We start from the raw sequence: 113,738 nt of genomic DNA, 5'->3' as shown, positions 1-113,738 counted from the left end.
CGGACGCCACGTCGGCAGGCACCACCTCATCACCGACGCCGTCCACGAGCACGGCGCCAAGATCCTGTTGCAGCTGCTGCACGCCGGCCGCTATGGGATGCACCCCCTCGTCGTGTCCGCCTCGCGGGTCAAGGCGCCGATCTCCACGTTCACCCCGCTGGCGTTGTCCGAGGCCGGGATCCGACGTCAGATCGCCGGCTTCGCCAAGGCCGCGGAGCTCGCACGCGAGGCAGGTTACGACGGCGTGGAGATCATGGGCAGCGAGGGCTACTTCCTCAACCAGTTCCTGGCCCCGCGGACCAACCGGCGAACGGACGACTGGGGCGGCAGCCCCGCGAACCGCCAGCGCATCGCCGCGGAGGTGGTGCGCGCGGTCCGGCGCGCGGCCGGCCCGGACTTCATCGTCCAATACCGCCTGTCCATGCTCGACCTGGTTCCCGACGGCCAGTCCTGGGAGGAGGTCGTCGCCACCGCCCAGGCCGTCGAGGCGGCCGGCGCGACCCTCATCAACACCGGCGTCGGCTGGCACGAGGCGCGGGTGCCCACGATCGTCACGTCGGTGCCCCGGGCCGCCTTCGCCGAGGTGACCGGCCGGATCCGGGCCGCCGTGGGCATCCCGGTGTGCGCCTCGAACCGCATCAACACCCCCGAGGTGGCCGAGCGGATCCTGGCGGCGGGGCAGGCGGACCTCGTCTCGATGGCCCGGCCGTTCCTCGCCGACCCCGCGTGGGTGGCCAAGGCGGCCGCCGGCCGCGCCGACGACATCAACACCTGCATCGCGTGCAACCAGGCCTGCCTCGATCACACCTTCACGGGACGCCCGGTGAGCTGCCTGGTGAACCCGCGGGCAGGCAGCGAGCTGACCCTGGTGGTCCAGCGGGCGCCGTCGCGCCGGTTCATCGCCGTGGTCGGGGCGGGCGTGGCCGGACTCGCGGCCGCGACGACCCTGGCGGAGCGCGGGCACGCCGTGGACCTCTTCGAGGGGGCGCCGGCGATCGGCGGACAGTTCGGGCTGGCCGCGCGGATCCCCGGCAAGGAGGAGTTCACCGAGACCATCCGCTACTTCACCACCCGGCTGGCCGAGACCGGGGTGCGCGTGCACCTCTCGACGCGGGCGGACGCGCAGCTGCTGATCGAGGGCGGGTACGACGACATCGTGCTCGCCACCGGCGTCGAGCCACGGCTGCCCGACCTGCCCGGGGTGGACCATCCGTCGGTGGTGACGTACGCCGACCTGCTGGCCGGGCGGGCCGTCGCGGGGCGGCGCGTGGCGGTCCTCGGCGCGGGCGGGATCGGGGTGGACGTCTGCGAGTTCCTCACCCACGATCACTCCCCCACGCTCGACCTCGACCTCTGGCGGCGCGAGTGGGGCGTCGGCGACCCGGAGGACGCGCCCGGCGGCCTGGTGCCGGCGCGGCCCGCCCCGAGCCCGCGCGAGGTCTACCTGTTGCAGCGCAAGACCTCCTCGATCGGCAAGGACCTCGGCAAGACCACAGGTTGGGTGCACCGCGCGTCGCTGCGCGCCAAGGGCGTCACGCTCCTGACGGGGGTGACGTACGAATCGATCGACGACGCCGGGCTGCACATCACCGTCCCGGCGCCGCCCGAGCCGGAGCGCGCCTCCGGTCACGACGGCGGCGACGGCCTCGACGTGGGCGACAACGCCGCCGCGGCGCTGCTGCGCAAGGCCAAGGTCGGGGGGCGCAAGGCCGTACGGCGGGCCGGGTCGGCCGCCAGCCGCGTCGGGTCGATGGCTGCCTCGTCGGCGCAGGTCGCCGGTCACCTGGGCGGCATCGGCCTCGCGCGGCTGCCCGGCGCGGCCCGCACCCAGGCGGAGGCGGGCATCGAACGGGCCGGCTCCGTGACGTCGGCGATGTCCTCGGCGATGGAGGGGCTGCGGGGGCGCGCCGGGCTGGGCCCGCGGGAGGCGTCCATCCCGCGCGAACCGCGGGTGATCGAGGCGGACACGATCGTGCTGTGCACGGGGCAGGAGTCCGTCCGCGAACTCGTGGAGCCCCTGCGCAAGACCGCCATCCGGGTGCACCTGATCGGGGGGGCCGATGTCGCGGCCGAGCTCGACGCCAAGCGCGCCATCGACCAGGCGGTTCGCCTGGCGGCCAAGCTCTGAGGGCTTTAGACCTGGATCCCCAAGCGGCGCGCGGAGCGTTGCCGCTGCCGGGATGAGCGAAGCCGCCGAAGCCGCTTGACGAGCATCGGGTCGAAGGCCATCGCCTGCGGCGTGTCGATGAGGGCGTTGAGGGTCTGGTAGTAGCGCGTCGAACTCATGTCGAAGAGGTCCTTGATGGCCTGCTCCTTGGACCCGGCGTACTTCCACCACTGGCGCTCGAAGGCAAGCAACTCGCGCTCCTGCGCGGTGAGCTCGCCCCGCTGGCCGGCGCGGTCCTCGTAGGCCACGGCCTCCATGAATGCCCTCCTGACGTCGCTGAACGCAGCTCCACTCTGCCAGGAAATGACAGCAGTGTCATTCGCGGACGCGCCGGTGTTGCGTCCCAGCCGGACCGCGCTGTGGCGGCGACGAGACCGAGATCTCATCCCAGGTTGCGCAAACGGGTTCATTCGGACGGCGCCGTGTCGAAGGGCTCCGTAAACGTCGCTCAAACAAGGGGTTTCGACGTGAAGCTCACCATCCGCCTCTCATCGCGCTGTTGTCCATAGCGTTGGTGCTCGGGACCGCGCTCACCTTGTCGGCCGTCGCCGGGCTGCGAACATGGCCTTCGCCGACGACGCCGAGGCGGACCTGCGCCATTCGGTGGCCGAGCGGGCCGACGCCACCGCCGCGGGCCTCTACAACATCGTGGCCACCCAGGGGGACTCGATCGCCCAGCGCGTCGCCACCGACATGCGCGTGGCGCAGGAGAAGCTGGCAGCGGCCGGCGGCTTCCGCGAAAGTGCGGGGAGCCTGTCCTGGCAGGCCAAGAACCAGACCACCGGCGCCATCACCCCGGTCGCGCTGCCTGCGCCGATGATCGGCGGCACGCCCCTGCGCCCGCAGCCTTCGGCGCAGGCCACGGTGCCGGTTGTGGATGCCGTCAAAGCGGCCGTGGGCGACACCACGACCATCTTCCAGCGCATGAACGACGCCGGCGACATGCTCCGGGTGGCCACGAATGTCATCGGGGCCGACGGGAATCGAGCCATCGGCACGTACATCGCGGCCAAGGGTGCGGACGGCGCCGCGAATCCGGTCCTGGCGGCGGTGCTGGCCGGCAAGACCTATACCGGCACGGCCAGTGTGGTCGGCTCTTGGTACGTGACGCAGTACGCGCCGTTGACGGACGGCGCCGGCCGGGTCATCGGCATGCTGTACGTCGGGGTCAAGCAGGAGAGCGTCGCCACGTTGCGTGACGCCATCGTCGGCACCGCGGTCGGGGCGAACGGTCAGGTCATGACGCTGGCCACCACCGGCGCCAACAAGGGCATGGTGCGCCTCGCGCGGGACACCGCCCAGCAGGGCAAGAGCCTGATCGACCGGACCGGCAAGGACGGCACGAAGTACGTCGAGAAGGCGCTGACCGCCGCCGCCACGCTGGCGCCCGGCCAAACCAAGGCGCTGCCCTATGTGGACGAGAACGGGGAGCCGGCCCAGGTGCGCGTGGCTTACTACGCCCCCTGGGACTGGACCATCGCCGTCGTGACCCGCGACGCCGACTTCAACGCGCCCGTCGACCGCCTCGACAACGGCCGCCGGCAACTCCTGGTCACCCTCGTCGGGCTGTCGCTGGCCATCGGCGCGATCGGACTCGCGGCCGCGCTCGGGCTGGGCCGGCGCATCACCGCCCCGTTGACGGCCCTGCGGGACCGCATGGTCGAGATCGCGGACGGCGACGGCGACCTGACGGCCCGGGTCGCGGAGGATCAACACAGCGAGGTCGGCCAGCTCGGCGGGGCGTTCAACCGGTTCGTCGCCAAGGTCGCCGGCACGGTGGCCGCCGCCACGTCGGCCGCCGCGGGGGTCCACGAGGCCGCCGGGACGATCGCGACGCTGACCCGAGACCTGGACGCCTCGGCCAGCAGCTCGGCCGAACAGACGGCCCGCGCCGAGGAGGCCTCCCAGGAGGTCGGCGACAGCGTCGCCACCGCCGCGGCCGCCACCGAGCAGATGGCCCTGTCCATTCGCGAGATCGCCGGCAGCGCCTCCCGGGCCGCCGAGATCGGCGCCGAGGCCAGCCGGCTGGCCACCGACACCGAGGCGGCGGTGACCACGCTCGGGCACTCCAGCGCCCAGGTCGGCGCCGTCATCAAGTCGATCACCGCGATCGCCGAGCAGACCAACCTCCTGGCCCTCAACGCCACCATCGAGGCGGCCCGCGCCGGCGACGCCGGCAAGGGCTTCGCCGTCGTCGCCAGCGAGGTCAAGGACATCGCCCAGGAGACCGCCGCGGCGACCGAGGACATCAGCAAGCGCATCGAGGACATCCAGGAGGACACCCTGCGCGCCGTCGAGGCGATCACCCGCATCGCGGCGGTGGTCCGCGACATCAACGACGCGCAGGCCACGATCGCGGCAGCCGTGGAGGAACAGAGCGCGACGACCGCGGAGGCCGCGCGGGGCGTGAGCCACGCGTCCGCGGGCATCTCCGGGGTGCGCACCTCGATCTCCGCCGTGAACGCGAGCAGCCAGCGCTCGGCGCAGGCCGTGCGCTCGGCGCGCCGACGAGCTCGACGAACTCGCCGGCCGGCTGCGCACCCAACTGGGCGCGTTCCGGATCTGATCCGCGTCTGAACCGCGCCCGGCGCGGGTGCTTCCGGCGCGTGTGCTTCCGGCGGCGGCGCGGCCGGCGCAACGCACAGGGGCGGCACTCCGATGGGAGTGCCGCCTCTGTTCGTCCGTGGCCAGGCCCCTGTTCCCGGCCAGGGACGGCGACCGGTTCCGCACGACCGGTCCGCCGGGGCCTTGCTACTCGGTAGCGATGGCCCGCAGCACGTCGAGATTCGTCGCCCGGACCGCGGGCCAGACCCCGGCGAGCACGCCGATGATCAGCGCCAGCACCAGCGAGATGGCGAGCTGCGGCCAGGGCAGGGCCAGCTCGGTCAGGCCCTGGTCGGCGATCGCGCGCTGCAGCGCGAACCCGAAGAGCAGCCCGAGCCCGATGCCCAGCGCCGAACCCAGCAGCGCGATGGTCGTGGACTCCAGCATGATCATCCGCCGGACCTGCCCCTTGTTGAGGCCGACGGCCCGCAGCAGGCCGATCTCCCGGGTGCGCTCGATGATGGACAGCCCCAGCGTGTTCACGATGCCGAAGATGGCGATGATGATGGCGAGGCCGAGGAGGGCATAGAGGACGTACAGCACGATGTCCAGCTGCTGCGCCTGCGCCTGGGCGTACTCCTTCTGATCCGCGACGCTCACCAGCGGCAGCGGCTCGACCGCCTTGTCGAGCTTGGCCTTCACCGCGGCCTTGTCAGCCCCGGGCTTGAGGTCCACGGCGAGGAAGCTGTCCATCGAGCGCATCCCGACGGCGTCGATGGTGTCGATCGTCGTCAGCGCCGAGCCCATGCCCGCGCCCTTCTCCACGGAGAAGAGGCCCGCGACGCGCAGGGAGATGCTCTGGCCGTTAACCTCCGCGGGCAGGGTCTGACCCACCGACCAGCCCTTCTCCTTGGCGTACTCGTCGAGGAGCAGCACGGTGTTCTGCCGGAAGTCGCTCAGGGAGCCGCCGGCCATCGTCTGCTTGATGATCTTGTCGAAGCTGTCCGGTGCCATGGCGCCCATGTAGACGTCCTGACTGGAGACCTTCATCGGCACGAACCGCAGCCGGTAGACCGACTCCACGCCGTCGACCTTGGCCATCTCGTCGCCGATCGCGGGCGAGAACGGCATGCCGCTCATGGACTGCACGACGTAGTCGCTGCGCATCGACTTCGCGATCGCCTTGTCCGTGCTGGCCTTGGTCGAGGACGCGACGACGCCGAACGCGGTGACCAGCGCGAGGCCCACCATCAACGCCGACGCCGTGATCGCGGTGCGCCGCGGGTTGCGCACGGAGTTGGTCTCCGCGAGCCGCCCGGTGGCGCCGAACAGGCCGCTGCCGATCCGACCGAGCAGCCAGATCACCGGCGCGCCCAGGATCGGGCTGATCGCGGCGACCCCCAGCAGCACGCCCACGGCGCCGCCGCCGATGGCGATCATGCGGTTGAACGAGGGATTGCCGAAGAGCCCGTAGAGCAGGGCCGCGGCGCCGAGCGCGGTGAGCAGGCCGCCGAGGACCGCCCGCCAGCCGAGCCCGGAGGCGCCGGTGGCGTAGTCCCCGCTCATGGCCGCCACCGGCGGCACGCGGCTCGCGCGGATGGCCGGGATGGACGCCGCGACCAACGTGACGAGCAGGCCCACGCCGTACGTCGCGAGCACGGCGGGCACGGTGAGCCGCATCGGGGCACCGGAGATGTCGAGGCCGACGCCGCCAAAGAGCTTGGATATCCCGAAGGCCAGCCCGAACCCGAGCGCCAGGCCGAGGGTGGAGCCGATGAGCCCGAGCAGGAGCGCCTCGAACATCACCGACGTGCGCACCTGGCCGCGACTGGCGCCCATGGCCCGGAACAGCGCCAGCTCCCTGCCCCGCTGGGCCACCAGGATCGTGAAGGTGTTGACGATCAGGAACGAGCCCACCAGCAGGGCGATCCCCGCGAAGACCAGCAGCAGGACCGTGAGGAACTTCATCGACGAGGCCATCATGTCGTTGAGCTGCTTGGCGAGCGCGTCGCCCGTCTGGGCCTCGAAGCCGCTCGGCAACACCTTCGCCACCCGGTCGGCGACGGTCTGCGCGTCGACCCCGGGCTTCGCGACGACCCACACGCCCTGGTAGACATCCTTGCCGTCGGTGAAGAGCTGCTGGGCGGTCGGCGTGTCGAAGATGGCGTAGGTCGCGCCGCCCGTGCTTCCCTTCGAGCCGTACAGGGCGGTGCCGACGACCTTCTTGGACACGACCCCGGCCTTGCCGCTCGTGTAGATCTTGATGGTGTCGCCGAGCTTGGCGCCGAGCTTGCCCAGGGAGTCGGGGTCGGTCACGACCTCGTCCGGGCCGCGCGGCGGGTTGCCGGACTTCATCACGAGGCCCTGCTGGTTGCCTGCGGCGGGGGCGTCGATGTAGTTGGACCCGATCCCCGGGGCCCCCATCGTCAGCGGCTTGCCGTTCTTGCCCAGGACGTAGGCGTCGCTGGCACCAACGGTGCCGTAGGCGTGCTTGACGCCGTCAACGGCGGCGACCTTGTCGACCACCTCGCGGGTGATCGTCCGATCCGACATGCCCATGGACTCCATGGAGTTCTTGGCCTGCACATTCACGTCGGCCACCGAGCCGCTCATGATGCCGTTGAAGGCGCTCTGCAGCATGTCGGTGAACGTGAAGGAGCCGCCGACGAACGCCGTACCGAGCACGATCGCCACGGTCGACAGCAGCAGCGAGACCTTGCGCGCCCACAGGCTCTTCCACGAGGCCTTGAGCATGGCTCAGGCCCCCGCGCGCTGAGCCAGGCGTTCCTTGGCCTGGCGGTCCAGCGAGGTCATCGTCGCCAGCACCGTCTCCGGGGTCGGCTGACGCAGCTCGGAGACGACGTGGCCGTCGGCGAGGAAGACGACCCGGTCGGTGTAGCTCGCCGCGGTCGGGTCGTGCGTGACCATGACGATCGTCTGGCCGAACTGGTCCACGCTGCGGCGCAGGAAGCCGAGCACCTCGGCGCTGGAGCGGCTGTCGAGGTTGCCGGTGGGCTCATCGGCGAAGACGATCTCCGGGCGCGACATCAGCGCGCGGGCGCATGCGACGCGCTGCTGCTGACCGCCGGAGAGCTCGCTCGGCTTGTGGCCCAGCCGGTCGCCGAGGCCGGTGGCGGCGATGACCGTGTCGTACCACTGCGGGTCCGGCTTGCGCCCCGCGATCGACAGCGGCAGCAGGATGTTCTCCTGGGCCGTGAGCGTGGGGATGAGGTTGAACGCCTGGAAGACGAATCCGACCTTGTCGCGGCGCAGCGTGGTCAGCGCCTTGTCGCCCAACTGGGACAGGTCGGTTCCGCCGATCACGACGTGGCCCTGGGTGAGGTGGTCCAGCCCGGCCATGCAGTGCATGAGGGTGGACTTGCCCGAGCCCGACGGACCCATGATCGCGGTGAACTCCCCCGCGTAGATCTCGACGTTCACCTTCTCCAGGGCCACCACCTGCGTGGACCCGGTGCCGTAGACCTTGACGAGCTCGTGGGTGCTGGCCGCCACCCGGCGATCCGGGCGGGCTGCGCCGGGCTGGCCCGCCCCCGGAGCGAGGGGTGCGGGAGCGGCGGTTGCCGGCGGGGGCATCGGGGGTTGCGGTGTCGTCGCGGTGGACGCGGCCCCCGAAGCCGTGTCGTCCTGCCGCGTCTTACGTCCGAACAAAGCCATCGAAACCCCTGGTCTGGAGTGAACTCGGCGTCGGTCGACCCCCGAGCGAAGCCCTCGGTCGCGGTGCGGCCGCGCCGTCGAGCGTCCTTCTCACTGTAAGGAGGGCGATTCGCCATCCACGTCAGGGAACCGCCCGGTTCCACCCTGAGACGGACCGATTCCCACCCTGAGTCGGACCCTCCTGCGACCCCGGTCGCACAGGCTCGTCCCGGCGGCCCCACCACGGTCGGCTGTTCCGGGGCGAGGCGGCTCCAGGGGGACGGACCGGGACCGCAGGGTTAGGGTGAAACGCGTGTCCACCGCGCGCCCACTCTCGGAGCTGATCCATCCGACCTGGGCGGACGCGCTAGCCCCGGTCGCCGACCGGATCGCCGCGATGGGCGCCTTCCTGCGCGAGGAGCTCGCCGCCGGCCGCGGCTACCTCCCCGCCGGTGAGCACGTCCTGCGGGCGTTCACGCGGCCGCTGCCCGACGTCCGGGTGCTCGTGGTCGGCCAGGACCCCTACCCCACGCCGGGGCACCCGGTGGGCCTGTCGTTCAGCGTGGCCCCCGACGTCCGGCCGATCCCCAAGAGCCTGGTCAACATCTTCCAGGAGATGACCACCGACCTCGGCGTACCGCGTCCCTCCACCGGCGACCTCACCCCGTGGGCCGACCGCGGCGTCATGCTGCTGAACCGCGTCCTCACGGTCCGTCCGGGCGCGGCGGCGAGCCACCGCGGCAAGGGCTGGGAGCAGGTGACGGATCGCGCGATCGCCGTCCTCGCGGAGCGGGCCGCCGCTGGCCAACCGCTCGTCGCGATCCTGTGGGGCCGGGACGCGCGGACGCTGGCCCCCGCGCTCGCGGCGGTCCCGCGGGTCGAGTCCGCGCACCCCTCCCCGCTGTCGGCGCATTCGGGGTTCTTCGGCTCGCGCCCGTTCAGCCGCACCAACGAACTCCTCGCGGCCGCGGGTGCCGCACCGATCGATTGGAGCCTTCCATGAGCACGTCCGGAGACCTGTCGTGACCCTCGCGCGCATCGTGCCCCCGGAGCGTCCCTGGCGCCGGTACGTCGCGATCGGCGACTCGTTCACCGAGGGCATGTGCGACGCCGATCCCGCGCGGCCCGGGGAGTACGTCGGGTGGGCGGACCGCCTCGCCGGGATGTTGGCGCAGGTGGCGGCGACGGAGGGCACCGAGTTCGAGTACGCGAACCTGGCCATCCGCGGCCGACTGCTGGCCGATGTCACCGAGCGGCAACTGCCCGAAGCCCTGGCCCTGGCCCCGGACCTGGTCTCGATCGTCGGCGGAGGCAACGACATCCTGCGGCCCCGGGCCGACATGGCCGCGCTGGCCGCCGCGCTGGAGGAGGCGGTCCGCGCGATCCGCGCCACCGGCGCCGACGTCCTGCTGGCCACCCCGACGGACCCCGAGGAGGCGCCGGTCATCAAGCACCTGCGCGGCCGGCACGCCATCCACACGGCGAACATCTGGACGATCGCGCGCCGCAACGGCTGCCACGTCATCGACCAGTGGGGCATGCGGTCGCTCAAAGACTGGCGGATGTGGGCCGAGGACCGCATCCACATGAGCGAGGAGGGCCACCGCCGCGTCGCCCTCAACGCCTTTGCCGCCCTGGGCTACACCCCCCGGGACCCCGCCGACCACGACTGGGAGGTGCCGCTGCCGGCGCGGCCCACGCCGGGCCTGGCCGAGCGGGCTCGGGCCGACCGGGAGTGGCTCGCGGTGCACGTCCGGCCGTGGGTCGGTCGTCGCCTGGCCGGCAAGAGCTCCGGCGATACCCGGGCGGCGAAGCGGCCGCGGCTCACGCCGTACGACTGAAAATGCACGCCGCATACAATTCCCCGGCGACCTCCGGGACTCCGTGAACGAACGCGCACCGGGGAGTAATCACGCAAACACCCTGACCAGGCATCGAGACGGACGTTCAAGAAATGGTCTACTACCGATAGGTAGAACGCAAAACATTCGGCCTGGCCTGCGGCGGAGCCACCGTCGCGGCAGGAGAGATGCGATGGCCTCTAGCGCCCGCGAAACATAACACTTCTAATAGGTGCTATTCGCTTCGCAGCGGCAGGACGTGGGGAGACCGCTCATGGAAATACATCATTACGTGGACATCAGTGCCAGCCCGGAGGATGTCTGGGACGTGCTGACCGATGTCGTCGGCTGGTCCCGGTGGATGCCGGGCATCGTGGCCGTCGAGATGGTCGACCGGTCGCTGGGTGACGTCTACGAGGACGCGTACGTCGTGGCGCGCGTGAACGCGACCCCGAGCGTCTGGTACGTCCGGCCCGGTGCCGAGCAGACGCAGCTAGCGTGGGAGAACTCCTGCGCGGACTGCGACTCGCACGGGGACTACCGCCTCGAGGCCATCGACGGCGACACCACCCGCGTGCACATCTCTGTGTTCTTCGAAGGCGCGTCGTGCCCGGTGGCCGGCGTCCTCGGCCGGTACTCGCTGCGCGACGGCGTCATGGACCAGGCCGCCGCGCTGCGGTCGCGCTGCCAGATCGGCGTGCCCGTCCAGGCCCCCCTGCCCGCGCACCTCGAGCCGGTGTCCGCGGTCCGCAGGGTCGTCCCCGACCACCCCAGCGAGGCACGCTCCGCCTCCTGGGCGCGTCGGAAGAGCCACCGGGTGCCGAAGGTCGTACCCCAGGTCTGAGCCCTGCTCGGGCTCCTCACAGCCCCTCCGGAACCGGCCGACGACGCCGTCGCCGGAACCCCTCCGAGAAAGGCCGGCGATGCGCCCCACGCGCATCGCCGGCCTTTCTCGTGCCCGCAAGCACGCCGCTCGCGCCCGCTCGCGCCGATCCGGTCGCCTGTGCTGGGCGGCCTTCAGCGCAGGGCGGCCTTCAGGGCGGCGACGAAGCCGGCGATGTCCTCCTCGGTGGTGTCGAAGCCGCACATCCAGCGGACCTCGCCGCTGGCGGCGTCCCAGTCGTAGAAGAAGTAGCGCTCCCGCACCACCTCGGCCGCCGCCCGCGGCAGAACCGCGAAGACCCCGTTGACCTGCGGCTCCCTGGTGATCGTGATCTCGGGCACCTCGCGCACCCCCGCAGCCAGCAGGGCCGCCATGGCGTTCGCGTGGGCCGCCGAGCGCCACCACAGATCCGTCCCGTAGAGCGCCAGCAGCTGCGCCGAGACGAAGCGCATCTTGCTGGCGAGCTGCATCGCGAGCTTGCGCACGTAGAGCGGCCCGGCGACCGCCGCGGGGTTGATCACGACCACGGCCTCCGCGCCGATCAGGCCGTTCTTCGTGCCGCCGAGGGAGACGACGTCGACGCCCAGGTCGGTGGTCATGGCGCGCAGCGGTACGTCGAGGGCGGCCGCCGCATTGCCCAACCGCGCCCCGTCGACGTGGACGACCATGCCGTGCTCCTTGGCGCGGCCGATCAGCGCGGCCAGCTCGTCGATGCTGTAGAGCGAGCCGAGTTCGGTGGACTGCGTGATCGAGAGCAGCCGGGGCTGGGCGTGGTGCTCGAACCCGTAGCTGTGCGCCTTCGTGTCGAGCAGGGCCGGCGTGAGCTTGCCGTCCGGGGTGGCGATGGTGTCGAGCTTGAGATGGCCGACCTTCTCCGGCGCGCCACACTCGTCGCAGTTGATGTGGGCCGACTCCGCGCAGATCACCGCGTCCCAGGGGCGCGCCGCCAGCATGAGGCTCACGACGTTCGCACCGGTCCCGTTGAACACCGGGTAGGTCTGGGCTGCCGGCCCGAAATGGCCCTGCATGACCTCCTGCAGCCGCGCCGTGTAGGGGTCGTTGCCGTAGCTGCTGACGTGCCCACCGTTCGCTGTGGCGAGCGCGGCGAGGACCTCGGGGTGGGTCCCGGAGTAGTTGTCCGAGGCGAAGCCCCGGACGGATGGGTCATGCAGCTGTTCCAGGGGCGCCGCCGCGCTCGGCGTACTCGGCGTCCTCGAAGCGGTCGGCGCACTCGACGTACTCATGGCGGCAACCTATCCGCCGGGGTTCCGTCGGACGCGGACGGTGCGTAGGTCGGAGCGGTTGGTCGCCTCGGTCACCCCGCAGGCCCGGCGCCCATCGGCGGCCTCCCCGGACTAGCGTGGACGTCGTGAGCCAGAACGCTGCCCTCGATCCCCGCGCCCGGCGCCTGGCCGGGGCCCTCACGACCGGCGTGGTCGTGGCCGCCTGGGAGGCGATGCCGGATCTCGTGTCCTCCCGCCGTGGCGTGGTGGGCGCCCGATCGGCCGTGGCCGCGGCCGCGCTGCCGGTGCTCGTGGCGGTGGCGCCGCGGCGCTCGCTGGCGTTCGGCAACGCGGCCGACACCGAGCACGACCGGCACCGCGAGCTGGCCGAGTCCGCGTCGGCGCTGGCCGACCCGCGCCTCGCGGCGCTGGCGGCGGCCGGGGTCATCACGGTGATCGTCGTGCAGACCCTTGCGGAGTCCCGCGGCAAGCGCGCCGTCGTGCGGGGCCTGGCCGCGCGCGGCGTGCCCCGCCCCCGGGCGGCCCTGGGCGTGGGCCTCGGCGTCCTCGCCGCGGTGGCGACGTACCTCGACGAGACCAAGCGCGGCTGACCCCTGCCCCGGTCCCATCACCACGGTGACGGTGGTTTGCACCCATGCCCGTCACCATGGTGACGGCGTGTGACCAGCGAGAGCGCCGCTCTGGTAACTGCCTCCGTCACCACGGTGACGGTTTGTCACCACCGAGAGCGCCGCTCTGGTTACGCCCCGTCAGCGCGGGGCCAGCTCCTGGCGGGTGAGCTGGGCGCCGTGCCGGGCGACGACCTCGGCGGCCAGTCGGGCCCCCTCGGCCGCGGCGTCGGCCAAACTTGCGCCCCGGGCCAGGGCGGCCGCACAGGCCCCGACGTACGCGTCCCCCGCGCCCGTCGTGTCGACCACCTCCGCGGGGACGGCGGGCACGGCCTCAACCCCCGCCGCGTCCGCGACGACCGCCCCCGCGGCGCCGAGCGTGAGGACGACCGAGCGCACGCCGTACTCCCGCAGCAGTTCCGCGGCCGCGCGCGGCTCGCGGGCGACATCCGGTACGGCGTGCTCCGGTACCCCCAGGATCCGCAGGGCACCCGCCGCCTCGTGCGCGTTGGCCACCAGCGGATCCGCGACGCACACCGTGGAGGCGGGCAGCTCGACGACGGGCGCGAGGTTGAGGCAGACCCGCGCCCCGCACTCCAGCGCGAGCAGCACCGCCGTCGCCGTCGCCGATTCCGGCACCTCGCCCTGCAGCAAGAGGACGTCGCCGGCGCGCAGCGCACCCGCCTGGGCGAGCGACCCCACGTCCGCCGGCCCCACGAGAGAATTCGCGGCGGGCACCACCACGATGGTGTTCTCCCCGTCCGCCTCAGACACCGTGACCACGGCGAGGCCGGTGGGCCCGGGCACTCGGCGTACCCGTGACACGTCGCACCCCGTCGACCGCAGCCCGGCCAACGCGGTCTCGGCCCGCGCGTCGGACCCGACCGCGCCCACCATGACCACCCGCGCCCCCGCGAGCGCCGCGGCCACGGCCTGATTGGCGCCCTTGCCGCCGGGCCGTTCGAGACCCGCCGCGCCCAGCACGGTCTCGCCCGGGACCGGGTGGCGGCGGACGGACGCGACGATATCGACGTTGATGCTGCCCACCACGACCACGCGGGGACCCGCTTGCTCCAGCATGCATCTATGGTGCGGGGCGCCCGGGCCGCGTGGGGGGACCGCACGCAGCGAGTCGACGCGCGGCGCTGATCGCTTCGCCGAGACGTCACGCGTGGCCAGGGTTTAGGCTCTGTGACACGGGCCACGTGAAGCCATCCGCGCAGGCCGGGGAGCCTCCATCCGGGCATCCTCAGACGTACTCCGCAAGGAGGGGACATGGCACGACTGTTCCTCGATTGGCCCGTGATGCGGCAGCTCCGCACCGGCGACTTCCTGGGCCGCGGTCCGGCCGTCCAGTCGCAGCGCACCCGCGACTGGACCGCCCGCACGAAGACCGCCGACCGCGTAGTGAAGTCCGTCTGCCCGTACTGCGCCGTCGGCTGTGGCCAGCGCATCTACGTCAAGAACGAGCGGATCGTCCAGATCGAGGGCGACCCGGACTCCCCCGTCAGCCGCGGCCGGCTCTGCCCCAAGGGCAGCGCCTCCGAGCAGCTGGTCAACTCCCCCCAGCGCGCGACCAAGGTCCTCTACCGGCGACCGTACGCGACCGACTGGGAGAGCCTGGACCTCGACGTCGCGACCGACATGATCGCCGACCGGGTCATCGAGACGCGGCGCCGGACCTGGCAGGACCACGACGCCAAGGGCCGCAAGCTGAACCGCACGATGGGCATCGCCTCCCTCGGCGGGGCCGCGCTGGACAACGAGGAGAACTACCTCATCAAGAAGCTGTTCACCTCGCTGGGAGCGGTGCAGATCGAGAACCAGGCGCGTATTTGACACAGCGCCACGGTCCCCAGTCTGGGGGCCTCGTTCGGGCGTGGCGGGGCCACGCAGTTCGTGCAGGACATGGCGAACAGTGACTGCATCGTCATCCAGGGCTCCAACATGGCCGAATGCCATCCGGTGGCCTACCAATGGGTGACCGAGGCGAAGATGCGCGGCGCAACCGTGATCCACGTGGACCCGCGGTTCACGCGGACCTCGGCGACGGCGACCAAGCACGTCCCGATCCGGGTCGGTTCGGACATCGTCTTCCTCGGCGCCCTCATCCGGCACGTGCTCGAGAACGAGCTCTACTTCCGCGAGTACGTCGTCGCCTACACCAACGCCGCCACGCTGATCAGCGAGGACTTCCGCGACACCGAGGACCTGGACGGGATCTTCTCGGGCTACGACGCGAAGACCGGCGCCTATGACCTGCGCAGTTGGGCGTACGCCGAGGCCGATGGCGGCGACGGGCCGGCCGATGACGCCGACCCGCGGGACGGCGGGGCCACTGAAGGCGACGGCGGGGTCGGCGAGGCCGGGCCCGAGGAGCACGGCGCGGACAAGGCGGACCGGGCGGCCGGCGACGAGCACGGCTCGGGCGGGCCGGCGTTGGAGCACGCCGAGGTCCTCCGGGACGAGACCCTGCAGGACCCCCGCACGGTCTTCCAGATCCTGCGGCGGCACTACGCCCGCTACACCCCTGAGCTGGTCGAGCAGTTGTGCGGCATCAGCCAGGAGGACTTCCGGTACGTCGCCGAGGCGATCACGGCCAACTCGGGTCGGGACCGGACGACGTGCTTCGCGTACGCCGTGGGCTGGACCCAGCACAGCCTGGGCGCGCAATACATCCGCACGGCGGCGATCCTGCAGCTCCTGCTGGGCAACATGGGCCGGCCGGGCGGCGGGATCATGGCGCTGCGCGGGCACGCCAGCATCCAGGGCAGCACGGACATCCCGACGCTCTTCAACCTCCTGCCGGGCTACCTGCCCATGCCGGTGGCAGGGACGCACGACACGCTGGGCGACTACCTCGACGCGGTCTTCAGCCCGCAGCAGAAGGGTTTCTGGACCGGGGCCCCGGCGTACTTCACCTCCCTCATGAAGTCCTACTGGGGCGACGCGGCGACGAAGGAGAACGACTGGGCCTTCGACTACCTGCCGCGGCTGACCGGCAGCCACAACACCTACGCCACGGCGATGGCCATCGCTGGACGACGAGGCGGTGATTGTCAACGGCGGTGAGACCACTGGTCAGGATTTCTGTGTCTGTGTCTCCTTGGGGTCGGTGGTGGTGATGTGGCGGGGGGCTGGTTGATCCAGGCCTCGGCGGGAGGTGCTGGCGCGAGGGGTGACCGGGTAAATCGGTGCGGATTGGTGGCGTATGCGGCGTTCAGTGTTTGTTGGCGCAGGTATTGGATGTGGGGCCAGGTGCCGTTGTGCACGCTGGCCGGTGTGTAGAACTTCAACCCGGAATGGTAGTGGTGGTTGTTGTAGTATTCTCGGAGGTCGTCGAGGAATTCTTGTGACTCCTTGATGGAGTCGAAGGAACCGGGATAGGCCGGGCAGTATTTCGTGGTCTTGAACAGCGCTTCGGAGTACGGGTTGTCGTTCGAGACACGCGGCCGGGACAACGACCGGGTGATCCCGGAGCCGTTCGTAGAGATCAGTGACAGTTCCTGCGATCATCGCGGAACCGTTGTCTGAGTGAATCATCGCTGGAATGACACCGGCGAATCCTTCGATGCAGGCTGTGATGAATTCCTCGACGTACTCTTCCCGGGGCCCGGGGTATGACCGTGCGGCGGGCATCAGTCGGGAAAAGATGTCGATCATCATGAATCCGTAGTAGTAGTGGCCGCGGGGGGGACCAAGGAATGCAGTGATGTCCCAAGAAGCGACCTGGCACGGTCCGGTCGCGTGCAAGTGGGGCACCGCCCGCAGGGGTGCTTGGCCTGGGGTCGGCGCTCGGTGAGCAGGTCCGCGGCGGCCAGGACGCGGTACATGGTCCGTGGGGAGGCTAGGTAGCAGCCGCGCTCCAGCAGCGTGTAGTAGACCTGGACCGGTGCCTTGTCGACGAATTCTGCACTGGTCAAGACCTCGATGATCTGGTCACGTTCCTGCCGGGGCCAGCGCATTATGCGTCGGCCGGGGTAACGCCGGACCATGATGGAGTCGTTGAGGTTGCGCGACGCGGTATTTCCCGGCCCGAGACAACCCCACCAACTCACAGGCTGCCCGTGTGGATAGGTCGCCAGCGAGGTCATCCACGCAGGATGTTAACGCCGTCCGGACCTGGTCATGAGCGCCGAGCTCTCGGAGATCTGCTCCAAGAGCTCGAACGCTTTTCCCAGGGTCGCCACCGTCCGCTGAGAAGCCGCCAGCTCCGCCTCCAAAGCAGACACCCGATTCTGCAACGTGGCGACCCGGTCGGCGCGTTTGCGCTGCGCCCGCGCAGCCTCACGCTCGGGCTGGGCACGCCACTTGGTGATATGACTGGAATACAACCCATGCCCGCGCAGAAAAGCGCCCTTCTTCCCTTCCGGGGTGGCATCGTAGTCCCGCACAAACTCAGCCTTTTGGGCAGCTGTGAACACGCGTCGCTGGGGGCGAGCAGGCTGGGCCGGACGGTCGGCCTGAGTCATGGTCATGGCAAGTCCTCACGGGTCGTGCCCTCCACGGTCCTACACAACTTTCGAACCGAGTGGTCTCACCCCAGGCTGGCACGGAGGGAGGTCGAGGGCTACTTCCTGCTGGGTCAGAACCCGACCGTCGGGTCGAGCCACGGCCGGCTCCAGCGGATGGCGATGAGCCACCTGAAGTGGCTGGTCGTGCGGGACCTCAACCTCATCGAGTCCGCCACGTACTGGAAGGACGGGCCCGAGATCGCGACGGGCGAGCTGCGCACGCAGGACATCGGCACCGAGGTGTTCTTCCTGCCCGCGGCGAGCCACGCCGAGAAGGACGGCACGTTCACCCAGACGCAGCGCATGCTGCAGTGGCACGAGCAGGCGGTCCGCCCGCCGGGTCAGGCCCGCAGCGACCTGCACTTCTTCCACGAGCTCGGCAAGAAGATCCGGGCCAAGCTGGCCGACTCCACCGACCCGTGCGACCGGCCCATCCTCGACCTGGCCTGGGACTACCCCGAGGGCGTCGACGGAGAGCCGAGCGCGGAGGCCGTCCTCAAAGAGGTCAACGGCATGCATCTGACCGGGGAGAGGGCCGGCCAGATGCTGTCCTCCTTCGTGGAGATGAAGGACGACGGCTCCACGAGCGGCGGCTGCTGGATCTACGCGGGCGTCTTCGCCGGCGGCGTCAACATGGCCGCCCGCAAGAAGCCCGACGCCGAGCAGTCCTGGGTCGCGCCCGAGTGGGGCTGGGCGTGGCCGATGAACCGCCGGATCCTCTACAACCGCGCCTCGGCCGACCCCGACGGCAAGCCGTGGAGCGAGCGCAAGGCCTACGTCTGGTGGGACGAGAAGGCCGGGAAGTGGACCGGCCACGACGTACCGGACTTCCCGGTCGACAAGGCCCCCTCCTACCGGCCGGAGCCGGGCACGGGCGGCCCGAAGGGGCTCGCCGGCGACGACCCGTTCATCATGCAGTCCGACGGCAAGGGCTGGCTGTTCGCGCCGAAGGGCATGGTCGACGGTCCGCTGCCGACGCACTACGAGGCGCAGGAGTCGCCGGTCGAGAACGTGCTCTACGACCAGCAGGCGAGCCCGGCGCGCCGGGTCTACCCGCGCAAGGACAACCTCTCGGCGCCCAGCGCCGGCGAGGCCGGGACGGGGGTCTATCCGTTCGTGTTCACGACGTACCGGCTCACCGAGCACCACACCGCGGGCGGGATGAGCCGCTGGCTGCCCTACCTCGCGGAGCTGCAGCCGGAGTTCTTCTGCGAGGTCAGCCCGGAACTGGCCGCGCAGCAGGGGCTGGTGAACGGCGGGTGGGCGACGATCGTCAGCCCGCGGGCGGCGATCGAGGCGCGGGTGCTGGTCACCGAGCGGATGACGCCGCTGGTCGTCAACGGCCGGACGGTGCACCAGATTGGCATCCCGTACCACTGGGGCGTCGGCGGCAAGGGTGCCGTCGTCGAGGGCGACGGCGCCAATGACCTGCTCGGCATCACGCTGGACCCGAACGTGGCCATCCAGGAGAGCAAGGTCGCCAGCTGCGACATCGTGCCGGGTCGGCGCCCGCGCGGGGAGGCGCTCGTGCACCTCGTGCAGGACTACCAGTCCCGCGCCGGGCTGAGCGCGATGACGGGCAACGAGCTGCGTACGCCGGGGGCGAGCCCGCACTCCGGCGAGCCCCGCGGCGACGGCCCCCAGGAGACCGAGGAGAAGATGCACGCCGACGAGGGAGAAGAGCGATGAGCTTCTGGCGCCATCAGCTCTCCGGGCCCACCGACCCGGCCCGCGACGCCGGCTGGAACGACCCGCCGGCCCGCAAGGGGTTCTTCACGGACACCTCGATCTGCATCGGCTGCAAGGCCTGCGAGGTGGCCTGCAAGGAGTGGAATCAGCTCCCGATGGATCGCCTCGGGATGACCGGGGCGAGCTACGACAACTCCATCGGGCTCGGGGCGTCCACGTGGCGGCACGTCGCCTTCATCGAGCAGACCAGCGAGCGGATCGAGGCGGCCCGGGAATCCGGACGCGCGCTCATCGACCTCGGCATGCCCGCGCTGCGGACGTCGGCGCCCCAGCCGGCCATCCTCCCGCGGGCCACGGCCCAGGACGCGAGCCGCGCCCAGCCGCAGGGGATCACGCTCACCGGCCCCGGCACCTCGGCGGCCAGCGAGGTCGGGGTGGCCCCGACGGGTACGGCGGCGCTGGGTACCGATCCGGCCGTCGAGTCGGGGGTCGATCCTGGCGTCGTCGGGCCGGGGGTGGTCGACCTCGTCGCCGCCCAGGAGGCTGCGCTGGCGGCGGCCGCGACCGGTACCCTCCCGGACTTCCGGTGGCTGATCGCCTCGGACGTCTGCAAGCACTGCACCCACGCGGCCTGCCTCGACGTGTGCCCGACGGGATCGCTGTTCCGCAGCGAGTACGGCACGGTCGTCGTCCAGGACGAGATCTGCAACGGGTGCGGCTATTGCGTCGCGGCCTGCCCCTTCGGCGTGATCGAGCGCCGCGAGGACGCCGGGGCCGGCACGATCAGCGGCGTGGCCCGGGCGGGCTCCGGCTCAGCGTCCGACGGCACGGTGGCCACCCGCGCCGACACGGGCATCGCCCAGAAGTGCACGCTCTGTTACGACCGGCTGCACGCCGACGCGATGCCCGCCTGCGCACAGGCCTGCCCGACCACGTCGATCCAGTTCGGCGACCTGGAGGACATGCGGCGCCGGGCCGGCGAACGCCTGGCGGTGCTGCACGCCAACGGGTTCACCGAGGCGCGGCTCTACGGCGCCAACCCCGACGACGGGGTCGGCGGCACCGGATCGATCTTCCTGCTGCTCGATGAGCCCGAGGTCTACGGTCTGCCGCCGGACCCGGTGGTCACGACGCACGACCTGCCGGACATCTTCCGCAAGGCCGGGTACGCCGGCCTGACCATGCTGGCCGGCGCGGCCCTGAGCTTCCTGGGGAGGCACCCCTGATGACCGGCCCCGACACCGGCGACCGCGGCCTGCCGCACTCCATCGCCCCCGAGCAGGGCCGGCCCGAGGCGCCGTACGACGGGCGCCCAGTGCACCGCGTGGATACCTCGGGCGATCTCAACCGGCTCGACCCCTCGCTGGGCCGGCGCAGGCCGAAGGGCCGGCGCCGCAAGGAATCGGGGGTGGCGGCCGCGCGGCGCCGCGGCGGCGAGGAGGTCATGGTCCCCGACGCGAAGTTCGCCAGCTACTACGGGCGCAACATCGTCAAGCCGGCGCCGTGGGGGCACGAGATCCCGACGTACCTCTTCCTCGGCGGCCTCGCCGCCGGCTCCGCGCTGGTCGCGGCGGGCGGGGAGATGACGGGCCGCCGCGAGCTGCAGCGCAACGGCCGCCTCGTCGCGCTCGGCGCCCTGGGCGGATCGACGATCGCGTTGGTCTCCGACCTCGGCAAGCCGAGCCGGTTCTACAACATGATGCGCACGGTGAAGCTGACCTCGCCGATGAGCGTGGGGTCCTGGATCCTCGCCGGGTTCGGGGCGTTCACCGGGGTGGCGGCGTTCTCCGAGGTGATGAAGGAGGTCCTGCCGAACGAGGGGCGGGACCTGCCGATGGCGTGGTTCTGGCCGTACGGCGACCGCCTGGCCTCGATCGGAGCGGGCTTCTTCTCGGCGCCCTTGGCGGCGTACACGGCCGTGCTGCTGTCGGACACGGCGACCCCGACCTGGCACGCGGCGTACCGGGAGCTGCCGTTCGTGTTCGTCGGCTCCGCGCTCGCGGCGGCGGGCGGGGCGGCGATGGCGACCACCGGTACGGCGGAAACGGCACCGGCCCGGCGGATGGCGATCGGCGGGGCGCTCCTGGAGTCGGCCGCGATGGCCCTGCTGGAACGGCAGATCGGGGTGCCGGGTGAGACCCTGCACGAGGGTCGCGCCGGGCGGCTGCTGACCGCGGCGAAGGCCCTGACGGCCGGGGGCGCGGCGCTCACGCTCGTGGCCGGGCGGTGGCGGCCGGCTGCGGCGCTCGCCGGGGCCGCCCTGCTCGCCGGGTCGGCCGCCACGCGATTCGGGGTGTTCGAGGCGGGCATCGAGTCCGCCAAGGACCCGCGCTACACCGTCATCCCCCAGAAGCAGCGGCTCGCGGCCCGTCGCGCGCAGGCCGCCCTCGACGCCGTCAGCGACGCCACCGGGCTGCCGACCGCGGCCGCGCTGGCCCGCGAGGCGCATCACGATCCGCACGGCAGCACGATGAAAGGCCAGGCATGACCGACAACGACTCGCCCGTTTTCTCCGGGCCGCCGGACCGCGCTGCTGGCGGCGGCGCTGCCGGGACTGCCAGCTCGGGCGCTGGCCCGCAGGCCGGCGCGAACGCGGGTCCCGAGCCCGGCGCGAACCGCTGGCTGATCCTTGCCGGCGGCGTGCTGGTCCAACTGGCGATCGGCGGCGTCTACGCGTGGAGCACCTTCTCCAGCGCGTTCCAGGCCAAGGAGTCGTCGCTGCGGCTGAGCGCGGTCGAGGCGTCGCTGCCGTTCCAGGTCTGCATCGCCATGATCTTCATCGCGGCGTTCATCGGGGGCCGCATTCAGGACCGCCGCGGCCCGCGGATGGTCGCGCTGACCGGCGTCGTCATCTACGCGATCGGCATCCTGCTCAGCTCGTTCGCCCGGGACGCCGGCCAGCTCTGGCTGCTGGTGCTCGGGTACGGCGTGATCAGCGGGTTCGGGCTGGGCATGGCGTACATCGTGCCGATCGCGATGCTGCAGAAGTGGTTCCCCGACAAGGCCGGGCTCATCACCGGGCTGGCCGTCGCGGGCTTCGGCTTCGGCGCGGTCATCACCTCGCCGCTGGCGCAGGCCCTCATCGACCAGGACAAGGCCCACCCGGCGGCGCCGTTCCTGCCGCTGGGCATCGCGTACCTGGTCGCCGGCGTGCTCGGCGCGATGATCTTCCGCAATCCCCCGGCGGGCTGGAGCCCGGCCGGTTTCGCCAAGAAGGCGGACCCCAGCAAGCCGGCCCAGACCGTGGCGCTGACCCGGGACTTCACCCAGCAGGAGGCGTTGCGGACTCCGCAGTGGTACCTGCTCACCGCCATCCTCGCCCTGTCCGTCACGGCGGGCATCTCGCTGATCTCGGTCGCCAAGGGCGCGGCCTCGAACGTGGCCGGCTACAACAGCACCGCCGCGGCTAGCCTCGTCGGGATCATGGGCCTGTTCAACGGCGGTGGCCGCATCCTGTGGGCGTGGGTCTCCGACCGGGTCGGCAAGATGCCGGCGTTCGTGGGCATCCTGGCGATTCAGGGCGTCTGCCTGCTGCTCCTGCCGCGGGTCGGCGGCAGCGCGGCGATGTTCGCGATCCTGGCGGCGATCATCTACACCTGCTACGGCGGTGGCTTCGGCGCGATGCCGTCGACGGCAGGGAAGTTCTTCGGCCTGAAGAACGCGGGCGGCATCTACGGCCTGATGCTGGTGGCCTGGTCCATCGGCGGCGTGGTCGGCCCGCTGATCACGTCCTGGCTCGTCGGCGACTCGAAGAACTACACGCTCGCGTTCACGGTGATCGGCGTGATCGCGCTGGTCGGGGCCGCGATTCCGCTCATCACCAAGCCGCCGCGGCAGCGGACGACGATCGACGACGCCCCTCACCCGAGCGTCTGACGCGTCCGGTCCCCGCGCCGGCCTGCGGCGTCCTATTCGCGCGTCGGTCTCCGCCGAAAGCGGGTCTTCGCCACGCCGGGGCGCGACGTACCGGCCTGCCGCTGCCCACGCGGCGCCCCTAGCCTCGTGGGCAGCCGTCAGGACACGTTCCCCGCTGTGACCACGACCGGAACCATGTCCTGACACCTGCCCACTTCAAACCAACCCGCCGGCACGAACGCTAGAACGACCGTCGGCGCCGCAGTGCCCCCAGCGTCTGACCTCGTTGCGGCCTGCCGCGGCGCGCCGCGCCCGCCTCTGTCGTAGCGCACTGTGCCCGCGCCGGCCTGCGGCGTACCCGCCTGCCGCTACCCACCAGGCCGCTTCACCCCTGTGGACAGCGGTCAGGACACATTCCCCGCTGTGACCACAACCAGAACCATGTCCTGACACCTGCCCACACTGAACCGCGGACCGGGCGATTACCGCGCCGGCGTCCAGGCCGGTTCGCCAGCGTCAGCGTTCGACGTACCGGCCTGCCGCGGCGCGCCGTGCCCGCCTCTGCCGTAGCTCATTGCGCCCCTTCCGGCCTGCGGCGTACCGGCCTGCCGCTGCCCACGCGGCGCTCCTAGCCTCGTGGGCAGCTGTCAGGACACGTTCCCCGCTGTGACCACGACCAAAGCCATGTCCTGACACCTACCCACACCCAAACCCCGCCCGGACGCTGGATGACCGTGCGCTCGCAGCCGCCCGGTCTAGCCGCTGCCGTCACCGCGCAGTCTTCACGCGCCGTCGACAGCCGCCGGATGGGCGCTGCATCCACGCCCGCAAGGTTCAACGCAGCGACTGTCGCGTCGCCACCACCGGCGGCCGCCAGCCCGAGGCACGGGCCGTCCGGTAGGTCTGCTCGATCCTGCGCAGCACCCCCAGCGGGTCCCGTTCGAGGGATTCGGGGGTGAGCTGCAGGACCCGTACGCCGTGAGCCACGAGGTCGCCGTCCCGCTCGACGGTGCCGGCCCACCGGCTCCCGTCGTGGTACCTGCGCGAATGAACCATGACCGCCAGCGCCACGTCATCGAACCAGCCGTCCGGGGTAAGCAGCGGTTCGCCCGCCTGCGAGCGCAAGCGCGGGTTGCACCACATCTCCGGCAGCTCCCGACTGCGCGCCACCAGCCGCTGCAGTCCCGCCTCCGGGAGCGACCAGGCGCCGGCGGCCGCGGCGCGCAGCGCCCGCTCCGTCACCGCGGACCATCGTGCACCGAGGGCGCTGTTCAGGGAGGCAAGGTCGTCAAGCCGCGCCACTCCCCGCTGCACCGCCTCGATCACCAGCGCCTCGGCCTGTTCCTGTCCCCAGGCCGCACGCGTCGCGTCGACGACGGCTCGGGCCGGCGAAGCCAGGCTGACGGCGCCGCTGTGATGCTCCTCGTAGGGCACCCGCGTGCGTCGGACCCGCACCCATCGCATGTCCCGAGTGCTCCGTGACCGCGGGACGATAACCTGCACGACACCGCCGTCGTCAGCGTGCTCGAGCCCGTACCACGACGCCGCGCTCATCCCCGTGACCACCGCACCCTCGCCCGCGTAGAGCACTGCGGCGATCAGCCGCTGCTCGCGCGTCAGCGGGTTGCGCACGACGTGAATCACCTTGGGCAGCACGGCGTGCCAGTGGCGCGCGAGCCCCCAGCGGATGGCGGCGTCCGTGAGACCCGCGGCGCGGGCTTGGTCGTACGTCGCGAGGTCGCGCTGCCGGTCCAACAGCGCGGCGAGGGTGGGTGGTCGCATGGGGCCAGTCAAGGCGTCGGACGAGGCGGTCCGCTCCACACGCCGTACGTCGTGTGGACAACCACCCCTTGTGGACAACGCAGCGCTCCGACCACCCACCGCCCTGGCAACCGTCTTGACGGCCAACCGCTCTGAAGCCCAACCGATCCGACGACCGCCCGTGCCGGCGACCCGCCCCGGCCGCCCCCGGGTACTGAGCCCAGCGTGGACAGCTGTCAGGACACGTTCCGCGCTGTGAGCACAACCAGAACCATGTCCTGACAGGTGTCCGCAATCGTGTGAGGCGGCCGACCCGCCCCAAGCGAGGCGTACGAGGGCGACCACCGCCGGGTCAGGTCCGGGGCCGGTGCGCGCCCGGCCCGCTGTCCCGTCGCCGACCGGGCTCAACCGCGGGTCAGCGGACGCCGTACCCCACCAGCCCCAGCCCCGGCTCCACCCGGTGCTCCGAGACCCGGATGCCACCCGGCTCGTTGCCGCCGATCGTCGTGAGCGTGCCGTCGGTGAGCGCGAGCACGAAGTTGGTGTGCTGCCCGAAGGGCGACGGCTCGGCGTACACCGCGATGTCGCCGAGCTTCGGCGCGAAGCCGGACCCGGCCGCCCGCCACGTGCCGGCCGCCTGCAGCGCCTCCTGCATCGTGGCCACGCCGGGGATCCGCCGGGCGCCGGAGTTGGGGTTGCGCAGCGGCGCCCCGGCCTCCTTCGCCACCCAGCTCACGAAGTCGCCGCACCAGGGTTCGTCGACGCCCTGCGCGTACGTCGTGCCTGGCCGGTTCGCGGCGTACTCCGCCTTCGCGACCCGCAGGAATGCCTGCTGCCGCGGGGTCGTCGCGGCCGCGTCGAGGTCGGGAAAGGTACGTCGGGTGCCGGCGCCACCGACGCCCGGCAGCGAACCGCCGATGCCGCCGCCGGGGTCGGCCGAGCAGGCAGCGACCCCCGACGCCAGCGCCAGCGCGCCACAGACGGCGAGCAGCGCGACGCGGCGACGTACGGTCATGAATCCATGGTGACAGCCCCACCCGGCCCGCGACGGGACCGGCACCAACGGCGACGCCACCCGCCCTCGGGCGACGCCACCCGCGCGCGGCGACGCCCCCGTCAGCGGCGCAGGGCCACCAACGCATCCCCCGGACCTGTCGCAACGACCTGCCCGATGACCGGCGCGCCCGGAATCTCGCCGACCACGAGCAGGCCGCCCGAGGTCTGCGCGTCGGCGAGTACCAGCAGGTCCTCCTCGTCGACCCCGTCCCCGACGGCCAGCCGCGGCCGCACCCAGTCCAGGTTGCGCCGCGAGCCGCCGGGCACGAAACCGTCCCGGTAGGCCTCCCGCGCCCCGGCGAGCACGGGGACGGCGCTCACGTCGAGCACGGCCGACGTCCCCGAGGCCCGCATCATCTTCACGAGGTGGCCGAGCAGCCCGAACCCGGTGACGTCGGTCGCCGCCCGCACCCCCGCGGCGAGCGCTGCCCGCGACGCCTCGTCGTTGAGGGCCGTCATCGAGGCGACGGCCTCCTCGAATCGTTCCCCGGTGGCCTTGTGGCGGTTGTTGAGCAGGCCGACGCCGATCGGCTTGGTCAGCGACAGCGGCAGCCCGGGCCGCGCGGCGTCGTTGCGCAGCAGGCAATCCGGGTCGGCGAGGCCGGTGACCGCCATCCCGTACAGCGGCTCGGGAGACGCGATCGAATGCCCGCCGGCGAGCGGACAACCGGCCGCTCGAGCCCCGTCCAGCCCGCCCCGGAGCACCTCGCGCAGCAGCTCGTCGGGCAGCACCTCGACGGGCCAGCCGACCAGGTTGATGGCGGCGATGGGCCGCCCACCCATGGCGTACACGTCCGAGAGCGCATTGGCGGCAGCGATGCGCCCCCACGTGTACGCGTCGTCGACCATCGGGGTGAAGAAGTCGGCCGTGGACAGGATCGCCACCGCGTCCCGACCCGCAGCGCCCGCCGTATCCCCGGCGTCGCCCGGCGTGATCCGGACGGCGCACGCGTCGTCCCCGTCGTCCAGGCCGACGAGCAGGTCGGGATGATCGAGGCCCCGCAGGTCGCGGACCAGGTCCTCCAGTTGGCCGGCGGGCAGCTTGCAGGCGCACCCGCCACCCGCGGCGTACTGGGTGAGGCGAATCGGCTCGGGCATGGCCCGACCGTAGACCACCGCCCCGCCGGCCGCTCCCCGGCCGCTCCTCGGCCCCTCCGCGGCCCCTCCGCGGCCCGGGGCGTGGTGGGCTACCCTGCCCGGTGGAGGCGTCTGGGTTCCTGGTGGTCCCCCCGGTCTTCAAAACCGGTGAAGCCGAGCATCTCGGTTTGGCGGGTTCGATTCCCGTCCGCCTCCGCCACCACCGCCCCGTCCGCCCCGGTGTTGGCCTGCGGCAACCGGTCGAACGCCAGCGACAGCGCGAGCGCGTCCGCCGCGGTGCCCAGGTGGTGCCCCAGGGTCCGAACGGGCGGGGTGAGCAGGTGCTGGTAGCGGCCGCCCACATGCACGGTGAGGCCTTGCACCGCGCCCATCAGCCGCTCGGCCAGCCGCGCCGACCGCACCGCATCCTGCGGCCGCGGCACGGTGAGCACCACATGCCGGGCCCGGGCTCCGCGGGCGAGCGACTCCCAGTCCGCGTCGGGGACGCCGCCGCCGAGGAACGACGACGGTACGCCGGCCCGGGCGAGCAACCCGGCGAAGGCCAGAGCCCCGAGGTCGTGGCTCACGCCGCAGCCCACGCCGACGATCACCGGCGGGGCGCCGGGCGGCAGGCCTCGCAGGGCGTCGTCGAGGTCGGCCAGGAGGCGGCCGCGGGTCAGGTCCACCGCGACCTGGGTGTGGGCGGCGCTGAGCTCGCCGCGCTCATGGGCCTCCCCCAGCGCGGCGAGGGCCGGCATCAGCCAGCCGTCGGCCACGCCGTCCGGCCCGTAACAGCCCCACGCCGCGTCGAGGACCTCCACGAGACAAGGGGCATCCAGGCGCACCACCGCCGCGACGAAGGTCGTCGTGAGGTCGTCGGGGTTCCCCTCCCGCATGGGCGCCGCCGGAGGGGACCCGGTGGCGCGTTGCGCGCGTCCCTTGGCCTCGACCGCCGCCTCCGCCGGCTGCCAGCCGACCTCGACGAGGGAGGCCATCGCGGCAAGGCTGCGCAGGTCCTCCTCGCGGTACCGGGTCTGGCCCCCCGCCGTACGGCGTGGCGCGACCAGGTCGTACGACCGTTCCCAGTCGCGGATCGTTTCCTGGCACAGACCCATCAGATCGGCGGCGGTGGCGATCGAGTACATCGGGCTCCTCGCGGTCAACCCCGGGCAGGCGACGTCGACCCCCGGGAGTGCTCCCCCTCTAGACCGGGGCCACGAGCTGCGGTGACCCCCTCTTTCGAGGATGCGACGCGCTCGCTGCGAGCGCAACGCCGCTGAGCGGCAACAGCTCTGGGACGGCGTCGGGACGGCTCTGGGATGGCGCTCACGGCGTGGGCGGAGGTGGGATCGAAGGCCCGGCCTCCGAGTGGGCTGCACAGTGGCGCAGCCAAGCCTGGCCAACCCCTCCGAACGGCTCCACACCCCCGCGGACCTGGGCGAAGATCCGGTCGGCCGTCGCCCGCGTGGCCGCCACGAGGTCGGCCGGATAGCCGAATCGGACCTGGTGATCGGCGAACTCGTCCTCGTCGTCGATGTAACACTCGCCGGTGAACCGGCGCACCACGTCCAGGTCCAGGTCCGCGCAGGTCATCCGCAGACCCGGCCCACGGGACGTCGTCACCTCGACCCACCGCGGCTGGTCGGTGATGTCCACGTAGGTGCCCGCCCCCAGCGGCCCGCCGGGCTCGTTGAACGTGGCCACCCAGGCGCCCTCGGCGGGGACCAGCGTCACCCAGTGCACGCCGGGGTCGATGACCCGGCCGATGCGGCGACACAGGTCGCCCGGGCGCCCGCCGAGCCACACGCCGTACGCGTCGACGCCCAGCACCACCAGGTCGTACTCCCAGTGCGGGCTCCCGTCGTACTTCGTGAACCGCAGCTCCACCGGCGTGCCGGCCGCGGGTGCGTTCGCCAGGCCGTCGTCCATGGGTCGCCTCTCGTCGCGGGGTCGGAGTTGTCAGCCTAGAGTCGGCGCCATGGGCAGGGACACGACGGCCGGGCGGGACGACCGGCAGCCCGGGCAGGACCCCCGGCGACGGATCCCGCGCACCGATGATCTGCTCGCCGACGCGGGGCTCGCGCAGCTCGCGCGGACGTCGGGGACCGGCCTCGTCAAGGCGGCCATCGCGGCCGCCCAGGAGGAGGCCCGGAGCGGCGCCCTGGCGCCGGAGGAGGTCCGCGACCGCGCGGTGGCGCTGGCCGGCACGGCGCCGTACCGGCCGAGCCGAGCGCGTCGCGCCCTCAACGCGACCGGGGTCGTCGTGCATACCAACCTGGGGAGGGCGCCGCTGTCCGCAGCGGCGCGGGCGGCGGCCGCGGAGGCGAGCGGGTACGTCGACGTCGAGTACGACGCGGCCACCGGCGGGCGCGGCGTCCGAGGTCAGGGCACCGTCTCGGCCGTGCTGGAGGCCTGCCCGGCCGCAGAGGCGGCGCTGATCGTCAACAACGGAGCCGCGGCCCTGTCGCTGGCGGTGACGGCGCTTGCTGCGGGCAGCAGCGTGCTCGTCTCGCGGGGGGAACTGGTCGAGATCGGCGACGGCTTCCGGCTGCCCGACCTGATCGCCTCGACGGGAGTGCGCATCGCCGAGGTCGGGACGACGAACCGCACCCGCCTGACCGACTATGCGTCGGCCCTCGACCGGGACCCGGGCGGCGTCGGCGCCCTGCTCAAGATCCACCCCAGCAACTTCCGGGTCGAGGGCTTCACCGCCGAGGCCGGCGTCGAAGAGCTGGCCGAACTCGGCCGGGCTCGCGGCCTGCCGCTGGTCGTCGACATCGGCAGCGGCCTGCTGCACCCCGACCCCGCGCTGCCGGCGGAGCCGGACGCCACGACCGCGCTGGCCGCGGGGGCTGACCTCGTCACCTGCTCGGGCGACAAGCTCCTCGGCGGACCCCAGGCCGGCCTCGTCCTCGGCCGCACCGACCTCGTGGCCCGGCTGCGCCGGCACCCGCTGCAGCGCGCCTTCCGCGTCGACAAGCTCACGCTGGCCGCGCTGGAGGCCACGCTGCGCGGGCCCGAGCCACCGGTAACGACGTACCGTCGGCGCACCCCCGACGACCTGCGCATCCTCGCCGAGGACCTCGCGGCGCGCGTCGCCGCCGCCACGCCGGAGCTGGCCCCGAGCGTCGTCCCCGCCGCCGGCCGCATCGGCGGGGGCGGGGCACCCGGCGTCGAGCTGACCGGCTGGGCCGTCGCGCTCCCCGTCGCGTTCGCCGCAGAGCTGCGCGCCGGCGACCCCCTCGTCGTGGCGCGGGTCGAGGCGGGCCGCTGCCTGCTGGACCCCCGCTGCCTGGAGCAAGCAGAGCTTGGCGACGTCGCCGCAGCCGTGGCTGCCGCGACGGAGCGGCTGGGCCGCCCGAGTCGCACCGACGTCCCGGGGACGCCGGCGACGCCCGGCTCAGCCGGAACGCCGCGCTCACCCGGAACGCCGGCGTGATGGACGTCATCGCCACCGCGGGCCACGTCGACCACGGCAAGTCGACCCTCGTCCGCGGGCTCACCGGGATCGAGCCGGACCGCTGGGAGCAGGAGCGCCGGCGGGGGCTGACGATCGACCTCGGGTACGCGTGGACCGAACTGCCCGGCGGCCGCACAGTCGCCTTCGTCGACGTACCCGGCCACCGACGGTTCATCGGCAACATGCTGGCCGGCCTCGGCCCCGCGCCGGCGGTCATGTTCGTCGTGGCGGCCGACGAGGGCTGGCGCCCGCAGTCCGCGGAGCACCTCGCGGCCTGCGACGCGCTCGCCCTCAGGCACGGTCTCCTCGTCGTCACCCGCGCCGACCTGGCGGGTCCGGAGCGGACCGCGGGCACCCTCGCCGACGCCCGGTCCCGTCTGGCTCGGTCGTCGCTGGGCGAGGTGCGCGCGGTTGCCTGTTCTGCGCGCACCGGCGCCGGACTCGACGACGTGCGCGCCGGGCTGGCGGCCCTGATCGAGGACCTGCCCCGTCCGGATCCCGCCGCCCGGCTGCGGATGTGGATCGACCGGTCCTTCACGATCAAGGGCGCCGGCACCGTCGTGACGGGGACGCTCGCCGAGGGCGCCGTCGCGGTGGGCGACGACCTCGTGCTGGCCACGGCGACCGACGGCCCGCGCCGGGTGCGCGTCCGCGGCCTGCAGGCGCTGGAGCGCCACCGCGACCGGGTCGAGCCCACGGCGCGCGTCGCGGTCAATCTGCGGGGGGTAGACGCCGGTGAGGTCCGTCGCGGCGACGCGCTGCTCGCCCCGGCGGCGTGGCGGTTGGCCGACGCGCTCGACGTACGGCTGTCGCGGCCCGCGAGCGACCTGCCCGAGCGGATCACGCTGCACGTCGGCACCGCCGCGCTCCCCGTGCGGGTGCGTCCCCTCGCCGACCGGGCCGCCCGCCTGACGTTGCCGCGGCCCCTGCCCCTGACCGTCGGGGACCGTGCCCTGCTGCGCGACCCCGGAGCCGGCAGCGGCCCGGACGTCGCGGCCGAGGCCATCACCGGCCTGCTCGTCGTCGATGCCGATCCGCCGGAGCTGCGGCGCCGGGGGGCCGGGGCCCGCCGGGGCGCGACGGTGGCCGCCGCGCCCGCGCGGCTTGACTTGGTCGCCGAGGTCGCCCGGCGCGGGCACCTCGCCGTCGCCGACGCGGTCGGGCTGGGACTGCCGGATGCGCCGGAACCGCCTGAGGGGGTACGTCGGGTGGCCGACCGCTACGTCGCCACCGGCACGTGGGCAACCTGGGTCGACGCCCTACGGACCGCGGTGGCCGCGCGGGCCGCCAGCCACCCGCTGGACCCCCGGCTCACGTTCGAGGCGGCCCGCGCGGCCGTCGGGCTGCCGGATCTGCGGCTGGTCCCCGAGGTGGCCCGCGCCGCCGGCCTCGACTCCGCAGGTGGCCGCGTCGCCCTGCCGGACCAGGGCACGGATCTCGGGCCGGCCGAGGCGGGGCTGCGCCGCATCGAGGACCGGCTCACCGCGACGCCCTTCGTCGCCCCCGAAGCGGCCGAGCTGGCCGAGGCGGGCCTGGGCCCGCGGGAGCTCGCCGCCGCCGCCCGGGTGGGCCGGCTGCTGCGCCTGCCCGGCGACGTCGTGCTGCGACCGGTCGCCCCGGCGCAGGCCATGCGGGTGCTCGCCGGGGTGCCGCAGCCGTTCACGCTGTCCGAGGCCCGCGTGGCGCTGGGGACGACGCGCCGCGTCGCCGTACCGCTGCTCGAGCACCTCGACGCCCGCGGTTGGACCCGGCGGGTGGACGGACAACGACGCGAGGTGGTCCGCTGAGGCGGCCCCGACATTCCGCTGCGCCCCCGTCGGCGGCGCGTGCCCGATAGGTTGCCGGGGTGGCCGATACCGCTCTGCTCCGCGCCGCGTACGGACCCTGGCTGCGCCTCGCAGGCGGCCTGGATGAGGCGACCGGATGGCACCCGACGCGGCTGCCTGGCTGGACCGTGCGAGACCTGCTCCTGCACCTGTCGACGGACTGCCAACGGGCGCTGGTCGCGCTCTTCACGCCGGCCCACGCCGCGGCCGACACCGACGAGGTCAGCTACTGGCGGTCCTGGCAGCCCGGCGGCGACGAGACCCAGAGCGGCCTGCGCGGCACACGGATCATGGCGAGCGCCTGGTCGCGGGCGACGGGCCCGGCCGACCAGTTCGCCGGCACCGCCCGGGCGCTGCTGACCGCCCTGGATCGGGCCGACCCCGACGAGGTGATCTGCACCCAGGGGCACGCGCTGACGGTGGCGGGCCTCGCGCACACCCTGGCGGTCGAGGCGACGGTGCATCACGTGGACCTGGCGGACGCCACGGCCGAGACGCCCGACGACCGGTGCCTGGGCGAGGTGCGGCGCGTCGTCGAGGCGCTGCTCGGCTGCCAGTTCCCCCGGGACTGGACCGACGAGCGCTGCTTGCTGCTCGGCACCGGACGGCAGGAGCCCACCGACGCCGAGACCACGGCGCTCGGCGCCGTCGCGGATCGCCTCCCCGCGTTCGGCTAGGGCCCCACGACCTTCAGCCCGGGTAACCCGTGAACTGACTGGGGCGTTATGCGACCCCGGGCACGCATAACGCCCCAGTCACACGTTCGACCGGCCGGGCTCACCTGCGGGTCGCCGCACCGACACCGCGTTACCGCGTGACAACGCCGCGGCAACACGCCGGAAACGTCGCGTTCTTACCGTGATTCGCACGCGTCGGCGATCGCCGGCGACCGAGAGGAGTCACGATGACCACAATCGGACCCCCGCGGACCGTCGATCACCCGGCGGTCCCTTCATCCGCGACGACCCCGCCCCTGCGCTCCGTCGGCGTACTACGAAGCCTCGGCGTCGAAGAGGAGTTCCACCTCGTCGACCTCGCCAGCCGCCGGGTCACCCCGCAGGCCGCTGAGCTGCTGCGGGCCCTCGACGGCGGCCCGTTCGTGCCGGAGATGAACTCCAGCATGATCGAGACCAACACCGACGTCGTCGTACGGCTCCCCGAGCTGCACCAGGAGCTCCTCGCTCGCCGCACGACGCTGCGGCGGGCTGCTCGGGACCTTGGCCTGGGCGTCCTGGCCGCGGGCACCGCGCCGCTCCTTGGCCCGACGGCGCCGCCCGTCACCGACCGCGCGCGCTACCGGTGGATGCGCAGTCAGTACGGCGTCCTCGCCGACGAGCAGCTGATCTGCGGCACCCAGGTTCACGTCGAGCTGCCGGATCGGGACGAGGCGCTGGCGGTGGCGGAGCTCGTGGCGCCGTACCTGCCCGTCCTCCTCGCGCTCAGCGCCAGCTCGCCGTACGACGCCCGCGGGCACGACACCGGCTACGCCAGCTCGCGCTCGCTGGTCTGGTCCCGCTGGCCCACGACGGGCCTGACCTCGGGGGCGACGACGGCGGGGGAGTACGACGCGCTCATCGCCGAACTCGCCCGCGCCGGCGTCGCGCTCGACGAGGGGATGATGTATTTCGACATCCGGCCGGCCCTCGTCGCTCCCACCCTGGAGCTGCGGATCTGCGACTCCTGCCCGTCCGTGGACACGATCGTGCTGATCGCCGGGCTGTTCCGGGCGCTGGTCGACCGCGCGGTCGCGGCCCGGCAGGCGGGCGCCGTGGCCGAGCCGCGCTCCCCCGTGCTGGCCCGGGCGGCCGTGTGGCGGGCGGCCCGCTCGGGGCTGTCCGGCGACCTCATGGACCCGGTCACGGGCTTCCCGCGGCCGGCGCGGGACGTCGTCACCGACCTGGTCCAGCTGCTCGAACCGCAGCTGCGGCGCACCGAGGACTGGTCGTACGTCCGCGGGCTCGCCCGAGCGACCCTCGCCTCCGGATCGTCGGCGGACCGGCAGCGACGCGCGTACGCCGTCCGGGGGCGCCTCGCCGACGTCGTGGACCAGGTCCTCGCCGAGACGGCCTCGGCCGGCCAGATCGGGATGCCGGGCACAACGACCGTGACGGGCGCGCCGAACCCGGGCGCGGACCCGACGAACGCGGCCGACCTGTCGGTGGGCCAGCCGGGACCCGTCGTCGCCTACGGCTGCCCCGTCGGCTGCGGCCGATTCGACGTCGTCATCCCCGCCACCGACGCCCCCACGCTGTTCCGCTGCCCGCGCTGCGGGGGCCCCGCGACACGCGCCGCCGCGGGCGAGCCCGCCGCGCTTCGAGAGGTGCCAGGATCGGCTCCTGGGCGGTTCGGCTGGCGACCCCGGCCGCCCGAGCGCCACCCGTCGGCGACCCACTGAGCAGCGAAGGACCCCACCTCTGATGTGCCGAATCCTTGCCTTCGCCTCGGCGGCTCCGCGCACGTTCGTCGACACCGTGGGAGCGGCGTCGTGCGCGGAGTTCCAGCGGCTGGCCCGGCTGCACGGCGACGGCTGGGGGGCGATGTGGCTGGCGCCGGGGTTGGGTGGCACGTCGCTGCGGCGGTTCCGGTCGGGGCACGGCGGCCTGCTCGACGAGGACCTCACAACGGCGCTGGGGGCGCCGGCGGCGTACGCCGGGGTGGCCCACCTGCGGATGGCGAGCGTCGGCACGGTCGACGTACGGAACACCCACCCGTTCCTGGACGGCTCCGTCGGGCTGGTGCACAACGGGAGCATCACCCCGGTGCGCCGGCTGCGGGAGATGTTGGACCCGCTGGCGGCGACGCGGGTGGCGGGCTCGACGGACAGCGAGGCCTACCTGGCGCTGGTGGCCGCGCGGGTGCGCGCAGGTGCCTCGCTGCCGGAGGCGGTCTGGGAGGTCGTGCCGCGGATCCGGGCCGCCTTCCCGGCGACCAGCCTCAACGCCGTCCTGCTCGACAAGCGCCATTTCGTGGTCGTGCACTCCTGGGCGGGCGCGGTGGTGCCGGTGGAGGAGTTCCACGGCCGGCTGGTCCCGGGTGAGACGATGCCGCCGCACCACGACGCGGACTACTACCGGCTGGGCCGGCGACGCCTCCCCGACGGCACCGTCGTGTTCGCCTCGTCGGGGCTGGAGGCGGATACCTGGGAGAAGGTGCCGCCCGAGTCGGTGACGGTCCTCGACCTGCGCACGATGGCCGAGTCCGTGCACGAGCTCGCCGGCTCGGAGTCGTCGGCCGCCTGAGGATGAACACGCGTTAACCGACCGGTGAGTACGCCCCCGCGCGCCCCCGCGTCCGGCTAAGGTGACCGCCATGCCCGCGACGCGACTGATGCCGACCGACGAGTCCCGCATGCTCATGGACATGGTGCGCGAGTTCTGCGACGAGCAGATGCGCCCCATCGTCGACCAGTACGAGGCCGAGGCCGCATTCCCCCGCGAGGTGTTCGCCCACCTCGGCGAGCTGGGTCTGCTCTCGCTGGCCTACCCCGAGCAGTACGGCGGGGGCGAGCAACCGTATGAGGTCTACCTGCAGGTCATCGAGGAGATCGCGAGCGCGTGGATGAGCGTCGCGGTGTGCACGTCCGTGCACTCGCTGACCTGCTTCCCGATGTACAACTTCGGCTCCCAGGCGCAGAAGGACCAGTGGCTGCCGGGGATGCTCAGCGGCACGCAACTGGGCGCCTACTGCCTGTCCGAGCCGCACGCCGGCTCCGACGTCGCCGCGATCTCGACGTACGCCACCATGGACGGCGACGCCTACGTCCTCACCGGCTCCAAGGCATGGATCTCCAGCGGCGGGCACGCCGACTTCTACACGGTCTTCGCCCGGACCAGCGACGACGGCCCCCGCGGGCTGTCCTGCTTCCACGTGCCCGCGGGCACCGAGGGCATGAGCTTCGCCCCGCCCGAGCGCAAGATGGGGCTCGACTCCGACACGGTCTGCGAGGTCATCTTCGACGGCGCCCGCGTCCCCGCCGACCAGCTCATCGGCGCCGAGGGCCAGGGCATGTCGATCGCGCTCGCCGCACTCGACAACGGCCGCCTCGGGATCGCCGCGGCCGCCACGGGGCTGGCCCAGTCGGCGCTCGATGCCTCGGTCGCCTACGCCAACGAGCGCGAGCAGTTCGGCAAGAAGATCGGCGAGTTCCAGGGGCTGGCGTTCCTGATCGCCGACATGGAGGCCGCGGTGACGAGCGCGCGGGCGACGTATCTGCACGCCGCCCGACTCAAGGACGCCGGCAAGCCGATGTCCAAGGAGGCCTCGGTCGCCAAGCTGCTGGCCACCGACGCGGCGATGAAGGTGACCACGGACGCCGTACAGGTCTTCGGCGGCGCCGGATACACGAAGGACTACCCGGTCGAGCGCTTCATGCGCGAGGCGAAGGTGACCCAGATCTTCGAGGGCACCAACCAGATCCAGCGCCTGGTCATCGGCCGCCACCTGCTCGGCCGCTGACGACGCTCGCAGACTCAAGACCCCAGGTGCGGGCCAGTCGCTGAGCGACCGGCCCGAACCTGAGCTGTTGTGGACTTACGACAGGATGCGGATGAACTGCATCGGGTAGCGGTACAGCTCCCCGCGGTTGGCGCGCACCGCGCCGATGATGTGGAAGACGATCTGGCCGATGGCGGAGATGGCCAGCAGGATGACTCCGGGGATGGCCAGGATCAGCGTGAAGATGCAGATCCAGCCGATGATCGAGAGCACCCACATCGACAGGTTGAAGTTGAACGCGCCGGCCGCGCTCTGCCGTACGAACGCGCTCTTGTCCTTGTGGATGAACCACAGGATGAGCGGGCCGACGAAGCTGAGCCAGCCGACGCTGACCACCATGGCGACCAGCGTCGACAGGTGGGCGAGCAGCGCCATCGAGCGCTCCTCGCTGCTCGGCGTGGGATGCGTGGGATAAGGCTGATAGCCGTGCTGCGGTCCGGGCATGGGGGCGGTCATGGTGCCTCCGGTGTCGCGGGTGGGATGAGCCGGGCGGTTCCCACCGTACGGCGTACGCCGGGCCGCCCTCGCCGCCACCCCCGGGGCGGTCGCGCGGCCGGGCCCCGGTTCGATCGACCGGGCACCCGACGCGCGGATCAGGGCGCCGGTGGCGCAGTCAGCTGCGCTGCCAGCCCCACGTCGTGACCTGCACCGCGCACATCACCTCGTTGACGCGCGCCAGGTTCGGCTCGTCCGGGACGGCCACCGCCCCCTCCAGCAGGTCCGCGAGCCGGGCCCGCGCCTCATCGACCCGCCGCATCGCCTCCGCCCGGTCCACCTGGCCGGTCTTGACCTCGCGACAGGCGGCCAGATCGGCGGCGGCCATCGGGAGGGTCAGCATCCCGGTCGACATGAGCTCGACGCCCTGCAGGCCGAGGCGCAGGGCGTGGCTGGCGTACTTGGTGTCGTACCCGAACCGCTCGATCAGCTCCGGCCGGTACGGCACGTGCGACTGCTTGCCCCGACCCAGCATCCGCTCCCGCTGCCCGTCCAGATAGCCCAGATAGCGCCGGCCCGCCCGCCGGGACACGATGGCGTCCCGCGCCGCCAGCAGCAGCTCACCCCGCGCGTCCAGCACGTCGTACCGCGGCAGGTAGAGCATCGTCAGCACCGTCGGGTTGCCGGCCGTGGCCAGCCGCAGGAACTTGTGCAGCGAGTACAGCACCAGGTCCAGGTCGCCCGGGCCGGACCGGACACCCTCCGGCTGGGTCCGCGAGACGTAGTGGCCGGTGGCCGGCGCCAGGCCCAGGACCTGCTCCGGCGTCTCGACGTACACGCCCATCTCGTCCCGATCGTCGGTGCCGACGATCGCCATCCCGTGCGCCCCGGAGCCGACCTCGCCGCGCAGGATCGTGCCGGCCAACGCGACCTCACGGTCGCCGACGCTGACGTTCGGACTCATCGGTTCCTCCTCGCGCTGTGGGCAGTCGATCAGGATGCGGTACGTCGGGCGCGGCGCGCCACCCCTTTACCGCAACCAGATGGGTCGACGCCTTCTGTCGACGGCGCATCGGACCCTAGGTAGAGTTCTGGCATGGGACCGCCCCGGATGTCCACCACCACCCGCATGGTGCTGGCCGTCTTCCTCGCTGAGCCGGCTGCCCCGCGCTACGGCCTGGAACTCTGTCGGCTGGCCGGTCTGGCCAGCGGAACCATCCACCCGATCCTGGCCCGCCTGGAGACAGCCGACTGGCTGACCAGCGCCTGGGAGGACATCGATCCAGTCGCCGCCGGCCGCCCGGCCCGGCGCTACTACCGCCTCACGCCGCCAGGTGAGGAGCAGGCCCGCGCCGCTTTGGCCGCCCGTCCGCTGGCGAACCCCTTGCCGACCGCCGCAGCCCACGACCCGGAACCGATAGCGCGACCCGGGCCGCTGCATCCGGGAGGGCGATCCGCTCCGCTTCGTCCGGCCGGCTGGGGAACGGTCCCGGGGATGGCCGGGCCATGAGCGCCTCGCGGGCCACCGGGGCAGGTGGAGCGTGACCACGATCGAACGGGTGCTGTCCGCCGCGACGGCCATCCTGCCGGGGACAGAACGCGAGCGCTATCGACGCGAGTTCGCCGCCGAGCTGGCCGAGCTGCGGGGGCACCACCGATGGACGTACGTGCTGCGCGTGCTGGTGCGGCTGCCGTGGCTGCGGCGGACGCTGCGCGCCCCCGGTACGCCGAGCCCCCTGCTGTTGATGGTGACAGCGCTGTGTTTCGTCGGATCGGCGGCAAGCGGCGGCTGGGCCGCCTACCAGCGATGGTGGCCGACCTGCTTCGCCCCGGATCCACGGTCCGAGTGGGCCGACCCGAGCTTCGGGCCACTGGCTGCCAAGGGCGTGGCTGCGTCATGGGCAGCGTCCGGTCACGGCAGCTACTGGGCCTGCCTGAACGCTCAGGACAATGACCTCAAGGACTACCTCCACTCGATCAGCGCGGGCGTCCACCCGTTGCTCGGCGCCCAGGCCGCCGCATACCTGCTGCTGGGCTTGGCGGTAGCCCTCTTCCCGGTCGCCGTGGGGATGCGGGGCGCCGGGCCCGCCATGGGAGCCGGTTGGGGAGTGGCGCTCGCCCTGCTGGGTGGCTGGGTGCTGATCCCCCCTGGCATGGGCCGACAGGTCTTCATGGCGCTCACGCTCGTCCCCGTGCTGATCGCGCCGGCCTGCGTTGTCGCCCTGCTGGTGTGGGCGCTGGGCCACCTGGCCCCCTGGGGGCTACGGCACGTCCGGGTGTGGCAGGGCCTCGTGGGCCTGGCGTCATTCGTCGGCTTTCCACTTCAGGACGAGTGGGTGACGACGCTGGTGACCCGAGCTTCCCCGCACGACACCGCGCCGGGGGCCGGGGTGCCCACGGCTGTGGCGGGCCTGGTCCTCGCCGGTTTCGTCGCCCACTGCGCGGTCGCTGTCCAGCGGCACCTCCGCCGTCGAGAGAGCCACCGACCCCTCCCGGCGCTCCGACGCGAGAGGCGGCTCACCTGAGGGCGGGTGAACACTCCAGCGCACGTGAGCTCGCCCGCCCTCGCGAGAGCCAACTCTCACCTCGGCAGGGGATGGTGAGCCAGCGCGGGCCAGGGCGGAGCGCTACGTCAAGCTCGGTGGCTCAGCTGGGAAGGGTCGTGATCGGGCGGGCCTGGACCACCCAGAGCCGATGCCCGTCCCCCGTACCCCGCTCGATGGCCCACTCCACGTCGACCGGCCGGCCGAAGAGCTCCTCGGCCGCGAGCACCGCCGCCCACACCGAGCGCGCCTCGTCGCCCGCCAGCGTGGGCGCCCCGCCGGGCGTACGCCGTACCTCCAGCGAACCCGACCGCTCGTCGAAGGCGTGCGCCACGCGCTGTACGCCGGGCCGCTGCGCGACCACGGTGCCGTCGGCCCGCGCGACCTCCACCATCGTCGGCACGAGCAGGCCGTCGGTGACGACGTCGCCGAGGCCGCTGCCGACCTCGATCAGCACCCGATCCCGCGAACCCGTGACGGGGTGGGCCGTGAACGCCACACCCGCCGCGTCCGCGCGGACCAGGGCCTGCACGATGATCGCTGGCGCATCCGCCGCCGCCGGGCCGCCGTGTCCGAAGACCCCCTCGGCGTACCGTCCCAGCCCCTCCCACGCCGACGGGTGCCGCAGCTCCGCGATCGTCGCCTCGACGGCCTCGGCGCCGCGCACCCCGAGGCGCGACGGCAGGATCGCGGCAGCGCTGCGTTCGGCGAGGTCCTCGTGCGGCGACGAGCTCCGTACGGCGACCGCGAGATCCGCCGCGTCCGCCAGCGCGGAGCCCGTCGCCGGTGTGGTGCCCGCGCCCGGGGTCGTTCCGGCGGCCTCGCGGCACAGCTCCGCGTACGCCGTGCGCGCCGCCGCCCGCCACCCGTCGTCCACGGCCGGCGCCACCGCCACGATGAACCCCGCGGGCACCGGCAGCCCGGCCGCCGACAGCCGCGCCAACCCGGCCGCCTTGTTGCCGACCAGCCCGCCCCGGCACGCCGCCTCGTCCGTGAGCCGCCACACCCGGTTCATGCGCCGACCTCCCGACTCGTCGCCGCCGGATCACGCCACAGCAGCCGCACCGTGCCGGCCCCGCCGTCCACCTCGACCACGTCTCCGTCGCGCAGCGTCGTGGTGCCGGTGAACGTGGCACAGACGCGCGGCACCCCGTACTCCCTGCTGATGATCGCCGCGTGCGTCAGCAGCCCACCGCCGTCGCAGACCGCGGCCGCGATCCGGTCGAACGCCGGGGTCCAGCTCGGCGACGTCGCCTCGCACACGAGCACGTCGCCCTGGCGCAGCAGCACGAGTCTTCGGCGTGCCGGACCACCCGCACGGTCCCGCGGCCGACGCCCGGTGAGACCCCGTAGCCCTGCAGCAGCTCGTCCCCCAGGTGGTCGACGGGGCCGCCGACGCCCATGACCTGCCGGAAGACCACGTCGTCGGGGGCCTCCCGCCCGTCGCCCAACCCCGCGGGCAGCTCGCGCCGCCGGGTCCGGCAGGCGGAGGTGAACGCCAGCCGGGACGCCGCCCGACCCGAGACGTCGCCCCAGGCCTGCTCCCCCGCGAGCACCGCCTCGAACTCCTCGGCGAGCAGGTGCCACACCTGGTTCGGGGCGAGTCCCCAGCGCCGCGCCGCCTCCCGCGCGACATCCGCCGCGGGCAGGTGCGCCCGCAGGTCGATCACGGAGTTGTGTTCCTCGCTCCACCAGGAGGCGTTCCCGGCCACCGCGAGCTCCCACGCGGCCCGCACCTCCGCCGCCGCCCCCGGGGCCAGCCGGGACACGACGGCATCGGCGAGCGCCGTGGCGTCGGCGGGGCCCCAGGACCGCTTGGGCGGGCCGGCCACCAGCGCGGAGCGGACGAGCGCCAACACCGCGGTCGCGTCCGCCGACCAGGGCGCCGACTCCAGGTCGAAGAGCGCGGAGGTGCGCCGGCCGTAGCGGGCCTGGACCCGCGCCAGGTCCGCGACGAAGGCCTGCGCCGCGGGCTCGCGGCGCAGCTCGGCGAGCACCCGGGTGGTGGGCGTTCGCAGCAGCAAGCGGGCGAAGCCGCCCTCGCGGGCGGCCTCCGCGAGCGCCCGCACCGCGCGGTCCGCGTCGCCGATGACGTGCGACTCGCCCTCGATCATCCGGGCGGCGTCAACGTCGGGTACGCCGTGGCGGCGGCACACCGCGACGTAGTGTTCGTGGACGGTCATGAGCCGGTACATCACGTCGAAGTGGATCCGCCACGCCCGCGCGTGCAGCGCCCGAGCCCGCCGCCAGTGCGCCAGCAGCGCCGGCTGCGACAGCCCGGTCAGGTCGACCGCGTCCAGGTCGTCCAGCTCCCCGGTCAGGTCGGCCGAGAGCGCGGCCCAGCGGGCGCGGAAGCCCAGGACGTACGCCGTGAGGTCCGCAGGCAGCGCCCCCTGCGGCGTACCGGCATGCTCTCCCGTCGTCGTCTCCGCGCGCGACACCCCGGCGTCCCGCGGGACGACCCCGACGTAGAGGTGGCAGCCCACCAGGCGGGCCTGCAGACCGCCCGGCAGGCCCAGCTCGTCCGCGGCGGCGACGGCGCCCGCGGCGAGGTCGTCCACGAGCGCGATCACCAAAGGAACGAGGCCGCGGGGCGTGTGGAAGTCCAGCGCCCAGCGGCCGGCCCGATCCGCGGGGGTGAACGCGGTGACCCGGTCGCGGCCCGTGGGCGGCGCCCAGCACGGCAACGCCGGCTCGGCCGCCACGGTCCACGGGTCCACGGATCCCCTTTCGGCAGCTACCGCCAGGCGGTCAGCTCCCGTCGCGGTTGATCTGCATGACCACGGCCTTGGGTTCGGTGAAGAACTCGCGGCTGAAGTCGCCGCCCTCGCGGCCCACTCCAGAATCGCCCCCGCCGCCGAACGGCGTCCGCAGATCCCGGATAAAGAAGCAGTTCACCCACACCGTCCCGGCCCGCAGCCGGGAGGAGACGCGGTGCGCCCGCGACAGGTTTTCCGTGAACAGCATCGCGTTGAGGCCGTAGCGCGTGTCGTTGGCCATCGCCACGACCTCGTCCTCGGTGGCGAACCGGTTGACGATGCAGACCGGACCGAAGATCTCCTCGCAGTACGGCGCCGCGTCCAGCCCCAGCCCGTCGGCGATCGTGGGCCGGACCACCCAGGACCCGTCGTCGGCGACGCCGCCGGTGTGCACCGTGCCGCCGAGCGCGCGGATCTGCTCGACGTAGCCGGCGACCTTCTCGAAGTGCTTCCTGCTGCTCAGCGCCGAGAACGTCGTCGCCGGGTCGAACGGGTCGCCGATGACCAGCGACTCGGCCTTGGCGACGAATCGCTTCAGGAACTCGTCGTAGATCTCGTCCTGCACGAACAGCCGGGAGCCCGCCAGGCAGATCTGGCCCGCGTTGCGGAAGATGGCCTCGACGGCCCAGTACACGGCGTTGTCGAGGTCGGCGTCCGCGAAGACGATGTTGGCGCCCTTGCCGCCGAGCTCCAGGCTCACCGGCGCGAGGTGCTCCGCCGCCGACTTCATGACGAGCTTGCCGGTCTGGCTGGACCCGGTGAACGTGACCCGATCGACGTCCCAGTGGGAGGTCAGGGCCGCACCGGCCGGAGCCCCGTGCCCGTTGAGCACGTTCAGCACCCCCGGCGGGAACCCGGCCTCGGCCGCCAGCCGGCCCAGCAGGGTCACCGACGCGGGGGTGTCCTCCGAGGGCTTGATGATGCAGGTGTTGCCCCAGGCGATCGCCGGCGCGATCTTCCAGGTCGCCATCATCAGCGGGAAGTTCCACGGCGAGATGGCCGCGACGACGCCGGCCGGGCCGAACTCGCTGTAGCTATGGTGCCCCGAGTCCATCGGGAAGACCTGGCCGCAGTTGTCCCGCTGGTGGTCGGCGAAGAACCGGAAGTTGTGCACCGATCGGGCGATGTCGTGCTTGGCCTGGGCGAAGGGCTTGGCCATGTTGCGGGAGTCGTACGTCGCGAGGTCGTCGGCCCGGGCCTCCATGAGGTCGGCGAGCTTGTGGATGGCCTTGGCCCGCTCCACGCGACCCATCCGCGGCCACGGCCCCTCGTCGAACGCTGTGCGGGCGCTGGCCACTGCGCGCCGGGCATCCTCTTCCCCGCCCTCGGCGGCCTGCGCCCAGACCTGCTGGGTGTAGGAGTTGTAGACGTCGAACCGCGCCCCGTCGACCGACTCGACTTCCTCGTTGTCGATGATGTGACCGAAGAACTTCAGGTCAGCCATGATTCACGAGCCTTTCTCGGCGGCGGCGCCGGTGCTGGGAACGGGCTGCACGGCCGCGGCCCGACGTTCGGCGAGGGTGACGTCGCCGGCGGCGAAGTGCTCGGCGGGGACCTCGCGCAGAATCACCCGCACGCTGTCCTTCGGGGCGACCCCGGTCTGCACCACCGCATCGGTCAGCGCGGAGATCAGTTGGCGCATCATCGCCGGGGTCCGGTGCTCGGCCGTGGTGAAGGTGCACTCGATGAGCGGCATCAGCCCGCCTCCCCCGAGGGCGCCGCGCCGCCGGCGACGAAGACGGAGCCGAGGTGGGCGAAGTGGGCGGCGATGCTGGAGCCGGGCGGGGCGAAGACGGCGTCGGTGATCCCGCCGGTGAGGACGATCCAGCCGGCCTCGATCGCCAGGCCCCGCTTGGCCAGGTCGTTCGCCGCGAGCGCGAGGGCCTCCCCGGGGTGGCCCTGGACGGCGGCGCCGGTGGCGGAGTCGACGATCTCGCCGTCGACCTCCATGAGCACGGCCTCGGTGGCCAGGTCGATGGCCTCCGGGGGCAGGGTGATCCCGCCGGTCACGAACGCCCCCGAGGAGGCGTTGTCCGCGATCACGTCGCCCGCGGTGAACTTGAAGTCCTTGTATCGGGAGTCGATGATCTCCACCCCGCCCAGGATCGACCCGACGGCCGCCATCGCCTGTGCGCCCGTCACCCCCGGACCGGCCAGCCTCTCCCGCATCACGAACACGATCTCCGGCTCGATGCGCGGGTGAATGAGCTGGTCCTGCGGCACCGGGTCCCCGGCGGGCAGGATCATCGCGTCGGTCAGCCACGCCACGAACGGGGTGTCGACGTTCATCCGCTGCTGCTTGGCGCGGCTGGTCAGGCCCAGCTTGACCCTGATCAGCTTCTCCCCCCGCGCCAGGCGCCGGCGCAGGGTCTCGTCCTGGATCCGATAGCCCGTCTCCACGTCGAGCTCGGGCCACTCGTCGGTGAACTTGACCCGGTCGCGCCGCTCCGCCTCACACGCCAGCAGCTCCGTGGCGACGCTGTCGACATCCCATCGCTGCGCGGTCATCACTTCGCTCCGATGATGTTGGGATCCGACGCCTCGTTGAGCAGCTCGATCGCGACGTCGATGATCATGTCCTCCTGGCCCCCGACGTACCCGTACTGACCGACGCGCTCCAGGATCGCGTGCGCCGGCACGCCGTACCGCTCACTGGCCCGCTCCGCGTGCTTGAGGAAGGAGCTGTAGACCCCCGCCTGGCCCTGCGTGATCGAGCCGCGGTCCATGTAGGGCAACGCGGGCAGGAACGGGCGCACCACGTTCTCCGCGGCGTGGAGCAGCTTGTCGGTGTCCAGCTGCGTGTCGATGCCGAGCCGCTCGAAGGTCACGGCCAGCACCTCGGTCGGGCTGTTCCCCGCCCCGGCACCGAGCGCCGACAACGCGCCGTCGATCTGCCGCGCCCCGGCCTGGTAGGCCAGGATCGAGTTCGCCACCCCCAGCGACAGGTTCTGGTGGCCGTGGTAGCCGACCTGGGCGTCCTTGCCGATCCGATCCACCACCGCGGCGACCCGCTCCTTGGCCTGGTCCAGGATCAACGCCCCCGCCGAATCCACCACGTAGACGCACTGACAACCCGCGTCGACCTGGATCGCGGCCTGCTCGGCCAACTTCTCCGGGGAGACGCGGTGGCTCAGCATGAGGAAGCCGACGGTCTCCAGCCCGAGGTCGCGCGCGGCGCCGAAATGCTGGTACGACGTGTCGGCCTCGGTGCAGTGCGTCGCCATCCGCACCACGGAGATGCCGACGTCCTGGGCCCGCTTCAGGTCCTCGACCGTGCCGACCCCGGGCAACAGCAACGAGGCGATCTTGGCCTGCCGCGCCTCCTCGACCGCGACCTGGATGAGCTTGAGCTCGTCGGTGCCCGAGAAGCCGTAGTTGAAGCTGGAGCCGCCCAGGCCGTCGCCGTGGCTGACCTCGATGACCTCGACGCCCGCGTCGTCCAGCGCCCGCACCGTGTCCCGCACGTGCTCGACGGTGAATTGGTGGCGCATCGGGTGGCTGCCGTCCCGCAGCGTCATGTCCGTGATGCGCACCTGACGCTTCGTGCCCACCGCATCGGTCGTGGTCCGCTCCTGCGCGAACAGCACCTCGCTCATGCCTTCGCCTCTTCCTTGCTCGTCCCGGGCTGGGTCGCCTCGTCCTTGCTGGTGTCGTGCTTCGCGGCCTGCTTCAACGCCCGATCCGCGGCGCTGCCCGGAAGCGGCGCCGACGTCGCGGCCCGGAACTCCACCTGCTGCGCGACGCCCTTGACCGGGTGCGCCTGGCGGTAGGCCATCAGCTTGTCGCCGATGTGCGCCGACGCGGCGGTGATGATGTCGAGGTTGCCGGCGTAGTCCGGCAGGTAGTCACCGGCGCCGACCACCTCGAGGAAGACCGCCACCCGGGCCATCCCGTTCCAGGTGTCGCGGGCCTCGTCGTACTGCGGGTCGGACTTCATGCTGTAGCCGGGCACGTACTTGCGGACCTGCTCCACCATCGCCGTGATCGAGGCCGTCAGCTCGTCCTGCTTGGGGCCCGCTTCGGCGTACTCGGCGGGGATGGCCACGAAGACCGTGTTGCGCATCTTCATCGGCGGCTCGACCGGGTTGAGGATGATGATCGCCTTGCCCTTGCGGGCGCCGCCGACCTCCTCGATCGCCTTGCTGGTCGTCTCGGTGAACTCATCGATGTTGGCCCGCGTGCCCGGACCCGCGGACTTGCTCGACAGCGACGCGACGATCTCCGCGTACGGCGTCGGGCCGGTCACCCTGGTCACCGCGTGCACGATCGGGATCGTGGCCTGGCCACCGCACGTGATCATGTTGATGTTCATCGCGCCCTCGTCGAAGGCCTCCGAGACGGCCGGCGAGACGAACGGGCCGACCGCCGCGGGAGTCAGATCCACGGCCACGATGCCCTTCTCGGCGAACCGCGGCGCCGAGGCGGCGTGCGCCTTGGCCGAGGTCGCGTCGAACACGATGTCCGGCAACTCCTCCGTCGGCAGCGACAGCAGCCAGTCGACACCGCCGGCCGAGGCGGTCAGGCCGACACTCTCGGCCCGCCGCAGACCATCGGAGTTCGGGTCGATGCCGATCATGTATTTCGGCGTGATCATCTCGGACCGGCGCAGCAGCTTGAACATCAGGTCGGTGCCGATGTTGCCGGAGCCGATGATGGCCGCGGTTGCGGGGCGAGTGGGCAGGGCCACGTCACTTCTCCTTCGCAAAACGAGCGGTCACGCTGCCGAGACCGGCAAACGTGGCGGTGACCGAGTCACCAGCACTCACCGACACCATCGGGGTGCACGAACCGGGCAGCACCACGTGCCCCGGCTCCAGGGTGATCCCCAGCGCACCGACGGTGTTGGCCAGCCACACCAGGGAGTTGATCGGGGAGCCGAGCACGGCGCCACCGGCGCCGGTGGCGACGACCTGGGCGTTCTGGTGCAGCACGCAGCCGGTCAGCCGCAGATCGACGTCCTCGATCCGGGTCGGCCGGCTCCCCAGCACCACCGCGCCGGAGCTGGCGTTATCGGCGATCGTGTCGAGGATCGAGATCCTCCAATCCCGCACCCGGCTGTCCACGATCTCCAGGGCCGGCAGCACGAAATCGACTGCCGCGAGCGCCTGCGCCACGGTCACCCCGGGGCCCTTCAACGGCGCCCGCAACACGAACGCGATCTCCGGCTCGATCTTCGGCTGCAAGAAAGCACCGCGGGGATCGGCGCGTGCTCCAGGTAGAACATGTCGTCCAGCAGGTGACCGTAATCCGGCTGGTCAACCCCCAACTGCCGCTGCACCGTCGCCGCCGTCAACCCCACCTTGTGGCCCTTGACCACCGCCCCCTCGGCGAGGCGCTGACGAATCTGCAGCAGCTGAATCTCGTAGCTGTCCGCCAGCTCCAGGCCCGGGTAGGTGTCGATGAGCGGCTCGATGGCCGCCCGCGTTCGATAGGCCTCCAGGAGCCGAGCGGCGGCCTCTGCGCGCAGGGACGGGTCCACGACGACGCACTCCTTCATGCTTGACGTCCCGGCGGCCAGGCGGACGCCAAGGTCCGATGGGGCGACGCTACGCCGCTCCATCGCGAGGTGATCAGGGGTGTTCCCCGGTGGGGAACGCTCAGCTGGCCATCGCCAGCCGGCCGGAGATGCGCTTGCCGACGGTGGCGACGAGCCGCGAGGAACGGTCGACCTCGCCCAGCATTCGGGTCGTGGGCGCGACGAGGCTGATCGCGGCGTAGGCGCGGCCGGTCAGGTCGCGGATCGGCGCCGCCACGCTGGACAGCCCCGAGACCGCCTCGCCGTGCGTGATGCCCACGCCGAGCTTGGCCCTCTGCGCCACCTCGGTCCGGTAGGCCTGGGCCGAGCGGATCGTCCCCACCGTGCGCGGCGGGAAGCCACGGTCGAGCGGGTCCGGGTTGAAGGCCGCGATGACCTTGCCGGAGCTGGTGCAGTGCGACGGGAAGCGGCGCGGCACCGCGGTCATCAGGCGGCGACACTCCGGCGACTCCAGGCGCTCCGCATAGACGATGTCGACGCCGTCGAGCACGCCGAGGTGGACGGTGTGCCCGGTGAGCTGCCGCAGCTCCTCCAGCATCGGGAGTGCTACCTCCCGCAAGCGCAGGCGCTGCTGGGCCAGCTGGCCGAGTTCGAACAGGTGCAGCCCGAGGCGGTATTGCCCACTGGCGGCGTTCTTCTCCACGAGGCCGCGGCTGCACAGCGTGGTCAGGAGCCGATGCGCCGTGCTCTTGGCGATCCCGAGGCGCCGCGCGATGTCCGAGACGCCCAGCTCGGCGTCGCGGCTGAAGCAGTCCAGCACGTCAAGGGCGCTGGCGACCGAGCGGAGCGTGTCCGGACGGTCCCCCGCAGCGTCGAGCGCGGTCAGCGTCATAGCGATCCCTTCCCCGACGGTGGTGACCGTCTGGCCATACCTCGACAGTCGCCGATCGCGATGCCAACATCAAGGAATGTGTCCCGCTGAGCGGAACGCGACTCCCCCGCCGTCGCGTCCTTCCATGATGGCCGCCACCCCGCGTGCCCGCAGGCCAAATCCGGAAGCTCCCCCCTCGCAGGTGGCCCGCCAAATGCTGCTCTTCGACGCGCTGTATCGCGCCGAGCAGGCGTTGCCGCTGGCGGAGCTGGCGCGCCGCGCCGGCCTGCCCAAGACCTCCACCCACCGCCTCGCCGAGGAACTGTGCCGGCACGCGCTGCTGGAGCGGGCCGACGGGGGTTACCGGCTCGGGATGCGCCTGTTCGAGCTGGGCGCCGGCGTACCGCCGCAGCGCGCCCTCCGCGAGGCCGCCCTTCCGCTCATGGCCGACCTGCGCGAGGCGACCCGCTGCACGGTGCACCTGGCGGTCTTGGACGGCATCGAGGTCGTCTACGTGCAGATCCTCAACAGCCCCGGGTCGACGCGGCTGCCGAGCCGGCTCGGCGGCCGCCTCCCCGCGCACGCGACGGGCGTGGGCAAGGTGATCCTCGCCTACTCCCCGGCCGAGGTCGTCACGGCCCGGATCGACGCGGGCCTGACCCGGCTGACCCCCCGGACGATCTGCACGCCCGGCACCCTCAGCCGCGAGCTGGAGACCATCCGCGCCAACGGGGTGGCTTATGACCGCGAGGAGTCGACCGTGGGGATCCACTGCGTGGCCGCGCCGGTCTTCGACGCCCAGGACCGCGTGGTCGCGGCCCTGTCCGTAACGGGCCGCTCGACCCGCGAGGTCGTGCGGGTAGCCCCCGCCGCGCGGACGGTCGGGCTCGCGTTGGGTCGCCTGTTGCAGGCCCGCACGCCGCCGCCGGCGCACCCCCTCGATGCCCAGTGACCAGCGCCGACGCCGCCGGTGAGGCGCCGCAGAGCTTGGTGGCATGATCGTGCTACTTTTGTGGCATGGCGCGCGTGCGGATCAGTACGACGGTGGACGGCGACCTGTTGACCCAGGCCCGCGCCATCAACCCCGACCACAACGACTCGTCGATGGTCGAGGACGCCCTCCGGCTGCTGCTCAAGCGGCATCGGGACGAGGAGATCGCGGCGCAGTATGCGCGGGCGTATGCGAACGGCAACGACGCGGTCGACGAGTGGGGCGACCTGAACGAATTCCTCGACGCCGCCGTAGCCAGCCGCTCACCCGAAGATGTTTACTGACCTGCCATCCCACGGCGAGCTGTGGTGGTCCAGCATTGCCGAGGTGGGACCGCGACCCGCAGTCGTCCTGAGCCGTGATGAAGCCATCGCGGGTCGCCGGCGCACGATGGTGGCCTTCTGCAGCACTCGCCGTCGCGGCCTGCTCACCGAGGTGCTGCTGGAGCCCGGCGACGACCCCGTCACAAAGCTGTCGGTAGTTCAGCTGGACTCGCTGACGGACGTCGCGGTTCACCAGTTGACCGAGCGGCTCGGCCGGCTCAGCCCGGCGCGGATGCAGCAGATCTGCCAGGCCCTGGCCACGGCTGTGGCCTGCGACTGACCCCGCTCAGTCGCGTTCGACCTGCGGCCCAGGAGGTCAGCTGGTCGGTGAGGTTCATCGCGATCCCGGCGTACCCGTTCGTGTCGCACATCAGGTGCTCGGCCGCGGTGCGACGGCCGCCCACGGCCTCGGCCAGGATGCGGCTGGCGGCGCGGTGGAAGTCGGCGTGCGTGGCGCGGGCCGTGGCCGTGCGGGTCCGGTCGAGGGCCTCGGGCTCCCCGGTGCCCAGCCACTGACCGAAGGCGCACCCGTCGTCGCGGGCGGCCGACTCGACGGTGACGCCCTCGGGGAGGGTGCCGGAGTCGATCGCGGCGCGGAGCCGCTTCTTCCAGGCCGCGTGCGCGGTGATGGCGGCCCGCAGCGGATGCACCGTGACGCTGCCGGCGATCGCCTCGACGGCCTGCCGCTGCGCGCCCACGACGTGCTCCACCTGGTCCATCTGCTGGTGCGACCGGGTGAGGCTGGCCCGGGCCTGATCGGTGGCCGTCACGCAATCGGCGACCTCGGACCGCAGCTCGGTGGTGGCGTCGGCCACCTTGGTCGCGGATCGGGTGATCTCGGCGATCGTCGCGTTCTGCTCCTCGATGGCGGCCGCGATCGAGGTCTGGCTCAGCTCGACGCGCCGGAGCATCTCGTCGATGCGCAGGACCGCCTCCCGAACCTGCTCGCTGTTGCTGGCGAGCTGGGCGAGCTTGTCGCCGATCTCGGCGGTGGCCGCGGTCGTCTCGTGCGCCAGGCTCTTGACCTCCTCGGCCACGATGGCGAAGCCCTTCCCGGCGGCGCCGGGAAGGGCGGCCTCGATCGTGGCGTTGAGGGCGAGCAACCGGGTCTGGTCGGAGATGCTGGAGACGGTCTTGACGACGCCATCGATCTGCCCGGCCGATTCGGCGAGCGAGTCGACCGCACCCCGGACCCCACGGGCCGCCTGGGAGGCGTCCGCGACGGCCGCGGTGGCCTGGGAGGCGGCCTCGGAGACCTCGCGCATCGCGGCGGTCATCTCCTCGGTGGCCGAGGCCACGGCCTGCGCCTCGTCCGCGACGGTGCCCGTGGCCACGGACATCGACGCCGCGGCGGTCGCCGTCTCCTGCGTGGCCGAGGTCATCCGGGCCAGACACTCGGTCAGGTCGACCACCGCGACGGTGACCTGGTCCCCGCGGGAGAGCAGGCTGCGCAGCGTCGACTCGGGCAAGCCCGTGCCGGTCGGGGAGGCGGACATCTGGCGACCATGACCGAACACGGGGGGATCCTTCTCTCGCACGGAAACTCGGCGGAGAACCATCGACGGAGAAGCCCTTGACCTGCGAAAGTGAACGCCCGTTACCTCGGGCGCACAACACGGTGAACACCCGGCTTCCGAGGGCCCCCGAAACTAGCCGGCCTGCACCGCCTGGGCGCCCGCGGTGGCGACCTGCGCGTACTGCTCAGCGGAACCCCCCGAGCAGCCCACCGCGCCGACCAGTTGGCCGTCGATGACGATCGGTACGCCGCCGCCGAAGACCACCAGCCGATCCCGGTGCACGATCCCGGCGAGCAGCGCGGGCTCGTCCTTGATCATCCCGTACCACTTCTGCGTGGGCACCCCGTTGAACGCCGCCACCGTGTAGGTCTTGTCCCGCGCGATGCCCATCGACAGCAGCGGCGCCCCGTCCGGCCGCAGGAACGCCAGCTCGTTGCCGGCGCCGGCGCAGACGGAGATGTTGATCGGCACGCCGATCTCGAGGCTCTGGTGCCACGCCGCGTCCAGGGCGCGCATGGCGCCCGCCGCGGTGAGCATGGGCCGGTTCGCCGTGATCGGCGCGTTCTCGTGGTGCATGGCTGGGTGCTCACCTCCCGCGACCTACGGCTTAGCGCTTGATCAACGGCGACTTGACGCCGCCGGTGGCCTTGTCGGCCTCGTTGAAGAAATCCTCCCGGAAGATGTCGCGCGGGAACAGCCGCCGCGACATCAGCGACTTCAGCGCCGCCTCGACCATTGCCGGGAACCCGCACAGGTAGCCCTGGTGCCCCTTCAAGGTCTCGTGGTCGGCCTCCAGGACGGCGGTCACCGTGCCCTCGGCGTACCCGTCCTCCCCCGTCTCCGACAGGCAGGGCCGGTAGGTGAACTGCTCGGGATAGTCCTCCTCGAGCTGCCGGAAGACGTCGACGTCGTACAGCCACTCCTTGCTGCGGCCCCCGGCGTAGAGAGTGATGTGCCCGTCGTACTCGCCGTTGACCAGCGCGTGCTTGATCATCGACGCGATCGGCGCGAGCCCGGTGCCGCCGGCGATCATGATGGCGGGCGCGTCGCCGCCGACCTTGAGGACGAATCGCCCGTACGGTCCGGACAGCGCCACCTCGTCCCCCACCGCGAGGTCCTTGAACACCCACCCGTCGGTCGCCTTGCCGCCCTCGACGCGCCGCACCTGAAACTCCAGCAAGCGCTGCTCGGTGGGCGGGTTGGCCATCGAATAGGTCCGGTCGACGGCCGGCTCGCCGTCCCGCGCGGGCACCATGACCCGCATGTATTGGCCGGCGTTGAACGCCAGGTCCCGGTCGATCTCGATGGTGAGGCGCTTGGTGTCGGTGGCGATGTCCTCGATGGCCACGACGGTGCCGGTGTAGTCGTCGACCGGGTGCACCTCGATGTCCTCGTCCACGTCCACGTCGGCCTCGATGGTGACGTCGGACCGCGGGAACGCGCAGCACACCAGCGTCTTGCCCTCGTCGCGCTCGAAGTCCATCAGCGCGAAGCTGGAGGACTCGCCGTGGTCGACGTCGCCGTCCAGCACCTCCACCTTGCAGGTGGCGCACGTGCCGTGGGTGCAGCTGTGCGGCACCCACACGCCGCTGCGCAGCAGCGCGTCCAGGATCGTCTGGTCCTCGCGGCATTCGACCTCACGGCCGAGCGGTTCGACGGTGACGGTGTAGGTCTGCGACATCGGGGCGCTTCGCCTTCCGGGTCTGGAGCGGAACGTGGTGACGGGCGCCGTACGACGGGTCACGTCGTACGGCGCCCGTGGTCTGGTTTCGGGTCTGGCCTTGGCCGACGTCAGGTCAGGTCAGGACGGTCGTGAAGCGCTCGTTGAGCTCGCGCTGCAGGTAGAAGATGCCCTTGCCGAGCTGGTCGACGGTCCAGCGGACGGTCGGCCGGTCGCGGTAGGCCATGTAGCCGCCCGCGTAGACCTCGTTGCGGTTGCCCGAGGGGTCGAAGAAGTAGATCGTCGTGCCGCGGGTGATGCCGTGCTGGGTCGGGCCCACGTCGACGGACACGTCGTCCATGGAGAACAGCGACCCTGCGCGGCCGACGGCGCTCCAGTCGAGCAGCTGGAACGCGAAGTGGTGCAGCCCGCCCTGCGGGCCGCCGATGATGGCCAGGTCGTGCACCTTCTGGGAGGCGGACAGCCAGGTGCCGACCAGCTCGTGGTCGTCGTCGAGGCTGGTCTGGACCCGCTCGGTGGGGTACCAGTCGAGCACCTCCGTGAAGAACCGCTCGGCGAGCCCGGGGTCCTCGGCGGTGATCAGGGCGTGGTCGATACCGGGGACGCCGACGCCGACCAGGTCGCGGGGGAAGACCTCGGGGTTGATGAAGCCGACCTCGTTGCCGACCTCGGTCATCTCGGCGTACAGCTCGACCCGGTGCTCGCTGGGCAGGTTGAACCGTACGCCGTCGCCGACGGCCTCGTTCTCGCCCTTGCTGAAGCGCTCGACGGTGACCCCGAACTGCTGGGCGCGGCTCTCGTAGGCGGCCAGGTCGTCCACGGAGGAGACCTTGTAGCCCAGCTTGACCAGGCCCACGCCGCCCTCTTCGAGGACCAGGCTGTGGTGCTCCCACTCGTCCCAGCCCTTGAAGTACTGCTTGCCGTCGATCATCCCGACGTTCTTCATGCCCAACGTGCGCTCGTAGTGCGACACGGCGTCCGCCATGTCCGTCACGCGGGCGTGCACATAACCCAGCCGCAGAACACTCATGATGACTCCTTCTCGTATTGCGCGAGCCGGTACTGCCGGAGCATCGCGTTGGTCAGCCGGATCCGCTCGTCGCGCAGGCGGATCGTGACGTCGCCCCGCGGGACGGCCCGACAGCTCAGGCACGTCCCCTCGGCGCGCTCTTGGTCGGTGAGCACCGTGTCGCACACCGGCTTGGCGTAGTCCACCTCCCCGGTGAGGAGGTCGACCTTGCAGATGGCGCAGCCCCCACGGCGGCAGCCGATGCGGTAGGCGTAGCCCGAGTTGTACATGGCGTCGAGGATCGTCTCGCCGGCCTTGACCGGCACCTTCTCGCCGTCGGGTTCGACCGTCATCATCGGCATGCGCCGCTCCTTCGCGGGGCTACTGCTGGCTCAGCGGGTTCCCGCCGGCCATCGAGATCGTGTGCTTGTGGCCGACGCCGAGGTCGGCCAGCGTCGCGTCGTCCCGGGGGCTAAAGGCACCGCCGTCGTAGCCCCAGTCGAAGGCGAAGGACGGATCGTACGCCGGGTCGCTGGCGGCCCACGGATCGATCATTCCGGCCTTGAAGTCCGCCCACGTCATGGCCGTCGGCGCCCGGAAGGTGGCGGCGGCGCAGAACATCGGGTTGTCCTTCCACCAGACGTGCACCAGCATGTCGTCGCCGTACAGCTCCTGGCGCGACCGGCTCGGGAAGTCGTAGTCCGCGAGGGCCTTGATCGCCATGATTCAGACCTCCTTCACCGCGGCCGCCACGGCGGCCTCGTCGCGTGCGTCGGCGTGATTGCCGGAGATGTCCTCGACCTGGTCGTGCCACTTCTTCCAGTTGGCGTGGTCCACGCTGCCCTCGTATTCGCCGTTGTCGCCCTCGGCGATGCCGTACCACTCCAGCACCTCGGGAACCGACGGCCCACCGCAGTTGCCCTGATAGATCTGGTGCACCGGCAGCCAGGCCTGCACATACTTCTCGGGCTCCCGCTCGAAGATCCACTGGCAGCCGTCGGAGCAGAAGTTGAAGTTCTCGCCCTGATATTCGCTGCTCCGCTGGCAGATCGTCGTCGGGTCACCCGGCTCGGGGAACGTCATCGGGATCTGGCCGACCTGGCACAGCTGGGGGAGCCCGCCGAAGAAGAACCGGCCGCCGCCGTCGGCGATCTCCTTGGCCCGGTCCCAGCGCGGCTGGTAGTACTTCTCGAACGTGTCCGGGTAGGACTGCTTGAGCCAGGCCAGGTGCTCCTCGGTCGGGATCGTCGTGGTGAAGTTCGCCGCGAAGCTGAAGTTGTAGAAGACCAAGTAGACCGCGTGCGAGAGGATCTCCTTCTCGTCGATGGCCTGCTGCACGAACCGCGGGGGCTTGATGCCGTAGTAGGCCAGGTCCGGGAACAGTCCGTCGAGCATCTGCCGCTCGAAGTACAGCTCGAAGGCCTCCTTCCAGCTCATCACGGGCCGCGGGAGCATGTAGTCGAGCATCTGCGCCACGATCGCCGCGACGCGGTAGCCGCGCCAGAACCACTTGTCGACCCATTCCTGCACGATCGGCACGTTGTCCTCGTCCTGCTCGAGCAGGAACTTGATGGCCTCGAGCCCGAGGGTCATGTGCCGGGACTCGTCGGACTGGGCCGAGAAGCCGAACGTCATGGTCGGCAGGTCGCCGTTGAAGCTGGCGGCCGACATGAACGGCACGAACAGCAGGTTCGTCAGCAGGAACTCGAACGAGAACCCGATGGCAATGAGGAACTCGAACGGGCCGGCCGACAGCGCGTCGTCGAAGTAGGACTTCGGCACGGACAAATACCAGACCCGGTCGTGCTGCTGGGTGAAGTTGTGGAACCCGCTGTAGTACTTGTTGTAATTGCTCAGCGTGTGGATCTCGGTCTGCGCGTGCCGCATCTCGTCGATGCTCTGGCACAGCGCCGCGAACCGCGGGCCCGGGCCAGCGAAATGCCGCGAGAGGTAGGCGAAGTGGCGGTGCGCCTGGTATTCCAGCGGGGTCACGCCGCCGAGGAAGATCTTCATCGCGTTGAGGTAGCGAGCCTCGGACAACGTGAGGTGGCCCTGGCCCTGCGCGAATCCGTCCAGCACGGAGTAGAGGCGCTTGTCCTTCTCCGCCTGGTACTTGTAATAGGCGTCCACGGTCAGCCGGAAGGGGTCCTCCCACTTGCTCCAGTCGTGGATCTTGATGCCCTCGTACGTGACGTGCGGGTAGAGCTTGTCGAATTCGACGTAGCTCGGTTCCCAGTCGAGGTCGCGGGTCAGCGCGGAATACCGCGCCTTCATCGAGAGTTTCTTGGGCTTCTTCGGGGTGGTCGTATCTCTGCGTCAGTCCCTTTCCTCAGTGCTCCCAGGCGATGACGATCTCGTCTTCGTCCCCACTCGGTGAAGTTGCCGGCCACGGTGACGATGGCCATCTGGAATTCGTGGGTCTCCCACTCGCGGCCGAGGCGCTCCTCGACGGACTCGCGCTTGACGAGGATCTTCGTGGGCGACTGGAGCTTGACGACGCCGGGGAAGTGGTTGGCCGTGAGGTCATCGTTGTCGGCGATGATCGCCTCGATGAGGGCCCGGTGGTCCTCGGTCTCCTGCAGGTCCACGCTGACGAAGCGGGCCTGCGCGACGCGCTCTGCCATGCTCAGTTCTCCTTGACGTCGAGGCCGAGGCCGGCCAGGTGGTCGGTCAACTGGGTGCGCACCCGCCCGAGCGCCTCGACGGCGCCCACCGCGGCGAAGCTGTCGATGTGCTCGGCCATCGCGGTCACGGCGGCCACGGCCTGAGGCAGCTTGGCGGCGACGATGCGCTCGAAGGCCGCCTTGTTGGTCGCGCCGTACTCCGGGTCGGCCAGCCACGCCTTGTAGAGCGCGTCGAGCCAGCGGCGCTGGTCGGCGAACCAGCCGGACAGGTGCTGCGCGACCAGCGAATAGGCGCCGGCGCCGCCGAGCAGCGCGGCCTCGTCGAGCTCGCGGTAGAGCAGCCCGTAGGTGAGCTGATCGGTGAGGTCGTAGGCGATGACGGTGTCGGCCAAGTCGGCCTCGACCATTGCTTCCTCGGCGTACCGGCGCATGCCCTGCAGGTGGGCGTCCTCGACCCAGGCCGTCTTGGCAGAATCGAGCAGCTCCGCGCCGCCGCCGCCGAGGGCGATGCCGACGCGCGAGATGAGCTGGGCGATGCCGATGCGGTCGAACGCCGCGTAGGCGCAGCACTGCGTGATGGAGGTGCCATAGCCGAAGCGGCAGGCCCCCGAGAAGATCAGCTGGCCCGCCGACTCGTAGTGCCGCATGGGCACGAACGTGTCGGCCATGATGCTGCGCCACGCCTCGGGCAGCTTCGCGAACAGGTCCCGGGTGTCCAGGTAGTCCAGCGTCTTGCCGAACGCCTCGTGCATCCCGGTGCGGGTGGTGACGTACGGCGTGTAGTAGAGCTGCCGCGGGTCGGTGAAGGAGTACGGGTCGGTCAGCTTGAACTCGCTGTACGCCGGGTCGTACAGCTCCTTGTCCGGCGCCCAGGTCGGGCGGTAGTGGAAGTTCTCGGTCGCTTGGAGGCCGATCGTGCCCTCCTCGTAGCGGGACGCCGGTCGGTCGCCGAACCGCTCGATGAGGTGCGTGAACGTCTTGCGGCGCTGTTCGATGACTTGGGTCTTGAGCTCGTATTGCAAGGGGGTTACCTCCTTGGCTGGTCAGGCAGGGTAAGGCTGGATGTGGCTGGATCAGGCCGGGTGCGGATGCCGGGCGACGCCCGACTCGAGAAGGAGCAGCATGATGAGGTCGGGCAGGGCCTCCGGGCCGACCAGTTCGCGGGGCTCGAGGGTGGCGACGCCGTCGCCGACGATCTGCCCGTACGCCGCGCCGCCGAGGTAGCGCGTCGAGACGCGGGCGCCGCGGCCGCGGTAGTGCACGGTGAAGGCCAGCTCGCTGCCGCCGACCTCGTCCTCCAGCGACAGGTGGTCGTCGGCCGCGTCGAGGACCGCGTTGGCCTCGCAGACGAGCTGCTCGGCCAGCGCGCGGATCGCGATCTGGCGGTCGGTGCCCTCGTTGACGGCGTACGCGACGCTCGGCCGGGTCGCGGGCGCGGGCAGCTCGTCGGGTTCGACGTCGCTGCCGACAAGCTCGGCGACCCGCAGCATGAACGGTGTCACGGCACGCCCCCTTGCGTGACGGGGGCCCAGCACCCGCCGGGCCCGTGGTCGCTCTACTCCAGCCGCTGGTGGGGGCGTGCGCCAGCGCCGTTCCTTCCTCCGGAACGGCTGGTCAGCCAGGGGGTAGGGGCACGACCTTGCCGGGGTTGAGGATCCCGTGCGGATCGAGGGCCCGCTTCACGGCCTGGAACATGGCCATCGCCTCGGGGGAGACCTCGGCGGCCAGCCCCTCCATCTTGAGCAGGCCCACCCCGTGCTCCCCGGTGACGGTGCCGCCGAGCTCGATGGCCGCGGCGATGATCTCGTCGAAGGCCGCCTGGGCGCGCCGGCGGGCCGCGTCGTCGCCGGCCGGCACGATGAGCAGCGGATGCAGGTTCCCGTCGCCGGCGTGGGCGATGTTGGCCAGCCGCACCTCGTGCCGCCGACCGATGTCCTCGATGCGGGCCAGCATCTCGGGGACCCGCCCCTTGGGGACGCAGACGTCCTCGGTGAGGACCGGCCCGAGCCGCTCCAGCGCCGGATACGCGAGCCGCCGGGCCGCGAACAGGGCCTCGCCTTCCAGCTTGTCCCCGGCGACGGCGGCGAACGTGGCGCCGCCCGCGACGAAGGCGTCCCGGATCGCGGCGGCCTCTGCGGCCCCGGCGTCGCCGGGCAGGTCGGTGGCGGCCAGCAGCATCACGTTGGCCTCGGTCGACAGGCCCATCGAGAGCCACTCGTCGACCGCCTGGAGGCAGGCCGAGTCGACCAGCTCCAGGGCGGACGGGGTGATCCCGGCGGCGGCCACCTCCGCGACGCCCCGGCCGGCGTCGACGAGGCGATCGAAGTAGCCGGCGATGATCGCTCCGGGGGCCGGGCGCCGCGCAGCCGCACCGTGACCTCGGTGATGACGCCGAGCGTCCCCTCGGACCCGGTGAGGAGTCCCACGAGGTCGTAGCCGGCCACCCCCTTCGCGGTACGACGTCCGAGGCGCACCATCTCGCCGAGCCCGTTGACGACTTCCAGGCCGAGCACGTAGTCGCGGGTGACGCCGTACTTCACGCAGCACACCCCGCCCGCGTTGGTCGCGACGTTGCCGCCGATCGTCGACCAGGGCGCGGACGCGGGATCCGGGGGGTACCAGAGGTCCTGCTCGGCGCACGCCGCCCGCAGGGTGTCGTTGACGACCCCCGGACCCACGACGGCGAGCCGCTCCAGCGGGTTGATCTCGTGGATCTGCGCCATCGCGGACAGGTCGAGCAGCACGCAGCCGTCGACGGCATTGGCGCCCGGAGAGCCCGGTCCCGGCGCCCCGCGGGACGACCGGTACGCCGTAGGCGAGGCACGCCCGCACGACGGCCTGCACCTCGGCAGTGGAGAGCGGCATGACGACCGCGGCGGGGCTCCCGACCGGAGCCCATTCGGCGTCGTCGGCGGCGTACGCGGCCATGACGTCCGGGTCGCGGGGCAGCACGCGGTCCGCCGGCAGCGCCTGCAGCAGCGCGGCGACCACCGGCGCCTCGGCGACGGCGTCGGCACCGCTCACGGCGCTTCCATCAGGTGATCGATCTCGTCCTGGCTGGCCGCGTGCTGCGGCCGCGGGGCGGCGCCCAGCACGAGCGTGAGCACCCCGGCGAGGCCCATCATGGCGCCGATCATCCACATCGCCGGCTCGTATCCGCCGGTGGTGTCCTTGAGGAAGCCGGTGACGTAGGGCGCCACGAAGCCCGAGGTGTTGCCCAGGGAGTTGATCAGGGCGATGCCGCCCGCCGCGCTCGCGCCGGTCAGGAACGTCGTGGGCAGGTACCAGAAGGTCGGCAGCGCGCAGAAGATCCCGACGGCGCCGACGCAGACGACGGCCATCACGGCCACGGCGCTCTGCATGTAGAGGGCGATGGGCATGGCGATCGCCGCCAGGAAGACCGGGCCGGCCACGTGCCAGACGCGCTCCCGGCTCCGGTCCGCGTGCCGGGTCCACAGCACCATGGCGATCGCCCCGCAGAGGAACGGGACCGCCGTGATGAGGCCGGTCTGCACCAGGCTCAGCTTGGTGTTGAACATCTTCCGGAGCCCGCGACGATCGAGGGCAGGAAGAAGCTGATGGCGTACAGCCCGTAGACGGTGCCGAAGTAGACGAACGACAGGGCCAGGACGCGGGGGTTCGTCAGCGACCGGCGCAACGGCCAGTGGTGCTGCGCCACCGTCTCCCGGTGCTCCTCGTCCAGGGTGTTCTGCAGCCAGGTGCGCTCGGCGGGCTCGAGCAGTGGGCGTCCGCGGGCCGGTCGGTGAGGAAGAACCAGGTGATCACGCCGAGGAGGATGGCCGGCAGGCCCTCGATGAGGAACATCATCCGCCACCCGGCCAGGCCGAACATCCCGTGGGAGTACTCCATGATCGCGGCCGAGAGCGGCGACCCCAGCGAGGACGAGATGGGGATCGCCAGCATCAATAGGCCGGTGGCCTTGACGCGCTCCTCGCGGGGCAGCCAGTAGGTCAGATACAGGATCATGCCCGGGAAGAACCCGGCCTCCGCGATGCCGAGAAGGGCCCGCAGGACATACAGCCAGGGGGCGTTCGGCACGAAGGTCATCGCCGCCGCGACGATGCCCCAACTGACCAGGATCCGCGCGATCCACTTGCGCGCGCCGAACCGATGCAGCGCCAGGTTGCTGGGCACCTCCAGGACCAGGTAGCCGAGGAAGAAGATGCCCGACGCCAGCCCGAACATCGTCTCGGTGAGGGCCAGGTCCTTGCTCATCGTCAGCTTGGCGAAGCCGATGTTGGTGCGGTCCAGGTAGTTGATGAAGTAGAGCAGCCCCATTAACGGGATGAGGCGGCGAACGACCTTGCGCAGCACCCGACGCTTCATCTCGGCGTCGATGGGTGGGGCGCTCGGGGTCCCGGGTCCCGCTGCGGTCATCGCCTGCCTCCTGTACACGTGTCCACGAACGTGGGCGCGCTAGGCGGCGGACCAGAGAAGCGCCAGGGTGTGGCGCAGCTCACGCGCCGAACGGACACTACCGACGATTACCGGGCAATTCGGACGGGAATCCGCCGACGGCGATCAGCCCTGGGTGACGATCTGCCGCACCTTGGCGGCGAACTCCTCCGCAGTCAGCACGCCCTGAGCGTGCAGGTCGGCCAGCACCCCGAGCAGGACTTCCTTGTCGGTGGCGGGCCGGGACCCGGTGGCTGGCTCGGGCGGGAGCGCGGGCGCCGGCATCGCTGCCTGCGGCGCCGGTCGCACGGGCGAAGGATGCGCGGCGGCGGGAGCCGGGGTCGCGGGGGAGGGTACGGCGGCCGGGGCAGGCACCGGCTGCGGCGCGCCGTTCGCAGCGCCTCCGGCAGCGGCCGAGGCCGCAGCACCAGCGGCGCCCGCGGCTCCGGCGGCGTTGACCACGCCGTGGGCGGCGCCGGCCTGGGCGGCCGCGGCCGCGCCCAGCGGCGACGTCCCAGGGGACGCACCCGGGCTCGCGGGCTTGCGGTGCCGACCGAGGCGCCCGAGCTGTCCGCCGAGCTGGGGGTCGGGATGCGCCACCGGCGCGCTGGCCGGGCGCGTGACGTGGACGGCGATGTGCGGGGCGTGCGTGAGCAGCGCGTCGACCAGGCGGTCGCCGTCCTGCCGCCGCATCTTGCGCACCACGAGCCGACCGGTCGAGGTGAACAGCGCGAAGCCATCGTGGACGGTGGGGTCGTAGTCGACGGTGACGACCTCGGCGACGACGACGAACTGCACCTGGTGCTTGCTGTAGTCATCGCGGATCGCGATGACCCGCTGCGAGGTCAGCGCGACGAGGCCGGCGGCCCCCGCGTAGGTGCACGCGGCGAGCTCCAGCACCTGCTCCCCCGGACCGAGCTCCTCGGCCAGGTCGCGCATGGCCGAGCGCGTGCCGAACGTGACGGCCATCCGGGCTGCCGCCTCAGCGATGTCTCGACGCACTTCACTCACAGCGTCACATACGGTCGGAAACGCGCGAACCTGAGCCTGTTTCGCAGCCATCGCAGACGCTCGACCTGCCCCGTTCCGTCGCAGGTTTGGCACTCTAGAACCGTGGACACCGCCGGCCCCCCAGATCCATCCGCCCTCCCCCCCACCGGGCCCTGGGCCGAGCGGGCGGACGAGGCCGCCCGCAGCGTCGTCCAGACGTTTGGCCGAGAGTTGCTCGGCCTGCCGGGCACGCACCTGGCCGCGCGCAGGTATCCGGCCCCGCCGCGGCGAGATCTCGCCTGGAACTACTGGTGGCAGGCCCACTACCTGGATGCGCTGGTGGACGCCGGGTTGCGGCACCTGCACGAGGGCGGGGTGGCCGCGGCCCGCGCCTACCTCCGGCTCGGCCGTGAGCTGCTGCGCGCGGTGTGGCTGCGCAATGTCGCGCACTACACCAACGGCTTCTTCGACGACATGGCCTGGATGATCCTCGCGGCCGGCCGCCTCGACGCCCTGGCGCGGGACCTGGGCGAGGCACCCCCACGCGCCTCGCGCCGGCTGGCGGCGCGGATCGCCCCCAAGCTGCGTCGGGCCGAGACGGAGGAGCTCGGCGGCGGCCTGTACTGGACCAGGCGCCGGGACCGCAAGAACGTGCCGGCCACGGCGCCCGCAGCGATCTACTTCGCCCGTACCGGCGACGTCGATCGGGCCCGGCGCCTGGTGGAGTGGATCTACGCGACTCTGTGGGACGAGACCGAGGGGCTGGCCCTCGACACGGCGTACTGCGACGGCCGCCTCGACCGCACCGTCTACACCTACAACCAGGGGACGCTCCTCGGCGCCCTGCTGGCGCTCGGCGACGAGGTGAGCCTGGCGCGCGCGGCGGCCCTCGTGGCCTCCGTGGACGCCGCCCTGCGCGCGCCCGCCGAGCGGCCCGTGCTGCGCACCCACGGCGACGGGGACGGTGGCCTGTTCACGGGGATTCTCGTGCGCTACCTAACGCTCGCCGCGGCGGAGCCGCGGCTGCCCGACGACGTACGCCGAGTGGCGGCCGCGCTTGTGGCCGGGACCGCGCAGGCGTTGTGGGAGGGCAGCGAGGTACGTCGGCTCGGGGCGCCGGCCCGGGTGTTCTCCCCGGACCCGGGCCGACCCGCGGCCGAGACGCTGCCGGGCGGGGCGACGCTCGACATGAGCCCGCAGCTGCAGGCGTGGACGGTGCTGGAGGCCGCGGCGCGCTGCCCGGCGCTCCCGTCCGCTTGAGCGCGGCCGCTCGCCGACACCCGGCGGAAGATGACGGCCGCCGTGCTTGCCCGCGCCAAATGCGGGTAACACCTCCACATGTCGTCCGACGAACTCCGCCGCCGCGCGCAGAGCCTGCGCGCCTGGTGGGCGCGGCTGGACGGCGTGAACCTCTTCCGGGCCGTCACCTGTGACCTGCAGGTCGCGACGGAGGCGGCTCGGGGCGACCTCCTGCTGCACGGCGCGAAGCGTCCCCTGGTTGCGGCAGCAAGCGACCCCTTGGCTGCGGCGCTGGGCTCCAGCGTCAAGGCCGGGATTTCGCCCGGCGCCCGGGCGCTGCTCACCGGCGAGATGGTGTGGATCGATGACGTGCTCGACGGCGCCGACGGTGCCGACCCGTGGTGCGCCCTCGCGGTGGCGAGCAATGTCACCGCTGTCCTCTCCGTCCCCCTGCGCACGCAACTCGGCACGGTCGCGGCGGTGACCCTGTTCGCGGACGCGCCCGCACACTTCACCCCCGAGCGGCGCGAGATCGCGGGTGCCATCGCGGCGGAGGCCGCGGATCTCGTCCTGCAGGAGCTCACCCGCAGCGGGGTGCACCCCGGCGCCACCCCCCTGTCCGCCATCGCCTTGGGCGGCCATCGCGTCGCCGTCGCGCTCCGCGGCGAAGCGACGGCGCAGCGGGGGCTGCGCGTCCTGCGCGGCATGGCCGAGCGGCAGTCGGTCCTCGCCTTCCCGCCCGTCCCGACCGTGCGCGACCTCAGCGATCAAGACCGCAGCGGCTGACGACGCGGAGAAGGGGGGCACCGCATCGCGGTACCCCCCTTCGCGCCGCACCCCTACGACGCTCGCCCCCTGGCGAAATCAGCGCGAGCGCGCCCACTGGCGCGCCAGCGGCTCGCTCACGAACGGAGCCCCCCAGCTGGCCGCCGAGGCCGAACCCACGAACCACTGCGACACCCCCCGGCGGTCTGTCCTGCACCGGATGGCGTAGTCGCGACCCGACGCACCACGAACGCAGTCAGCCGCCCCCAGCTGGTACCGACCCATTGCTCTCCCCCTTGCTCAAGGTCGCCCGCCGCGACCCGTGTCGTCCTGACACTTGCCCATCGGCGACCAAGACGTCCGTCTTGAACGGAATGACGGATGCCTGATTCAGTCCTGACCGACTCTTTACCTTGAGTGAACAGTGTGAATGGTGGCTGAGCCGACCCACTCACCCCAGGCTGGGCACCGGCAGGCCATCCTCCAGGTAGGCGCACGACGCCACCTCCAGTCCGACGCGGACGCGGCGGGCCACCGGCGCGCGCAACAGCGCGAGCGCCTGATCCGGTGGGGCGAACCGATACTCGCTCGCCTCGCTGCGCTGCAGTCGAATGTCTCTGGTGACCTCGGGTGCGAGCACCCCGCAATGGAAGAGGAATCGCAGGCCGAGCTTTCGGCCCGGCTTGCCGGGCCGGGTATCGACACACACCAGCCGCCCTGCGGAGACGACGAGCCCGGTCTCTTCGAGGACCTCCCGCCGGCAGGCTTCCCACGGCGACTCGCCGTTGTCCTCCATGATCCCGCCCGGGATGGTCCAGCCCTTCTTGTAGGTGGGCTTGAGAATCAGCACCGCGCCCGTGCCGTCGAGGATGATCGCCCCGGCCGAGACGGGGACCTCCGGCAGAGCCCAGGACACTCCAGTCGCCACGACCCCAGCCTGCCGCATCCCGCGCGACGGGGCCTCCCCATCCAGCCCCGGCGCGCCGGTTGTCGCTGGGCGTTGCGGGTTGTCGCTCGGGGTTTGCGGCTGACGCTCGGGGTGCGGTTGTCGCTCGCGGTGGTGGTTATCGCTCGCGGTGGTGGCTATCGCTCACGGTGGTGGTTATCGCCGCAACCGTGAGCGCTATCAACATCCGCGAGACCGCGGACACGGCATGACAGCCACGGGGAGGGCATGACGGCACGCGGGGCGGCTCCCCCGGGTCCCGGCAGCAGCCGTCATCGAGCCTTGGCGCGCCGCGCGGGCCCCCTCAGCGCCAGGGCCGCGCGGCCGCGCGCGCGTCGTCGAGGTAGCGCTGGGTCCGCAGGGCCAAGGGCACGAACACCAACTCGCCGCCGACGGCCGGGAGCACCCCGCCCGCGCCCCACTGGGCGATCACGATGACCGCGACCCCCACGGCGAGGAGCGCGACCCCGACGGCGAGCACGATCGGCTGGACCATCGGCACGGTGGGAACGCGCCCGCGTTGTTCGGCCCGGCGAACCTGCCTGGTCACGCCGAGGCCCTGCCACGCCACGCCCCCGCCCGCCACGCCGAGGACCAAGACGGCCCAGAAGGCCGCCACCGCCGAACCGCTCCGGTCGGGAGAGCCTCCCACCAGGGCAAACGTCGCCAGTGCGGCGCCCAGAACGTGCCCGAGCAGCATCATCGCCCAGGTCATCAGCAGAGCGTCGGCGCGAACGGCCGGCGGCTCCCAGTCGCCGGGGTCCGACACGGGCGCGCGATCGGCAAAGGCCACGTCCGCATTGTCGCGCACGCGGGCGCTGGCCTGGGCGCCTGCGCCGTACGTCGTACGAACTGGACGTCTGTACTATTTAGCACCTGAACGTCTGACCTGTTCAAATCGCCGCTGAGCAGCTCGGATTAGACGGCGCGTCGTAATTTCACGATGTCGTCCGAGCCATGTCAGACTCCGTCCCGTGCCCTCCCCGCTGCCTGGCGCTGCCCGCACGCGCCGTCCCCGCCGTCCCCTCCGGCGCCGCACCTCGCTCATCGCCGCGGCCACGCTCCTGACGACCACCATCGGCCTGGGGTCCTCCGGAGCCCACGCCGCGAGCGCCCCGGCCACCGGCGTCGTCGCGGGTGCGCGCATCGCCAGCCCTGCCGCGGCGGCCACCCCCGGGTCCGTCAAGGCCCGCGCCGGTGTCCCCCGCTCGGGACTGCCGTGGCACTCCGGGGTGTGGTTGGGCGGCAAGACCACCTCCATGGACACCGCGGGCGCGCAGGCGTGGGGCTCGTGGCGCGGCGCGCCCGTGGACTCGGTGACCGTGTACCCGGAGTACTTCGACGGCTGGGACGGCATGGCGCGCAGCCGCTGGGCGGTGGACAGCTTCGCCGGGTTCCCCGGCCTGCTGCTCTACGGCCTGCCGATGATCCCCTATCCGGGCGGCACGTTCGCTGAGATCCTCGACGGGTCCCGCGACGGCGTCTTCACGGCCATCGGCCAGGACCTGGCAACGCACTCCGGGGCCGTCATCGTGCGGATCGGCTGGGAGGCGCAAGGGGAGTGGATGCCCTGGTACACCACCGCGACCACTGCACCCGACTACCGGGCGGCTTTCCGTCGGATCGCCGGCCTGGTCAAGGCGCAGGCGCCCCAGGCCCTCATCGACTTCGACATCAACTGTGTGACCCCCCTGAAAGGCCAGCGGAATCGCCTGGACTCACTCAACCTGCTCTACCCGGGCGACGACGTGGTGGACATCGTGGGCTGCGACCACTTCGACTGGTGGACCCAGAAGGCCAGCAACGAGGCCGCCTGGGCCAAGGGGATCAGGCCGGCCGACAGCCCCGGCCTGGCCGACGTCGCCGAGTTCGCCCGGGCGCACGGCAAGGGCATGAGCATCCCCGAGTGGGGCCTCGCGGCACCGGCCCGCGAAGGCCTGGGCGACAACGCCCTGTACATCCAAAAGATGCGGGCGTTCATGGCGGCCAACGCCGACATCATGGTGGTCGAGAACTACTGGGATGACCCCTCGGACGTGGGCGGCGGGCTGATGGGCGGCCAGAACCCGAGCGGCGCGGCCGCCTACCGAGCGACGATGCCGCGCTAAGCCGAAAGCCACTAGCCCGGACGTCGCCCGCCTCCCGGTCCCCCGACCCAGCGCGCGGCGACGTCCGGTACGCACCTCATCGGCACCTGAGCCGACCGTCCGACCTGGAAGCCGTCAAGAGCACTTCAAGGTTGGGTAAAGCCCACCGCCGGCTAATCCTGGGCGTAGTCGTAGAAGCCCTTGCCCGACTTGCGACCGAGTTCGCCACGAGCGATGTAGGAGTCCAGCAGCTCGATCGTGTTGGTCGGCAGGCCTGGCCGCTCCTCCAGGTAGTGCAGCTCGATGTCCCGGACCACGTCGAGACCGACCTTGTCCATGAGCTGGAACGGGCCCCAGTCCATCCCGAAGTTGATCATCCACATCTGGTCGATGTCCGCCGGGTTGCTGACCCCGTCGGCGACCACGGCCAGGCACTCGCGCTTGATGGCGGCCCAGATGCGGTTGAAGATGAACCCCGTCGACTTCTTGGCGGCGACGAATCCGTAGACGCCGTGCTTGGCCAGCTCCTCGCGCAGGAACGGCAGTATCGCCGGATCGGTGTGCCCGCAGCTCATGAGGTCCGCGGCGGGCAGCTCCGGGGGCTGGTAGAAGTGCACATTGCAGACCCGCTCGGGGTTCTTGACGAGGTCGATCATCTCCTCGCTGGCGTACGAGGAGGAGTTCGTCGCCAGGATCGCGTCCGGGTCGGCGATCTGGTCCAGCTCGCCGAAGATCGCCTTCTTGAGCTCCAGCTTTTCGGGGATGCACTCGACGACCAGCCAGGCCCCCTTGACCGCGTCGGTCATGTCCTCGTAGAGCTCGATGCTGCCCACCGCGCCGCCGTCGATGGTCTCCACCAGGGCCGGCAGGTTCTCCTCGACGTACGCCTTCGCCGCCTCCCGCACCTCCGGGATCTTGTCGACGACCCGGACGAGGCCGCCCCGATCCGCCATCATCAGGGCGATCTTGCGACCAAGGGTGCCCCCGCCGATGACGGTGACGGGGCGCGACGCGGTGTCCTGCGGCATGCTGAACGGCATTTCGGTGAACCTCCCGGGGTTATACGGCCCAGATCTTCCAGATGTTGACCAGGTAGTCGTGCATCGATCGGTCCGAGGAGAAGAAGCCGCTGCGGGCCACGTTGAGGATCGCCGAGCGGGTCCATCCCTCGGGGTCGGCGTACGCCGCCTCGACGCGGCGCTGCGCCTCGATGTACGACTCGAAGTCGGCCAGCGCCATGAACGGGTCGTCGTGCAGCCAGTTGCCGACGATCGACCCGAAGCGGCCGCGGTCGCCATTGCTGAAGGTGCCGCTCGCGACCAGGTCGATGGCCGCCCGCAGCTCGGGGTTCGTCTCGTAGTACGACCGCGGGTGGTAGCCCTTCGCCTGCAGCTCGGCGACCTCCGGCTCGGTCATGCCGAACAGGAAGAAGTGCTCGTCGCCGACGAGCTTGCGGATCTCCACGTTGGCGCCGTCGTCGGTGCCGATGGTGAGCGCCCCGTTGAGCGTGAACTTCATGTTCCCCGTGCCGGAGGCCTCCTTGCCGGCGAGCGAGATCTGCTCGGAGAGGTCCGCGGCCGGGATGAGGGTCTGGGCGAGGGTCACGTTGTAGTTCGCCGGGAACGCCACCGCCAGGCGGCCCTCGACGCGTGGGTCGGCGTTGATGGTCGCGGCCACCGCGTTGATGAGCGCGATCGTCTCCTTGGCCAGGAAGTAGCCGGGGGCGGCCTTGGCGCCGAACACGAACGTCCGGGGGGTGATCTCGGCCGGCTTGACGCGGCCGGAGAGGATGCTCTCGTACAGCGAGAGGATGTGCAGCAGCTTCAGGCTCTGCCGCTTGTATTCGTGCAGCCGCTTGACCATCACGTCGAGCATGTGGCCCTCGGGCAGCTCGATCCCGTCGCGGTTGCGCAGGAGCTCGCGCAGCCTCGTCTTGTTGCGCTCCTTGGCCGCGCGGAACTGTTCGCGGAACTCGTCGTCCTCGGCGTACGGCTCCAGCTGCTGCAGGCGATCCAGGTTGGTCTCCCAGCCGACCCCGATGGCGTCGGTGATCACCTGCGACAGCGAGGGATTGGCCAGCTTGATGAAGCGCCGCGGGGTGATGCCGTTGGTGACATTGGTGAACTTGTCGGGCCACATCTCGCTGAAGTCCGGCAGCACCTTGTCGCGCAGCAGCTGGCTGTGCAGCTCGGCGACGCCGTTGACGCGGGTCCCGGCCACGGTGGCCAGGTAGGCCATGCGCACCGCGCGCGGGTGCTCCTGGATGATCGACATCCGCGCCAGCCGCTCCGCGTCGTCCGGGAAGGCCTCGCGGACCTGCTCGAGGAACTCCTCGTTGATGCGGTAGATGATCTCCAGGTGCCGGGGCAGCAGCCGGCCGAGCAGCTCGACGGGCCACACCTCCAGGGCCTCCGGCAGCAGCGTGTGGCACGTGTAGGCGAAGCACTTGCTCGTGATCGCCCACGCCTCGTCCCAGTCCATCCCGCGCTCGTCGACGAGCAGCCGCTGCAGCTCGGGGATGGCGATCACCGGGTGGGTGTCGTTGAGCTGGAAGATGATCTGGTCGGGCAGCTTGTGCAGGTCGAAGTCCGGCTTCAGGGTCTGCTCGACGTAGTCCTTGAGCGAGCAGGCCACGAAGAAGTACTGCTGCTGCAAGCGCAGCTCACGGCCCTGCGGGGTGGAGTCCTCCGGGTAGAGGACCTTGGTGATGTTCTCCGCGAAGGTCTGCGCCCGCACCGCCTGCGCATAGTCGCCCGAGTTGAAGATCTGCAGGTCGAACTCCTGCGTCGCCCGGGCGCTCCACAGCCGCAGCGTGTTGACCACGCCGTTGCGGTAGCCGGGCACCATGAACTGATACGGGATGCCCTCGACGTTCCAGTCGGGGATCCAGCGCACCCGCTCGACCCCGTCCTCGACGTACCGTTCCGTCCGGCCGCCGAAGTCGACCCGTACGGCGCGGTCCGGCAGCGGGAACTCCCACGGGCTACCCAGCGACAGCCAGCTGTCCGGCACCTCGTGCTGGCGGCCGTCGACGAAGGTCTGCCGGAAGATGCCGTATTCGTAGCGGATGCCGTAGCCAACGCAGGACACGTCCATCGTCGCCAGGGAGTCGATGAAGCAGGCGGCGAGACGGCCCAGGCCGCCGTTGCCCAGGCCGGGCTCGATCTCCTGCTGGCGCAGCTTGGCGGGGTCGATGCCGCAGACGTCCATGGCCTTGGCCGCGATATCGCCGAGGTCGGTGGCCAGCAGGGCGTTGCCCAGCTGACGCCCGAGCAGGTATTCGGCCGACAGGTAGCCGATCATCTTGCTGGGCTTGGCCCGCCGCTTCCGGGCGGTCTCCAGCCAGTCGGCCATGAGGTAGTGCCGCACGGTCTTCGCCAGCGCCATGTATTGGTCGTTGACGGTGGAGCGCGAGAGGGCCACGCCTTCGCCGTAGTTCAGTTCGCGCAGGAACTCGCGCACGAAACCGTCGACGGTGTGCGGCGGCGACACGACCGGTCCGACGGCCAGCGGATGCGTGGGCTCGTGATCGGGGCCCTTGGTGTGCTGGGCCATCTCCGGAGCCTCGGCGACCGGCATCGCGTCAGTGGCGTGGGCGGGGCTCGGTTGCTCTGTCGTCATCAGGTCTCCATGGGCCAGTGCGGGCAGGCTCTTCGGGGGGCGCGACAAAGGGACATCGCGCGGTCTCGCAGGGTCGTGCTCGGGAACTAGGCGGGACTCGGGCCCCAAAGTAGCCGGATCCGGAGTCCAACAGGTGAGTAGCGTCAGGCCAATGCAGTGGGTCTTGCACGTCGACATGGATCAGTTCCTCGTGGCGGTGGAGCGCCTGCGCCGTCCTGAGCTGGTCGGCGTGCCCGTGGTGGTGGGCGGTCGGGGCGATCCCACGGAGCGTGCCGTCGTGTCGACGGCGTCGTATGAGGCGCGCGCGCACGGCGTACGGTCCGGGCTGGCCCTCAAGATCGCGGCCCGACGCTGCCCGCAGGCGGTGTTCCTGCCGGTGGACTTCCCGGTGTACGAGGCGGCCTCCGCGGAGGTGATGGCCACGCTGCGGGCGCTGCCCGGCGCCGTCGTCGAGGTCCTTGGCTGGGACGAGGCGTTCGTGGGCCTGACCTGCGACGACCCGATCGTCGCGGCCCGCGAGGCGCAGGCGGCGGTGCTGGCCGCGACCGCGCTGCACTGCTCGGTGGGGATCGGGGACACGCTGGTGCGCGCGAAGATGGCGACGGGATACGGCAAGCCGGCGGGGATCTTCCAGCTCACGAGGGACAACTGGTACGCCGTGCTCGGCGAGCAGCCCACGACGGCGCTGTGGGGCGTGGGGTCGAGGATCGGTGCGCGCCTGGCGGCCCTGGACATCGGCACGGTCCGCGAGCTGGCGGACGCCGACGGGGCGGTGCTGATCGACGAGTTCGGGCCCACCAACGGTCCCTGGTTGCGACGGCTCGGCCGCGGCGAGGGACGGCGGCACGTCGACGACACCCCGTGGGTGCCCCGGGCGCACGGGCACGAGACGACCTACCAGCAGGACCTGGTGGGGTCCGAGGCCGTCGCCGGCGCCTTGGCGGTGCTCGCGGAGCAGGTGGCGCAGGACATCCGCCGGGCCGGGCGGCCGTGCGTCCGGGTGCATCTGAAGGTGCGGTTCGCGCCGTTCTTCACACACACGAAGGTCCGCAAGCTGCCCGCGCCGACGACGGACGCGCTGGTCATCGCGGAGACGGCGGTGGCCCTGTACGCCGCGCTCGGCGACGATCGGCCCGTTCGGCTGCTGGGCGTCCGAGCCGAGATGGAGCCGCCGCCGGGCGGCTACTGAGCGGGACGGCGTCAGCCGGCGGGGCGGCGTCAGTCGGCGGGGCAGCGTCAGCCGGCGGGGCGGTCCAGGTACTCGCTCAAGGTCGCCGTCCGCAGCCCGCGACGCAGCAGCTCGGGCAGGCCGAGCGCGTAGCCCGCCGCGGTCTCCCGGGTCGGGCGGTTCATGTGTCCGATCACGATGTCCCCGGGCCCGGCGTGGCGCAGCGTGTGCTGGATCTGCGACCGCGGGAACGTCGCCCCGCCGTCTGCGTTGACCGAGAAGCCGACGGGACGCTCCCCCAGCTCGCCGACCAGCCGCACCGCCACGTCGTCGTAGTGCGCCGTGCCCGACCGGAACCACCGCGGGGGCCTGCCGAGCAACCAGGTCAGCGCGTCGTGGTTGCCGGCCACCTCGTCGTACGCCTCCCCCGCGTCGCGGGTGCCGATCTCGCCGTACGCCGCGCGCCCGGACACGGACAGCGGCAGGTGCCGCGTGCCGTGGTTGGCGATCTCGAAGCGGGGATCATCCGCAATGTCGTCGAAAACCCGCGGGTTGGCCGCCACCCAGCGGGAGTTGAGAAACAGCGTGGCGCGCACGTCGTGCCGCCGCAGCAGCGCGATGAGCGCCGCGTCGACCCCGTTCCCGGGTCCGTCGCGCCGCGAAGCGCCGCACGCGTCGAAGGTCAGCGCAACCGCCTTGTCGGCGACGGCCTGCGACCCGAGCGACGTCACGATTCCCGGCAGGGCGAGTCCCCAGCTGGCCGGCCGCACCCGGCCATAGCGGCCGACCACCTGCTCCCGGCCGGGACGCGCCGCGGCGGCCCGGCCCTGCGCCAGCGTGCGCAGCGACTCGGACTCGTCCTGAGCGACCTGACCCTGGGCGACCGCGGTCTCCGCCAGTCGATCGGGAGGACGGACGAACGCCGCGGCACCGGCCACCGTGGCGGCCAAGACGACGCGACGCGAAACCCGCGCCCCCCTGCTCAACTGCCCGAACTCGAGGTGACGCTGGCGGAGGCGCTGGTTGCCGTGGTCGCCGCCATGATCGCGACGATCACCGCGGTCATGTTGTTGATCGCTTGGGCCACCTGCTCGCCGGCCCAGTTGCCCGCGCTGATCTCCTTGCCGCGGCGCTTGAGGTCGCCCTTGTCGAGGTGCGGAAAGACCTTCGGCAGGGCCCCCACGGCGTACAGCAGGGAGATCAGCGCGCCGCTGCGCTCGTCCGGGGTGGCGCCGCGGGCCAACACGTCCTCGAGGCGGCCGCGAACGTCCCGCTCGACGGCGTCGTCGAGGCTGGGGTACCGGTCGACGGGGAACAGGCCCAGCACGCGGGCCTTCTCCGCGCCGAGGATCCCCGCCGAGACCAGGCGGTGCAGCTCGCGCTCCCGCAGGGACTTGGCGTGGTTGGTGAAGCTGGTGAACCCGGCGAGCTTCTCCACGGCGTTGCCGAACTTGCGGTCCTGCACCGTGCGGACCACCTCGGCGAGGTCGGGATCAGCGGGCGCAACCCCGGTGGCGTGCAGCCTCTGCTTGCCGGGCTTGCCGTCGGCATCGAGCGCGAGGTGACCCTGCCCGATGAGATCGAGCAGGGTCGCCGCGGCGAGGCCGGTGTCGACGTACCGCTTGTCGACGAGCAGCTTGCCTTTGTCGTCGTCGAGCAACAACAAGAGGTACGTCGCGGCCAGGGTGAGCTGGTCTTGGGTCATGGTGTTCTCCCCGAGAGTGCGTTCGGCCGCGCCCCTCGCGGCCGAACGTCAGCTTCCCAGACTCTCGCGCGCCTGCGCATCCTCCCCGCGACCGATGCCCGGCCGACGCCCGGCCGGCGCCCGGCCGGGACGACTCCACCGGGCGAGGGAGACGCGATCAGGCGAGCGGGTTGTCCTCGCCGATGATGCGGGCGAAGTTCACCGGGTCGGTCACGCCCTCGGTGAGGAACACCAGCACGTCGTCGTCGGGCTTCAGGCCCAGCTCCGCACCGTGCGCGAGCAGCGCGGCGAGGCCGGCGGCGCCGCTTTCGCCGGCGTTGATGTAGTCCCGGTACAGCAGGCGGGTCGCCTCCTCGGCGTCCTCGTCGGTGACGGTGGCGTAGCGGTCGAAGCCGTACAGGTTGTCGGGCCACGCGGTCAGCGACGGCGTACCGCAGTCCAGCCCGGCCATCGAGGTCCCAGGCAGCTCGGCCAGCTGGACCATGTCGCCGTTCTCGACGGAGGCGGTCACGCAGTCCGCCGTCACCGGCTCGACCCCGACGAGCATCCGGGCCGGGCGCGGCGCGAAGGCGGCGGCCACGGCGGCGCTGAAGGCGCCCACCCCCATCTGGGCCAACACGACGCTGGGCTCGGGGGCGTGGCCGGCCTCGATGCGCGAGATGACCTCGCCGAGCATGGTCGAGTAGCCGTCGATGACCCACTTCGGCGGCTCGGTGTAGCCCTCCCACGACGTGTCGGAGACCACGATGTGCGTCGCGTCGGCCAACGCCGCGGACTCCTTAATGGCGAGGTCGTAGTCGCCCGCGACCACGCGGACCTCGGCGCCGTTGCGGGCGATCGCCTTCTTGCGCGACTCGACCATGCTCTGCGGCACGCAGATGATCGAGTTCAGGCCAAGCAGCTTGGCCATCCGCGCCACGGCCCGGCCGTGGTTGCCGTCGGTCGCGGCGACCAGGGTGAGGTCCTGGCCGGACTGCGTCACCAGCTCGCGCAGTTCCTGCAGGCTCGGGTTGGCGCTGGGCTCCTTGCCGAAGTGGCGCATCATGACGCGGTACGTCGCCCAGGAGGCGCCCAAGATCTTGAACGCCGGCATGCCGACGCGCATGGACTCGTCCTTGACGTGCACGGACCGTACGCCGAGAGCCTTGGCGCACTCGGGCGCCGGCCGCAGCGAGGTCGGCGCAAAGCCGGGCAGGGTCTCGTGGAAGGCCGCCGGCGCCGTCTCCATGGGACGCACCTTCGACCGATCGACGTGGGCGTTGACGACGACGCGGGACGGTTTCATGACCAACCTCCGATGGACGCGAACTAATCTTATACCTAGCTTACTGTCTCTTAGACTTTTGGCAAAGTATTCCGACGGCCCAACCTGTCGGAGTTCACTGGGGCTCCTGTGGCGGGTGTTACCGTGATAGGGGGTTCCGTGCGTGGAGACCGATGGTCCCATCGCCACCCTCGTCGCCGACCACGCCGTACGCCGCAGGGGGCCCCCATGCGCACCGCCACCGCGCTTCGCGCGCTCGCCGCCACGACCCTCGCGATCGCCCTGGGAGGAGCCGGCGCGACGGCCGCCCCCGCGACGCCCGCCCCCGCGGCGCCCGCCCCCGACGTCGACGCCGCGAGGGCCGCGGCCGGAACCACGGTCGACGTACCCGCGGCCGACCTCCCGGCGATCTGCCGGCAACAGAAGAACATCGTGTGCATCGACAAGGCCACCCGCACCCTGTCCTACCTGGAGAACGGCCAGGAATGGCTGTCGGCGGAGGTCCGATTCGGCCGCGTCGGCTACGAGACCCCCAAGGGGACCTGGAGGGTCGACACCAAGGCCCCCGACCAGTGGTGGTCCTATCCGTACCGGGTGTTCATGCCCTGGGGCATGAAGTTCGACAGCAAGCAGGGCCTCTACATCCACTATTCTTCAGGCTTTGCCCTGAATCCCCAGACCTACATCGGGAGCCATGGCTGCGTGCAGTTGGGCGACTGGGAGACCGCCCGCAAGCTCTACGAGCGCGTGCCGGTCAACACCATGGTGCACATCTACTGAGGCCCCGCCACCCCCCGCACGCCCGGCGCTCGACGCGCGACCGGCACCAGGGTGCAGCCTCAGCGCTTCTTCCAGGTGGCACAGTCCCTGGTCTCGAAGTACACGTCGGTCTTCTCGATCGTCACGGTGCTGCGCCCCTTGACGACGTAGTTCGCGATGAGCGGATCCGGGGAGTCCCGCTTGGCCAGCCGGGCGGCGTAGCAGGTCTTGTCCGCCGCCGTCTCGGAGACGTAGGTGCCGGGGGGTACGTCGCCGCCGACCTCGAAGAGGCCCGTGCCGGGGATCGTCCCCGGTTCGACCGAGGGGCGGGCCGTCGTGGTGGTAGAGGAGGCCGCAGCCGTGCTCGTCGCACCCGAGGCCCCCGGCGACCCTGCCGTGGTCGCCGACGTCGTCGCCGCTGGCTCCGACGACTGGCCGGAACAACCCGAGATCGCCAGCCCGAGGACCGCCAGCACGCCCGCCGCCACCGTCGACCCCAACGTCCCCGCACGCATCGGCTTCACGCGTGCACCCTAACCCGGTCGGCGGTCTCAGCTCAGGGTTCGACTCGAGCGTCCGATGACGTGACTAGCCGAGGCCACTACCTTGGGGGACGCCGATGACACTGCTTGGGCCACGCCGGGGCATCGAACCCCGCTACAGCGCGCTGGGTGAGGAGACCGCCCAGGCCGTGCGCCGTGCCGCCCGCCTCATCTCGGCCACCGCCCCGCTCAAACCGACCGACATCGACGACATCGAGGTCCGCCGCAGCATCGCCGAGGAGACCCAAGCGTCGCGCTCCTCGATTCGAGCGGTGGCCGCGATGCGCGCCCTGACCATCGTGTTGGCCACGGCGGTGACCGTGCTGGGGGTGGTCGCCGCCCTCGGCCACATGATGCAGCGCGCCGAGCTGACGCGCCTGGGGGTGCCGGGGATCGACCCGGTGCGCTGGTGGCCGGCGGCCTGCTTCGTCGTGATCGGCGCGACCACGGCCGCGCACGCCGTACGACCGAGCCGCCGCACCCGCCGCGCGTCCCTCGCCGCCGGCATCGCGTCCGCGCTCGTCGCCGCCGCGAACATCCTGTAACACCGCACCGGGCGGGACGTGCTGCCCGACAACCCGTTCCTGGCCACGACGGCCCACCAGCCGGAGCGGATGCTGGAGATCGTCTCGATCGCCATGCTCGGGCTGGCCCTCGCGGCGATCCTGCACTCCGTGGGCCGGCACGCCCTGGCGCAGGCCGTCGCCGCCGTGCCGATCGGAATCGGCTTCCTCGCCGTGTTGGCGTGGGCCTTCGGCGTCTCGGACGCCTACCGCGTCGTGCTGATGGCCGTCCTCTCCCCACTGACGGCCCTCGGCATCCTCGCGGCGGGGCTGGCGATGGTGGGGGTTCGCCCGGACCGCGGCTTCGCCCGCACGATCACCGACACCACCGCGGGGGGCCGGATCGCCCGCCAGCTCATGCCGGTCATGCTGCTGGTGCCGTGCGTGCTCGGCTGGGTCGTGCTGCAGTTCGCCCGGTCCGGCGCGGTCGATGCTCCCTTCGCGCTGGCGCTGGTCGTGACCGTGGTCTGCCTCGTGGGCGTCATCGCCGCCGCCGTCGAGGCGCACGCGCTGCGGCTGCTCGACATTCGCCGCGCCGGCACGGCCGCCGTCCTCGACAAGGCGCGGGAGGCCGAAGCGCGCCAGACCCTCCTCGCCGCCGAGCTCGCCGAGAGCGAGCGACGGACTCGCGCGGTGCTGGAGAGCGCCTTGGATGCCGTGGCCGAGCTCGACGAGGACGGCGTCATCACGGCCTGGAACCCGGCGGCTGAGCGGCTGTTCGGCTGGCCCGCCAGCGAGGCGGTGGGGTCCCGGCTGGACTCACCCAGCTGTCGCGCGACGCCTCGGCCCGACGCCAGGCCCAGCGCGAGCTGGAGGACCTCAACAGGCAGCTCGACGAGTTCGCCTCGATCACGGCCCACGACCTGCGGGAGCCGCTGACGACCGTGCGCGGCTACCTGGAGCTGCTGGAGGACCTCCTGGCCGAGCAGGGCGACGAGCGCGCACTGGAGCTCATCCGGAGGATGACCCACGCGTCCCAGCGCGGCTCCCAGCTCATCGACGACCTGCTCGCCTACTCGCGCGCCAGCCGCGGGTCCTTCGAGCCGACGCCGGTCGACCTGGCGCACCTGGCCCGCGCCGCCGCCGACGACGTTCGGGCGCGGGTGCAGCGACCGTGCGACATCCCCGTCGCCGACGTGGGGCCCGTGCTCGGCGAGGAGGGGCCGCTCCGCCAGGTGATGGCCAACCTGATCTACAACGCGGTCCACTACTGCCCCAGCGACCGTACGCCGCAGGTGCTCGTCGCGGCGCAGGCCACGAACACCGCGCACACCGTCCTGACCGTCACCGACAACGGGGCGGGCATCCCCCGTGAGGAGCGGGAACGCATCTTCGAGATGTTCCACCGCGGCTCGACCGGGTCGGGTCGGCAGGGCACCGGCGTGGGCTTGGCCCTGTGCCGCCGGGTCGTCGAGCGCCACGGCGGCGACATCTGGGTCGAGGACGCCCCCGGGGGCGGCAGCCGGTTCGGCCTCACCTTGCCGCGGCACGCCGCCTGACCTGCCGCGGCACGTCGCCTGACCTGACGAGCCCCGTCGACCCTGGCGGGGACGCGGACGGCCGCGTGACGCCACGCCGCCGATGCGGCAGAGTCGCCCGCATGACCAACGACGCCACGGGACGCTCGGAATGGGGCGCGTCGCCGGAGTATCGGGCGGCCCGCGCCCTGGAGATCCTCGCCGACGACCCGGCCGTCATCGCCAACGGCATCGTCCCCGGCGAGATCACCGACGAGGCCGCCGTGATGACCATGGTGGTGCGCCCCGATCAGGCCAACTCCCACGAGATCTGCCACGGCGGCCTGGTGCTCGCGCTGGCGGACAGCGCGACGGCGTACGCGTTGAACACCGCCGAGGCCAGCAGCCTGTGGGTGACCTCGAACCTCACCGCGCAGTTCCTGCGGCCCGCCCGACTCGGCGAGGAACTGCGCGCCACGGCCCGGCTCGCCTGGGACGGTGGGGGCCGGCAGCGGCTCTACGACACGGCCGTGACCAACGCGGCCGGCGAGACGGTGCTGCTGATGCGGGCCCAGATGACGCGCCTGAACGCGCCCGCCTAGCCTTCGGGTCTGATCGCGGAGTCTCACAGCGGACGAACAGCGCGCGCAGGCGGGGCGAAAAGGGGGCCTCGGCTTACTAGGAGTCGACATCGCACTCCTAGGAGCCCCCACATGAACCCCGCCTTCCTCGCCGCCGACCTCGTGGCGATCACCATGTTGGTCTTCGCCATGTTCGTGCCGCGGCACGGCCGCCGCGACATGGTCGTGTCCTTCCTCGTCGTCAACATCGCGGTGTTCGCGGTGGCGGCGGCGCTCTCGGTGAGCACGGTCGCCGCGGGCCTCGGGCTCGGGCTGTTCGGGGTGCTCTCGATCATCCGGCTCCGCAGCGAGGAGCTCTCCCAGCACGAGGTCGCCTACTACTTCGCGGCGCTGTCCCTCGGCCTCATCGGCGGCCTGTCCGCGCTCGAGGCCCCCTGGGTCGGCGGCCTCATGGCGCTCGTCCTCACCGCCCTGTTCGTCGGCGACCATCCCGCGCTGACGCGCGGCACGACCCGCGTCGACCTCATCCTCGATCGGGCCCACCCCGACGAGACGAGCCTGCGGGCCCACGTCGAACGCCTGCTCGGCGACCCGATCACCGATCTGGTCGTGCGCAAGATCGACCTCGTCAACGACACCACGTGGGTGAGCGTGCGCCGCTGCGCACGCCGTACGGCGATCGCCACCTCCCGGCCCGTCCTGGCGGAGTCGGCGTGACCCTGACGACCTTCGCCACCGCCGCGGCCCCCATCTCCCTGGACGACCTCGTCGCCAGCGCCGGGCTGCAGACGCGCCTCGACCGCAAGTACCTGCTCACCGCCGCCGACCTCGACGTCGTGACCGACCGCCTCGCCGGCGAGCCGGACCGCGGCCTGGCGGTGCTGGACATCGCGGGGCGACGCACCTTCGGCTACCGCTCCACCTACTTCGACACCCCCGACCTGCGGGCCTACAGGAGCGCGGGGCGTGGCCGGCGGCGCCGGTTCAAGGTCCGCACCCGCGAATACCTCGACACGGGCACCACCTGGCTGGAGGTCAAGACCCGCGGACCGCGCGGCAGCACGATCAAGCAGCGGGTCCCGCACCTCGGCGACCCTCGCCGGCTCGGCACGGCCGGCACCGATGCGGTCGCCCTGTTGCTCGCCGGGCAGGGCATCACCGACGTGGCCGTGGCGACACTGAGCGCCACGCTGGCCACGACGTACCGCCGCACCACCCTGCACGTCCCCGGCACCGGCGACCGGCCGGACACCCGGGCCACCATCGACACCGACCTGAGCTGGCACGCACTGCCCCACGGCATCCGCGTCGACCGGCCCGACCTCGTCATCGTCGAGACCAAGGGGGTGCCCGCCCCCTCCCCCCTCGACCGCGTGCTCTGGCGGGCCGGGCATCGCCCGCGCAGCGTCAGCAAGTACGGCGCCGGCCTGGCCGCCCTGCGCACCGACCTGCCGCCGCTGAAGTGGCACCGGGTCGTCGCCGGCCTCCTCGCGGCCTAACGCCCACCCCGACGTCCCGTCCGCGGGCCACCCCACTCGGCGTACGCCGGGTGCCGGCGCGGCCCCATCCCGTCCTGCCCGACATCCGACCCCCAAGGAAGCCCATCATGATCAAGCCCACCCGCCTCGCCCACGGCATCGCCGCCCTGGGCCTCGCCCTCTCGGTCGCCGCGTGCGGCACTGGCGCGACCACCGGACTGGCCGGCGCCGTCAGCAGCGTGGCCCAGGCCACCTCCGGCGCGACCACCGCGGGCAGCACCCTGACCGGCACCGCCGCCACGCTCCTCGCCGACAACGTCGCCTCCCACGCCCAGGCGGACGACGTGGACTACGACGCCGCCGACGCCGCCGACGCCGTCACCGTTCGCCTGTCCGACGCGGGCAGCACCGCCTCCGGGGCGGGCGTCACGGTCAGCGGCTCGACCGTCACCATCACCCAGAAGGGCACCTACGTCCTGTCCGGCTCGCTGTCGAACGGTCAGGTCCTGGTCGACAGCTCCGCCGAGGGCAAGGTCCGCCTCGTGCTCGACGGCGTCTCGATCAGCAACAGCAGCTCGGCCGCGATCTACGTCAAGGCGGCCGACGAGGCGGTGATCGTGCTGAAGGACGGCACGAGCAACACGGTCAGCGACGCCGCCACGTACGCCGCCGGCACCGACACCGATGCCCCCAACGCCGCCATCTACTCGATGGCCGACCTCACCATCGGCGGCGCGGGCAGCCTGACCGTCCGCGGGAACGGCAACGACGGCGTCGCCAGCAAGGACGGCCTGGTGATCCTCGGCGGCTCCGTCACGGTGACCGCGAAGGACGACGGGCTGCGCGGCAAGGACTACCTGATCGTCGCAGGCGGCACCCTGCAGGTGACGGCCGGCGGCGACGGCCTGACATCCGACAACGAGACCGACGACACCGTCGGCTCCGTGCGCCTGTCCGACGGCACGGTGACGATCAGCGCGGGCGACGACGGCGTACACGCCGAGGGCGACCTCGCGATCGAGGGCGGGAGCCTCACGGTCCAGAAGTCGACCGAGGGCCTGGAGGGCGCCAACATCGTGCTGGCCGGCGGCACCAGCACCGTCACCGCCACCGACGATGGCGTCAACGCCTCGGCCGGGGCTTCGTCCGGGAGCCAGGCGGGCCAGGGTGGCCCGGGTGGTGGCGGCGGCATGGCGAACACCGGGGAACAACTCCTCATCACCGGCGGGACGCACGTCGTCAGCTCCGGCGGCGACGGTCTCGACTCGAACGGCACGATCAGCATCTCCGGCGGCACGACCGTCGTGAACGGCCCCACCACCAACGGCAACGGCGCGCTCGACTCCAACGGCGGCATCACCGTCACCGGCGGCACAGTGCTTGCTGCAGGCAGCGCGGGGATGGCCGAGGCGCCGGGCGCGGCCTCGACCACCGGATGGCTGCAGGTCTCGCTGCCCAGTGCGGTCCAGGCGGGCAGCACCGTGCAGATCGTCAGCGGCGGGACGGTCGTGGCGAGCTACACGGCCCCCCGCACCGCGGCGAACATCGTCCTCGCCGGGGCGGGGATCACGAAGGGCCAGAGCTACGACGTGTACGTCGGGGGCCGGCTGGCCGCCGAGTCCGTCGCCACGACCTTCTCCCTCGGCGGCTCGACCACGGGCGCGGCCAAGGTCGCCACGGTGACCGCCGGATCGGCCACGGGCAACAGCATGGGCGGTTTCGGGGGTCGGCCGTGAGCGGGCCGGCGGTGCGAGAGCCGGTCGCGAGCGGGCCCGCCATCACCGATCCGGCCAGCAGCGCAGCGCCCGGCCGAGGCGTCACGCGCCGCGGCTTCCTCGGCGCCGCGCTCGGTGGCCTGGTGGCCGTCGGCTCCGGCGCCGGCTGGGCGGCCAACCGCTACCTGCTCGACCACGTCGAGGTCGCCCAGGCCTCGGCCGTCAAGGCCACCAACGTCTCGGTGGCCACGGCGGCCAGCGCGGGCCGCTACACCGCCACCGGATACACCTCCGACACGGCCACGATCAGCATCGCCACGAAGGTGATCGGTAGCGGCACGGACCGGATCACGGCCTACGTCGCCGACGTGCGGGTCAGCGATGCCACCATCGTGCGCTCGGCGTTCGCCGACGACGAGTTCGGCACCAACATCATCGCCAATCCCTCGGTCATCGCGGCCCAGGCGGGGGCGGTGCTCGCCGTCAACGGCGACTACTACGGGTTCCGGGACACCGGCATCGTCATCCGCAACGGGGTGGCCTTCCGGGACGCCGGCGCCCGCCAGGGTCTCGCGTTCTTCAGCGACGGCAGCGCCCGGCTGTACGACGAGACCACCACGACCGCGGCCCAGCTCCTCGCCGACGGGGTGTGGAACACGCTGTCGTTCGGACCCGGGCTCGTCGAGAACGGCGCGATCCTGCCCGGCATCGACGCCGTGGAGATCGACACCAACTTCGGCAACCACTCCGTGCAGGGTCAGCAGCCCCGCACCGGCATCGGGATCGTGGCGGCGAACCACCTGCTGTTCGTCGTGGTCGACGGGCGGTCCCCCGGCTACAGCCGCGGCGTGACCATGACGGAGTTCGCCCAGCTGTTCCTCGATCTCGGCGCCCGCACGGCGTACAACCTCGACGGCGGCGGCTCCAGCGCCATGCTCTTCCACGGTGCCCTGGTGAACAAGCCGCTCGGCACCGGTCAGGAGCGCGGGACCAGCGACATCATCTACGTGGCGGGCTGAGCGGGGGTGCGCCATGATCGTCCTGATTCCCAGCTACGAGCCCGACGGGCGGCTCCTGGAGCTCGTGCGGGCGCTGCGCGCGAGCACGACGTACGACATCCTCATCGTCGACGACGGGAGCGGGCCCGCCTACGCGCCGGTCTTCGCGGCGGCGCGTGAGCTCGGCGCGTGGGTATGCACCCACGCCGCCAACCGCGGCAAGGGTGCGGCGCTGCGCACCGGGTTCGCCCACCTCGCCGCCCACCATCCCGGCCGGGACGTGGTCTGCGCCGACGCCGACGGACAACACACCCCCGCGGACATCCGGCGGGTGGCGGCGGCGTTGCACCCGAGCGACACCGGGGCGGGCCCGGACATGGTGCTCGGCGTGCGGCACTTCACCGGGCGGGTGCCGGCGCGCAGCCGGTTCGGCAACGCGGTGACGACGCGGCTGTTCGGGGCGGTCACGCGCCTGCCCGTGGTGGACACCCAGACGGGGCTGCGGGCCTACCCGGCGCGGCTCCTGTCCTGGTTGCGGGGGGTGCCGGGGGACCGCTTTGAGTACGAACTCCGGCTGCTCCTGCGCGCCGCCCGGGAGCGGCTGACGGTGCGCCAGGTGCCCATCGCGACCGTCTACCTGGAGGAGAACACCTCGAGCCACTTCCGGCCGGTCCGGGACTCGGTGCGCATCTACGCACCGTTCCTGGCGTACGGGCTGTCCTCCTTCGCCGGCTTCGCGGTCGACGTCGCGCTGCTGTGGCTGCTCGCGGCCGCGACGGGCTCGCTCACGGCCTCGGTCGTCGGCGCCCGGTTGGTCAGCGGCGCCGTCAACTTCACGGTCAACCGGGTCTGGGTCTTCACCGACGGCGGCCGGGCGCCGCTGCGGGCGGCGCTGCTGCGGTACGTCGTACTGACGACGGTCCTGCTCGCCGCGAACCTGACGCTGCTGAGCGCCCTCGTCGGGATCGGCGTCCCGCTGTTCTGGGCCAAGCTGGGCACCGAGGCCGCGCTGTTCACCGTCGGCTTCGTCGCGCAGAAGGTGGCGGTCTTCTCTCCTCTCCGCCGCCCGGAGAAATGCGAGCCGTCCGCCGCGAAATCGCGCGACCCCCTGTCGGGCTCGGCCACGCGGGTGATTGGCTGACGGCCATGAAGAAGCTCATCAACGATCCGGCTTCTGTGGTGGCGGACGCCCTGCGCGGGATCGAGCTGGCGCACGGCGACCGGCTGCGGGTCGACCACGAGCAGCGCGTCATCTTCCGGGCCGACGCGCCGCGGCCGGGCAAGGTCGGCCTGGTCTCCGGGGGCGGCAGCGGGCATGAGCCGCTGCACGGCGGGTACGTCGGGTTCGGCATGCTCGACGCCGCCTGCGCGGGCGAGGTCTTCACCTCCCCGGTGCCGGACCAGATCATGGCCGCGACCCGCGGCGTCGACGGCGGCGCGGGCGTCCTGCACATCGTGAAGAACTACACCGGCGACGTCATGAACTTCGAGATGGCGGCCGAGCTGGCCGAGGCCGAGGCGGGCACCCGGGTCCTCGCGGTGGTGACGAACGACGATGTTGCGGTAGAGGATTCCCTCTACACCGCCGGGCGCCGCGGCGTCGGCGGCACCGTGCTGCTGGAGAAGATCGCCGGCGCGGCGGCCGAGGAGGGCCGGGACCTGGCGGCCTGCGCCGCGCTGGCCGGCCGGGTCAACGACCGGGTGCGGTCGATGGGCATGGCGCTGACCTCGTGCACGGTGCCCGCGGCGGGCGTGCCGACCTTCGACCTCGGTGAAGACGAGATGGAGGTGGGCATCGGCATCCACGGCGAACCCGGCCGGCGACGCGTGCCGCTCGCTCCCGCCGACGAGGTCGCCGCGATGCTGGTCGAACCGATCCTCGCCGACCTCGCCGCCGCCCAGATCCCCACCGACGGACCCGCAATCGTCCTGGTCAACGGAATGGGTGGGACGCCGCTGCTGGAGCTGTACGGCGTCTACGCCGAAGTCGCTCGGATCCTCGCCGCCCACGGCGTACGCATCGCGCGCAATCTGGTCGGCAACTACATCACCAGCCTGGAGATGGCCGGCTGCTCGGTGACGGTGCTCGCGGCGGATGAGGAGATGCTGCGGCTCTGGGACGCCCCGGTGGACACCCCCGGACTGCGGTGGGGCCGGTGATGACGCCGCTCCCGCTCGAGCGGACGGCGGCCTGGCTGCGCGCGTTCGACGCCGCGGTCCACGAGCACGCCGCCGAGCTCACCGACCTCGACCGGGCCATCGGCGACGCCGACCACGGCAGCAACATGGACCGCGGCATGACGGCGGTGGCGGCGCTGGACCCGGCAGCGTTCACGGACGCGGCGGCCTACCTGAAGAAGGCCGGGATGACGCTGGTCAGCACCGTGGGCGGGGCGAGCGGACCGCTGTACGGCACGTTTTTCCTGCGCTTCGCCGCCGCGCTGGAGCAGCCCGCGGTCGACGCCGGCGAGCAGGGTGCGGACCTCGCTGCCGTAGTCGGAGCGGCGCTGCGAGCGGGCGTCGAGGGGGTCGTCGCGCGGGGCAAGGCGGCCCCGGGCGACAAGACGATGCTGGACGCGCTGCTGCCGGCGGTGGACGCGTACGACGCCGCGGCCGGCCAGGGACTCGACGCCGCGCTGTCCGCCGCAGCCGCTGCCGCCGCCGACGGCCGGGCCGCCACGATTCCGCTGGTCGCCCTCAAGGGCCGGGCCAGCTATCTCGGCGAGCGCAGCGCCGGGCACCAGGACCCGGGCGCCACGTCGGCGGCGCTGCTGATGGCCGCTGCCGCCGCGACGCTCGGGGCGGCGGAGGCGTCGTGATCGGCCTCGTGGTCGTCTCGCACAGCCGGCCGCTGGCCGAGGCGGCCGTGGCGCTCGCGGCTCAGATGGTCTCGGGAGCCGGGCCGACGTTCGAGATCGCGGCGGGCACCGCCGACGGCGGGCTGGGCACCGACGCCACGGCAATCGCGGCGGCGATCGAGCGCGCCGACGCCGCGGCGCGCGGCACGTCGACGGACGGCACGAGGACGGACGGCACCGAACCAGCCGACGGCGCCGACGGGGTGCTGGTGTTCGTCGACCTCGGCTCGGCCATCCTGTCCACCCAGCTGGCCCTGGAGTTCCTCGACCCGGACGTCGCGGCGCGCACCCACGTCAGCGCCGCACCGTTCGTGGAGGGAGTCTTCGCAGCATTCGTCACCGCGTCGACGGGGGCCACCGCGGACGCCGTACGGCGGGAGGCCGACGGCGCCGCCGCCGCGAAGGCCGCGCAGCTGACGACCTGACCGGGTGGGCGTTGGCCGGCACATCCGCGGCGACCAGCCCGCAACAGCTGGTTGGCCTACTCCTCGGCGTCGGCGTCCTCGCTCGGCGCGCGATCCCCGCGGATCGCCGAGGCCACGGTCTCCCCCGCGGCAACCAGGGCCTCGCCCCGCTCGTCGTCGTCGTCCGCGTTGTAGGTCAGGACGCCGACGAGGATGTCGGCCGCGTCGCCGTACCAGACCGTGAATCCGCCCGTGCGCTCCACGACCTGCTCCGTCTCGTGGCCGCCGCCCCACGCGGCGTACTTGATCGTGTGCTCCCCGATCGTGCTCCAGAAGCCGGGCACGTCCGACCACGCGCGCTGGGCGCCGTCGGGCGCCGCCGCGTTCGCGCCGGCCAGCTTGCCCATCGCGAGGGCATCGCCCCAGTGTTCGACCGAGAGGGCTCGCCCGGCGGTGGCGTTGACCGCGCGGGCCGAGTCGCCCGCCGCCCAGACCCCCGGCGCCGCGGACAGGTGCTCGTCCGCCACCACCCGTCCCTCGTGCAGCTGCAGCCCGGTGCCCTCCAGGAAACCCGCCGCGGCCTCGATGCCGACCGCCGCGAGGATCAGATCGGGAGCCAGCGTGGTGCCGTCGCTGAGGTGCACGGTGCGGGGCGCCCGAATCCCCAGCACCTCCACCCCCGTCCGCACCTCCACGCCGGCGTCGGTGAGCCAGCTGGTGATCTGGTCGGCCACGTGATTGCCGAGGCGCTTGCGCTGCGGGCCATCCGCCGGGGTGACCAGGGTGGTCGCCAGGCCGCGTCGGGCCAACGACGCCGCAGCCTCGCAGCCGATGAACCCCGAGCCGATGACCACGGCCGAGCGGGCGTGCCCGGCCGAGGTCCACAGGCGCCGGGCGTCATCGAGGCTGCGCAGGTGGTGCACCTCGGCATTGGCGTCCGCGACCGGGAGCTGGCGCGGCCGCGCCCCGGTGGCGATGACCAGCCGCTCGTACGTCAGCTGCTCCCCGCCCGCCGTGACCGTCCGCGCGTCGAGGTCGACCGCGCTCACGGCGGTGTCCAGAATTAACTCGACTGACGCCGGCAAGGGGTCCTTGCCGATCTGGGTGCCCACGGGCTCGGTGTCGCCGGCGAGGACGCGCTTGGACAGCGGCGGGCGCTGGTACGGCGGGTCCTGGTCTGCCGTCACGATGCCGACCGGGCCCGGCCCACCGGCCGCGACGTACGCCTTGGCGGCGTTGACCCCCGCCGGTCCGCTGCCGATGACGAGAAGTCCGTAGGCGCTCATGTCGCGCTCCTACCCCGCAGCCGGGCTCGTAACCCCGCCTCGCGCGCAGCGATGGTTGGCGAGTCCGCCTCAGCGGCCACGGAACCGGTCCAGGTCCCGCCGCTCCCGCTTGGTCGGGCGACCGGCTCCACGGAGCCGCAACGCGACCGGCGCCGGCCGCTCCTCGCGCGGAGGCGGCGGTGGCGACTCGTCGAGGTAGGCCTCCGCGGCCAGCGGGGCGCTCACGCGCTTGGCGAGCAGTTGGCGTACGACGAGGATGCGCTCGCGCTGTTCGCCGCGGACCACGACCCGCTGGCCGGGGTGGACCAGTGTGGACGGCTTCGCCCGGACGCCGTCGACCGCGACGTGCCCGGCTTTGCAGGAGGTGGTGGCGAGCGATCGGCTCTTGTACACGCGGACCGCCCACAGCCAGGAGTCCACGCGGACGCTGCTCTGTTCCGCCATCGTTCGAGAATAAGGGCCCCCGGGTCGGGCGCCGCCGGGCGGCTCGATGGTCCTCGCCCGGACGGAGACAGGTGGCTCGCGGCGGCCGATTCGGGACCATAGCCCCTGCCGCACCGGCCGCGACCAGGAGGATCGTCGAGTCATGGCGGGGGACGATGGGCTGCGGCGACCGAGCCGCGCCATGCGCCTGGTGACCCGCATCCTGGCCACCGAACCGAAGCTGATGGCCGACGCGGAGGCCTTTGCCGCGGCGCACCTCGGTCGCGACTACCCCGAGCCAGTCCCGCCGCCCGCCGCGCTGCGCCGCGTCGCGGAGGTCAGCACCGAGGAGATCGCCGGCCGAACGGTCTTCACCGCGCGGCCGCGCCGGGGCGGCACCCCGTGGCACCTGCTCTATCTGCACGGCGGCGGCTACGTCAGCGAGCTGTTCGGCGTCCACTGGGACATCGTGCTGCAGCTGCTGCGGCACACCGGCGCCACGGTGAGCATCCCCATCTACCCGCTGGCCCCCGAGCACGACCACCGGGAGGGGAATGCGTACGTCGAGGCCGTCTACCGCGAACTCATCCGGCGCTACCCGCCCGAGCGCACCGTGCTCGTAGGCGACTCCGCGGGCGGCGGAATGGCGCTGGTGCAGGCGATGCGCTATCGCGACCGCGGCCTCCCCCTCCCGGCCCGGCTCGTGCTCTTTGCGCCGGCCACCTCCGTCGTACCGACCAATCCCGAGGTCGACGAGATCGAGCCGCGCGACGTGATCCTGGCCCGGCCCGGCGGCGCGCTCGCGGGCGTGTGGTGGGCCGGCCCGGACGAGCCCTCACACCCGGACGTCAGCCCGCTCTACGGCGACCCGCGCGGGCTGCCGCCGGTGGACATGTACGTCGGGACCGCCGACATCCTCTGGCCCGATGCCCGGATCATGGCCCGGCACATCGCCGAGGCGGGCGGGGAGGTGCGGCTGGTCGAGTACCCCGACGCGATCCACGTGTTCGTCGGCGCGACGTTCACGCCCGAGGCGCAGGACGTCTACCGGCGCCTCGCCGTGACGCTGGGCGTTGCGCCCCTCGCGCCGCGGCTCACCCGGGACCCCGGCGTCGCCATGCTCGGCGCCCCCGCGGTGATCTTCCCGCACCAGGTCGCGCTGCGGCTGCACGCGCGGGGCACACCGTGGATCCGACACATCGGGGCCCGCGCCCACCTGCGGTTCACCGTGCGCGGAACCCGGCTGGAGCAGTTCGTGGCCGGCCGCCGCCTGGCCCGGCCGTAGCGGCGGCAACCCAGGGTCGGTTCCAGCGGCTCTCTCCGGGTGGCATCTTCCCCGCGAGTGAAGGGTGGCCGTCATGAGCGCCACGTCCCGGTCTGGTTCACGGGCCACGTCCCGCCTCCCCCGCCGATCGGTCGCCGCCGTCGGATTGGCGGCCGCCGTGGTCGCCGCCGCGGGCGCGATCGGGCTGGCGGCGCCGGACGGTACGCCGAGTGCTGCCGCCGCCCCGGCGCTGCCGACGTTCGGGACCTGCGCCGAGGTGGACGACTGGCTGGCGCAGCGATGGACCGAGCAGACCGGTGGGGCCAAGTCCGGGAGGGCCGATAATCTCGCCGGACCGGCGGCCGGCGCCTCGGTCGAGCGGTCGACGGTCGCGGCCGCAGGGTCGGTGGCCGCGGACGCCACCGGTGCCGTCGGCAGCAGCGGCACGGGGACAAACACCCAGGAGGCCGGCGTCGACGAGGCCGACGGAGTCAAGGCGCGCGACGGGCTCTTGTACACCGTCGACGCGGCCGGGCTACGCGTCCTGGACGTCCGCGGCGCCGCGCCCGCGCTGCTCGCCACGCTGCCCCTGTCGATCTCCCGCACCGGTGCCCACGACTCGATCGCGCCCTCCGAGTCACCCGAGCTGCTCCTGGTGGGCCAGCGCGTGGCGGTCTTCACCACGACCTTCACTCCGCCCACGACCGCCCCCACCACGGTGCCGCCGACCACGGTGCCGCCCAGCGCCGCCGCGCCGCGGGACTTCTCGATCACCCGCGCCACCGTCGTCGACGTCGCGGACCCCCGCTCCCCCAAGCTGCTGACCAGCATCGAGACTCCGGGACGCACGATTGCCGCCCGGGAACACGGCGGGCTGATCCGCTGGGTGACCAGCTCCCTGACCCGGCCGCAGGGCCTCGACTGCACCCGGATCGCCCACCCGCAGGAACCGTCGGGCGCCGGGCTGCTCGCCGTGCGGTCCCTCGACCCCGCGAAGACCCGCGCCGGCGAACCCGGCAGTCCCATCGCCGACGCGGCGGGCGTGACCGCCGCGGGGGAGATGGTCTACGCGAGCGCCGATCGGCTCTACGTCGCGACCACCGCGGGTGGCTGGTGGGGGCCGATCCGACCCGCGATCGGCGGGGTGGCCGACATTGGGCCCGCGCCGGGGGACGCCGGGCCGAACACGTGGATCCACGCCTTCGACACCGCGCCGGGGTCGCCGCTGCGGCACGTGGCCTCGGGCCAGGTGGAGGGGATCCTGCTCAGTCGGTGGTCCATGTCCGAGCGCGACCGGCGGTTGCGCGTGGCGACGACCCGCTCGCTGCCGGCGGCGCCGTCCGTTCCGGGGCCCGGTTCGCAAGGCGCCCTACCGGCGCCGGTCACCAGCGACGCGGCGGTCTCGGTGCTGGTCGAGGACGGCGGCACGCTCCGGCAGGTCGGTCGGGCCACCGGGCTCGGCAAGGGCGAACGGGTCAAGTCCGTGCGCTGGTTCGACGACCTGGGCGTCGTGGTCACCTTCCGGCAGACCGACCCGCTGTACGTGCTGGACCTCGCCGACCCCACGCGCCCGGCCGTCCGCGGGGAGCTGAAGGTGCCCGGGTTCTCGACGTACCTGCACCCCATCGGCGACCACCGGCTCCTCGGGGTCGGGATGACGGCGACCGACCAGGGTCGGATCACCGGCGCGCAGGTGGCGACGTTCGACATCGCCGACGCGGCCCGGCCGGCGCGGCTCGATGTGGCGGAGGCACCCGGCAGCCGGGCGGACCTGACGTACGACGCCCGCGCGTTCGCCTATCTGCCGGCGGCCCGCACCGCGCTGGTGCCGGGGTTCTGGTCGGCGAGCGAGGCTCCCGGGCCGTTCGCCCCGGCCGTCCGAGGCTTCACGGTCGATTCCGGGGGCCGGCTGACCGTGATCGGCACGGTCACCGGCACCGGTCTGCGGGGCGGGCCGCTGCGGCAGGTGACCATCTCGCCGACCCGCGTGGCGCTGGTCGCCGGGGGCGGTGGGGCGCCCGCGACCCTGGAAGTCCTCGACGTGGCCGGCGGCACGCTGAACGCGACGGGAACCCTGACCCTCCCCTCGCAACCACGGTGACGGACCCCGCAACCATGGTGACGAGTTTCAAGCGCACGACGGGCCCCGTGGTAACGAACCCCGCAGCCATGGTTACGAGAACCGCAACCATGGTGACGGACTTCCACTGCGGGAGGGCCCCCCCTCAGGCGTCCCGCTTGCCGCCGACGTACCGCTGGAATTGCGTCAGGCTCGCGTAGTCGTCGACGGCGTCAGGGGCCGCGACCGACTCGAGCGGGTGCCCCTGGATCAGCCGCTTGACCGGGACCTCGAGCTTCTTGCCGGTCTTGGTGTGGGGCAGCGAGGCCACCGCGATGACGTCGTCGGGCACGTGCCGCGGGGACGCCCCGTCGCGGATCGCGGACTTGATCGCCGCGGCGGTCGAATCATCGAACGTCACCCCCTCGGCGGGCACCACGAACAGCACCAACCAATACCCGCCGCCGTCCAATTCCGCTCCGATGACGAGCGATTCGGCGACGTCCGGGAGGGTGTCGACCACCTCGTAGATGTCGGCGCTGCCCAGCCGTACGCCGTGCCGGTTGAGCGTCGAGTCTGAGCGCCCCGACACGATCAGCGACCCGCGCCCGGTCACCTCCATCCAGTCCCCGTGCCGCCACACGCCGGGGAAGTGGTCGAAGTAGGCGTCGTGATAGCGGGCGCCGTCGGGGTCGGCCCAGAAGTACAGCGGCATCGACGGCATCGGCCGCGTGATCACCAGCTCGCCGACCTGCCCGACCACCGGCTGGCCCTGCCCGTCCCACGACTGCAGCGCCACCCCGAGCATCGGTCGCGGGAGTTCGCCGGCCCAGATCGGGGTGTTGATCGCGCCGCCGGTGAACGACGTCGCGACATCCGTGCCGCCGCTCATGGAGTAGACCCGCACGTGCGCCCCGACGTGGTCGCGGATCCAGGGGTACGGCGACGCCGGCAGCGGCGCCCCAGTCACCCCGACCACGCGCAACGCGTCGAAGTTCAGGCCCTCCCCTGGATTCAGCCCAGCCTTCTCACACGACAGCAAGAACGCCGGGCTCAACCCCGCCACGGCCACGCGGTGCTCGGCGATGATCCGCCAGGGCCGCATCGGGTCGGGGTAGGACGGCGACCCGTCGTACATCACCGTCGGCGCCCCCGCGAGCGGCGCCGACGCGACGATGTTCCAGAGCATCCAGTTCGTCGTCGTGTACCAGAACAGCCCCCGCCCCGGCCCCATCTCCATGTGCAGGCCGAGCATCTTGAGCAGCTCCAGCAGCACGCCGCCGTGGCTGTGCACGATCCCCTTCGGCTTGCCGGTGGTGCCGGAGCTGAACAGGATCCACAGCGGCGCGTCGAACGGCAGCCGCGCGTAGTCCGGCCCCTGCGGCGCCCCGGTCGCTCCCGTCGCGGCGCTCGCCATCGCCTCGTCCCAGGACACCCGCGGTACGTCGGGTGCGCCGGGCGCCCCACCCGGCGCCGAGGTCTCGGGACCGAGCCCGAGGTGCGGCATCGCCACCACGGCGCGCAACGTCGGCAGCGCGGCCGCCAGCCGGTCGACCTCGGCGCGGCGATCCATGACCTTGCCGTTCCAGCGGTACCCGTCGGCGGTCACCAGCACCACCGGCTCCAGCTGCCCGAATCGGGCCGCTGCCCCCTCGGCCGAGTAGTCCTGACCGCAGGCCGACCAGACCGCCCCGATCGCGGCGGAGCCGAGGAAGGCGACGAGGGCGCGCAGCTCGTTGGGCACGTACCCGATCACCCGGTCCCCCGGCTCGACGCCGACCGAGCGCAGCCACGCGGCGAACGCGGCCACTTGGGCGCGCAGCTCGCGCCACGTCGCGGTGACGCGCACGTCCTCCTCGTCGATGGAGGTGACCACGACCTCATCGGCCAGGGCGGGGTCGTCGGCCCAGCGCAGCAGGTTCTCGGCGTAGTTGAGCCGTACGTCGGGGAACCACACCGCTCCCGGCATCCGGTCCTGCGCGAGCACGGTGTCGGGGCTGCCCTCGGCCACCACGTCGAAGAAGTCCCACACGGCGCGCCAGAACCCGTCGAGGTCGCGCACGGACCAGGCCTGCAGGTCGTCGTACGTCGAAAGGCCCAACCCGTGCCGCTCGTTGACCATCGCCGTGAACTTGGCAAGGCGAGACTCGGCGACCGCCGCGGGGTCGGGCCGCATGAAGGGTTCGACGTCGTAAGCCTCGATGTCGGCGTCGAGGGCGTGGGCGTCGACCGGGGTCGGCTCGCTGGCGGGTGGCGTCGTCATTCCCCCATCAAACCCCGCCGAACGCCCGACCGGTCGGTAAGCGGGGTAGTCAACTTGGCCGACTCTGAATACCGCTGTCTGCCATCGAGACTCGGCCAGTCCCGCTTGGCGATTCCGCCCCGGCGTGTGACCCTGGCAGAGGGCCGATCGTCATCCTCGGCCTGAATCTGGTCATCCTGAAGGGCTCGTCATGCGCGCCGCGTTCCGTCGTACCGCCGTCACCGTCCTGTCGAGCGCAGTGCTCGCCGCAGGGGGCATCGCGGGCTCGCCCGCGGCCTCGGCTTCCGTCCCGGCCACGCCGGGCGAGTCCGCCGAGTCCGCCGCGTCGTTCACCGTGGCGTGGGTGGAGCACCCGGTCGAGGAATCGGGCTATGTCTCCTACGTCGAGCGGGTCACCCTCACCAATGCGGGGAAGAGCACGCTGACGCTGGTCAAGGTTGGTGCGGACGGCGTACCGTTCACCGGCGTCACCAGCGAGTGCGTCATCGCCCCGGGCGAGTCCTGCCGCGTCGGCGTCGCGTGGCCCTTCCTGGGCGGCGACTATCCCGAGGTGATGACCACGACGCTGTTCGCGACGATGCGGACCGACGCGGGCACCGAGATCACCCAGACGCAGGCCCTCCGGCTGCCCGTGGTGGACACCCCACCGTGGGAGCCGTACGCCGTGCAGGTCCCCGCGGGCGACTACGACCCGGCGGACCGTCCCGCCCTGTGCCTCAGCACCCCGAGCGAGCGGAACCGTATCATCGAACCCAGCACCATGGTGGCGCTGGTCAGCGACCGGTTCGGGGACCTCCTCGCGGCGGACAACCCCGCGATGCAGCAGAGCAACCGGTGGGAGTACTACTGCGAGCGCGCCTGGGAACTGCGGGACTCGGCGCTGGCCGATGCCCCGACCACGGACGTGGTCCACATGACGTACGTCGATGACGAGGGCAACCGCGTCACCACCGACTACCCGCTGACCTACCCGGCGCCGACCGAGCCGCCGGAGCCTCCGCAGCCGCAACAGCCGCCGGTCGAGGCGCGCCTGGTCGCCGACCCCAGCACGCTGGCCGAGACCGGTGAGGTCGCCCACCTGACGCTGACCGTACGCAATCCGCGCACGGTCCCGGCGGTGCTGGAACACCTCGTGACCCGCGCCGGCCGGGATCTTGCCGTCGAACGCGACCAGCCGAAGACCGGCACCGTCTGCACCGGAAGCCTGACCCTCGCGCCGGGCGAGAGCCTGGTCTGCCGCTACACCTCCCCGAACCCCCTGGTCGGGCAGGCCGGCACGACGCAGCGCGCGACGGTCACTCTCTCCGGGCCGGACGTCGCCGCGGTCGCCGAGACCGACCTGACGTTCCGCGACGTGCCGCCGGACGCCCGGGTCACGCTGGCCCGGCCGGCCGCGGGCGGGCTGGCCGTCACGGTCACCGGCATGTCCGCGGAACCGGGAGTCATCGAGGGGATCGACGTCCTGAGCCTCGCCGACATGGGCAGCTCGACCTGTACGCCGGGAGCGCGGCTGACCCGCGACGCCACCTACAGCTGCACGATCGGCGGCGCCCCGACCCAGCCCGGCGCCCCCGCCGATCCCAGCGCGGCGTGGCCGATGTCCCCGCTGGCGTTCCTGCCCGTCGTCGTGGCCGTCCAGGTCAAGGACGACGACGGCACGAGAGCGACGGCGTACGGCTGGAGCTTCCCGACGAGTTAGGCGACGCGATGCAGCGATTCCCGCTCCCAGGCGCTCTGTGGCCGCGGCTGCGGCTGCAGAGACAGCCCGGCCTGCGCCGCAGGGCCGCCGCGTTCGTCCTGGCGGTGGCGACGACCCTCACCGCCACGGTCACCCTGGCCGTATCGACCGTCGCCCTCCCCGCTGGCGCGGCGTCGGCCGCGGAGGGGACGCCGGACTTCACCATTCAGTGGCACGAACACCCCATCCACGAGTCGGGGGACGGCAGCGGTTTCGAACGCGCCACGATCACCAACACGGGCACCACGGACCTGGAGTTCTCCTTCGCCGGCTTCGACGGGCGCCGCTACCCGTGGCCCAGCATCTGCCCCATCGCTCCGCGTGAGTCGTGCCAGGTCACCGTCGGCGATCTGATCATTTATGGCGACTACCCGCGCACGTGGACGAGCGTGCTGTCCGCGACGATGAGAACCCCCGACGGTCGCACGCTCACCCGGTCGCAGACGGTGACCTTGGCGATGGTGGACGACCCGCCGATGTCCGTGGACCTCATGATGGCGCCGTCTGAGAGCGATTACGCGTACGACAGACCGACCTTCTGCCTGGGTTCCGGGAGCGTGCGCTTTATGAACTTCGAACCGGTTCGGCTGACGGGACTGACGAGCACGACCTACGGTGACCTGCTCGATCCGGCCAATCCCCTCGTACGGCGGGTGCCGCCGTGGACGCCCTATTGCCAGCGGGGGTTCGCCTGGCAAGCGGTGGCCGAACCGTCCCCGGACGACCCCCGCACGGAAACCTTCTTCCTCACCCACGAGGACGACGACGGCGGCCGCGCGACCACCGAGCAAACGGTCACCTGGACCTCTGCCAGCCCGACCGTCCCCCGCCCCACGATTGAGGCGACGCTCACCGCGGAGCAGGAGTCGCTCGCCGAGACCGGAGAGGTCGCGAGCTTCGTCCTGACGATCCGCAACACCGGCACGACGTCCGCAACGCTCACCAGCATGCGCACCGCCTCCGGACGCGAGCTGTTCGTGGAGTCCAGTCCAACCGGCGACACGCACTGCGACAACTCGCTCGCCGGGCTCTGGCCCGGAGGGGAGCTGACGTGCCGGTTCACCTCCAGGACGCCCCTGCGCGGGGACGCGGGGGAATTCTTCACGACCAGCGTCACCGTCCTCGGCACCCACCTACATCAGGTCGCCGAGCTCTCGATTCCGTTCCGGGACGTCCCTCCGGACGCCGCCGTCACGCTGAGCGCCGTACCCGTTGACGGGCCGGGATCCACCCGGCGCCAGGCCGCCGTCACCGTCCGGAACCTGACCCCCGAACGGGGCACCATCGAGCGGCTTGAGGTGCTCGCCCTCGGCCAGCAGATCGCCAACACCTGCACGACGGGTGCAGCGGTCGAGGAGGGGACCGGCTACCGCTGCACCGTAACCCTCGCCGCGCCGCGGTGGCTGGCCAACGTCCCCGTGGCGGTCATGGTCCGGGTCCGCGACGACGAGGGCAACGTGGTGACGCGCTCCGCGTGGACCCTCCTGCGCCCCTGGGGTCGGTGAGCCATGCGAACCCGCGACGGCGCGCCCCGGCTACGACGTACGGTCAAGTCCGTCCTGCTGGCGGTCGCCCTCGCCGCCGGCGTCGGCGCCGTGCCCACGGGGGCCGATAGGGCTGCGATGGCCGCGGTGGGCACCGCCCACTCGTTCACGGTCACGTGGTCGGCGCATCCGGTGCACGAGACGGGGACGGTCGACGGCTCGGAGTGGGCGACGCTCCGCAACACGGGGACGACGCGGCTCAGCCTGCTCTCCTCCGGGTGGGAGGACGACGTCGTGCCGGCGCGGCCCTCGGCCTGCGTCCTGGAACCCGGCGGGTCATGCCTGATCAGCGTCGGGACGGTGATCGTGGGCGGCGACTACCCGCGGACCTGGACGCGAACGCTGGTCGTCACGATGGCCGCGCCGGACGGTACGGCGATCACCAGGCGCCAGCCCATCACGCTCGCCATGGTCGACGACCCGCCCGGGGAACCGTTCTCCGTGCGGATCATGGGTGCCGTGTCCGCCGAGCAGCCCACGCTCAGGTACTGCGCGCCGTTCTCGATGGGCGGCCCGGCCCGGGTCCGCGAGCCCGTGACCCTGGTCTCGCTGACCAGCGACCGGTACGGCAACATGCTCGACCCGGCCAATCCCCGGTTGTCCTCCGACGGCAGCCGAAACCGCTGCCAGCGCTCCTGGACCGCCAAGGCGACGGTGCCGCCGGCGCCGTACTACACCGACATGGTCCGGATGGGGTACGTGGACGACGAGGGCAACCGCGGTTCCGCGGAATTCCCCCTCAGCTGGCCGGGCCCGGTCCCCGCGCAGCTTAGGCTCGCCGCCACCCTGACGGCCGATCGGACCTCCCTCGCCGAGACCGGCGACACGCCCACCTACGGCCTCACCCTGCGCAATCTCGGCAATGTCCCGCTGCGACCCCACGAGATGACGACCCGCGACGGCCGCGACCTGCTCGCGGAGCTCCGCGCCGGGACGCTGCGGTGTGACGGCCTGACGGGCTCTGGCTACCTGAGCGAGGGCGCCACCGCGGTGTGCCGGTTCGCGCCTGCCCAGCCGCTGACGGGGCGCCCGGGCACGACGTACGAACAGGCCGTGCGTCTGCGGGTCGGTGGGCTGGTGGGCGACGGTGAGGTCACGGCCGACCCGGGCGTGGCCGTGGCGTTCCGCGACGTACCGCCGGATGCTCGCGTCACCCTCGCCCGCCCGGATCGGGTGACCCCCGGACGCCCGTCCGCGGTGGCGGTCGTCGTGACGGGGACGTCGGCCGAGGCGGGCACGGTGGTGGGCATCGATGCGGACGTACGCGGCACGGACCGCAGCGTGGACCGCGGCGTGGCGCGTGTCGCCAGCACCACCTGTACGCCGGGGGCCACGCTGGCCCGAGGCGCGACGTACCGATGCTCCGTCGTCGTGGTCGGGGCGGGACGACGGCACGCGTCCGCCGTCGAGGCGGTAACGGTGCGGGTCCGCGACAACGACGGCACCGAGGTCGTCCGGCGGGCCGAGGTGACGCTGCGGCGGCCGGGTTCGGCGCAGGAGCGTTGAGGTCGGAAAACGCGTGAGGGGCAGGCGTCCCCACGCCTGCCCCTCGGTCATCCAGACCGTTCGCGCCGCCGCCAGTCCTGGCGGCGAGTCCCCAGCCCCGTTGGTGCTGTTCCCTATTCCCCGGTCGTGCTGCCGGCTCCCCTGCCGGTCGTGCTGCCGGCTCCCCTGCCGGTCTTGCTCCCGGCTCCCCTGCCGGTCGTGCTGCCGGCTCCCCAGCCGGTCGAGCCTCACGGTCGGCGACCCCTCACCGTCCGTCCACCCTCCCCATCGGCGTTCAAGACGTCTGTCCAATCTGGGATTTCTCGGGTTTTGTTCAAGACATCGCAAAATCCGTCAGGAACGATCACGGTCCACGACGTCCTGCGGCCCCGGCAGTTGGCCGCGCCGCTGATCGAGGGCGCGCAGGCGCTCGGCCTCGGCGGCGATCTGCGCTTCGCTGGGCGGTTCGTCCCACCTGAGGGACACGATGTGGAAGGCAAGCCCGATCCCCCAGCCCAGCATCGGCCAGACCGGCCACGGGTAGCCCCGCGAGGTGAGCGCCCAGATGATCCACAACGCGCCGATGACGATGGCGTAGCTGGTGAGGTGCTGGCGAAGCTCCCGCTTGCGCTTGATGCGCTTGGCCGCGCGGCGACGCAGATCGGCCTCGGCCGCCGCCGGGAGGTAGGGCTGCAATGGTTCAGTCATCCGTCCGATGCCCCCGCAGGTCGATGTCAGAACGTCTCACGAGCCACGCTACCCGGCTGACCGACCAATGGCTCCGCTTGGCTGGCCTATGGCTCCGCGTGGCTGGCCTTTGGCTCGCTCCCATTGGGCGAGGCCCAGCACTGGTCAGCAGGATGAACCCCGCACCGACCGCCGCACACTGAGCGCCGGCCGCTCTCGCGCAGTCCGCCGACGGCTCGCAGCGCCACCTGCGACACCGCCTCTCACCTGTCGCACCGAACCCTCCGGCGTGGCGGGCGGTCCTAGAACGGTGGCGGGCCGGGGTCGGGACGTGGCGAGTCAGCGAACCGCTGTTGGCGACTCATTGGCTCGTCGCGTCGCTGCCGCCCAGCCCCCCTGCCTGGTGGCCGGAGCAATGATCAGAACCTGTGGATGGCGCTCGGCGAGGTGACGTGAGGTGGACGTACCTCCCGAGCAAGATCGAAGTCCATGCTCAAGTTCGGATCGGGGTCGGCGTTGGCGCGCCGGCTCGGGAAGGTACATCCATGCTCAAGGTAGTTCACGACGCTTCGGCGTCCAACGAGTCGGCCGGTGGTTCGCTGTTGGATGAGATCGTCCGTGACGGCGCTCGGCAGATGCTTGCGGCAGCGTTGCAGGCCGAGGTCGCTGTCTACATCGAGGCGTTCGCCGACGAGGTCGACGAGGCGGGTCGGCGGCTGGTGGTGCGCAACGGTCATCACGGGTCGCGGGAGGTGACCACGGCGGCGGGCGCGATCCCGGTGCGTGCACCGCGGGTCAACGACAAGCGCGTCGACCCGATCACCGGGCAGCGGCAGCGGTTCGCCTCGGCGATCCTGCCGGCCTGGGCGAGGAAGTCGCCGAAGGTTGCCGAGGTGTTGCCGCTGCTGTACCTGCACGGCCTGTCCAGCGGCGACTTCGGCCCGGCGCTGACCCAGTTCCTCGGCTCCGGTGCGGGCCTGTCGGCGGCCACGATCACCCGGCTGACGAAGGACTGGCAAGACGAGGCGGCCGCGTTCAACAAGCGCTCGTTGGCCGAGACCGACTACGTGTACGTGTGGGTCGACGGGATCCACCTCAAGGTCCGTCTCGAGCAGGACAAGGTGTGCCTGCTGGTGATGATCGGCGTGCGTGCCGACGGTTCGAAGGAACTGATCGCGCTCGACGACGGGCACCGGGAGTCGACCGAGTCCTGGCTCGACCTGCTCCGGTGCTGCAAGCGACGTGGCATGCGGGTACCGGTGCTCGCGGTCGGCGACGGTGCACTCGGGTTCTGGGCCGCGGTCCGGCAGGTGTTCCCCGAGGCTCGTGAGCAGCGCTGCTGGTTCCACAAGATCGCCAACGTCCTCAACGTGCTGCCGAAGTCGGCCCAGCCCGGCGCGAAGGCCGCGCTGGCGGAGATCTGGAACGCCGAGGACAAGGACCACGCGAAGGCCGCGGCGAAGGCGTTCGTAGCCGACTACGGTGCGAAGTGGCCCAAGGCGGCCGCGAAGATCACCGAGGACCTCGACGTGCTCTTGGCGTTCTACGACTACCCGGCCGAGCACTGGATCCACCTGCGCACGACCAACCCGATCGAGTCGACCTTCGCCACCGTCCGGCTTCGTCAGCGGGTCACCAAGGGACCCGGCTCCCGGGCTGCCGGGGTGGCCATGGCGTTCAAGCTCATCGAGTCCGCGCAAGCACGCTGGCGCGCGGTCAATGCACCGCACCTGGTCGCGTTGGTCCGCGCGGGTGCGACCTTCAAGAACGGCCAACTCGTCGAACGCGACGACGACGAGACGGGAGCGGCCGCGTGAGCTCGGCACCGATCGGGACCATCCACCACGTCGAGCTATGGGTCCCCGACATCGACCGCGCCGCCGCGCAGTGGGGATGGCTGCTCACCGAGCTGGGCTACCAGCCGTTTCAGGAATGGACCGGTGGATGCAGTTGGCGCCTGGCGGACACCTACATCGTGATCGAACAGTCGCCCGACATGCTCGCCGAACCTCACGACAGGAAACGCCCCGGGCTCAACCACCTAGCCTTCCACGCCGGCGATCAGGCCCAGGTCGACGCCCTCACCGCCGCTGCCGCCGAGAACGGTTGGGCACTATGTTCGCCGACAAACACCCCCACGCCGGCGGCCCGCAGACCTACGCCGCCTACCTATCGAACACCGACGGCCACGAAGTCGAGCTCACCGCGAGCAACCCCGTAAAACTCACCCATCCACAGGTCTTGACGATTCCTCTGGTGGCCGTCGCGCTGGCCTGGTCGCGGGAGTCACGCCCCTGGCGCGGTAGTCGATCGGAGGGCGATAGTCGATCGGAATACCGCCGTCCTCGAGGCAGGTCTCGTCACCGCGTCCGAGCTCACCGTCGCCGACGAGTGGGTGGCCCTTCAGGGGGTAGCTCTCGCCACCGCGTCCGAGCTCACCGTCGCCGACGAGTGGGTGGCCCTTCAGGGGGTAGCTCTCGCCACCGCGTCCGAGCTCACCGTCGCCGACGAGTGAGCTGCCATACGGGGGGTAGCCGTGGTCGTCGCCGTGGTGGTCGTCGTCTGCGCCCGGCGCATCGGGCTCAGGTCTGGGGGACGTCGACCCGCGGGAATCACGACTCGACGTGGGACGTCCGGGTGCGGTGGGGTCGTACTGGTACGGGTACGTCGTGTACTGCCGCCCCGTCCCGGTGGTCCACACGATCGTCCCGTCCGGGGACTGCGTCGTGGTCCATTGCCCCCGGGTCTTGTGTCCGTGGGGGCGCCGAGACTTAGCCGACAGATTGGCTGCGGACGTGGCTCCGCCTTGGTCCCAGGGCAGGTCATGGTCCAGGTCGCACCGCTCCGCGGGATGGGTGCTCCCCGGGGCGCGGCAGGTCCCGTCCCGGACGTGGACCGCTTCGCGGAGCCGCGGTGGTGGGGCGTAGCTGGTGGAGATCAGTTCGATGGCCTCTCCCGTGACGGGATCGGTCACGAGGCGTCGCCAGGTGGAGCCAGCGGCGTAGGCCAGGTCCCGCACGATGTGCGCCGCCAGCGGCTCCCCGTCGGCCAGCGTCCCGGGCTCCTCACTCAGACCGAGCAACGCGGCCGCGGAGATCACGATCCGCAGCTCCGCCGGCGGTAGTCCCCCGGGCAGGTACGCCAGCCACGACGCGGTGACCTCCTCGAGATCCTGCAGAGTGTCGCTGGTGTCGCCCCTGCCGCCGGTGCCACCGGCGCCTGGCCCGGCCCCTGCGTCCCCTGCGTCCCCTGCGCCCGCTGCGTCAGGGGCGCCCGAGGCGGGAGTCGCATCGTTGGTGCCGCTCGACTGGGTGTCCGCTACGGCAGTGGCATCCGTCGCGGCAGAGACTGTGGCAGCACCCGCGGCGCCGCCCGAATAGGCGCTCGGCGCAGTCCTGCTCGTGAGATCCGACGCGTCGGAGCCAGTAGTGCCGGTAGTGCCGGTAGTGCCGGGGGCGCGCGTCGCGCCGCGCTTCGGGCCGTCCGTCGCGGCAGCGTTGGCGGCGGCCGCCGTCGCAGAGGACCCACACGCCGAGGAGCCGGACCGGTCCACGCCGACGCCGGTGGTGGGAGTAGCAGCGGGCGCGGCGGCCGCAGCAGCGGCGGGTGCCGGAGGCGTGTGCTCGGTGTGGCCGAAGACGTTGCCAGCCGGGACCGGGGTGACCAGGCCGGGGATGTCGCCGTACAGGATCAGGTCCAGCTAGACATCACTGCGGAGCTGGCCCAGGGTGCGGCCGTCAACGCGGCGACGGGCCGCGCGGGCGATGGCATCGATGCGTAGCGCTGCGGCGGTGACCCGCTCCGCCGCCCCTGAGATCAAGTACTCGCCGGTGCCGTGCGGGGTCAGGGTGGCGTAGGCGTCCCGACGGGACAGGTCGAAGTCGCGCTGTTCCTTGGCCGGGACATGCTCGGCGACCAGCCGGTCCAGCCGGCACCGGAACGTCCGATACGACAGTGCCGCCCCGTCCCTGGTGGGCGCTAACGCCGCCGCGCCGATCTCGGCGGCCAGCTCCGGGGCCAGGGTGGCGGTGCGATCGGCCCAAGCCCGAGCCATCGCCCACGTCGCGGTACCCGCCGTCAGCGCATCACCGAGGTCCGGGTCGGTGAGCCGGCGCCGAGACGGACCCGCCCCACGGCGTCGTACAGTCCCAGCCCGGTGGCCAACCGGATCTCATCGACCACCGCCGCCTCAGCCTCCCCCAGAGCCCGGTCCCGCGCCGTCTTCGAGGCATCGGGTCCGACCTCATCGACCGCCAGCGCGCGACGCCGACCCGCCAACAAGCCCGCGGCCTGCGCCGACATCGCCGCCGCTCCCGCGGTCGCCTTCTCATAGGCCGCCATCGCGTCCAGGAGGTCGTCATCATCGAGCAGCGCCAGGCGGGCCGGGTCTGGCACGAACACGGCAGCGCATCCCTCCGGCACGCGCACCGCCCCACCCGACATCCCGATCCCCTGTACGTCATACCGAAACCAGTACTTCGTTGTTGTGTTCGATCCTAGCGGAGCGAAAAGCGCAGGGGAACCCGACTGGATAAGTCCAACGAAACCGTTTCTAACCATCGCTCCGGCGCTGCCAGGCAACTCCTTTTCCCGGCCTACGCCGGCACTATCAAGGACGGAGACGAGCGGCGCCGTCCCATCGGCGTGCCCATTGCGACCGAGAGCGAGCCTTCACGACCTGCGGTTTTGGTGCCATGGCACCCAAACCGCAGGTGACGAACGGTCACTGCCGGGGCACACGGGCCCGGATTGAGGCCTGCGCCGCCGACGCCCAGCCGCCCGGTCGCCGGCCCCATCAGAGCGGTCGGTCGATCGCCAGCAAAGATGCCGAAGTTGAGTCCCGCATAGTGGTGTAGCCGGTGGCCGGGTCGTCATGGACGACGAGGCGGTCACCGCGTGATCCTTCGAGTCAACCTTCCACAGAATCCTCGAGGACCAACACGATGACCGCTGCTCACATTGTCGATCCCGCTGGCCTGCTTGGCGAAGCCCTGGCTCAGGCCAGCCCAGACCTGATGCGGCACCTGCTGCAGGAGGTGATCAACACTCTGCTGTCCGCGGACGCCGACGCCGTCGTGGGCGCCGAGTACGGCAGGCCTTCCACGTCGCGGACCGCGCAACGCAATGGCTACCGCCACCGCGACCTTGATACCCGGGTCGGCACGATCGATGTCGCGGTCCCGAAACTGCGCTCAGGCACCTACTTCCCGGACTGGCTGCTGCAACGCCGTAAGCGGGCCGAGTCCGGTGATTGTCAACGGCGGTGAGACCACTGGTCAGGATTTCTGTGTCTGTGTCTCCTTGGGGTCGGTGGTGGTGATGTGGCGGGGGGCTGGTTGATCCAGGCCTCGGCGGGAGGTGCTGGCGCGAGGGGTGACCGGGTAAATCGGTGCGGATTGGTGGCGTATGCGGCGTTCAGTGTTTGTTGGCGCAGGTATTGGATGTGGGGCCAGGTGCCGTTGTGCACGCTGGCCGGTGTGTAGAACTTCAACCCGGAATGGTAGTGGTGGTTGTTGTAGTATTCTCGGAGGTCGTCGAGGAATTCTTGTGACTCCTTGATGGAGTCGAAGGAACCGGGATAGGCCGGGCAGTATTTCGTGGTCTTGAACAGCGCTTCGGAGTACGGGTTGTCGTTCGAGACACGCGGCCGGGACAACGACCGGGTGATCCCGAGCCGTTCGTAGAGATCAGTGACAGTTCCTGCGATCATCGCGGAGCCGTTGTCTGAGTGAATCATCGCTGGAATGACACCGGCGAATCCTTCGATGCAGGCTGTGATTAATTCCTCGACGTACTCTTCCCGGGGCCCGGGGTATGACCGTGCGGCGGGCATCAGTCGGGAAAAGATGTCGATCATCATGAATCCGTAGTAGTAGTGGCCGCGGCGGGGACCAAGGAATGCAGTGATGTCCCAAGAAGCGACCTGGCACGGTCCGGTCGCGTGCAAGTGGGGCACCGCCCGCGGGGGGTGCTTGGCCTGGGATCGGCGCTCGGTGAGCAGGTCCGCGGCGGCCAGGACGCGGTACATGGTCCGTGGGGAGGCTAGGTAGCAGCCGCGCTCCAGCAGCGTGTAGTAGACCTGGACCGGTGCCTTGTCGACGAATTCTGCACTGGTCAAGACCTCGATGATCTGGTCACGTTCTGCCGGGGCCAGCGCATTATGCGTCGGCCGGGGTAACGCCGGACCATGATGGAGTCGTTGAGGTTGCGCGGCGCGGTATTTCCCGGCCCGAGACAACCCCACCAACTCACAGGCTGCCCGTGTGGATAGGTCGCCAGCGAGGTCATCCACGCAGGATGTTAACGCCGTCCGGACCTGGTCGTGAGCGCCGAGCTCTCGGAGATCTGCTCCAAGAGCTCGAACGCTTTTCCCAGGGTCGCCACCGTCCGCTGAGAAGCCGCCAGCTCCGCCTCCAAAGCAGACACCCGATTCTGCAACGTGGCGACCCGGTCGGCGCGTTTGCGCTGCGCCCGCGCAGCCTCACGCTCGGGCTGGGCACGCCACTTGGTGATATGACTGGAATACAACCCATGCCCGCGCAGAAAAGCGCCCTTCTTCCCTTCCGGGGTGGCATCGTAGTCCCGCACAAACTCAGCCTTTTGGGCAGCTGTGAACACGCGACGCTGGGGGCGAGCAGGCTGGGCCGGACGGTCGGCCTGAGTCATGGTCATGGCAAGTCCTCACGGGTCGTGCCCTCCACGGTCCTACACAACTTTCGAACCGAGTGGTCTCACCCCAGGCTGGCACGGAGGGGTCCGCGTTGATCACGGTCGTCGCGGACTGCTATCTCGCCGGTGTCTCGACTAGGCGCATGGACAAGCTCGTGAAGACCCTGGGGATCGACTCCCTGAGCAAGTCGCAGGTCTCCAGGATGGCAGCAGAGCTCGATGAGGTCGTCGCGGACTTCCGTCACCGCCGCCTGGACGATGCCGGCCCGTTCACCTTCGTGGCCGCGGACGCGTTGACGATGAAAGTCCGCGAAGGCGGGCGCGTGATCAACGCTGTCGTTCTGCTCGCCACCGGCGTCAACGCCGACGGACACCGCGAAGTCTTGGGCCTGCGGGTCGCGACCAGTGAAACCGGCGCGGCGTGGAACGAGTTCTTCGCCGACCTCGTGGCCCGTGGCCTGGGCGGGGTCCGCCTGGTCACTTCCGATGCTCACTGCGGACTGGTCGAGGCGATCGCGGCGAACCTGCCAGGCGCCACCTGGCAACGGTGCCGCACCCACTACGCCGCCAACCTGATGAGCATCTGCCCCAAAAGCATGTGGCCGGCCGTCAAAGCGATGCTGCACTCGGTCTACGACCAGCCCGACGCCCCCGCGGTCCAAGCCCAGTTCGACCGACTCCTGGACTACGTCGCAGAGCGTCTCCCCGCGGTCGCCGAGCACCTCGACACCGCACGCGCGGACCTGCTCGCGTTCACCACGTTCCCCAAAGACGTATGGACCCAGATCTGGTCGAACAACCCCACCGAACGGCTCAACAAGGAAATCCGCCGACGCACCGACTCCGTCGGGATCTTCCCCAACCGCGAGGCGATCACCCGCCTCGTCGGCGCCGTCCTGGCCGAGCAGACCGACGAATGGGCCGAAGGACGCCGCTACCTCGGCCTCGACATCCTCGCCCGCTGCCGCCTCGGCGTCATCACCAACCCAACCGCCAACATCGAGACCCACATGCCCGCCCTGACCGCCTAACCCGGAGATTTCATGGTTAGTGTGGCCGGTAAACGCTGAAAGGTGCTCTTGACCTGGGAGAATATCGATTGCTGAGGTCGATCTTGGCGGGTCGAAGGGAGCACCTTTCAGGTGAAGCACACTACCCGGATCTACCCCAGAATCAAGGTCGACGCGGCCACCGTTCCGGCGGTTGCCCAGGCCGGTGGGGCGCTGCTGGCCCAGACTGCGACAGTGTCGGGGCTGGCCGCGACGTTGAGCGCTGCGCTGACGCCGTGGCGTAAGCCGTTGGCGCGGCACGATCCGGCCAAGGTGCTACTCGACCTGGCGATCACGCTGGCCCTGGGTGGGGACGCCTGCCGCGACGTGACGTTGTTACGAGTCGAGCCCGCCCTGTACGGGCCGGTCGCTTCCGATGCGACGATTAGCCGGACGATCGCGTCCCTGACCTCGCAGGTCACCGCCGTGGAGAAGGCCGTGGCGCGGCCCGAACCGCGGCCCGCGCCCACGTGTGGCATCGGGCCGGAACCCATGCCCCGAACCACGCAGCCTCAGCAACCGATCCGCTGGTCATCGACCTTGACGCGACGCTGATCACGGCCCACTCCGAGAAGGAGAACGCCGCCGCCACGTTCAAACATGGCTACGGCTTCCACCCGCTGTGCGCCTTCCTCGACCACGGCAAGACGGGCACCGGCGAACCGCTCGGCATGCTGCTGCGAGCGGGGAACGCTGGGTCGAACACGGCCGCTGACCACATCGCCGTGACCAAGACGGCGCTGGCGGCGGTGCCCGGGATCAACCCCTCCCGGCCCGGCAAGAAAGTCTTGATCCGCACCGACGGCGCCGGTGGCACCCGGGAGTTCCTGACCTTCCTGGACCGGCGCGGCCTGTCGTACTCCATCGGGTACACCCTGCCCACCAGCACGCCCCAGCTGTACGCGCTGATCCCCGAGACCGCCTGGCAGGTCGCCCTCGACGCCGACGGCGACGTCCGGGACGGCGCGGCCGTCGTCGAGCTCACCGACCTCCTCGCGGCTAAGGGTCTCCTCACGGGGTACCCGGCCGGGATGCGGGCCATCGTCCGACGCGAACGACCCCACCCCGGCGCCCAACTCCGCTTCACCGACGTCGAGGGGTACCGGCTGACCGCTTTCGTCACCAACACGACCCGTGGGCAACTGGCCGACCTGGAACTACGCCACCGGCGCCGGGCCCGCTGCGAAGACCGGATCCGCATCGCCAAAGACACCGGCCTGACCAACCTGCCCCTGCAGGGCTTCGCCCAGAACCGAATCTGGCTCCTGATCGTGCAACTCGCGAACGACCTGATCGCGTGGATGGGCATGCTGGCCTTCACCAGCACCGATGCCCGCCGCTGGGAACCCAAGACGCTACGGCTGCGGCTCTTCACCATCGCAGCCACCCTGGCCCACACCGGTAGGCAACGCCTGCTCCACGTCAAGGTCACGGCGCCCTGGGCGGGACTCTTCACCACCGGATGGGACCGCCTCGCGATCCTGGCCCCGCCCTGAGCAACGCCACCACCCCGCCCCGACAACCCGCAACACAGCCCTCGTCCGTGGAAGACGACGCCCACCGGAAGCGCCGCCCCGGGACATTGTCATACCCACCGGCCAGAATCAGCCCCACCGAGGCGTCAACGACGGCCCGGCCCCCACCAGCAAGCCCCCATGCAACATCCGGGCTAACCCCACCCCAAGGAAAACGCACGGCTACACCACTACCGGGGACTTGACCATCCCGGCTCCCCAGCCGGCCCCTACTCCCGGCTCCCCTGCCGGCCTTGCTCCGGTTCCCCAACCGGTTCCGCCCCGGTTCCCCAACCGGTTCCGCCCCGGTTCCCCAACCGGCCCTGCACCCGGCTTCCCTGCCGGAAACCTTCCCCATCGGCCTCCACCACGGTCGGCCCACCTGGGCTCGGTGAGGTTTAGCTAAAGAAATGGTCAACATCGTCAAGGACCCCGCATAGGTCCGCACCAGCGGCCTTTCGGGCCGGCTCCCGCCTGGGCAAGAAACCCGGCGGGAGCCGCCCATGTCTCAGGAAGACATCCCCGGCTCGTGGGCCGACAAGAGCCGAGCCGCTTGCGGCTGTAAGACCGCCATGAGCTCCCTGAGGCTGTAGGTCCGATCCGCCTCCAGGCCCGGGGGCACCGGTTCGAGCGGCCGGAACTGGTCGTGGTCAGGGTTGTCGGGACGGTGCAGCCAGAGGGCCATGAAGTACAACGCCGAGCAGCGCAACACCCGGACCTCAACGTCCGCCTCAGAGTCCGCTGCGCTGGCCTCCAACCGGTCGAGTTCGCGTTCGGTCGAACCCACGTACGGGCCGGAATTGACCTGGCTCAGCGCGTGGCTGCCTGGCGGCGGCGATTCGCGTGGTTCGGCCTGGACCGTCGGCCCTGCGGCCCCGGTGGCACCTGGCTGCCCGGACGCGCCGGCGGGGACCTCGTGCATTTCGACGGCCACCGCGGAGTCTCCCCGCCCGACGAGCCCACGGACACTGGTGAGGCGGGCGGCGGATACATCGCCACCAGCAGCAACGGCGTCCGCACCGATGTCGTACACATCGTGCGGTCGGGTGAGTTCCGGCGTCGGGGCACCGACGTCGGATGCTTCCGAGGTAATCCCGGCGGTCACGGCCTGCTCAAGGCCCGCGCGGACAATCTCCGCGGCATTGTCAGGTGGTTGCGTATAACGGATGGACATGTCGTCTCCCTGCGCTCTCATCACTTGGTGTAGTAGGAGCAGTACCAGCTCCCACCGCCGTTGTACTGACTGGGGAACGCGTCGAAGTTCTGCACGGATGCCCCATACCACGGGTCCTGCACCACGATCGTTCCCGTCGTATCGAAACCGTCCACGACGGGGTTGTGGCCGCCCCCACCGTTCCATTGGACGTTCACCGAGATCGGACGCCGCGCGGTGATCATTTCTTGCACCTTCTGGAAGGTTGGCTTCCCGTTCACCTTCGCATCAAAATGACCAACGATCGGCAATGATTTTTCGGGATACCACGGCTGATTGCAGGCGGCGGAGGAGCCGTTGGTGCAACAACTCGTCTGGCCGAACGCCTGGTTGACCAAGCTGCACTGCGACCAGGTGCTCGACGGGTCGTAGAACTTGGCGATGCTGACCGAGGACGCCGCCCAGCACCATTGCGTTTGCTGCTGGTGCTCCTCATTCAGCCACAACCGACCAGTGGCCGGCAGGGTCGTGACCACGTCAAGACCGAAGTTCCAGCTCGACCCGGCGCCACTAGGGCTCGCGGACTGGTGGGGACTGTGTTCCCCGCCCGTCGGGCATTGCCCCGCCGACGAATAGCCATACCAGAACAGGCCGAAACATTTCGTGCAGAAGCGCCAATTGCTTTGGCGGGGCACGCCGGTGCCGCCGCCGCCAGCACGCGCCGGCGGAGCGTTGGTGTCGACCACCGGCAAGCCGAGGTTGATGCTGCTCCACGCGCCGGTAGGGCTGGCCGATCGGTGCGGGGAGTGGGCTCCCCCGAGCGGACAGGACCCCGCCGTCTGGTAGCCGTACCAGAACAGGCCGAAGCATTTGGTGCAGAACCGCCAATTGCTCTGCACGGGGGGGCCGGAACCTCCACCACCTGGATTCGGCGCCGGGGGATTCGTATCCAACACCACCAGCGAGAAGTCCCAGCTGCCCCCGGGATCATGACCGCCACCGCGCGGACACGTGCCCTTTGTGGGATAGCCATACCAAAAGAGACCGAAACACTTGACGCAGAAGCGCCAATTACTCTGGGCGCCCATGTCAACGCCCGGATCGAGAAACTGACGGGAACAAGACGGCTGCTCGGGCAACCTTGGCTGAACCACACATGACGGACCTTCCTCTCGACGTGTGGACATCTAGTGTCGTGAGTCATTAATTCGCCTGCTGTTGGGTAGGATTCGTGTATGTCGGGTCCTGCCGCGAAGCCGTTGGTGTTGACCGATCGAGCGGGCGGTGTTGACGGGGTGGATCAAGCGGCCGACGTCGGCGGCCAGGCTGGTGCAGCGGGCCTCGATCGTGTTGGCGTACGCCGATGACCCGCACGTGGCCGGGGTGGCGCGCCGGCTCGGGGTGAGCGCTGCGACGGTCACGAAGTGGCGCGACCGGTTCGCGGCCGGTCGTCTCGACGGGCTGGAGGACGCGCCGCGACCGGGGCAGCCGCGCAAGCTCACGGATGAGCAGATCAACGCCCTGATCACCCGGACGTTGCAGGACACGCCGCCGAACGGGGATACGCACTGGTCGACCCGGTCGATGGCCGCCGACCAGGGGCTGAACCAGACCCAGGTGTCGCGGATCTGGCGGGCGTTCGGGCTCAAACCGCACGCAGTGGACTCCTGGAAACTGTCCAAAGACCCCGACTTCGTGGACAAGGTCCGCGATATCGTCGGGTTGTACATGTCACCACCGGAGAACGCGCTGGTCCTCGCGGTCGATGAGAAGTCCCAGGTCCAGGCGCTGGACCGGACCGCGCCGATCCTGCCGATGATGCCCGGTACACCCGCGCGGGCCACCCCCGACTACGTCCGCCACGGCACGACGCCCGGGTTCGCGGCGATGGACATCGTCTCCGGGGCGGTGATCGGGCGGAACTACCGGCGCCACCGCAGCAGCGAGTTTCTGGCCTTCCTCAAGGAAGTCGACAGGGTCACCCCCGCCGGGCTGGAGCTGCACCTCGTGCTGGACAACTACGCCACCCACAAGACTCCGGCCGTGAAGGCCTGGCTGCTCAAACACCCCCGCGTGGTGCTGCACTTCACCCCGACCTCGGCGTCCTGGCTCAACCTCGTCGAACGCTGGTTCGCCGAGTTGACCCGCCGCAAGCTACAACGCGCGACCCACCGCTCGGTCATCGAGCTCGAACGCGACATCGTCACCTGGACCCAGGAGTGGAACAAGAACCCCAAGCCCTTCGTCTGGACCAAGAGCGCCGACCAGATCCTCGAAACCCTCGCCGGCTACTGCAAACGAATTAACGACTCACGACACTAGAGGAGCAACTGAGGTGGGGTTTAGATACATGCGCCAGGCACTCGGTGGACCCACCCAAGGTGTTCGGGTCACCTGCTCGTGGCGCGGCGGGCAGGGGCGGCGCGGCGGCGGTGCTCCGGCCGGACGTTCCCCGCGGTTAGGATCGTGGGGTCGCCTGGGGCTGTTGCGGTTTCCCGTACGCCGTGGGCGCCCGCTGGAGTGGCGCAATCGGTAGCGCACCTGTCTTGTAAACAGGTGGTTGAGGGTTCGAGTCCCTTCTCCAGCTCTGCGCGGGTGGCGAGGGGTCGGGAGCAGCGAGCGCCCGTCGCCACCCGCGCAATGCAGTAGGTGACTCGAACCCGCAGGTGGGCCCCCGACGTTTTGCGAGCGGAGCGAGCCGGACGGTGGGATCGAGTCCCTTCTCTGGCCGGACGGTGGGGATCGAGTCCCTTCTCCAGCTCGGCACCCCGAGGACACGACGGAGGCCCGGACCCCCCTGATGGGTCCGGGCCTCGCCGGTTTTACCGCGTAAGCGGACGAGCATCCACCCGAGGCGGGCGGGAGTTGATCAGCGGTACGACGCGGGGGCCACCGCGAGCTGCAGCGTGCTCTGCGAGATCGAGCCACCCTCGGCCGCGGACGCGAGCGCCTTGGCGCTGGCCTCGGCGAGCTTGACCTGCGCGTACGCCGAGAGCTTGTCCAGCATCGGCTGCGTGAAGTAGTCCAGGCCGGAGGCGGAGAGGCCGACCAGCTTCTCGGCGGCGGCGATGGTCTGGACGTCGGTCTTGCCGGTCGCGTTCGCGCCGAGCTTGGCCTGCAGCGCGCTCAGCGCCTTGGCGTCCCAGACGCCCGCACCGGTGCCGGTCCAGGACTGGACCAGCTTCGTGTCGGCCGGCTTCAGGGCGCCGGCGGCCGGCTTGACGACCGCAGCCGGGACGGCAGCGGCAGCAGCGGGCGTGGCGGCGGCGGCCTTGGCCTGGGCGGGAGCGGCCGCGGCGGTACGAGCCGGGGCAGCAGGCGCGGCCGCGCGGGCCGGCGCCGGGGCGACGGAGCCGCCACCGCTACCGCGGGTCAGGCCGGCGCGCACCGAGCAGACGGGCCAGGCGCCCGGGCCCTGCATGGCGAGGAGCCGCTGACCGACGGCGATCTGTGCTTCGCGGCTGGCCAGGTCCGCCCGGGAGGCGTAGGCGCCACCACCGGCAGCGAGCCAGCTGGACTGGGTGAACTGCAGGCCCCCGTAGAAGCCGTTGCCGGTGTTGATGTTCCAGTTCCCGCCGGCCTCACAGGCGGCGACGCTGTCCCAGACGTCCGCGTGCGCGGCCGAGGGGACGATGGCAACGCCGACCGCCGCGGTGGCGAGGGTAGCGATGCCGGTACCGATAGCGCGGCTGATGTGCCGGCGCGGGGCGACGTGCTTAGGGGTATGGGCCATGTGCCTTCCGATGTCCTTCCTGACGGGCGCCTGCGGGGTTAGCTGTCGGGTTCGGGCGTCAGGTGCCCGGCCGGTCTTGCCGGCTTAACCCCAAGCCGTGTCCCCACGGCGCACCGGCCACTGCCGGTTGGTTCCCCCACCCTCGTCTGCTCCGGCTCAGGGGCCGGCCGTGTCCGCCGACGAGGTTGGGCGCGCGGACACGTTGCGGTATGTGCGGATATCGCGCGCGTCACGTCGCCGTACATTCGATCGCTGGACGACCCCCCAGACCGGGGCGTCGTTGCGTGGCAGGGATACGGCGGCGCGCCGGAAGCGCGACGTTGGCCAGACTAGCGGCGCACCCATTGAAACGTCACGGTTGCGCAACGGCGAAGTCACGAAACGGTACGCATCGGCGTGGCGTCCCACGAAAC

The 113,738-nt window shown here is 71.7% G+C and carries 96 protein-coding genes, 2 tRNA genes and 11 pseudogenes (1 of these 109 only partly in view); 52 read left to right on the top strand and 57 right to left on the bottom strand.

Features of this window, described 5'->3' with window-relative positions:
• On the top strand, nucleotides 1-2,128 hold the 3' portion of the coding sequence (locus IPK37_11890; GenBank protein QQR99697.1) for an NADPH-dependent 2,4-dienoyl-CoA reductase. The gene continues 233 nt to the left of window position 1, outside the view; the window shows 2,128 of its 2,361 coding nt (coding positions 234-2,361); its start codon lies beyond the left edge, outside the window; it ends in the stop codon at nucleotides 2,126-2,128.
• Between the two features lie 5 nt (nucleotides 2,129-2,133).
• Here the strand turns inward: IPK37_11890 and IPK37_11885 are convergent, their stop codons facing one another.
• Nucleotides 2,134-2,424 carry a DUF3263 domain-containing protein gene (locus tag IPK37_11885; GenBank protein QQR99696.1) on the bottom strand — a complete coding sequence of 97 codons (291 nt, stop codon included), beginning with the start codon at nucleotides 2,422-2,424 and terminating at the stop codon, nucleotides 2,134-2,136.
• A 304-nt stretch (nucleotides 2,425-2,728) separates the two neighbouring features.
• Here IPK37_11885 and IPK37_11880 point away from each other — a divergent pair, with 304 nt between their 5' ends.
• Nucleotides 2,729-4,744 carry a methyl-accepting chemotaxis protein gene (locus tag IPK37_11880; GenBank protein ID QQR99695.1) on the top strand — a complete coding sequence of 672 codons (2,016 nt, stop codon included), beginning with the start codon at nucleotides 2,729-2,731 and terminating at the stop codon, nucleotides 4,742-4,744.
• Nucleotides 4,745-4,918: 174 nt separating this feature from the next.
• Here IPK37_11880 and IPK37_11875 read toward each other — a convergent pair whose 3' ends face one another.
• Together IPK37_11875 and IPK37_11870 are read right to left on the bottom strand one after the other, a co-directional pair.
• Nucleotides 4,919-7,465 (bottom strand): FtsX-like permease family protein, encoded by a 2,547-nt coding sequence (locus IPK37_11875; protein QQR99694.1) that lies wholly within the window; start codon nucleotides 7,463-7,465, stop codon nucleotides 4,919-4,921.
• Between the two features lie 3 nt (nucleotides 7,466-7,468).
• Nucleotides 7,469-8,305, bottom strand: a complete 837-nt coding sequence (locus tag IPK37_11870; protein ID QQR99693.1) for an ABC transporter ATP-binding protein — start codon at nucleotides 8,303-8,305, stop codon at nucleotides 7,469-7,471.
• Nucleotides 8,306-8,678: 373 nt separating this feature from the next.
• Between IPK37_11870 and IPK37_11865 the strand changes: the two genes are divergently transcribed.
• The 3 genes from IPK37_11865 (at nucleotide 8,679) to IPK37_11855 (ending at nucleotide 11,050) form a co-directional block, all read left to right on the top strand.
• On the top strand, nucleotides 8,679-9,368 hold the full coding sequence (locus IPK37_11865; protein QQR99692.1) for a uracil-DNA glycosylase: 690 nt from the start codon (nucleotides 8,679-8,681) through the stop codon (nucleotides 9,366-9,368).
• A 19-nt stretch (nucleotides 9,369-9,387) separates the two neighbouring features.
• Nucleotides 9,388-10,206: an SGNH/GDSL hydrolase family protein gene (locus tag IPK37_11860; GenBank protein QQR99691.1), complete on the top strand. Its 819-nt coding sequence runs from the start codon at nucleotides 9,388-9,390 to the stop codon at nucleotides 10,204-10,206.
• Between the two features lie 292 nt (nucleotides 10,207-10,498).
• Complete coding sequence (locus IPK37_11855; protein ID QQR99690.1) at nucleotides 10,499-11,050, top strand: SRPBCC family protein; 552 nt, start codon at nucleotides 10,499-10,501, stop codon at nucleotides 11,048-11,050.
• 173 nt (nucleotides 11,051-11,223) lie between these two features.
• Here IPK37_11855 and IPK37_11850 read toward each other — a convergent pair whose 3' ends face one another.
• Complete coding sequence (locus tag IPK37_11850) at nucleotides 11,224-12,333, bottom strand: threonine aldolase (protein ID QQR99689.1); 1,110 nt, start codon at nucleotides 12,331-12,333, stop codon at nucleotides 11,224-11,226.
• A 125-nt stretch (nucleotides 12,334-12,458) separates the two neighbouring features.
• On the opposite strand from IPK37_11850, the gene IPK37_11845 reads away from it, so the two are divergent.
• Nucleotides 12,459-12,923, top strand: a complete 465-nt coding sequence (locus IPK37_11845; protein QQR99688.1) for a hypothetical protein — start codon at nucleotides 12,459-12,461, stop codon at nucleotides 12,921-12,923.
• A gap of 159 nt (nucleotides 12,924-13,082) precedes the next feature.
• Here IPK37_11845 and IPK37_11840 read toward each other — a convergent pair whose 3' ends face one another.
• Complete coding sequence (locus IPK37_11840) at nucleotides 13,083-14,021, bottom strand: bifunctional hydroxymethylpyrimidine kinase/phosphomethylpyrimidine kinase (protein ID QQR99687.1); 939 nt, start codon at nucleotides 14,019-14,021, stop codon at nucleotides 13,083-13,085.
• A gap of 195 nt (nucleotides 14,022-14,216) precedes the next feature.
• Here IPK37_11840 and IPK37_11835 point away from each other — a divergent pair, with 195 nt between their 5' ends.
• Nucleotides 14,217-16,013: a molybdopterin-dependent oxidoreductase gene (locus IPK37_11835; protein QQR99686.1), complete on the top strand. Its 1,797-nt coding sequence runs from the start codon at nucleotides 14,217-14,219 to the stop codon at nucleotides 16,011-16,013.
• Here IPK37_11835 and IPK37_11830 read toward each other — a convergent pair.
• From IPK37_11830 to IPK37_11820, 3 genes and pseudogenes are all read right to left on the bottom strand, one after another.
• The gene (locus tag IPK37_11830; protein ID QQR99685.1) at nucleotides 16,001-16,402 is read right to left on the bottom strand and encodes a transposase; all 402 of its coding nucleotides are present in this window, start codon (nucleotides 16,400-16,402) and stop codon (nucleotides 16,001-16,003) included. The two genes, IPK37_11835 and IPK37_11830, sit on opposite strands and share 13 nt — an antisense overlap.
• 16 nt (nucleotides 16,403-16,418) lie before the next feature.
• Nucleotides 16,419-16,850: pseudogene (locus IPK37_11825) on the bottom strand (DDE-type integrase/transposase/recombinase).
• Between the two features lie 197 nt (nucleotides 16,851-17,047).
• Complete coding sequence (locus IPK37_11820) at nucleotides 17,048-17,335, bottom strand: hypothetical protein (GenBank protein ID QQR99684.1); 288 nt, start codon at nucleotides 17,333-17,335, stop codon at nucleotides 17,048-17,050.
• Between IPK37_11820 and IPK37_11815 the strand changes: the two genes are divergently transcribed.
• The 4 genes from IPK37_11815 (at nucleotide 17,261) to IPK37_11800 (ending at nucleotide 23,020) form a co-directional block, all read left to right on the top strand.
• Nucleotides 17,261-19,144 (top strand): molybdopterin-dependent oxidoreductase, encoded by a 1,884-nt coding sequence (locus IPK37_11815; protein ID QQR99683.1) that lies wholly within the window; start codon nucleotides 17,261-17,263, stop codon nucleotides 19,142-19,144. The genes IPK37_11820 and IPK37_11815 overlap by 75 nt on opposite strands.
• A complete protein-coding gene (locus tag IPK37_11810; GenBank protein ID QQR99682.1) occupies nucleotides 19,141-20,370 on the top strand; it encodes a 4Fe-4S dicluster domain-containing protein in 1,230 nt (409 codons plus the stop codon). Before IPK37_11815 ends, IPK37_11810 begins: the two co-directional genes overlap by 4 nt.
• Before the next feature lie 218 nt (nucleotides 20,371-20,588).
• A complete protein-coding gene (gene nrfD / locus IPK37_11805; GenBank protein ID QQS02839.1) occupies nucleotides 20,589-21,632 on the top strand; it encodes a polysulfide reductase NrfD in 1,044 nt (347 codons plus the stop codon).
• Nucleotides 21,629-23,020, top strand: coding sequence for an OFA family MFS transporter (locus IPK37_11800; GenBank protein QQR99681.1), 1,392 nt, complete (start codon nucleotides 21,629-21,631; stop codon nucleotides 23,018-23,020). Before nrfD ends, IPK37_11800 begins: the two co-directional genes overlap by 4 nt.
• An 813-nt stretch (nucleotides 23,021-23,833) precedes the next feature.
• Here IPK37_11800 and IPK37_11795 read toward each other — a convergent pair.
• The 3 genes from IPK37_11795 to selD all read right to left on the bottom strand — a co-directional run bounded on the left by IPK37_11795 (nucleotide 23,834) and on the right by selD (nucleotide 26,914).
• Complete coding sequence (locus tag IPK37_11795) at nucleotides 23,834-24,781, bottom strand: hypothetical protein (GenBank protein QQR99680.1); 948 nt, start codon at nucleotides 24,779-24,781, stop codon at nucleotides 23,834-23,836.
• 394 nt (nucleotides 24,782-25,175) lie between these two features.
• A complete protein-coding gene (locus IPK37_11790) occupies nucleotides 25,176-25,775 on the bottom strand; it encodes a CHAP domain-containing protein (protein ID QQR99679.1) in 600 nt (199 codons plus the stop codon).
• Between the two features lie 101 nt (nucleotides 25,776-25,876).
• The gene (gene selD, locus IPK37_11785; GenBank protein ID QQR99678.1) at nucleotides 25,877-26,914 is read right to left on the bottom strand and encodes a selenide, water dikinase SelD; all 1,038 of its coding nucleotides are present in this window, start codon (nucleotides 26,912-26,914) and stop codon (nucleotides 25,877-25,879) included.
• 103 nt (nucleotides 26,915-27,017) lie between these two features.
• On the opposite strand from selD, the gene IPK37_11780 reads away from it, so the two are divergent.
• Nucleotides 27,018-27,113, top strand: a tRNA-Sec gene (locus tag IPK37_11780).
• 736 nt (nucleotides 27,114-27,849) lie between these two features.
• Here the strand turns inward: IPK37_11780 and IPK37_11775 are convergent.
• Nucleotides 27,850-28,038, bottom strand: a pseudogene (locus tag IPK37_11775) (MerR family transcriptional regulator).
• A 181-nt stretch (nucleotides 28,039-28,219) separates the two neighbouring features.
• Entirely contained in the window at nucleotides 28,220-28,822 is a 603-nt protein-coding gene (locus IPK37_11770; GenBank protein QQR99677.1) for a DUF402 domain-containing protein, read from the bottom strand.
• A gap of 49 nt (nucleotides 28,823-28,871) precedes the next feature.
• On the opposite strand from IPK37_11770, the gene IPK37_11765 reads away from it, so the two are divergent.
• The 6 genes from IPK37_11765 to IPK37_11740 all read left to right on the top strand — a co-directional run bounded on the left by IPK37_11765 (nucleotide 28,872) and on the right by IPK37_11740 (nucleotide 36,634).
• Complete coding sequence (locus tag IPK37_11765) at nucleotides 28,872-30,332, top strand: L-seryl-tRNA(Sec) selenium transferase (protein ID QQR99676.1); 1,461 nt, start codon at nucleotides 28,872-28,874, stop codon at nucleotides 30,330-30,332.
• The gene (gene selB / locus IPK37_11760) at nucleotides 30,332-32,140 is read left to right on the top strand and encodes a selenocysteine-specific translation elongation factor (protein QQR99675.1); all 1,809 of its coding nucleotides are present in this window, start codon (nucleotides 30,332-30,334) and stop codon (nucleotides 32,138-32,140) included. Before IPK37_11765 ends, selB begins: the two co-directional genes overlap by 1 nt.
• A 59-nt stretch (nucleotides 32,141-32,199) precedes the next feature.
• Entirely contained in the window at nucleotides 32,200-32,856 is a 657-nt protein-coding gene (locus IPK37_11755; protein QQR99674.1) for a maleylpyruvate isomerase N-terminal domain-containing protein, read from the top strand.
• Nucleotides 32,857-33,083: 227 nt separating this feature from the next.
• Nucleotides 33,084-34,574, top strand: a complete 1,491-nt coding sequence (locus tag IPK37_11750; GenBank protein QQR99673.1) for a glutamate--cysteine ligase — start codon at nucleotides 33,084-33,086, stop codon at nucleotides 34,572-34,574.
• 22 nt (nucleotides 34,575-34,596) lie between these two features.
• Nucleotides 34,597-35,418 carry a class II glutamine amidotransferase gene (locus IPK37_11745; protein QQR99672.1) on the top strand — a complete coding sequence of 274 codons (822 nt, stop codon included), beginning with the start codon at nucleotides 34,597-34,599 and terminating at the stop codon, nucleotides 35,416-35,418.
• Nucleotides 35,419-35,488: 70 nt separating this feature from the next.
• Nucleotides 35,489-36,634, top strand: coding sequence for an acyl-CoA dehydrogenase family protein (locus IPK37_11740; GenBank protein ID QQR99671.1), 1,146 nt, complete (start codon nucleotides 35,489-35,491; stop codon nucleotides 36,632-36,634).
• Nucleotides 36,635-36,709: 75 nt separating this feature from the next.
• Here IPK37_11740 and IPK37_11735 read toward each other — a convergent pair whose 3' ends face one another.
• Nucleotides 36,710-37,117 (bottom strand): DUF4870 domain-containing protein, encoded by a 408-nt coding sequence (locus tag IPK37_11735; protein QQS02838.1) that lies wholly within the window; start codon nucleotides 37,115-37,117, stop codon nucleotides 36,710-36,712.
• Nucleotides 37,118-37,286: 169 nt separating this feature from the next.
• Nucleotides 37,287-38,072 (bottom strand): nucleotidyltransferase domain-containing protein, encoded by a 786-nt coding sequence (locus IPK37_11730; protein ID QQR99670.1) that lies wholly within the window; start codon nucleotides 38,070-38,072, stop codon nucleotides 37,287-37,289.
• 147 nt (nucleotides 38,073-38,219) lie between these two features.
• Between IPK37_11730 and IPK37_11725 the strand changes: the two genes are divergently transcribed.
• Nucleotides 38,220-38,618 (top strand): helix-turn-helix transcriptional regulator, encoded by a 399-nt coding sequence (locus IPK37_11725; GenBank protein ID QQS02837.1) that lies wholly within the window; start codon nucleotides 38,220-38,222, stop codon nucleotides 38,616-38,618.
• Nucleotides 38,619-38,649: 31 nt separating this feature from the next.
• Nucleotides 38,650-39,633 carry a hypothetical protein gene (locus IPK37_11720; protein ID QQR99669.1) on the top strand — a complete coding sequence of 328 codons (984 nt, stop codon included), beginning with the start codon at nucleotides 38,650-38,652 and terminating at the stop codon, nucleotides 39,631-39,633.
• Nucleotides 39,634-39,754: 121 nt separating this feature from the next.
• On the opposite strand, the gene IPK37_11715 is transcribed toward IPK37_11720, so the two are convergent.
• The 10 genes and pseudogenes from IPK37_11715 to IPK37_11670 all read right to left on the bottom strand — a co-directional run bounded on the left by IPK37_11715 (nucleotide 39,755) and on the right by IPK37_11670 (nucleotide 48,778).
• Nucleotides 39,755-40,666, bottom strand: coding sequence for a hypothetical protein (locus IPK37_11715; GenBank protein ID QQR99668.1), 912 nt, complete (start codon nucleotides 40,664-40,666; stop codon nucleotides 39,755-39,757).
• Nucleotides 40,663-40,914 (bottom strand): hypothetical protein, encoded by a 252-nt coding sequence (locus IPK37_11710; GenBank protein ID QQR99667.1) that lies wholly within the window; start codon nucleotides 40,912-40,914, stop codon nucleotides 40,663-40,665. Before IPK37_11710 ends, IPK37_11715 begins: the two co-directional genes overlap by 4 nt.
• The gene (locus tag IPK37_11705) at nucleotides 40,833-42,371 is read right to left on the bottom strand and encodes a hypothetical protein (protein QQR99666.1); all 1,539 of its coding nucleotides are present in this window, start codon (nucleotides 42,369-42,371) and stop codon (nucleotides 40,833-40,835) included. The genes IPK37_11710 and IPK37_11705 overlap by 82 nt, the downstream gene beginning before the upstream one ends.
• Before the next feature lie 31 nt (nucleotides 42,372-42,402).
• Nucleotides 42,403-43,854, bottom strand: coding sequence for an aldehyde dehydrogenase (locus IPK37_11700; protein QQR99665.1), 1,452 nt, complete (start codon nucleotides 43,852-43,854; stop codon nucleotides 42,403-42,405).
• A gap of 3 nt (nucleotides 43,855-43,857) precedes the next feature.
• Nucleotides 43,858-44,106, bottom strand: coding sequence for a tautomerase family protein (locus IPK37_11695; protein QQR99664.1), 249 nt, complete (start codon nucleotides 44,104-44,106; stop codon nucleotides 43,858-43,860).
• Entirely contained in the window at nucleotides 44,106-44,918 is an 813-nt protein-coding gene (locus tag IPK37_11690; GenBank protein ID QQR99663.1) for a 4-oxalocrotonate decarboxylase, read from the bottom strand. Before IPK37_11690 ends, IPK37_11695 begins: the two co-directional genes overlap by 1 nt.
• Entirely contained in the window at nucleotides 44,918-46,006 is a 1,089-nt protein-coding gene (dmpG, locus tag IPK37_11685; protein ID QQR99662.1) for a 4-hydroxy-2-oxovalerate aldolase, read from the bottom strand. Before dmpG ends, IPK37_11690 begins: the two co-directional genes overlap by 1 nt.
• Nucleotides 46,003-47,091: an acetaldehyde dehydrogenase (acetylating) gene (locus IPK37_11680; protein ID QQS02836.1), complete on the bottom strand. Its 1,089-nt coding sequence runs from the start codon at nucleotides 47,089-47,091 to the stop codon at nucleotides 46,003-46,005. Before IPK37_11680 ends, dmpG begins: the two co-directional genes overlap by 4 nt.
• Before the next feature lie 7 nt (nucleotides 47,092-47,098).
• Nucleotides 47,099-47,907: pseudogene (locus IPK37_11675) on the bottom strand (fumarylacetoacetate hydrolase family protein).
• A gap of 100 nt (nucleotides 47,908-48,007) precedes the next feature.
• Nucleotides 48,008-48,778 (bottom strand): IclR family transcriptional regulator, encoded by a 771-nt coding sequence (locus tag IPK37_11670; protein QQR99661.1) that lies wholly within the window; start codon nucleotides 48,776-48,778, stop codon nucleotides 48,008-48,010.
• A gap of 193 nt (nucleotides 48,779-48,971) precedes the next feature.
• On the opposite strand from IPK37_11670, the gene IPK37_11665 reads away from it, so the two are divergent.
• The 3 genes from IPK37_11665 (at nucleotide 48,972) to IPK37_11655 (ending at nucleotide 50,351) form a co-directional block, all read left to right on the top strand.
• Nucleotides 48,972-49,709 carry an IclR family transcriptional regulator gene (locus IPK37_11665; GenBank protein QQR99660.1) on the top strand — a complete coding sequence of 246 codons (738 nt, stop codon included), beginning with the start codon at nucleotides 48,972-48,974 and terminating at the stop codon, nucleotides 49,707-49,709.
• A gap of 65 nt (nucleotides 49,710-49,774) precedes the next feature.
• Nucleotides 49,775-50,032, top strand: coding sequence for a type II toxin-antitoxin system CcdA family antitoxin (locus tag IPK37_11660; GenBank protein QQR99659.1), 258 nt, complete (start codon nucleotides 49,775-49,777; stop codon nucleotides 50,030-50,032).
• Nucleotides 50,022-50,351, top strand: coding sequence for a type II toxin-antitoxin system PemK/MazF family toxin (locus IPK37_11655; GenBank protein ID QQR99658.1), 330 nt, complete (start codon nucleotides 50,022-50,024; stop codon nucleotides 50,349-50,351). The genes IPK37_11660 and IPK37_11655 overlap by 11 nt, the downstream gene beginning before the upstream one ends.
• Here the strand turns inward: IPK37_11655 and IPK37_11650 are convergent.
• The 13 genes and pseudogenes from IPK37_11650 to IPK37_11590 all read right to left on the bottom strand — a co-directional run bounded on the left by IPK37_11650 (nucleotide 50,290) and on the right by IPK37_11590 (nucleotide 61,627).
• Nucleotides 50,290-51,567 (bottom strand): CZB domain-containing protein, encoded by a 1,278-nt coding sequence (locus tag IPK37_11650; protein ID QQR99657.1) that lies wholly within the window; start codon nucleotides 51,565-51,567, stop codon nucleotides 50,290-50,292. The genes IPK37_11655 and IPK37_11650 overlap by 62 nt on opposite strands.
• 153 nt (nucleotides 51,568-51,720) lie before the next feature.
• A complete protein-coding gene (locus IPK37_11645; GenBank protein ID QQS02835.1) occupies nucleotides 51,721-52,125 on the bottom strand; it encodes a heme-binding protein in 405 nt (134 codons plus the stop codon).
• Between the two features lie 70 nt (nucleotides 52,126-52,195).
• Entirely contained in the window at nucleotides 52,196-53,269 is a 1,074-nt protein-coding gene (locus IPK37_11640) for a 2Fe-2S iron-sulfur cluster binding domain-containing protein (GenBank protein QQR99656.1), read from the bottom strand.
• 115 nt (nucleotides 53,270-53,384) lie between these two features.
• A complete protein-coding gene (locus IPK37_11635) occupies nucleotides 53,385-54,299 on the bottom strand; it encodes a catechol 2,3-dioxygenase (GenBank protein ID QQR99655.1) in 915 nt (304 codons plus the stop codon).
• Nucleotides 54,296-54,640, bottom strand: a complete 345-nt coding sequence (locus IPK37_11630; protein ID QQR99654.1) for a 2Fe-2S iron-sulfur cluster binding domain-containing protein — start codon at nucleotides 54,638-54,640, stop codon at nucleotides 54,296-54,298. The genes IPK37_11635 and IPK37_11630 overlap by 4 nt, the downstream gene beginning before the upstream one ends.
• 19 nt (nucleotides 54,641-54,659) lie before the next feature.
• Complete coding sequence (locus tag IPK37_11625; protein QQR99653.1) at nucleotides 54,660-55,001, bottom strand: phenol hydroxylase; 342 nt, start codon at nucleotides 54,999-55,001, stop codon at nucleotides 54,660-54,662.
• 3 nt (nucleotides 55,002-55,004) lie between these two features.
• Nucleotides 55,005-56,552 carry a YHS domain-containing protein gene (locus IPK37_11620; GenBank protein QQR99652.1) on the bottom strand — a complete coding sequence of 516 codons (1,548 nt, stop codon included), beginning with the start codon at nucleotides 56,550-56,552 and terminating at the stop codon, nucleotides 55,005-55,007.
• 55 nt (nucleotides 56,553-56,607) lie between these two features.
• Nucleotides 56,608-56,902 (bottom strand): annotated as a pseudogene (locus tag IPK37_11615) (MmoB/DmpM family protein).
• A gap of 2 nt (nucleotides 56,903-56,904) precedes the next feature.
• Nucleotides 56,905-57,924: a phenol 2-monooxygenase gene (locus IPK37_11610; GenBank protein ID QQR99651.1), complete on the bottom strand. Its 1,020-nt coding sequence runs from the start codon at nucleotides 57,922-57,924 to the stop codon at nucleotides 56,905-56,907.
• 51 nt (nucleotides 57,925-57,975) lie between these two features.
• Nucleotides 57,976-58,404: a hypothetical protein gene (locus IPK37_11605; protein ID QQR99650.1), complete on the bottom strand. Its 429-nt coding sequence runs from the start codon at nucleotides 58,402-58,404 to the stop codon at nucleotides 57,976-57,978.
• A 112-nt stretch (nucleotides 58,405-58,516) separates the two neighbouring features.
• Nucleotides 58,517-59,830, bottom strand: a pseudogene (locus IPK37_11600) (FAD-binding protein).
• A 92-nt stretch (nucleotides 59,831-59,922) separates the two neighbouring features.
• A pseudogene (locus IPK37_11595) lies at nucleotides 59,923-61,300 on the bottom strand (MFS transporter).
• A gap of 144 nt (nucleotides 61,301-61,444) precedes the next feature.
• On the bottom strand, nucleotides 61,445-61,627 hold the full coding sequence (locus IPK37_11590) for an SHOCT domain-containing protein (GenBank protein ID QQR99649.1): 183 nt from the start codon (nucleotides 61,625-61,627) through the stop codon (nucleotides 61,445-61,447).
• Between the two features lie 282 nt (nucleotides 61,628-61,909).
• On the opposite strand from IPK37_11590, the gene IPK37_11585 reads away from it, so the two are divergent.
• Nucleotides 61,910-63,568, top strand: coding sequence for a hypothetical protein (locus IPK37_11585; GenBank protein ID QQS02834.1), 1,659 nt, complete (start codon nucleotides 61,910-61,912; stop codon nucleotides 63,566-63,568).
• Between the two features lie 78 nt (nucleotides 63,569-63,646).
• A complete protein-coding gene (locus tag IPK37_11580; GenBank protein QQR99648.1) occupies nucleotides 63,647-64,333 on the top strand; it encodes a GAF domain-containing protein in 687 nt (228 codons plus the stop codon).
• Nucleotides 64,334-64,763: 430 nt separating this feature from the next.
• Here IPK37_11580 and IPK37_11575 read toward each other — a convergent pair whose 3' ends face one another.
• On the bottom strand, nucleotides 64,764-65,258 hold the full coding sequence (locus IPK37_11575; GenBank protein QQR99647.1) for an NUDIX hydrolase: 495 nt from the start codon (nucleotides 65,256-65,258) through the stop codon (nucleotides 64,764-64,766).
• Nucleotides 65,259-65,562: 304 nt separating this feature from the next.
• Nucleotides 65,563-66,051 (bottom strand): hypothetical protein, encoded by a 489-nt coding sequence (locus IPK37_11570; protein ID QQR99646.1) that lies wholly within the window; start codon nucleotides 66,049-66,051, stop codon nucleotides 65,563-65,565.
• Between the two features lie 181 nt (nucleotides 66,052-66,232).
• Between IPK37_11570 and IPK37_11565 the strand changes: the two genes are divergently transcribed.
• Nucleotides 66,233-67,366 carry a hypothetical protein gene (locus IPK37_11565; protein ID QQR99645.1) on the top strand — a complete coding sequence of 378 codons (1,134 nt, stop codon included), beginning with the start codon at nucleotides 66,233-66,235 and terminating at the stop codon, nucleotides 67,364-67,366.
• Nucleotides 67,367-67,518: 152 nt separating this feature from the next.
• On the opposite strand, the gene IPK37_11560 is transcribed toward IPK37_11565, so the two are convergent.
• A complete protein-coding gene (locus IPK37_11560) occupies nucleotides 67,519-68,385 on the bottom strand; it encodes a 3-hydroxyacyl-CoA dehydrogenase family protein (GenBank protein ID QQR99644.1) in 867 nt (288 codons plus the stop codon).
• A 19-nt stretch (nucleotides 68,386-68,404) separates the two neighbouring features.
• Entirely contained in the window at nucleotides 68,405-70,924 is a 2,520-nt protein-coding gene (locus IPK37_11555; GenBank protein ID QQS02833.1) for a glycogen/starch/alpha-glucan phosphorylase, read from the bottom strand.
• A gap of 193 nt (nucleotides 70,925-71,117) precedes the next feature.
• Here IPK37_11555 and IPK37_11550 point away from each other — a divergent pair, with 193 nt between their 5' ends.
• A complete protein-coding gene (locus IPK37_11550; GenBank protein ID QQR99643.1) occupies nucleotides 71,118-72,155 on the top strand; it encodes a DNA polymerase IV in 1,038 nt (345 codons plus the stop codon).
• A gap of 47 nt (nucleotides 72,156-72,202) precedes the next feature.
• On the opposite strand, the gene IPK37_11545 is transcribed toward IPK37_11550, so the two are convergent.
• The 3 genes from IPK37_11545 to IPK37_11535 all read right to left on the bottom strand — a co-directional run bounded on the left by IPK37_11545 (nucleotide 72,203) and on the right by IPK37_11535 (nucleotide 75,124).
• Entirely contained in the window at nucleotides 72,203-73,120 is a 918-nt protein-coding gene (locus tag IPK37_11545) for a polysaccharide deacetylase family protein (GenBank protein QQR99642.1), read from the bottom strand.
• The gene (locus IPK37_11540; GenBank protein QQR99641.1) at nucleotides 73,117-73,839 is read right to left on the bottom strand and encodes a GPP34 family phosphoprotein; all 723 of its coding nucleotides are present in this window, start codon (nucleotides 73,837-73,839) and stop codon (nucleotides 73,117-73,119) included. The genes IPK37_11545 and IPK37_11540 overlap by 4 nt, the downstream gene beginning before the upstream one ends.
• Before the next feature lie 157 nt (nucleotides 73,840-73,996).
• Nucleotides 73,997-75,124 carry a diaminopropionate ammonia-lyase gene (locus IPK37_11535; GenBank protein QQR99640.1) on the bottom strand — a complete coding sequence of 376 codons (1,128 nt, stop codon included), beginning with the start codon at nucleotides 75,122-75,124 and terminating at the stop codon, nucleotides 73,997-73,999.
• Nucleotides 75,125-75,331: 207 nt separating this feature from the next.
• Here IPK37_11535 and IPK37_11530 point away from each other — a divergent pair, with 207 nt between their 5' ends.
• The gene (locus tag IPK37_11530) at nucleotides 75,332-75,883 is read left to right on the top strand and encodes a L,D-transpeptidase (GenBank protein ID QQR99639.1); all 552 of its coding nucleotides are present in this window, start codon (nucleotides 75,332-75,334) and stop codon (nucleotides 75,881-75,883) included.
• Nucleotides 75,884-75,942: 59 nt separating this feature from the next.
• Here the strand turns inward: IPK37_11530 and IPK37_11525 are convergent, their stop codons facing one another.
• Nucleotides 75,943-76,386 carry a hypothetical protein gene (locus IPK37_11525; GenBank protein QQR99638.1) on the bottom strand — a complete coding sequence of 148 codons (444 nt, stop codon included), beginning with the start codon at nucleotides 76,384-76,386 and terminating at the stop codon, nucleotides 75,943-75,945.
• A gap of 95 nt (nucleotides 76,387-76,481) precedes the next feature.
• On the opposite strand from IPK37_11525, the gene IPK37_11520 reads away from it, so the two are divergent.
• The 12 genes from IPK37_11520 (at nucleotide 76,482) to IPK37_11465 (ending at nucleotide 86,479) form a co-directional block, all read left to right on the top strand.
• Nucleotides 76,482-76,949 carry a hypothetical protein gene (locus tag IPK37_11520; GenBank protein ID QQR99637.1) on the top strand — a complete coding sequence of 156 codons (468 nt, stop codon included), beginning with the start codon at nucleotides 76,482-76,484 and terminating at the stop codon, nucleotides 76,947-76,949.
• Nucleotides 76,950-76,967: 18 nt separating this feature from the next.
• Entirely contained in the window at nucleotides 76,968-77,846 is an 879-nt protein-coding gene (locus IPK37_11515; protein ID QQR99636.1) for a PAS domain S-box protein, read from the top strand.
• Between the two features lie 5 nt (nucleotides 77,847-77,851).
• Entirely contained in the window at nucleotides 77,852-78,466 is a 615-nt protein-coding gene (locus IPK37_11510) for a HAMP domain-containing histidine kinase (protein QQR99635.1), read from the top strand.
• 101 nt (nucleotides 78,467-78,567) lie between these two features.
• Nucleotides 78,568-79,026 (top strand): hotdog fold thioesterase, encoded by a 459-nt coding sequence (locus IPK37_11505; protein QQR99634.1) that lies wholly within the window; start codon nucleotides 78,568-78,570, stop codon nucleotides 79,024-79,026.
• Between the two features lie 111 nt (nucleotides 79,027-79,137).
• Nucleotides 79,138-79,722, top strand: a complete 585-nt coding sequence (locus IPK37_11500; protein QQR99633.1) for a DUF4956 domain-containing protein — start codon at nucleotides 79,138-79,140, stop codon at nucleotides 79,720-79,722.
• Entirely contained in the window at nucleotides 79,719-80,504 is a 786-nt protein-coding gene (locus IPK37_11495; protein ID QQR99632.1) for a polyphosphate polymerase domain-containing protein, read from the top strand. Before IPK37_11500 ends, IPK37_11495 begins: the two co-directional genes overlap by 4 nt.
• A gap of 107 nt (nucleotides 80,505-80,611) precedes the next feature.
• A complete protein-coding gene (locus IPK37_11490) occupies nucleotides 80,612-82,219 on the top strand; it encodes a carbohydrate-binding domain-containing protein (GenBank protein QQR99631.1) in 1,608 nt (535 codons plus the stop codon).
• A 41-nt stretch (nucleotides 82,220-82,260) separates the two neighbouring features.
• The gene (locus IPK37_11485; protein ID QQS02832.1) at nucleotides 82,261-83,217 is read left to right on the top strand and encodes a phosphodiester glycosidase family protein; all 957 of its coding nucleotides are present in this window, start codon (nucleotides 82,261-82,263) and stop codon (nucleotides 83,215-83,217) included.
• Between the two features lie 13 nt (nucleotides 83,218-83,230).
• Nucleotides 83,231-84,337, top strand: coding sequence for a bifunctional glycosyltransferase family 2/GtrA family protein (locus tag IPK37_11480; GenBank protein QQR99630.1), 1,107 nt, complete (start codon nucleotides 83,231-83,233; stop codon nucleotides 84,335-84,337).
• A gap of 5 nt (nucleotides 84,338-84,342) precedes the next feature.
• Nucleotides 84,343-85,356 (top strand): dihydroxyacetone kinase subunit DhaK, encoded by a 1,014-nt coding sequence (dhaK, locus tag IPK37_11475; GenBank protein ID QQR99629.1) that lies wholly within the window; start codon nucleotides 84,343-84,345, stop codon nucleotides 85,354-85,356.
• The gene (gene dhaL, locus IPK37_11470) at nucleotides 85,356-86,015 is read left to right on the top strand and encodes a dihydroxyacetone kinase subunit L (protein QQR99628.1); all 660 of its coding nucleotides are present in this window, start codon (nucleotides 85,356-85,358) and stop codon (nucleotides 86,013-86,015) included. The genes dhaK and dhaL overlap by 1 nt, the downstream gene beginning before the upstream one ends.
• A complete protein-coding gene (locus IPK37_11465) occupies nucleotides 86,012-86,479 on the top strand; it encodes a dihydroxyacetone kinase (protein ID QQR99627.1) in 468 nt (155 codons plus the stop codon). Before dhaL ends, IPK37_11465 begins: the two co-directional genes overlap by 4 nt.
• 56 nt (nucleotides 86,480-86,535) lie before the next feature.
• Here the strand turns inward: IPK37_11465 and IPK37_11460 are convergent, their stop codons facing one another.
• Together IPK37_11460 and IPK37_11455 are read right to left on the bottom strand one after the other, a co-directional pair.
• Entirely contained in the window at nucleotides 86,536-87,744 is a 1,209-nt protein-coding gene (locus IPK37_11460) for an NAD(P)/FAD-dependent oxidoreductase (GenBank protein QQR99626.1), read from the bottom strand.
• Nucleotides 87,745-87,813: 69 nt separating this feature from the next.
• Nucleotides 87,814-88,188, bottom strand: coding sequence for an RNA-binding S4 domain-containing protein (locus IPK37_11455; protein QQR99625.1), 375 nt, complete (start codon nucleotides 88,186-88,188; stop codon nucleotides 87,814-87,816).
• A gap of 142 nt (nucleotides 88,189-88,330) precedes the next feature.
• On the opposite strand from IPK37_11455, the gene IPK37_11450 reads away from it, so the two are divergent.
• Both IPK37_11450 and IPK37_11445 read left to right on the top strand, forming a co-directional pair.
• Nucleotides 88,331-89,452 (top strand): alpha/beta hydrolase fold domain-containing protein, encoded by a 1,122-nt coding sequence (locus IPK37_11450; GenBank protein ID QQR99624.1) that lies wholly within the window; start codon nucleotides 88,331-88,333, stop codon nucleotides 89,450-89,452.
• Between the two features lie 73 nt (nucleotides 89,453-89,525).
• Nucleotides 89,526-91,532 (top strand): beta-propeller domain-containing protein, encoded by a 2,007-nt coding sequence (locus IPK37_11445; GenBank protein QQR99623.1) that lies wholly within the window; start codon nucleotides 89,526-89,528, stop codon nucleotides 91,530-91,532.
• Between the two features lie 124 nt (nucleotides 91,533-91,656).
• Here IPK37_11445 and IPK37_11440 read toward each other — a convergent pair whose 3' ends face one another.
• Nucleotides 91,657-93,753 carry an acetoacetate--CoA ligase gene (locus IPK37_11440; GenBank protein ID QQR99622.1) on the bottom strand — a complete coding sequence of 699 codons (2,097 nt, stop codon included), beginning with the start codon at nucleotides 93,751-93,753 and terminating at the stop codon, nucleotides 91,657-91,659.
• A gap of 190 nt (nucleotides 93,754-93,943) precedes the next feature.
• On the opposite strand from IPK37_11440, the gene IPK37_11435 reads away from it, so the two are divergent.
• The 3 genes from IPK37_11435 to IPK37_11425 are packed head-to-tail and all read left to right on the top strand — an operon-like array spanning nucleotide 93,944 to nucleotide 98,541.
• Nucleotides 93,944-95,452 carry a hypothetical protein gene (locus tag IPK37_11435; protein ID QQR99621.1) on the top strand — a complete coding sequence of 503 codons (1,509 nt, stop codon included), beginning with the start codon at nucleotides 93,944-93,946 and terminating at the stop codon, nucleotides 95,450-95,452.
• 8 nt (nucleotides 95,453-95,460) lie between these two features.
• A complete protein-coding gene (locus IPK37_11430) occupies nucleotides 95,461-96,996 on the top strand; it encodes a hypothetical protein (GenBank protein ID QQR99620.1) in 1,536 nt (511 codons plus the stop codon).
• A 3-nt stretch (nucleotides 96,997-96,999) separates the two neighbouring features.
• Nucleotides 97,000-98,541 (top strand): hypothetical protein, encoded by a 1,542-nt coding sequence (locus IPK37_11425; GenBank protein QQR99619.1) that lies wholly within the window; start codon nucleotides 97,000-97,002, stop codon nucleotides 98,539-98,541.
• Between the two features lie 333 nt (nucleotides 98,542-98,874).
• Here IPK37_11425 and IPK37_11420 read toward each other — a convergent pair whose 3' ends face one another.
• The gene (locus IPK37_11420; GenBank protein ID QQR99618.1) at nucleotides 98,875-99,228 is read right to left on the bottom strand and encodes a 2TM domain-containing protein; all 354 of its coding nucleotides are present in this window, start codon (nucleotides 99,226-99,228) and stop codon (nucleotides 98,875-98,877) included.
• A gap of 524 nt (nucleotides 99,229-99,752) precedes the next feature.
• On the opposite strand from IPK37_11420, the gene IPK37_11415 reads away from it, so the two are divergent.
• Both IPK37_11415 and IPK37_11410 read left to right on the top strand, forming a co-directional pair.
• Nucleotides 99,753-101,024 (top strand): IS256 family transposase, encoded by a 1,272-nt coding sequence (locus IPK37_11415; GenBank protein QQR99617.1) that lies wholly within the window; start codon nucleotides 99,753-99,755, stop codon nucleotides 101,022-101,024.
• Nucleotides 101,021-101,982, top strand: a pseudogene (locus IPK37_11410) (VOC family protein). The gene IPK37_11415 and the pseudogene IPK37_11410 overlap by 4 nt, the downstream one beginning before the upstream one ends.
• Before the next feature lie 925 nt (nucleotides 101,983-102,907).
• On the opposite strand, the gene IPK37_11405 reads toward IPK37_11410, so the two are convergent.
• Both IPK37_11405 and IPK37_11400 read right to left on the bottom strand, forming a co-directional pair.
• Nucleotides 102,908-103,261, bottom strand: a complete 354-nt coding sequence (locus IPK37_11405; GenBank protein ID QQR99616.1) for a hypothetical protein — start codon at nucleotides 103,259-103,261, stop codon at nucleotides 102,908-102,910.
• A 23-nt stretch (nucleotides 103,262-103,284) separates the two neighbouring features.
• Nucleotides 103,285-103,608: a hypothetical protein gene (locus IPK37_11400; GenBank protein ID QQR99615.1), complete on the bottom strand. Its 324-nt coding sequence runs from the start codon at nucleotides 103,606-103,608 to the stop codon at nucleotides 103,285-103,287.
• Nucleotides 103,609-104,150: 542 nt separating this feature from the next.
• Between IPK37_11400 and IPK37_11395 the strand changes: the two are divergent.
• Nucleotides 104,151-104,453: pseudogene (locus tag IPK37_11395) on the top strand (transposase).
• Nucleotides 104,454-104,461: 8 nt separating this feature from the next.
• Here IPK37_11395 and IPK37_11390 read toward each other — a convergent pair.
• Nucleotides 104,462-105,499 carry a DDE-type integrase/transposase/recombinase gene (locus IPK37_11390; GenBank protein QQR99614.1) on the bottom strand — a complete coding sequence of 346 codons (1,038 nt, stop codon included), beginning with the start codon at nucleotides 105,497-105,499 and terminating at the stop codon, nucleotides 104,462-104,464.
• An 8-nt stretch (nucleotides 105,500-105,507) separates the two neighbouring features.
• Nucleotides 105,508-105,795 (bottom strand): hypothetical protein, encoded by a 288-nt coding sequence (locus tag IPK37_11385; protein QQR99613.1) that lies wholly within the window; start codon nucleotides 105,793-105,795, stop codon nucleotides 105,508-105,510.
• Between the two features lie 167 nt (nucleotides 105,796-105,962).
• Here IPK37_11385 and IPK37_11380 point away from each other — a divergent pair.
• A pseudogene (locus tag IPK37_11380) lies at nucleotides 105,963-106,907 on the top strand (IS256 family transposase).
• Nucleotides 106,908-107,018: 111 nt separating this feature from the next.
• Nucleotides 107,019-108,421, top strand: a pseudogene (locus IPK37_11375) (IS1380 family transposase).
• Nucleotides 108,422-108,947: 526 nt separating this feature from the next.
• Here IPK37_11375 and IPK37_11370 read toward each other — a convergent pair.
• Nucleotides 108,948-109,613, bottom strand: a complete 666-nt coding sequence (locus IPK37_11370) for a hypothetical protein (GenBank protein QQR99612.1) — start codon at nucleotides 109,611-109,613, stop codon at nucleotides 108,948-108,950.
• Nucleotides 109,614-109,633: 20 nt separating this feature from the next.
• Nucleotides 109,634-110,491, bottom strand: coding sequence for a hypothetical protein (locus tag IPK37_11365; GenBank protein QQR99611.1), 858 nt, complete (start codon nucleotides 110,489-110,491; stop codon nucleotides 109,634-109,636).
• A gap of 336 nt (nucleotides 110,492-110,827) precedes the next feature.
• Here IPK37_11365 and IPK37_11360 point away from each other — a divergent pair.
• Together IPK37_11360 and IPK37_11355 are read left to right on the top strand one after the other, a co-directional pair.
• Nucleotides 110,828-111,914 (top strand): annotated as a pseudogene (locus tag IPK37_11360) (IS630 family transposase).
• 192 nt (nucleotides 111,915-112,106) lie between these two features.
• Nucleotides 112,107-112,179: transfer RNA gene (locus tag IPK37_11355), tRNA-Thr, on the top strand.
• A 282-nt stretch (nucleotides 112,180-112,461) separates the two neighbouring features.
• Here the strand turns inward: IPK37_11355 and IPK37_11350 are convergent.
• Nucleotides 112,462-113,325, bottom strand: coding sequence for a transglycosylase family protein (locus IPK37_11350; GenBank protein QQR99610.1), 864 nt, complete (start codon nucleotides 113,323-113,325; stop codon nucleotides 112,462-112,464).
• Nucleotides 113,326-113,738: the final 413 nt, after the last annotated feature.

It is taken from the genome of Austwickia sp. (assembly GCA_016699675.1).
GTDB lineage: Bacteria > Actinomycetota > Actinomycetes > Actinomycetales > Dermatophilaceae > Austwickia.
This window is presented reverse-complemented; position numbering and strand designations above follow the sequence as displayed.

What these genes read in the sequence shown, in the direction of transcription:
- IPK37_11885 (QQR99696.1), bottom strand. Translation starts at nt 2,424, where the DNA reads ATGGAGGCCGTGGCCTACGAGGACCGCGCCGGCCAGCGGGGCGAGCTC.
- IPK37_11880 (QQR99695.1), top strand. Translation starts at nt 2,729, where the DNA reads ATGGCCTTCGCCGACGACGCCGAGGCGGACCTGCGCCATTCGGTGGCC.
- IPK37_11875 (QQR99694.1), bottom strand. Translation starts at nt 7,465, where the DNA reads ATGCTCAAGGCCTCGTGGAAGAGCCTGTGGGCGCGCAAGGTCTCGCTG.
- IPK37_11870 (QQR99693.1), bottom strand. Translation starts at nt 8,305, where the DNA reads ATGCCCCCGCCGGCAACCGCCGCTCCCGCACCCCTCGCTCCGGGGGCG.
- IPK37_11850 (QQR99689.1), bottom strand. Translation starts at nt 12,333, where the DNA reads ATGAGTACGTCGAGTGCGCCGACCGCTTCGAGGACGCCGAGTACGCCG.
- IPK37_11840 (QQR99687.1), bottom strand. Translation starts at nt 14,021, where the DNA reads ATGCTGGAGCAAGCGGGTCCCCGCGTGGTCGTGGTGGGCAGCATCAAC.
- IPK37_11815 (QQR99683.1), top strand. Translation starts at nt 17,261, where the DNA reads ATGACTGGAATACAACCCATGCCCGCGCAGAAAAGCGCCCTTCTTCCC.
- IPK37_11810 (QQR99682.1), top strand. Translation starts at nt 19,141, where the DNA reads ATGAGCTTCTGGCGCCATCAGCTCTCCGGGCCCACCGACCCGGCCCGC.
- nrfD (QQS02839.1), top strand. Translation starts at nt 20,589, where the DNA reads ATGGTCCCCGACGCGAAGTTCGCCAGCTACTACGGGCGCAACATCGTC.
- IPK37_11800 (QQR99681.1), top strand. Translation starts at nt 21,629, where the DNA reads ATGACCGACAACGACTCGCCCGTTTTCTCCGGGCCGCCGGACCGCGCT.
- IPK37_11795 (QQR99680.1), bottom strand. Translation starts at nt 24,781, where the DNA reads ATGCGACCACCCACCCTCGCCGCGCTGTTGGACCGGCAGCGCGACCTC.
- IPK37_11790 (QQR99679.1), bottom strand. Translation starts at nt 25,775, where the DNA reads ATGACCGTACGTCGCCGCGTCGCGCTGCTCGCCGTCTGTGGCGCGCTG.
- selD (QQR99678.1), bottom strand. Translation starts at nt 26,914, where the DNA reads ATGCCCGAGCCGATTCGCCTCACCCAGTACGCCGCGGGTGGCGGGTGC.
- IPK37_11770 (QQR99677.1), bottom strand. Translation starts at nt 28,822, where the DNA reads ATGGACGACGGCCTGGCGAACGCACCCGCGGCCGGCACGCCGGTGGAG.
- IPK37_11765 (QQR99676.1), top strand. Translation starts at nt 28,872, where the DNA reads ATGGGCAGGGACACGACGGCCGGGCGGGACGACCGGCAGCCCGGGCAG.
- selB (QQR99675.1), top strand. Translation starts at nt 30,332, where the DNA reads ATGGACGTCATCGCCACCGCGGGCCACGTCGACCACGGCAAGTCGACC.
- IPK37_11750 (QQR99673.1), top strand. Translation starts at nt 33,084, where the DNA reads ATGACCACAATCGGACCCCCGCGGACCGTCGATCACCCGGCGGTCCCT.
- IPK37_11745 (QQR99672.1), top strand. Translation starts at nt 34,597, where the DNA reads ATGTGCCGAATCCTTGCCTTCGCCTCGGCGGCTCCGCGCACGTTCGTC.
- IPK37_11740 (QQR99671.1), top strand. Translation starts at nt 35,489, where the DNA reads ATGCCCGCGACGCGACTGATGCCGACCGACGAGTCCCGCATGCTCATG.
- IPK37_11735 (QQS02838.1), bottom strand. Translation starts at nt 37,117, where the DNA reads ATGCCCGGACCGCAGCACGGCTATCAGCCTTATCCCACGCATCCCACG.
- IPK37_11730 (QQR99670.1), bottom strand. Translation starts at nt 38,072, where the DNA reads ATGAGTCCGAACGTCAGCGTCGGCGACCGTGAGGTCGCGTTGGCCGGC.
- IPK37_11725 (QQS02837.1), top strand. Translation starts at nt 38,220, where the DNA reads ATGTCCACCACCACCCGCATGGTGCTGGCCGTCTTCCTCGCTGAGCCG.
- IPK37_11715 (QQR99668.1), bottom strand. Translation starts at nt 40,666, where the DNA reads ATGAACCGGGTGTGGCGGCTCACGGACGAGGCGGCGTGCCGGGGCGGG.
- IPK37_11700 (QQR99665.1), bottom strand. Translation starts at nt 43,854, where the DNA reads ATGGCTGACCTGAAGTTCTTCGGTCACATCATCGACAACGAGGAAGTC.
- IPK37_11695 (QQR99664.1), bottom strand. Translation starts at nt 44,106, where the DNA reads ATGCCGCTCATCGAGTGCACCTTCACCACGGCCGAGCACCGGACCCCG.
- IPK37_11690 (QQR99663.1), bottom strand. Translation starts at nt 44,918, where the DNA reads ATGACCGCGCAGCGATGGGATGTCGACAGCGTCGCCACGGAGCTGCTG.
- dmpG (QQR99662.1), bottom strand. Translation starts at nt 46,006, where the DNA reads ATGAGCGAGGTGCTGTTCGCGCAGGAGCGGACCACGACCGATGCGGTG.
- IPK37_11670 (QQR99661.1), bottom strand. Translation starts at nt 48,778, where the DNA reads ATGACGCTGACCGCGCTCGACGCTGCGGGGGACCGTCCGGACACGCTC.
- IPK37_11665 (QQR99660.1), top strand. Translation starts at nt 48,972, where the DNA reads ATGCTGCTCTTCGACGCGCTGTATCGCGCCGAGCAGGCGTTGCCGCTG.
- IPK37_11660 (QQR99659.1), top strand. Translation starts at nt 49,775, where the DNA reads ATGGCGCGCGTGCGGATCAGTACGACGGTGGACGGCGACCTGTTGACC.
- IPK37_11655 (QQR99658.1), top strand. Translation starts at nt 50,022, where the DNA reads ATGTTTACTGACCTGCCATCCCACGGCGAGCTGTGGTGGTCCAGCATT.
- IPK37_11650 (QQR99657.1), bottom strand. Translation starts at nt 51,567, where the DNA reads ATGTCCGCCTCCCCGACCGGCACGGGCTTGCCCGAGTCGACGCTGCGC.
- IPK37_11645 (QQS02835.1), bottom strand. Translation starts at nt 52,125, where the DNA reads ATGCTCACCGCGGCGGGCGCCATGCGCGCCCTGGACGCGGCGTGGCAC.
- IPK37_11640 (QQR99656.1), bottom strand. Translation starts at nt 53,269, where the DNA reads ATGTCGCAGACCTACACCGTCACCGTCGAACCGCTCGGCCGTGAGGTC.
- IPK37_11635 (QQR99655.1), bottom strand. Translation starts at nt 54,299, where the DNA reads ATGAGTGTTCTGCGGCTGGGTTATGTGCACGCCCGCGTGACGGACATG.
- IPK37_11630 (QQR99654.1), bottom strand. Translation starts at nt 54,640, where the DNA reads ATGCCGATGATGACGGTCGAACCCGACGGCGAGAAGGTGCCGGTCAAG.
- IPK37_11625 (QQR99653.1), bottom strand. Translation starts at nt 55,001, where the DNA reads ATGGCGATCAAGGCCCTCGCGGACTACGACTTCCCGAGCCGGTCGCGC.
- IPK37_11620 (QQR99652.1), bottom strand. Translation starts at nt 56,552, where the DNA reads ATGAAGGCGCGGTATTCCGCGCTGACCCGCGACCTCGACTGGGAACCG.
- IPK37_11585 (QQS02834.1), top strand. Translation starts at nt 61,910, where the DNA reads ATGCGCCACCGGCGCGCTGGCCGGGCGCGTGACGTGGACGGCGATGTG.
- IPK37_11580 (QQR99648.1), top strand. Translation starts at nt 63,647, where the DNA reads ATGTCGTCCGACGAACTCCGCCGCCGCGCGCAGAGCCTGCGCGCCTGG.
- IPK37_11575 (QQR99647.1), bottom strand. Translation starts at nt 65,258, where the DNA reads ATGCGGCAGGCTGGGGTCGTGGCGACTGGAGTGTCCTGGGCTCTGCCG.
- IPK37_11560 (QQR99644.1), bottom strand. Translation starts at nt 68,385, where the DNA reads ATGCCGTTCAGCATGCCGCAGGACACCGCGTCGCGCCCCGTCACCGTC.
- IPK37_11555 (QQS02833.1), bottom strand. Translation starts at nt 70,924, where the DNA reads ATGCCGGTCGCCGAGGCTCCGGAGATGGCCCAGCACACCAAGGGCCCC.
- IPK37_11550 (QQR99643.1), top strand. Translation starts at nt 71,118, where the DNA reads ATGCAGTGGGTCTTGCACGTCGACATGGATCAGTTCCTCGTGGCGGTG.
- IPK37_11540 (QQR99641.1), bottom strand. Translation starts at nt 73,839, where the DNA reads ATGACCCAAGACCAGCTCACCCTGGCCGCGACGTACCTCTTGTTGTTG.
- IPK37_11535 (QQR99640.1), bottom strand. Translation starts at nt 75,124, where the DNA reads ATGAAACCGTCCCGCGTCGTCGTCAACGCCCACGTCGATCGGTCGAAG.
- IPK37_11530 (QQR99639.1), top strand. Translation starts at nt 75,332, where the DNA reads ATGCGCACCGCCACCGCGCTTCGCGCGCTCGCCGCCACGACCCTCGCG.
- IPK37_11520 (QQR99637.1), top strand. Translation starts at nt 76,482, where the DNA reads ATGACACTGCTTGGGCCACGCCGGGGCATCGAACCCCGCTACAGCGCG.
- IPK37_11505 (QQR99634.1), top strand. Translation starts at nt 78,568, where the DNA reads ATGACCAACGACGCCACGGGACGCTCGGAATGGGGCGCGTCGCCGGAG.
- IPK37_11500 (QQR99633.1), top strand. Translation starts at nt 79,138, where the DNA reads ATGAACCCCGCCTTCCTCGCCGCCGACCTCGTGGCGATCACCATGTTG.
- IPK37_11490 (QQR99631.1), top strand. Translation starts at nt 80,612, where the DNA reads ATGATCAAGCCCACCCGCCTCGCCCACGGCATCGCCGCCCTGGGCCTC.
- IPK37_11480 (QQR99630.1), top strand. Translation starts at nt 83,231, where the DNA reads ATGATCGTCCTGATTCCCAGCTACGAGCCCGACGGGCGGCTCCTGGAG.
- dhaK (QQR99629.1), top strand. Translation starts at nt 84,343, where the DNA reads ATGAAGAAGCTCATCAACGATCCGGCTTCTGTGGTGGCGGACGCCCTG.
- dhaL (QQR99628.1), top strand. Translation starts at nt 85,356, where the DNA reads ATGACGCCGCTCCCGCTCGAGCGGACGGCGGCCTGGCTGCGCGCGTTC.
- IPK37_11460 (QQR99626.1), bottom strand. Translation starts at nt 87,744, where the DNA reads ATGAGCGCCTACGGACTTCTCGTCATCGGCAGCGGACCGGCGGGGGTC.
- IPK37_11455 (QQR99625.1), bottom strand. Translation starts at nt 88,188, where the DNA reads ATGGCGGAACAGAGCAGCGTCCGCGTGGACTCCTGGCTGTGGGCGGTC.
- IPK37_11450 (QQR99624.1), top strand. Translation starts at nt 88,331, where the DNA reads ATGGCGGGGGACGATGGGCTGCGGCGACCGAGCCGCGCCATGCGCCTG.
- IPK37_11445 (QQR99623.1), top strand. Translation starts at nt 89,526, where the DNA reads ATGAGCGCCACGTCCCGGTCTGGTTCACGGGCCACGTCCCGCCTCCCC.
- IPK37_11440 (QQR99622.1), bottom strand. Translation starts at nt 93,753, where the DNA reads ATGACGACGCCACCCGCCAGCGAGCCGACCCCGGTCGACGCCCACGCC.
- IPK37_11435 (QQR99621.1), top strand. Translation starts at nt 93,944, where the DNA reads ATGCGCGCCGCGTTCCGTCGTACCGCCGTCACCGTCCTGTCGAGCGCA.
- IPK37_11430 (QQR99620.1), top strand. Translation starts at nt 95,461, where the DNA reads ATGCAGCGATTCCCGCTCCCAGGCGCTCTGTGGCCGCGGCTGCGGCTG.
- IPK37_11425 (QQR99619.1), top strand. Translation starts at nt 97,000, where the DNA reads ATGCGAACCCGCGACGGCGCGCCCCGGCTACGACGTACGGTCAAGTCC.
- IPK37_11420 (QQR99618.1), bottom strand. Translation starts at nt 99,228, where the DNA reads ATGACTGAACCATTGCAGCCCTACCTCCCGGCGGCGGCCGAGGCCGAT.
- IPK37_11415 (QQR99617.1), top strand. Translation starts at nt 99,753, where the DNA reads ATGCTCAAGGTAGTTCACGACGCTTCGGCGTCCAACGAGTCGGCCGGT.
- IPK37_11405 (QQR99616.1), bottom strand. Translation starts at nt 103,261, where the DNA reads ATGGCTCGGGCTTGGGCCGATCGCACCGCCACCCTGGCCCCGGAGCTG.
- IPK37_11370 (QQR99612.1), bottom strand. Translation starts at nt 109,613, where the DNA reads ATGTCCATCCGTTATACGCAACCACCTGACAATGCCGCGGAGATTGTC.
- IPK37_11350 (QQR99610.1), bottom strand. Translation starts at nt 113,325, where the DNA reads ATGGCCCATACCCCTAAGCACGTCGCCCCGCGCCGGCACATCAGCCGC.